Annotated in this window: 114 protein-coding genes (2 of these 114 only partly in view); 97 read left to right on the top strand and 17 right to left on the bottom strand. The window is 45.9% G+C overall.

What is annotated here, in order from left to right; all coding sequences use genetic code 11:
- The 5 genes from BO18_RS34470 to BO18_RS33290 all read left to right on the top strand — a co-directional run.
- On the top strand, nt 1-760 hold the 3' portion of the coding sequence (locus BO18_RS34470) for a restriction endonuclease subunit S (protein WP_081861184.1). Its footprint begins 404 nt before the window's first position; 760 of the gene's 1,164 nt are visible here — the last part of the coding sequence; its start codon lies beyond the left edge, outside the window; its stop codon occupies nt 758-760.
- Nucleotides 761-865: 105 nt separating this feature from the next.
- Nucleotides 866-1,849, top strand: a complete 984-nt coding sequence (gene xerA / locus BO18_RS21230) for a site-specific tyrosine recombinase/integron integrase (RefSeq protein WP_034449500.1) — start codon at nt 866-868, stop codon at nt 1,847-1,849.
- A gap of 105 nt (nt 1,850-1,954) precedes the next feature.
- Nucleotides 1,955-5,056, top strand: a complete 3,102-nt coding sequence (locus tag BO18_RS21225; protein ID WP_051689030.1) for a type I restriction endonuclease subunit R — start codon at nt 1,955-1,957, stop codon at nt 5,054-5,056.
- Between the two features lie 34 nt (nt 5,057-5,090).
- Nucleotides 5,091-11,630, top strand: a complete 6,540-nt coding sequence (locus BO18_RS21220) for a leucine-rich repeat protein (RefSeq protein ID WP_034449497.1) — start codon at nt 5,091-5,093, stop codon at nt 11,628-11,630.
- 296 nt (nt 11,631-11,926) lie between these two features.
- A complete protein-coding gene (locus tag BO18_RS33290) occupies nt 11,927-13,300 on the top strand; it encodes a hypothetical protein (protein WP_051689029.1) in 1,374 nt (457 codons plus the stop codon).
- A gap of 96 nt (nt 13,301-13,396) precedes the next feature.
- Here BO18_RS33290 and BO18_RS21210 read toward each other — a convergent pair whose 3' ends face one another.
- Nucleotides 13,397-13,858, bottom strand: coding sequence for a hypothetical protein (locus tag BO18_RS21210; protein WP_034449495.1), 462 nt, complete (start codon nt 13,856-13,858; stop codon nt 13,397-13,399).
- 119 nt (nt 13,859-13,977) lie between these two features.
- Here BO18_RS21210 and BO18_RS21205 point away from each other — a divergent pair, with 119 nt between their 5' ends.
- The 3 genes from BO18_RS21205 (at nt 13,978) to BO18_RS21195 (ending at nt 16,837) form a co-directional block, all read left to right on the top strand.
- Nucleotides 13,978-15,042 carry a hypothetical protein gene (locus tag BO18_RS21205; protein WP_185752541.1) on the top strand — a complete coding sequence of 355 codons (1,065 nt, stop codon included), beginning with the start codon at nt 13,978-13,980 and terminating at the stop codon, nt 15,040-15,042.
- A gap of 183 nt (nt 15,043-15,225) precedes the next feature.
- Nucleotides 15,226-15,912 carry a DUF3800 domain-containing protein gene (locus BO18_RS21200; protein ID WP_034449491.1) on the top strand — a complete coding sequence of 229 codons (687 nt, stop codon included), beginning with the start codon at nt 15,226-15,228 and terminating at the stop codon, nt 15,910-15,912.
- 121 nt (nt 15,913-16,033) lie between these two features.
- The gene (locus BO18_RS21195) at nt 16,034-16,837 is read left to right on the top strand and encodes an NAD(P)-binding domain-containing protein (RefSeq protein ID WP_034449489.1); all 804 of its coding nucleotides are present in this window, start codon (nt 16,034-16,036) and stop codon (nt 16,835-16,837) included.
- A gap of 3 nt (nt 16,838-16,840) precedes the next feature.
- Here the strand turns inward: BO18_RS21195 and BO18_RS21190 are convergent, their stop codons facing one another.
- Nucleotides 16,841-17,248, bottom strand: a complete 408-nt coding sequence (locus BO18_RS21190) for a hypothetical protein (protein ID WP_034449487.1) — start codon at nt 17,246-17,248, stop codon at nt 16,841-16,843.
- Nucleotides 17,249-17,395: 147 nt separating this feature from the next.
- On the opposite strand from BO18_RS21190, the gene BO18_RS21185 reads away from it, so the two are divergent.
- The 10 genes from BO18_RS21185 to BO18_RS21140 all read left to right on the top strand — a co-directional run bounded on the left by BO18_RS21185 (nt 17,396) and on the right by BO18_RS21140 (nt 29,618).
- Nucleotides 17,396-18,805, top strand: a complete 1,410-nt coding sequence (locus tag BO18_RS21185; RefSeq protein ID WP_034449485.1) for a sensor domain-containing diguanylate cyclase — start codon at nt 17,396-17,398, stop codon at nt 18,803-18,805.
- A gap of 9 nt (nt 18,806-18,814) precedes the next feature.
- Entirely contained in the window at nt 18,815-22,060 is a 3,246-nt protein-coding gene (locus BO18_RS21180) for an HD domain-containing phosphohydrolase (RefSeq protein ID WP_081861182.1), read from the top strand.
- Between the two features lie 670 nt (nt 22,061-22,730).
- Entirely contained in the window at nt 22,731-25,301 is a 2,571-nt protein-coding gene (locus BO18_RS21175) for a PEP/pyruvate-binding domain-containing protein (RefSeq protein WP_034449483.1), read from the top strand.
- Complete coding sequence (locus BO18_RS21170) at nt 25,295-25,759, top strand: GNAT family N-acetyltransferase (RefSeq protein ID WP_051689028.1); 465 nt, start codon at nt 25,295-25,297, stop codon at nt 25,757-25,759. Before BO18_RS21175 ends, BO18_RS21170 begins: the two co-directional genes overlap by 7 nt.
- Before the next feature lie 73 nt (nt 25,760-25,832).
- Nucleotides 25,833-26,369, top strand: coding sequence for a dCTP deaminase (dcd, locus tag BO18_RS21165; RefSeq protein ID WP_034449481.1), 537 nt, complete (start codon nt 25,833-25,835; stop codon nt 26,367-26,369).
- A gap of 14 nt (nt 26,370-26,383) precedes the next feature.
- Nucleotides 26,384-27,043, top strand: a complete 660-nt coding sequence (locus BO18_RS21160) for a class I SAM-dependent methyltransferase (RefSeq protein WP_051689027.1) — start codon at nt 26,384-26,386, stop codon at nt 27,041-27,043.
- The gene (locus BO18_RS21155; protein WP_034449479.1) at nt 27,031-27,864 is read left to right on the top strand and encodes a carbohydrate ABC transporter permease; all 834 of its coding nucleotides are present in this window, start codon (nt 27,031-27,033) and stop codon (nt 27,862-27,864) included. The genes BO18_RS21160 and BO18_RS21155 overlap by 13 nt, the downstream gene beginning before the upstream one ends.
- A 109-nt stretch (nt 27,865-27,973) precedes the next feature.
- Entirely contained in the window at nt 27,974-28,825 is an 852-nt protein-coding gene (locus tag BO18_RS21150; protein ID WP_034451518.1) for a CPBP family intramembrane glutamic endopeptidase, read from the top strand.
- A gap of 171 nt (nt 28,826-28,996) precedes the next feature.
- Nucleotides 28,997-29,218: a DUF3800 domain-containing protein gene (locus BO18_RS21145; RefSeq protein ID WP_034449477.1), complete on the top strand. Its 222-nt coding sequence runs from the start codon at nt 28,997-28,999 to the stop codon at nt 29,216-29,218.
- 43 nt (nt 29,219-29,261) lie between these two features.
- The gene (locus tag BO18_RS21140; RefSeq protein WP_034449476.1) at nt 29,262-29,618 is read left to right on the top strand and encodes a hypothetical protein; all 357 of its coding nucleotides are present in this window, start codon (nt 29,262-29,264) and stop codon (nt 29,616-29,618) included.
- Between the two features lie 811 nt (nt 29,619-30,429).
- Here BO18_RS21140 and BO18_RS21135 read toward each other — a convergent pair.
- Together BO18_RS21135 and BO18_RS21130 are read right to left on the bottom strand one after the other, a co-directional pair.
- Complete coding sequence (locus BO18_RS21135; RefSeq protein ID WP_034449474.1) at nt 30,430-31,194, bottom strand: hypothetical protein; 765 nt, start codon at nt 31,192-31,194, stop codon at nt 30,430-30,432.
- A 127-nt stretch (nt 31,195-31,321) separates the two neighbouring features.
- On the bottom strand, nt 31,322-32,977 hold the full coding sequence (locus BO18_RS21130; protein ID WP_034449472.1) for a SulP family inorganic anion transporter: 1,656 nt from the start codon (nt 32,975-32,977) through the stop codon (nt 31,322-31,324).
- Nucleotides 32,978-33,286: 309 nt separating this feature from the next.
- Here BO18_RS21130 and BO18_RS21125 point away from each other — a divergent pair, with 309 nt between their 5' ends.
- The 11 genes from BO18_RS21125 to BO18_RS21075 all read left to right on the top strand — a co-directional run bounded on the left by BO18_RS21125 (nt 33,287) and on the right by BO18_RS21075 (nt 42,103).
- On the top strand, nt 33,287-33,649 hold the full coding sequence (locus tag BO18_RS21125; RefSeq protein WP_034449470.1) for a TIGR04076 family protein: 363 nt from the start codon (nt 33,287-33,289) through the stop codon (nt 33,647-33,649).
- Between the two features lie 583 nt (nt 33,650-34,232).
- On the top strand, nt 34,233-35,114 hold the full coding sequence (locus BO18_RS21120; RefSeq protein WP_034449468.1) for a hypothetical protein: 882 nt from the start codon (nt 34,233-34,235) through the stop codon (nt 35,112-35,114).
- A 435-nt stretch (nt 35,115-35,549) separates the two neighbouring features.
- Nucleotides 35,550-36,638 (top strand): immunoglobulin-like domain-containing protein, encoded by a 1,089-nt coding sequence (locus BO18_RS21115; RefSeq protein WP_034449466.1) that lies wholly within the window; start codon nt 35,550-35,552, stop codon nt 36,636-36,638.
- A 167-nt stretch (nt 36,639-36,805) separates the two neighbouring features.
- Nucleotides 36,806-38,608 carry a 5'-nucleotidase C-terminal domain-containing protein gene (locus tag BO18_RS21110; protein WP_034449464.1) on the top strand — a complete coding sequence of 601 codons (1,803 nt, stop codon included), beginning with the start codon at nt 36,806-36,808 and terminating at the stop codon, nt 38,606-38,608.
- A gap of 39 nt (nt 38,609-38,647) precedes the next feature.
- A complete protein-coding gene (locus BO18_RS21105; protein ID WP_034449461.1) occupies nt 38,648-39,046 on the top strand; it encodes a DUF3795 domain-containing protein in 399 nt (132 codons plus the stop codon).
- 34 nt (nt 39,047-39,080) lie between these two features.
- The gene (locus BO18_RS21100) at nt 39,081-39,398 is read left to right on the top strand and encodes a TfoX/Sxy family protein (RefSeq protein ID WP_034449460.1); all 318 of its coding nucleotides are present in this window, start codon (nt 39,081-39,083) and stop codon (nt 39,396-39,398) included.
- Nucleotides 39,399-39,410: 12 nt separating this feature from the next.
- A complete protein-coding gene (locus BO18_RS21095; protein WP_051689025.1) occupies nt 39,411-39,893 on the top strand; it encodes a GNAT family N-acetyltransferase in 483 nt (160 codons plus the stop codon).
- Nucleotides 39,890-40,348 carry a GNAT family N-acetyltransferase gene (locus tag BO18_RS21090; RefSeq protein ID WP_034449458.1) on the top strand — a complete coding sequence of 153 codons (459 nt, stop codon included), beginning with the start codon at nt 39,890-39,892 and terminating at the stop codon, nt 40,346-40,348. The genes BO18_RS21095 and BO18_RS21090 overlap by 4 nt, the downstream gene beginning before the upstream one ends.
- Nucleotides 40,345-41,169, top strand: coding sequence for an MBL fold metallo-hydrolase (locus BO18_RS21085; protein WP_051689024.1), 825 nt, complete (start codon nt 40,345-40,347; stop codon nt 41,167-41,169). The genes BO18_RS21090 and BO18_RS21085 overlap by 4 nt, the downstream gene beginning before the upstream one ends.
- A gap of 8 nt (nt 41,170-41,177) precedes the next feature.
- A complete protein-coding gene (locus tag BO18_RS33285; RefSeq protein ID WP_051689023.1) occupies nt 41,178-41,711 on the top strand; it encodes a GNAT family N-acetyltransferase in 534 nt (177 codons plus the stop codon).
- 17 nt (nt 41,712-41,728) lie between these two features.
- Nucleotides 41,729-42,103: a hypothetical protein gene (locus tag BO18_RS21075; RefSeq protein WP_034449456.1), complete on the top strand. Its 375-nt coding sequence runs from the start codon at nt 41,729-41,731 to the stop codon at nt 42,101-42,103.
- 170 nt (nt 42,104-42,273) lie between these two features.
- Here BO18_RS21075 and BO18_RS21070 read toward each other — a convergent pair whose 3' ends face one another.
- Both BO18_RS21070 and BO18_RS21065 read right to left on the bottom strand, forming a co-directional pair.
- On the bottom strand, nt 42,274-42,483 hold the full coding sequence (locus BO18_RS21070) for a helix-turn-helix domain-containing protein (RefSeq protein ID WP_034449455.1): 210 nt from the start codon (nt 42,481-42,483) through the stop codon (nt 42,274-42,276).
- Between the two features lie 10 nt (nt 42,484-42,493).
- Nucleotides 42,494-43,087 carry a hypothetical protein gene (locus BO18_RS21065; protein WP_034449453.1) on the bottom strand — a complete coding sequence of 198 codons (594 nt, stop codon included), beginning with the start codon at nt 43,085-43,087 and terminating at the stop codon, nt 42,494-42,496.
- Between the two features lie 184 nt (nt 43,088-43,271).
- Between BO18_RS21065 and BO18_RS21060 the strand changes: the two genes are divergently transcribed.
- Both BO18_RS21060 and BO18_RS21055 read left to right on the top strand, forming a co-directional pair.
- The gene (locus tag BO18_RS21060) at nt 43,272-43,529 is read left to right on the top strand and encodes a hypothetical protein (protein ID WP_185752540.1); all 258 of its coding nucleotides are present in this window, start codon (nt 43,272-43,274) and stop codon (nt 43,527-43,529) included.
- Between the two features lie 22 nt (nt 43,530-43,551).
- Nucleotides 43,552-44,475 carry a bacteriophage abortive infection AbiH family protein gene (locus BO18_RS21055; RefSeq protein ID WP_034449450.1) on the top strand — a complete coding sequence of 308 codons (924 nt, stop codon included), beginning with the start codon at nt 43,552-43,554 and terminating at the stop codon, nt 44,473-44,475.
- 35 nt (nt 44,476-44,510) lie between these two features.
- On the opposite strand, the gene BO18_RS21050 is transcribed toward BO18_RS21055, so the two are convergent.
- Together BO18_RS21050 and BO18_RS21045 are read right to left on the bottom strand one after the other, a co-directional pair.
- On the bottom strand, nt 44,511-44,984 hold the full coding sequence (locus BO18_RS21050; RefSeq protein ID WP_034449448.1) for a hypothetical protein: 474 nt from the start codon (nt 44,982-44,984) through the stop codon (nt 44,511-44,513).
- Nucleotides 44,985-45,015: 31 nt separating this feature from the next.
- Nucleotides 45,016-45,519, bottom strand: coding sequence for a 2'-5' RNA ligase family protein (locus BO18_RS21045; RefSeq protein ID WP_034449446.1), 504 nt, complete (start codon nt 45,517-45,519; stop codon nt 45,016-45,018).
- 139 nt (nt 45,520-45,658) lie between these two features.
- On the opposite strand from BO18_RS21045, the gene BO18_RS21040 reads away from it, so the two are divergent.
- Entirely contained in the window at nt 45,659-46,060 is a 402-nt protein-coding gene (locus BO18_RS21040; protein ID WP_034449444.1) for a GNAT family N-acetyltransferase, read from the top strand.
- 82 nt (nt 46,061-46,142) lie between these two features.
- Here BO18_RS21040 and BO18_RS21035 read toward each other — a convergent pair whose 3' ends face one another.
- Genes BO18_RS21035 through BO18_RS21025 form a run of 3 tightly spaced genes read right to left on the bottom strand, consistent with a single transcriptional unit; the run spans nt 46,143 to nt 48,221 of the window.
- Nucleotides 46,143-46,859 (bottom strand): flavodoxin family protein, encoded by a 717-nt coding sequence (locus tag BO18_RS21035; protein ID WP_034449442.1) that lies wholly within the window; start codon nt 46,857-46,859, stop codon nt 46,143-46,145.
- Between the two features lie 49 nt (nt 46,860-46,908).
- Complete coding sequence (locus BO18_RS21030; protein WP_034449441.1) at nt 46,909-47,604, bottom strand: flavodoxin family protein; 696 nt, start codon at nt 47,602-47,604, stop codon at nt 46,909-46,911.
- The gene (locus BO18_RS21025) at nt 47,604-48,221 is read right to left on the bottom strand and encodes a TetR/AcrR family transcriptional regulator (protein ID WP_034449439.1); all 618 of its coding nucleotides are present in this window, start codon (nt 48,219-48,221) and stop codon (nt 47,604-47,606) included. Before BO18_RS21025 ends, BO18_RS21030 begins: the two co-directional genes overlap by 1 nt.
- 221 nt (nt 48,222-48,442) lie before the next feature.
- On the opposite strand from BO18_RS21025, the gene BO18_RS21020 reads away from it, so the two are divergent.
- Nucleotides 48,443-48,811, top strand: a complete 369-nt coding sequence (locus BO18_RS21020) for a hypothetical protein (RefSeq protein ID WP_034449437.1) — start codon at nt 48,443-48,445, stop codon at nt 48,809-48,811.
- A 17-nt stretch (nt 48,812-48,828) separates the two neighbouring features.
- Here BO18_RS21020 and BO18_RS21015 read toward each other — a convergent pair whose 3' ends face one another.
- From BO18_RS21015 to BO18_RS33280, 3 genes are read right to left on the bottom strand one after another with little or no spacing between them, the layout of a single operon-like run.
- Complete coding sequence (locus tag BO18_RS21015) at nt 48,829-49,221, bottom strand: HIRAN domain-containing protein (protein ID WP_034449435.1); 393 nt, start codon at nt 49,219-49,221, stop codon at nt 48,829-48,831.
- 1 nt (nt 49,222) lies between these two features.
- On the bottom strand, nt 49,223-49,975 hold the full coding sequence (locus BO18_RS21010) for a hypothetical protein (RefSeq protein WP_034449433.1): 753 nt from the start codon (nt 49,973-49,975) through the stop codon (nt 49,223-49,225).
- Nucleotides 49,976-49,978: 3 nt separating this feature from the next.
- On the bottom strand, nt 49,979-50,866 hold the full coding sequence (locus BO18_RS33280) for a tetratricopeptide repeat protein (RefSeq protein WP_051689022.1): 888 nt from the start codon (nt 50,864-50,866) through the stop codon (nt 49,979-49,981).
- Nucleotides 50,867-51,017: 151 nt separating this feature from the next.
- On the opposite strand from BO18_RS33280, the gene BO18_RS33275 reads away from it, so the two are divergent.
- The 39 genes from BO18_RS33275 to BO18_RS20815 all read left to right on the top strand — a co-directional run bounded on the left by BO18_RS33275 (nt 51,018) and on the right by BO18_RS20815 (nt 90,613).
- On the top strand, nt 51,018-51,587 hold the full coding sequence (locus BO18_RS33275) for a hypothetical protein (protein ID WP_051689021.1): 570 nt from the start codon (nt 51,018-51,020) through the stop codon (nt 51,585-51,587).
- A gap of 167 nt (nt 51,588-51,754) precedes the next feature.
- The gene (locus BO18_RS20995) at nt 51,755-52,879 is read left to right on the top strand and encodes a carbohydrate kinase family protein (RefSeq protein ID WP_034449431.1); all 1,125 of its coding nucleotides are present in this window, start codon (nt 51,755-51,757) and stop codon (nt 52,877-52,879) included.
- Nucleotides 52,880-52,973: 94 nt separating this feature from the next.
- Complete coding sequence (locus BO18_RS20990) at nt 52,974-53,321, top strand: hypothetical protein (RefSeq protein WP_034449429.1); 348 nt, start codon at nt 52,974-52,976, stop codon at nt 53,319-53,321.
- Between the two features lie 30 nt (nt 53,322-53,351).
- Nucleotides 53,352-53,879 carry a GNAT family N-acetyltransferase gene (locus tag BO18_RS20985; protein ID WP_034449427.1) on the top strand — a complete coding sequence of 176 codons (528 nt, stop codon included), beginning with the start codon at nt 53,352-53,354 and terminating at the stop codon, nt 53,877-53,879.
- 78 nt (nt 53,880-53,957) lie between these two features.
- Nucleotides 53,958-54,374: a DMP19 family protein gene (locus tag BO18_RS20980; protein WP_034449426.1), complete on the top strand. Its 417-nt coding sequence runs from the start codon at nt 53,958-53,960 to the stop codon at nt 54,372-54,374.
- A gap of 75 nt (nt 54,375-54,449) precedes the next feature.
- The gene (locus tag BO18_RS20975) at nt 54,450-54,875 is read left to right on the top strand and encodes a hypothetical protein (protein WP_034449423.1); all 426 of its coding nucleotides are present in this window, start codon (nt 54,450-54,452) and stop codon (nt 54,873-54,875) included.
- A gap of 51 nt (nt 54,876-54,926) precedes the next feature.
- Nucleotides 54,927-55,745: a hypothetical protein gene (locus BO18_RS20970; protein WP_034449422.1), complete on the top strand. Its 819-nt coding sequence runs from the start codon at nt 54,927-54,929 to the stop codon at nt 55,743-55,745.
- 49 nt (nt 55,746-55,794) lie between these two features.
- On the top strand, nt 55,795-56,142 hold the full coding sequence (locus BO18_RS20965; RefSeq protein WP_034449420.1) for a hypothetical protein: 348 nt from the start codon (nt 55,795-55,797) through the stop codon (nt 56,140-56,142).
- Between the two features lie 116 nt (nt 56,143-56,258).
- A complete protein-coding gene (locus BO18_RS20960) occupies nt 56,259-56,555 on the top strand; it encodes a hypothetical protein (RefSeq protein ID WP_034449418.1) in 297 nt (98 codons plus the stop codon).
- A gap of 70 nt (nt 56,556-56,625) precedes the next feature.
- Complete coding sequence (locus BO18_RS20955; RefSeq protein ID WP_034449416.1) at nt 56,626-57,708, top strand: hypothetical protein; 1,083 nt, start codon at nt 56,626-56,628, stop codon at nt 57,706-57,708.
- 197 nt (nt 57,709-57,905) lie between these two features.
- Nucleotides 57,906-58,097, top strand: coding sequence for a hypothetical protein (locus BO18_RS20950; protein WP_034449415.1), 192 nt, complete (start codon nt 57,906-57,908; stop codon nt 58,095-58,097).
- 201 nt (nt 58,098-58,298) lie between these two features.
- Complete coding sequence (locus BO18_RS20945; protein ID WP_034449412.1) at nt 58,299-58,523, top strand: hypothetical protein; 225 nt, start codon at nt 58,299-58,301, stop codon at nt 58,521-58,523.
- Nucleotides 58,524-58,608: 85 nt separating this feature from the next.
- A complete protein-coding gene (locus tag BO18_RS20940) occupies nt 58,609-59,772 on the top strand; it encodes a zinc ribbon domain-containing protein (RefSeq protein WP_034449410.1) in 1,164 nt (387 codons plus the stop codon).
- Between the two features lie 61 nt (nt 59,773-59,833).
- Nucleotides 59,834-60,286 (top strand): GNAT family N-acetyltransferase, encoded by a 453-nt coding sequence (locus tag BO18_RS20935; protein WP_034449408.1) that lies wholly within the window; start codon nt 59,834-59,836, stop codon nt 60,284-60,286.
- 525 nt (nt 60,287-60,811) lie between these two features.
- On the top strand, nt 60,812-62,005 hold the full coding sequence (locus tag BO18_RS20930) for a J domain-containing protein (RefSeq protein WP_034449406.1): 1,194 nt from the start codon (nt 60,812-60,814) through the stop codon (nt 62,003-62,005).
- A 23-nt stretch (nt 62,006-62,028) separates the two neighbouring features.
- Nucleotides 62,029-63,699 carry an Hsp70 family protein gene (locus BO18_RS20925; RefSeq protein WP_051689020.1) on the top strand — a complete coding sequence of 557 codons (1,671 nt, stop codon included), beginning with the start codon at nt 62,029-62,031 and terminating at the stop codon, nt 63,697-63,699.
- A 65-nt stretch (nt 63,700-63,764) separates the two neighbouring features.
- A complete protein-coding gene (mnmA, locus tag BO18_RS20920; RefSeq protein WP_034449404.1) occupies nt 63,765-64,835 on the top strand; it encodes a tRNA 2-thiouridine(34) synthase MnmA in 1,071 nt (356 codons plus the stop codon).
- A gap of 11 nt (nt 64,836-64,846) precedes the next feature.
- A complete protein-coding gene (locus tag BO18_RS20915) occupies nt 64,847-65,287 on the top strand; it encodes a DUF5680 domain-containing protein (RefSeq protein WP_034449402.1) in 441 nt (146 codons plus the stop codon).
- A gap of 39 nt (nt 65,288-65,326) precedes the next feature.
- On the top strand, nt 65,327-66,001 hold the full coding sequence (locus tag BO18_RS20910) for an HAD family hydrolase (protein WP_034449401.1): 675 nt from the start codon (nt 65,327-65,329) through the stop codon (nt 65,999-66,001).
- Between the two features lie 47 nt (nt 66,002-66,048).
- Complete coding sequence (locus BO18_RS20905) at nt 66,049-67,104, top strand: iron-containing alcohol dehydrogenase family protein (protein ID WP_034449399.1); 1,056 nt, start codon at nt 66,049-66,051, stop codon at nt 67,102-67,104.
- A 42-nt stretch (nt 67,105-67,146) separates the two neighbouring features.
- On the top strand, nt 67,147-68,976 hold the full coding sequence (locus BO18_RS20900) for a CASTOR/POLLUX-related putative ion channel (RefSeq protein ID WP_034449397.1): 1,830 nt from the start codon (nt 67,147-67,149) through the stop codon (nt 68,974-68,976).
- A gap of 72 nt (nt 68,977-69,048) precedes the next feature.
- A complete protein-coding gene (locus BO18_RS34465) occupies nt 69,049-70,209 on the top strand; it encodes a hypothetical protein (protein ID WP_051689019.1) in 1,161 nt (386 codons plus the stop codon).
- 34 nt (nt 70,210-70,243) lie between these two features.
- Nucleotides 70,244-71,086 (top strand): hypothetical protein, encoded by an 843-nt coding sequence (locus BO18_RS20890; RefSeq protein WP_034449395.1) that lies wholly within the window; start codon nt 70,244-70,246, stop codon nt 71,084-71,086.
- 76 nt (nt 71,087-71,162) lie between these two features.
- A complete protein-coding gene (locus tag BO18_RS20885; protein WP_034449393.1) occupies nt 71,163-73,295 on the top strand; it encodes a GTPase in 2,133 nt (710 codons plus the stop codon).
- 5 nt (nt 73,296-73,300) lie between these two features.
- On the top strand, nt 73,301-75,043 hold the full coding sequence (locus BO18_RS33265; protein WP_051689018.1) for a GTPase: 1,743 nt from the start codon (nt 73,301-73,303) through the stop codon (nt 75,041-75,043).
- A 4-nt stretch (nt 75,044-75,047) separates the two neighbouring features.
- Entirely contained in the window at nt 75,048-75,605 is a 558-nt protein-coding gene (locus tag BO18_RS20875) for a hypothetical protein (RefSeq protein WP_034449390.1), read from the top strand.
- A 58-nt stretch (nt 75,606-75,663) separates the two neighbouring features.
- Entirely contained in the window at nt 75,664-75,789 is a 126-nt protein-coding gene (locus BO18_RS36020) for a hypothetical protein (RefSeq protein WP_255350971.1), read from the top strand.
- 262 nt (nt 75,790-76,051) lie between these two features.
- Nucleotides 76,052-79,312, top strand: a complete 3,261-nt coding sequence (locus tag BO18_RS20870) for an FtsK/SpoIIIE domain-containing protein (RefSeq protein WP_034449389.1) — start codon at nt 76,052-76,054, stop codon at nt 79,310-79,312.
- Nucleotides 79,309-79,917 carry a hypothetical protein gene (locus BO18_RS20865; RefSeq protein ID WP_034449386.1) on the top strand — a complete coding sequence of 203 codons (609 nt, stop codon included), beginning with the start codon at nt 79,309-79,311 and terminating at the stop codon, nt 79,915-79,917. The genes BO18_RS20870 and BO18_RS20865 overlap by 4 nt, the downstream gene beginning before the upstream one ends.
- 4 nt (nt 79,918-79,921) lie before the next feature.
- Nucleotides 79,922-80,173, top strand: coding sequence for a hypothetical protein (locus BO18_RS20860; RefSeq protein ID WP_034449384.1), 252 nt, complete (start codon nt 79,922-79,924; stop codon nt 80,171-80,173).
- Nucleotide 80,174: 1 nt separating this feature from the next.
- Entirely contained in the window at nt 80,175-80,465 is a 291-nt protein-coding gene (locus BO18_RS20855) for a hypothetical protein (RefSeq protein ID WP_034449383.1), read from the top strand.
- On the top strand, nt 80,462-80,725 hold the full coding sequence (locus tag BO18_RS20850; RefSeq protein WP_034449381.1) for a hypothetical protein: 264 nt from the start codon (nt 80,462-80,464) through the stop codon (nt 80,723-80,725). The genes BO18_RS20855 and BO18_RS20850 overlap by 4 nt, the downstream gene beginning before the upstream one ends.
- Entirely contained in the window at nt 80,722-81,978 is a 1,257-nt protein-coding gene (locus BO18_RS34460) for a DNA/RNA non-specific endonuclease (protein ID WP_051689017.1), read from the top strand. The genes BO18_RS20850 and BO18_RS34460 overlap by 4 nt, the downstream gene beginning before the upstream one ends.
- Nucleotide 81,979: 1 nt before the next feature.
- Nucleotides 81,980-82,336 carry an immunity protein YezG family protein gene (locus BO18_RS20840; RefSeq protein WP_034449379.1) on the top strand — a complete coding sequence of 119 codons (357 nt, stop codon included), beginning with the start codon at nt 81,980-81,982 and terminating at the stop codon, nt 82,334-82,336.
- Between the two features lie 15 nt (nt 82,337-82,351).
- Nucleotides 82,352-84,445 carry a hypothetical protein gene (locus tag BO18_RS20835; RefSeq protein ID WP_034449378.1) on the top strand — a complete coding sequence of 698 codons (2,094 nt, stop codon included), beginning with the start codon at nt 82,352-82,354 and terminating at the stop codon, nt 84,443-84,445.
- Between the two features lie 30 nt (nt 84,446-84,475).
- Nucleotides 84,476-86,788, top strand: a complete 2,313-nt coding sequence (locus BO18_RS20830) for a hypothetical protein (protein ID WP_034449376.1) — start codon at nt 84,476-84,478, stop codon at nt 86,786-86,788.
- Between the two features lie 3 nt (nt 86,789-86,791).
- Nucleotides 86,792-89,563 (top strand): ATP-binding protein, encoded by a 2,772-nt coding sequence (locus BO18_RS20825; protein WP_051689016.1) that lies wholly within the window; start codon nt 86,792-86,794, stop codon nt 89,561-89,563.
- Nucleotides 89,544-90,233, top strand: coding sequence for a DNA/RNA non-specific endonuclease (locus tag BO18_RS20820; protein ID WP_034449375.1), 690 nt, complete (start codon nt 89,544-89,546; stop codon nt 90,231-90,233). The genes BO18_RS20825 and BO18_RS20820 overlap by 20 nt, the downstream gene beginning before the upstream one ends.
- 2 nt (nt 90,234-90,235) lie before the next feature.
- Nucleotides 90,236-90,613, top strand: a complete 378-nt coding sequence (locus tag BO18_RS20815; protein ID WP_034449373.1) for an immunity protein YezG family protein — start codon at nt 90,236-90,238, stop codon at nt 90,611-90,613.
- A 101-nt stretch (nt 90,614-90,714) separates the two neighbouring features.
- Here BO18_RS20815 and BO18_RS33255 read toward each other — a convergent pair whose 3' ends face one another.
- A complete protein-coding gene (locus tag BO18_RS33255; RefSeq protein ID WP_185752539.1) occupies nt 90,715-91,686 on the bottom strand; it encodes a protein kinase domain-containing protein in 972 nt (323 codons plus the stop codon).
- 90 nt (nt 91,687-91,776) lie between these two features.
- On the opposite strand from BO18_RS33255, the gene BO18_RS20805 reads away from it, so the two are divergent.
- The 9 genes from BO18_RS20805 to BO18_RS35015 all read left to right on the top strand — a co-directional run bounded on the left by BO18_RS20805 (nt 91,777) and on the right by BO18_RS35015 (nt 96,564).
- Nucleotides 91,777-92,205, top strand: a complete 429-nt coding sequence (locus tag BO18_RS20805; RefSeq protein ID WP_034449371.1) for a helix-turn-helix domain-containing protein — start codon at nt 91,777-91,779, stop codon at nt 92,203-92,205.
- Nucleotides 92,206-92,714: 509 nt separating this feature from the next.
- Complete coding sequence (locus BO18_RS20800) at nt 92,715-93,155, top strand: hypothetical protein (protein ID WP_034449369.1); 441 nt, start codon at nt 92,715-92,717, stop codon at nt 93,153-93,155.
- Nucleotides 93,133-93,948 carry a hypothetical protein gene (locus tag BO18_RS20795; protein ID WP_034449367.1) on the top strand — a complete coding sequence of 272 codons (816 nt, stop codon included), beginning with the start codon at nt 93,133-93,135 and terminating at the stop codon, nt 93,946-93,948. The genes BO18_RS20800 and BO18_RS20795 overlap by 23 nt, the downstream gene beginning before the upstream one ends.
- An 18-nt stretch (nt 93,949-93,966) precedes the next feature.
- Nucleotides 93,967-94,149, top strand: a complete 183-nt coding sequence (locus BO18_RS20790; RefSeq protein ID WP_034449366.1) for a hypothetical protein — start codon at nt 93,967-93,969, stop codon at nt 94,147-94,149.
- Nucleotides 94,150-94,343: 194 nt separating this feature from the next.
- Nucleotides 94,344-94,553 (top strand): hypothetical protein, encoded by a 210-nt coding sequence (locus BO18_RS20785; RefSeq protein WP_034449364.1) that lies wholly within the window; start codon nt 94,344-94,346, stop codon nt 94,551-94,553.
- A gap of 26 nt (nt 94,554-94,579) precedes the next feature.
- A complete protein-coding gene (locus BO18_RS20780) occupies nt 94,580-94,822 on the top strand; it encodes a hypothetical protein (protein ID WP_034449362.1) in 243 nt (80 codons plus the stop codon).
- A gap of 172 nt (nt 94,823-94,994) precedes the next feature.
- Complete coding sequence (locus BO18_RS20775) at nt 94,995-95,879, top strand: hypothetical protein (protein ID WP_034449360.1); 885 nt, start codon at nt 94,995-94,997, stop codon at nt 95,877-95,879.
- 92 nt (nt 95,880-95,971) lie between these two features.
- Nucleotides 95,972-96,301, top strand: coding sequence for a hypothetical protein (locus BO18_RS20770; RefSeq protein ID WP_051689014.1), 330 nt, complete (start codon nt 95,972-95,974; stop codon nt 96,299-96,301).
- Between the two features lie 86 nt (nt 96,302-96,387).
- Entirely contained in the window at nt 96,388-96,564 is a 177-nt protein-coding gene (locus tag BO18_RS35015) for a hypothetical protein (RefSeq protein WP_185752538.1), read from the top strand.
- A gap of 11 nt (nt 96,565-96,575) precedes the next feature.
- Here the strand turns inward: BO18_RS35015 and BO18_RS20765 are convergent, their stop codons facing one another.
- Entirely contained in the window at nt 96,576-97,706 is a 1,131-nt protein-coding gene (locus tag BO18_RS20765; protein WP_034449358.1) for a prephenate dehydratase, read from the bottom strand.
- A gap of 295 nt (nt 97,707-98,001) precedes the next feature.
- On the opposite strand from BO18_RS20765, the gene BO18_RS20760 reads away from it, so the two are divergent.
- The 11 genes from BO18_RS20760 (at nt 98,002) to BO18_RS20710 (ending at nt 107,324) form a co-directional block, all read left to right on the top strand.
- Nucleotides 98,002-99,345: a MurT ligase domain-containing protein gene (locus tag BO18_RS20760; protein ID WP_185752537.1), complete on the top strand. Its 1,344-nt coding sequence runs from the start codon at nt 98,002-98,004 to the stop codon at nt 99,343-99,345.
- Nucleotides 99,342-100,064: a type 1 glutamine amidotransferase gene (locus BO18_RS20755; RefSeq protein WP_034449355.1), complete on the top strand. Its 723-nt coding sequence runs from the start codon at nt 99,342-99,344 to the stop codon at nt 100,062-100,064. Before BO18_RS20760 ends, BO18_RS20755 begins: the two co-directional genes overlap by 4 nt.
- Nucleotides 100,065-100,105: 41 nt before the next feature.
- On the top strand, nt 100,106-101,263 hold the full coding sequence (locus BO18_RS20750) for a TFIIB-type zinc ribbon-containing protein (RefSeq protein WP_051689013.1): 1,158 nt from the start codon (nt 100,106-100,108) through the stop codon (nt 101,261-101,263).
- Nucleotides 101,260-102,144: a TPM domain-containing protein gene (locus tag BO18_RS20745; protein ID WP_034449353.1), complete on the top strand. Its 885-nt coding sequence runs from the start codon at nt 101,260-101,262 to the stop codon at nt 102,142-102,144. The genes BO18_RS20750 and BO18_RS20745 overlap by 4 nt, the downstream gene beginning before the upstream one ends.
- Nucleotides 102,145-102,188: 44 nt before the next feature.
- A complete protein-coding gene (locus BO18_RS20740; protein ID WP_051689012.1) occupies nt 102,189-102,914 on the top strand; it encodes a glycosyltransferase family 2 protein in 726 nt (241 codons plus the stop codon).
- Nucleotides 102,915-103,154: 240 nt separating this feature from the next.
- Entirely contained in the window at nt 103,155-103,736 is a 582-nt protein-coding gene (locus BO18_RS20735; protein WP_242856598.1) for an HD domain-containing protein, read from the top strand.
- A gap of 120 nt (nt 103,737-103,856) precedes the next feature.
- Nucleotides 103,857-104,348, top strand: a complete 492-nt coding sequence (locus BO18_RS20730) for an NUDIX hydrolase (RefSeq protein ID WP_034449351.1) — start codon at nt 103,857-103,859, stop codon at nt 104,346-104,348.
- A 228-nt stretch (nt 104,349-104,576) separates the two neighbouring features.
- Complete coding sequence (locus BO18_RS20725; RefSeq protein ID WP_034449350.1) at nt 104,577-105,671, top strand: MFS transporter; 1,095 nt, start codon at nt 104,577-104,579, stop codon at nt 105,669-105,671.
- Nucleotides 105,672-105,756: 85 nt separating this feature from the next.
- Complete coding sequence (locus tag BO18_RS20720; RefSeq protein ID WP_034451488.1) at nt 105,757-106,056, top strand: DUF4298 domain-containing protein; 300 nt, start codon at nt 105,757-105,759, stop codon at nt 106,054-106,056.
- Between the two features lie 79 nt (nt 106,057-106,135).
- Nucleotides 106,136-106,750: a cyclase family protein gene (locus BO18_RS20715; protein ID WP_034449347.1), complete on the top strand. Its 615-nt coding sequence runs from the start codon at nt 106,136-106,138 to the stop codon at nt 106,748-106,750.
- Nucleotides 106,751-106,841: 91 nt separating this feature from the next.
- Nucleotides 106,842-107,324: a GNAT family N-acetyltransferase gene (locus BO18_RS20710; RefSeq protein WP_034451485.1), complete on the top strand. Its 483-nt coding sequence runs from the start codon at nt 106,842-106,844 to the stop codon at nt 107,322-107,324.
- 10 nt (nt 107,325-107,334) lie between these two features.
- On the opposite strand, the gene BO18_RS33250 is transcribed toward BO18_RS20710, so the two are convergent.
- Complete coding sequence (locus BO18_RS33250; protein ID WP_051689011.1) at nt 107,335-108,150, bottom strand: helix-turn-helix domain-containing protein; 816 nt, start codon at nt 108,148-108,150, stop codon at nt 107,335-107,337.
- A 375-nt stretch (nt 108,151-108,525) separates the two neighbouring features.
- Between BO18_RS33250 and BO18_RS20700 the strand changes: the two genes are divergently transcribed.
- The 5 genes from BO18_RS20700 to BO18_RS20680 form a co-directional block, all read left to right on the top strand.
- Nucleotides 108,526-110,526, top strand: a complete 2,001-nt coding sequence (locus tag BO18_RS20700) for a M13 family metallopeptidase (protein WP_034449345.1) — start codon at nt 108,526-108,528, stop codon at nt 110,524-110,526.
- A gap of 37 nt (nt 110,527-110,563) precedes the next feature.
- A complete protein-coding gene (locus BO18_RS20695) occupies nt 110,564-113,026 on the top strand; it encodes an ABC transporter permease (RefSeq protein ID WP_034449343.1) in 2,463 nt (820 codons plus the stop codon).
- A gap of 19 nt (nt 113,027-113,045) precedes the next feature.
- Entirely contained in the window at nt 113,046-113,720 is a 675-nt protein-coding gene (locus BO18_RS20690; RefSeq protein ID WP_034449341.1) for an ABC transporter ATP-binding protein, read from the top strand.
- A 152-nt stretch (nt 113,721-113,872) separates the two neighbouring features.
- The gene (locus BO18_RS20685) at nt 113,873-114,955 is read left to right on the top strand and encodes an alpha/beta fold hydrolase (protein WP_034449340.1); all 1,083 of its coding nucleotides are present in this window, start codon (nt 113,873-113,875) and stop codon (nt 114,953-114,955) included.
- Nucleotides 114,948-115,343 carry the 5' portion of a TetR/AcrR family transcriptional regulator gene (locus BO18_RS20680; protein WP_034449339.1) on the top strand. 180 nt of this gene lie beyond the right edge of the window, so only the first 396 of its 576 coding nucleotides appear in the window; the start codon lies at nt 114,948-114,950; its stop codon lies beyond the right edge, outside the window. The genes BO18_RS20685 and BO18_RS20680 overlap by 8 nt, the downstream gene beginning before the upstream one ends.

The following is a 115,343-nucleotide window of genomic DNA, read 5'->3' as shown; positions in this document are numbered from 1 at the left end:
GCAGCACTATAATGTTGGAGCGGCTAAGAAATTAAGGTTAAAACTGCCCTCGCTAAAGGAACAGAATATAATTGCGAGCTATATTGATTCTTTGAATGAAAAAATAACCATCAATGAAAAAATAAATCAGAATTTACAGGAGCAAGCAAGAACTATTTACTCCAATATGATTGTTGATAATGCCGATGAAACTTGGACTCGGGGCACACTATCTGATGTTGCAATCGTAACTATGGGACAATCACCTAAAGGCGACACATATAACGAAGATGGCAATGGAACCGTATTCTTTCAAGGAAGAGCTGAATTTGGCTTTAGATTCCCTACTAGACGTCTTTACACTACAGATCCCAAACGAATGGCACAGGCAAATGATGCGCTTATGAGTGTGAGAGCCCCTGTTGGTGATATGAATGTAGCTTATGAGGATTGTTGTATTGGTCGCGGGCTTAGCGCTATCAGATCAAAAGATGGGCATCAGTCCTTCGTCCTATATACTATGTTTGATCTTCGTGATCAACTTGATGTTTTTAATGGCGAAGGCACTGTGTTTGGTTCAATCAACCGAGATGCTTTGAACTCTATGCCAATTAAAATTCCACCCCAAGCGGTTCTTGATAGCTTTGAGGCTGTAGTTGCTCCTATGGATCAAGCTATAAGAAACAACTGCGATGAGATTTGTCGCCTAACAAACATTCGAGATTGCTTGCTCCCTCGCTTGATGTCCGGAGAACTTGACGTATCTGAAATCGAAATATAAACCGCTAAATTATCATTGATGCGAGTAATAGCAACTGTATTCGGTTGATTAATGTCAGATAACGCATGTATTGTTCTCTAATACCAATTTATGAAGGAGAACAATATGACTGATCAAATAGTTTATGAAGTTATGCAACAGATGTTACCGATACTAGACAATTCACAGCTAATCCAATTGAAGCAAGTATTGGAAAATGCGTTTCGACTTTACTTTGTTGCTGAGGAAAACAAATCAGATTATGAAGATAATAGGAACCTTTTGGAAATGTTCGTGTCTTCAAAGCGGATAGAGGGTTGTTCGGAGAAAACTCTCAAGTACTATCAGACTACAATAAATGCTATGTTGTCCTTTCTGGGGAAAGGCATATGTCACATTAATACCGAAGATCTACGCGCTTATCTGATCGAATATCAAAGAAAAAATCAATCGAGCCGAGTGACTATCGATAATATTCGAAGGATTCTGTCCAGTTTCTTTTCATGGTTGGAGGATGAGGATTATATAATTAAAAGTCCCGTGAGACGCATTCATAAGATCAAGACTGCCAGCAACATAAAGGAGACATATTCAGATGAAGAACTGGAACTGATGCGTGACAATTGTACGGAGTTGAGAGATCTGGCGATGATCGAACTTTTATCTTCTACAGGAATGCGTGTCGGCGAGATGGTTCTTTTGAATAGGGAGGATATTAACTTTATTGAGCGGGAATGTGTTGTGTTTGGAAAAGGCAACAAGGAACGTGTCGTATACTTTGATGCCAGGACCAAGATTCATTTGCAGAATTACCTTGACAGCAGAACAGATGATAATCCGGCGCTTTTCGTAACGCTTCGGGCACCGCATGACCGCATCATGATTGGTGGTATAGAGTACCGGCTCCGTAAGATGGGTCGGAAGATGAATATTTCGAGAGTTCATCCGCATAAGTTTCGACGGACTTTGGCTACCAAGGCTATAGATAAGGGAATGCCGATAGAACAGCTTCAAAGGCTTTTGGGGCATCAGCGGATAGATACGACTCTGATGTATGCAATGGTTAAGCAGAGCAATGTCAAGTCGGCTCATCGGAAATACATAGGATAGTGGTGTGTTAATAAATCCAAACGAAATGTTCACATATAAGTGAGTGAATAATGCTTCCGGAAGTTATACAATAAAAGATAATTGCGAATCGGAAGGGGCAAGATTATGGCATTTGATGAAGCCAATTATGAGAATTCCGTTATTGCACTGTTTCAGAATATGGGGTATCAATATGTTTACGGCCCCGATTTGGAGAGGGATTATAAGAGTCCTTTGTACGAGAGCGTCCTTGCAGATTCTCTGCGCAGACTGAATCCTAAACTGCCTGATGCTGCTATTGCCGATGCTTTGTATAAGCTCCATAACTTTGAGAACGGCACATTGGTTCAGAAGAATACCATATTTATGAACTATCTTCAGAATGGCATTGAGGTCAGTTATCATGAAGGTGGAGAGACAAAGTATGACATAGCTTATATTGCGGATTATGCAAACGTCGACAACAACTCTTTTATAGTTGCCAACCAGTGGACGTTTGTTGAGAACAGTAATAAGCGTCCGGATGTCTTAGTCTTCCTAAATGGCTTGCCGATAGTCCTCATTGAACTCAAGTCTCCTTCTCGTGAAGAGACTGATGCCTCGGAAGCGTTTCTGCAGATCCGCAATTATATGCAGGAGATACCTTCTATGTTCATTTACAACGCTATATGCGTTATGAGTGACATGTATATTTCCAAGGCCGGAACTATAACCTCCGGCGAAGACCGCTTCATGGAATGGAAGACGAAGGATGGCAGTTATGAGAACACTCAATATGCTCAGTTTGATACTTTCTTCGAAGGCATTTTCGTCCGTGAAAGACTGATGGATATAATTAAGAACTTCATCTGTTTTGACGTTGAGGGGATTAACTCACATAAGATACTTGCCGGGTATCACCAGTACTTTGCCGTCCGTAAAGCTATAGAGAGCACAAAGAATGCATCTGCAGAAGGTGGCGACGGCAAAGGCGGCGTGTTCTGGCATACGCAGGGTTCCGGTAAGTCGTTATCTATGGTCTTTTATGCTCATCTTCTGCAGCAGGCACTGGAGAGTCCGACGATCGTAGTGATAACTGACCGTAACGATCTTGATGACCAGTTGTTCTCTCAATTTGCCAGATGCAGTGATTTTTTGCGTCAGACACCGGAGCACGCTCAGAGCCGTGAACACCTGATGAATTGGCTTAACTCCAGAACGGCAAACGGAATTATCTTTACTACGATGCAAAAGTTCGAGGAATCCGGGACGGCTTTATCTGACAGACGGAATATAATCGTCATGGCGGATGAGGCACACAGAAGCCAGTACGGACTTACAGAGCAGATAAAGATGACGACAAACGAGGATGGTGAAAAGATTGCCAAACGCGTTATCGGTACGGCAAGGATAATCAGAGATTGTCTGCCTAATGCTACGTTTATCGGCTTTACCGGAACACCGGTTTCTTCAAAAGACCATAATACAAGAGCAGTGTTTGGAGATTATATTGATATCTACGACATGACACAGGCGGTTGAAGATGGCGCAACAAGACCGGTCTATTATGAGAGTCGCGTAGTTAACCTCAAACTGGATAAAGAGACGATCAAGCTGATCGATCAGGAATATGATCTTCTTGAGTCAACTGATCAGGCTGATGAAGCGGTAATCGAGAAGAGCAAGCAGATGCTTGGTAAAATGGAGGCTGTTCTGGGAAATCCGCAGACCATTGATTCTCTTGTAAAGGATATCCTTAGCCACTATGAAGAGAACAGAGCCAATATCCTTACCGGAAAAGCAATGATAGTTGCATATTCACGCGCTATAGCAATCGACATTTACCATAAGATAATCGAATTGCGGCCTGACTGGACAGAAAAAGTTGCTGTCGTTATGACTGAGAGCAATAAGGATCCCGAGGAATGGCGTAAGATCATTGGCAATAAACACCACAAAGAGGAGCTTGCCAAGAAGTTTAAGGATAATGAAGATCCTCTAAAGATAGCCATTGTTGTCGATATGTGGCTTACGGGATTTGACGTGCCGTCACTTGCGACAATGTATGTCTATAAGCCTATGTCAGGTCATAATCTCATGCAGGCGATAGCACGAGTTAACCGTGTCTTCAAAGACAAAGAGGGCGGCCTTGTAGTTGATTATGTTGGTATCGCCAATGCGCTTAAGCAGGCAATGAACGATTATACCGACCGTGATAAGAAGAAATATGGCGACACGGATGTTACGAAAGTGGCTTATCCGAAATTCCAGGAAAAACTCGCAGTGTGCAGAGATCTTCTTCATGGTTATGATTACAGTTCCTTCCTTAATGGTTCTGATCTGGAAAGAGCAAAAGCTATAACCGGAGCAGTGAATTATATAGCCGCTCCCGATGAGGATGAATTGCTGAAAACATATTTAAAAGAATCATTGTTATTACATCAGGCTTTGTCGCTCTGTTCTTCTTTGGCAAATGAAGAAGAAAGGTTAGAAGCCGCATTCTTTGAAGCGGTAAGAGTAATGGCGGGTCGCGTGTTGGTAACGGTAAAGTCAAAGCTCTCACTTAAAGAAATCAATGACCGCATTAATGAATTGCTGAAACAGAGTATCAAGAGTGAAGGTGTCATCAACCTTTTCGACGGTGTCAGAGAAGAGTTCTCGTTGTTTGATCCAAGTTTCCTGGAAGAGATTTCTAAGATGAAGCACAAGAATCTGGCTGTAGAACTTCTCAAACGACTCATCGAGGAACAGGTTATTGTTTACCGCCGGACGAATGTTGTAAAGTCTGAGGTCTTCAGCGAGAGAATGCAGAGACTGATGAATCAATACATCAATTCAATGATCAATAATCAGATAGTCATCGAAGAGCTGATGAAGATGGCTAACGAAATCCAGTTGAGCAGAGAAGAAGGAAATGAATTGGGTCTTTCTGATGAAGAACTCGCCTTCTACGATGCTTTGACCAAACCGCAGGCAATCAAGGATTTCTACGAGAACAAAGAACTTGTTGCTCTTACAAAAGAACTTACTGAGACATTGCGGAAGAATAAAACCATCGATTGGCAGAAACGTGAGACCGCCCGAGCCAAGATGAGAATGATGATAAAGAAGTTGCTCAAGAAGTATAAGTATCCCCCGGAAGGAATGGAGGATGCGTTAGAGACAGTTATGCTTCAGTGTGAGTTGTGGACTGATAATGAAGAAATGGGTGACAGATTGGCGCCTTATGCAAAGGCAATAGTCAATTGATTCACCTTTGTGGATTTGACCAGGGAGACTAAGTATGAAGATAAAAAGCTTTTTATTATCCGTTGTAGTTGGTTTTATTATTGGTGGTGTTACCTTGGCAGAGGCATCGACAGTTTACGAGAATCCTGTAGCTAAACATAATACTTATCAGATCCAATACAAATACGATAATGCAAATAGTGATAGAGGAAAAGTACATTCTCAGTTTACTTATAATGATGGATATTTCCTTCAGGATAGTACGAAGCTCAACGGTGAAGTCGCAAAGATGAGTGTTGCCTTGGCTGCTGCTGCATATGATCCGATTACAATTGGCGATATCTTTGAAGATATGCATTTTACAATTGTAAATCCTATTGCTATGTCGAAATCATACGATGATGGCAGACTTTCAATCAATGATAATGACCATGTGGCCTACACTATTGGACGTAAGGTTATTGATGGATATACGGTTTATTGCGTGCCGATAAGAGGCACGGGTCCAAATGCTGAATGGTACAGTGATTTTAACCTTGGTGAAGGAGATGATCACGAAGGATTCTATCTTGCAGCTGATGAAGTTTATGATGATTTAATTGAACAGATCAATACTGATGGGGCAAGCCTATCAAAAACGGTCGTTCTCCTTACTGGACATAGCCGTGGTGCCGCAGTAACAAATATTATTGCCGCGCGACTGGATAAGAGTACTTCGATTCCTGATAAACAGATATTCGGATATGCTTTTGCATGTCCTGCTGTTAGCCGTAACGCAGATCAATCTCTTAAAAACATATACAATATTAACAATCCTGGTGATTTGATTACATTACTCCCTATGGAGGATTGGGGCTATAAGCGTAATGGCGTTGATATCTATGTCTATAGTGGTGCACTGCCTACACAGGATAATGTTTATTATCAGTTTAAACGATTATCCGGGTTGGATTGCCGTTCGGAAGATGACCCATCTGCATATCTAAGTCTTTTAAGGACACTTGTTCCAGACAAGGACACTTTTATGTCATCACAGTTCCAAGTTCTGTTTAGATTTGTTGCATTTGCACTTGGCGGAAAGAACAATTCTTCATTGTGGGATGTTATTTCTTATAATAATTTTGAAGCTGTTGTGATCTTATGCACAACAATAGCTACAATTAAATCTGATTTTGAATCTGGTGCTGCTGCTAATAATGTCTATTCGCTTTTCTGCAAATATAATGTTTCGTTAGCGAAAGAATATGATGAGTTATATGAATCGTGTTGCAGTTGGCTGAAAGAAAGCGATGATGATCTGAGTTATGATAGTATACGTTCATCTCGAACAGGGAGGCGGATAAAGGAATTAGTTCAGATAGAAATTCATAACCGTTCAGATATTGTTCTGGCTAAAGCCAAGTTTTCTGATTTATTATCGCTGATTGATTGCTATTCAGTTGATAATATGAAGTTAATAACACTCTTCTTTAGTGAGAGCGGAACAATAATGGACTCCATAACACATGGCCATGTGCAATTTTTTTATGTTTCTCTGGTTAATTCGTTATTCTGTGGTTATAGGGGATGGTATGAATATAATGGAGAGGTTTTTGAACTAAATAAAAACGCTTCTTTTGATAGTAATGCTTATGATTCCGTAATGGATATTGGAGAAGAATGCTTCCGTAACTGCAGGAAAATTATAAATGTACAACTCCCGAAGGAGTTAAACAGTATTTCAAAGGCTGCATTTTACTGGTGCGATGGATTGTATGGTGAAGTGGAAATCCCTTCTGGCGTAAGAACAATTGGCGAAGAAGCGTTCTATTACTGTGCAAATATATCAGGTAAACTTGAAATTCCCGATGGCGTATCAATAATAGAGAAGAATACCTTTGCCGGCTGCGAAAGCGTAGAGGAAGTAGTGATCCCTGAAAGTGTATTGGCCATAGAAGACGGAGCGTTTGCGGTTTTCTGCGGCCTGAAGAGACTGACGATTCCGTGTTACACAACATTTGAAAGCGGATATGATGTGTTCGCATTCAGCGGCTGTGAGAAGCTTGAATATGTATCAATTACTGGATTCGGACCAACATGGGATTTTGAAGACTATTTTACAAATTTACACAGTTATCGATATACGCCGTGGCGTTTGAGTAAAGTTGATTCACTTGAAGTGAGTATAGCAGAGGGTGTTACAAGGATTGGTAATTACTGTTTCTGTGGTTGTTCAAACATGAAAGAAATCAACATTCCGAGTACGGTGACAGAAATAGGCGACTATGCCTATTGCAATTGCAATGCAAGCAGCGCAGTAGAGGGGTGTAAACTTGTGATTCCATCAGGAGTAACAAGTATTGGAGATCACGCATTTGAGTATTGTAAACAGGCAACAGGCGATCTGAATCTTCCTAAGGGATTAACATATCTGGGCGAATATGCATTTAGAGATTGCGAGAATTTAACAGGAGCAGTTGTTATTCCTGAAGGAATTACCGAGATTCCGACATTTGCATTTAGTGAATGTAGAAAGATAAATAAGTTGACGATACACGATGGTGTTACATCTGTTGGAGATTATGCGTTTGCATATTGTGATTCGTTAAGGGATCTCATAATCCCTGGTACAAGTTTCGTGTTGGAAAATGATACGGTATTCAAATTGGATAAGTATTCTTCGGGCGGTGTAAACCATGTCCGGATAACTGGTCAGGGTGAAATGATTATTGCAAAGCCAACATATTGGGGAACTGATATAGGGAACGTAAGTATAAATCATGCGGGAAATACACCTTGGTATCTTAGCAAGGCTGAAAGCATTGAGGTAGAGATTGATGAAGGTATAACGAATATTCAGGATTATGCATTTGCTTCTACTAAAGTGACAAATATCGATATTCCGAATACCGTAACGAGTATCGGAACCGGAGCGTATTATGGTTGTAAAGCCAATCAGAAATTAGTTATACCCAATAAAGTGACGAGCATCGGTGCCGGGGCTTTTGGTTATTGTACAAACCTAACAGGTTTAGAGATTCCTGCAAGTGTTAAGAATATAGGCGAATATGCGTTTTTTGAGTGCGAGAAAATAGCGGGAAAGATAGATGTTCCTAATGGCATTACAACAATAAAGAAAGGAACCTTTTCCGGTTGTGAGAATGTAGAAGATGTGGTGATCCCTGAAAGTGTATTGGCCATAGAAGACGGAGCGTTTGCGGTTTTCTGCGGCCTGAAGAGACTGACGATTCCGTGTTACACAACATTTGAAAGCGGATATGATGTGTTCGCATTCAGCGGCTGTGAGAAGCTTGAATATGTATCAATTACTGGATTCGGACCAACATGGGATTTTGAAGACTATTTTACAAATTTACACAGTTATCGATATACGCCGTGGCGTTTGAGTAAAGTTGATTCACTTGAAGTGAGTATAGCAGAGGGTGTTACAAGGATTGGTAATTACTGTTTCTGTGGTTGTTCAAACATGAAAGAAATCAACATTCCGAGTACGGTGACAGAAATAGGCGACTATGCCTATTGCAATTGCAATGCAAGCAGCGCAGTAGAGGGGTGTAAACTTGTGATTCCATCAGGAGTAACAAGTATTGGAGATCACGCATTTGAGTATTGTAAACAGGCAACAGGCGATCTGAATCTTCCTAAGGGATTAACATATCTGGGCGAATATGCATTTAGAGATTGCGAGAATTTAACAGGAGCAGTTGTTATTCCTGAAGGAATTACCGAGATTCCGACATTTGCATTTAGTGAATGTAGAAAGATAAATAAGTTGACGATACACGATGGTGTTACATCTGTTGGAGATTATGCGTTTGCATATTGTGATTCGTTAAGGGATCTCATAATCCCTGGTACAAGTTTCGTGTTGGAAAATGATACGGTATTCAAATTGGATAAGTATTCTTCGGGCGGTGTAAACCATGTCCGGATAACTGGTCAGGGTGAAATGATTATTGCAAAGCCAACATATTGGGGAACTGATATAGGGAACGTAAGTATAAATCATGCGGGAAATACACCTTGGTATCTTAGCAAGGCTGAAAGCATTGAGGTAGAGATTGATGAAGGTATAACGAATATTCAGGATTATGCATTTGCTTCTACTAAAGTGACAAATATCGATATTCCGAATACCGTAACGAGTATCGGAACCGGAGCGTATTATGGTTGTAAAGCCAATCAGAAATTAGTTATACCCAATAAAGTGACGAGCATCGGTGCCGGGGCTTTTGGTTATTGTACAAACCTAACAGGTTTAGAGATTCCTGCAAGTGTTAAGAATATAGGCGAATATGCGTTTTTTGAGTGCGAGAAAATAGCGGGAAAGATAGATGTTCCTAATGGCATTACAACAATAAAGAAAGGAACCTTTTCCGGTTGTGAGAATGTAGAAGATGTGGTGATCCCTGAAAGTGTATTGGCCATAGAAGACGGAGCGTTTGCGGTTTTCTGCGGCCTGAAGAGACTGACGATTCCGTGTTACACAACATTTGAAAGCGGATATGATGTGTTCGCATTCAGCGGCTGTGAGAAGCTTGAATATGTATCAATTACTGGATTCGGACCAACATGGGATTTTGAAGACTATTTTACAAATTTACACAGTTATCGATATACGCCGTGGCGTTTGAGTAAAGTTGATTCACTTGAAGTGAGTATAGCAGAGGGTGTTACAAGGATTGGTAATTACTGTTTCTGTGGTTGTTTAAACATGAAAGAAATCAACATTCCGAGTACGGTGACAGAAATAGGCGACTATGCCTATTGCAATTGCAATGCAAGCAGCGCAGTAGAGGGGTGTAAACTTGTGATTCCATCAGGAGTAACAAGTATTGGAGATCACGCATTTGAGTATTGTAAACAGGCAACAGGCGATCTGAATCTTCCTAAGGGATTAACATATCTGGGCGAATATGCATTTAGAGATTGCGAGAATTTAACAGGAGCAGTTGTTATCCCTGAAGGAATTACGGAGATTAAAGACGCAACATTTAGCTGTTGTTATTGTTTAGAATCGTTGTCTATACCTTCTGGAGTTAAAAAACTTGGAAACCTGGCTTTTGCTTACTGTAGTAATGTTGAAAACATAACTATGCCTTGTGATGTTAAATATGTTACAACTGGTGACAATAGGACATTCAAAAGCTGTCCGGCTATTGACCATGCCAGCATTATCGGTCATATCGAAGTTACAGATGAAGCTGTTGCTCCTGATTGTACAAATACCGGCCTTACCGAAGGCTCGCATTGTTCACTGTGTGGCAAGGTGTTTGTTGCTCAGGAAGAGGTTCCTGCGCTTGGACATACCCCTGTTGCAGATGAAGCAGTAGCACCTGATTGTACACATACTGGTTTGACAGAAGGCAGCCATTGTTCAACGTGTGGAGAAGTAATTCTAGCGCAGGAGGATATACCTGCAACCGGTCATACACCTGTTATCGATCCTGCTGTTGAGCCTGACAGCACGCATTCTGGCCTTACTGAAGGAAGTCACTGTTCAGTTTGTGGTGAAGTAATCGTAGCCCAGGAAGTAATCCCTGCATTGGATCACGTCCATACTCCTGTTACTGATGAAGCGGTCGCACCCGATTGTACACATACAGGTCTGACAGAAGGTTCACATTGCTCAGTCTGCAATGAGGTGCTCGTGGCACAGGAGACTGTTCCTGCTTTAGGACACAAACCTGTTACTGACGATGCAGTTGCACCTGATTGTACACATACAGGTCTGACAGAAGGTTCACACTGCTCTGTTTGTAATGAAGTAATCGTTGCGCAGGAAGTTGTTCCTGCTAAAGGTCATACACCGGTGACTGATCCGGCCGTAGAGCCTACACATACAGAGACAGGTCTTACAGAAGGATCGCATTGCTCCGTTTGCGGTGAGATCCTGGTCGCTCAGGAAGTTGTTCCTGTATTGACACCTGAAAAGATAGGCTGGATCGAAGAAGACGGCGCTAAGTACTATTACAATGTTGACGGTGTCAAGATGACCGGCTGGCAGAAGATAGACGGCAGCTGGTATTATCTTGATCCCTCAACGGGTGCTATGCTGACAGGCTGGCAGAAATCAGGCAGCAGCTGGTATTACATGGACCCCAATACAGGAATCATGAAGACCGGCTGGGTCAGCATAAGCGGCAAGTGGTACTACATGAATTCATCGGGTGTGATGCAGACAGGCTGGCAGAAGATAAGTGGCATCTGGTACTATTTCGAATCTTCCGGTGCTATGGCAACCGGTTGGAAACAGCTTAGCGGCAAGTGGTATTACTTTGACCGTTCAGGCACCATGGCTTCAGGCTGGAAGCAGATAAGCGGAACCTGGTATTACTTTGAATCTTCAGGTGCTATGGTATCCGGCTGGAAACAGATCGGTGGTACCTGGTATTATTTCGAGTCGTCTGGTGCTATGGCGAAGAACTGGAAACAGATCGGCGGAAGCTGGTATTACTTTGGCTCATCCGGCGCTATGGTAACCGGTTGGAAGCAGATCAGCGGAAAGTGGTATTACTTCTACGATTCCGGCAAGATGGCAACCAACACGACCATTGACGGATACAAGATCGGTAAAGACGGAGTAATGGTCTGATACCTGATCGATTAACTTAAGCATAAATGCCGTCCGTGCTTCTGTGCGGGCGGCGTTTTTTGTCTGTTTATCCGTGTTTTATTTGCTATTTACCAACTTGGTAAATATGTAAAAATAATTTTAAAAATTTTCGTTTTCACCGTAGAAATGTCAGGAGTGATGGGCTATCATCACTTTAGACCAAACCAATCTTCAAAACGCATTTGACTATATTCGATACGGGTTAAGGTGAGGCTTGATGCCTGCCTGTTGTTTTGGCCTTAGATTTTTGCATTGAAAGGAAGTGCATTCGTTTTATGAAGGGAAAAGTGTTCAAAAAGGCGCTGGTAACGCTGTTATCTGTCGTGACAATGACGGTAGCGCTGCCTGTTTGCGTAATGGCTGCCGGTAATGACCAGAAGACTGCCACCGCCATCAAGTTCGATCAGAAAGTCAGCGGTTCTATCACCAGTTCGAATACGGCAGACTGGTATAAAGTTACACTGCCTAACTCCGGTTTTGTTACGGTTAAGGCTCATGCTGAAATGATGTATGTTCAATATTACATGTCTTATGAAGACAATGGAGAATTAAAAAATGTCATTAACGAATCCCACTACTGGGATAGTATGTCTGAGGCAAGTAATACGACTATGGAAAGATACCTCAATGCAGGAGTCTATTATTTCCGTGTTTGTCAGCGTGTTTATGACGATTCGACAGGTGACTATAACTTCACCATCAGCTATACCAGTTCAAACGAGAGTTTCATCGAGAACGGCTCAGGCACAAACAACAAGATGAAGGATGCGTCCCCAATCGAATTGGGTAAGACGTATACAGGTTTCCTTGCAAAGAATGATGAGATCGACTGGTATAAATTTACTTTGTCTCACGATATGAAGATCATGATCTCTACACCTGAAGGTGTCGGTTATTTCTATCTCTATAACAGTGACGGAAAACAGTTAACACGTTGGTATATGCTCGATTGGGAAAAAACGGATAATGTATTTACTCTCGAGAGAGGAACTTATTATTTCGTTAGAGATTCCGATCTGGGCGTTTATCATTTCACCATTTCTGAGTTCCTGACAGGCTGGCAGAGTTCCGGCGGCAAATGGTACTACTATGACAAGAATGGAAAGATGTTAACAGGATGGCAGGAGATCGACGCTACCTGGTACTATTTCGACAACAAGGGCGTTATGCAGACCGGTTGGCAGAGTCTCGGCGGCAAGTGGTATTACTTCAACAAGTCCGGTGCTATGCAGAAGGGCTGGCAGCAGATCAGCGGCAAGTGGTACTATTTCGAATCAGCAACAGGTGAGATGGTTACCGGTTGGAAGCAGATCGACAAGGCATGGTACTATTTTGAGTCCTCCGGCTCCATGGTAAAGGGTTGGAAGCAGATCGGCGGAGTCTGGTATTACTTCGAATCCTCAGGTGCTATGGCCAAGGGATGGAAGGAGATCGGTAAGGTCTGGTATTACTTTAATTCTGACGGTTCCATGGCAAAGAGCTGGAAACAGATCGGCGGAAGCTGGTTCTATTTCGAGTCCTCCGGATCTATGGTAACAGGTTGGAAGAAGATCGGGGGTAAGTGGTATTACTTCTACAATTCCGGCAAGATGGCAACCAACACGACCATTGACGGATACAAGATCGGTAAAGACGGCGTAATGCAGTAAGAACCGATATATAAACTGAAACAAAAATGCCGTCCGGGTTTTCTTTTGCCCGGGCGGCATTTCCGCTTATAAGGACATCATCTAATGGGAGCTTTGTTAATCGACTGAGTATGCTGTTATTGTGTCTATGATCTCCGAGAGTTCTTTGTTGTTGTAGATGTAACCCGAGTAGATCTTATGAGCTTCGCCATTCTCGTCGTAGAAGGTGAATGAGTACGATGTGCCGTCGCAGACATCTTCTTTATAGTTGTCGAACTTATGGGTCTTTACGCTGTTAGTGCAGAAGTTGTATATCTTGAGATAATCCTTATCCGTTATCATTATTCCTGTAGAGTTCACGGGGTTGGGGATGTAAGCTGCTCCATCGTAGGATACGGATATCTCATACTTAGAGTTTTCATACTCTTCCTGAGTCATCTCGCCCTGGGACGAGCTCGTTATGGTGAGCATCGTTCCTTTTATCTGCTTGAGCTCTTCTATATCTACCTTTGACTTCCCGCATGCAGTCATGCCTATTATCGTGATAACTGCCATCAGGATGCATATTATTCTCTTCATTTTGTGTTTCCTCCAAGTTGGTTTCTGCCATATATACAAGGCGGGCAGGGAAAATGTTGCAGTGGGATTCACTTCACACTTTGATAGTATTGTACTATTATCTTGAAGAGGCAAAGGCAATGGATAATTTAGTACCTGATGATGAAATAAGATTTGACGAGCTCTGTTCAAGGAACGACCTGGCGCTTATAGGCGAGGATGTGGGTTCTCGTGAGGAGCTCCTCGATACGCTGAGAAAGTACCTGATGCTCACGAGGCGTGACAGGAGGTTCTCGGATTACTATTCGGTCAGGCTTTTCGGGTACACAGTTCCTGATATGTTCATCAAGATGAGCTACCGTTACAGGTTCGAGTCGCCCATTCCCATTAACGAAACATTGCTGATATCAGAGCCCGATCTCTACTATAACAAGAAGGCCTTCGATGAGGGGAAGATAAATCTGTGCTTTGTCATAGGTTATTCCGGTTCGGGCAAATCCGTGCTCACAAAAGAATACGAAGGCGAAGACATAGAGAAGGTGTCCCTTGACGACATCGTCTGCGTGAAGGACCACTATACGCTGGATGAGTTGAAGGCCATGGGGGATCTTCTTTATTCGTTCTTCTCGGGCGAAGGTTCAAAGTACTACATATCGATAAATGAGCGCGATATGTTTGCCGACAGGGGAGAAGTGTTCGTCAAGTTCATAAAGTTCGCGATGAAGTTCGCTTCCGATCATCCCGAAAAGAAATACATCCTGGAAGGCATATGGACATACCTGTTCTTCAGCGATCCTTCCAAGTTCAAAAAATACGCCGTCTACATGAAGGGAACGTCGCTCCTTAAGTCAAAGCTCAGGAGGATAAAGAGGGAAGCCGCAAACGACCCCATGACGTCTTTGGACAGGCTCTTTGAATTCGGATTCTATGCCGCTGACACGACTTTCAGGGACAGCAACGTCGATAAGTGGAGAAGGTATTTCGAGAAAAGACCCGAGACGGTTATGAAGCTCGAAGACAATAAGTTCAAGACCATTAGGGATAACATCATGGCCGAGGTAAACAACATCAACGACTGCTTTGTACACGGGGATGCCGACGGCATAAAGGAGATAATGAAGAATACCGAGAATAACGGCGACATGAACATAACCGAGAGGGCGTTCATTGTGGAAGAATGCAAAAAGGCGATCGCTGATATGTGAGATTGATGTATTACAAGGAGTGATTTGTGGGATAATAACTCTATTGTGGATATGTGTATGCAACTGTTTAGTTGTGAAATAGTGGATGTTATGATAATATAATTCTAGTTGTGGGCTGGTTATTTAACCCAGGTCCAACCGATTGGCGGGCAGACTGTCCGCCATATTTATTTAGGAGTTCTCGTGAAGAAATTAAGTATATTTGTTGATGAGTCTGGTGACTTTGGGGAGTTTTCGAACCACTCCCCATATTATATCGTTACTATGGTTTTTCATAATCAAGATAAAGACATATCTTCAGATATTTTGAGACTTAATTCAGAGATAAGAAATCTCGGGTATAAACATGATTTCGCAATTCATACAGAGCCGCTTATTAGAAAAGAAGAGATGTATTGTAATGCATTGCCAAACGAGCGAAGGGCTGTTTTTTCAAAACTGTTTTTCTTTACGATAAAAGCAGATATTTCTTATAAAAGCTTTGTTTTCGAGAAGAAAATGTATAGTGATACACTGCATTTGGAAGCGAAAATAGCTAAGGAAATATCAAGCTTTCTCAGACAAAATTTGGAATTCTTCCAAGGGTTTGATAACGTTGTTTTATACTATGATAATGGTCAACGTCAACTTACTCGTATATTAAATACGGTTCTGGCGACAGAACTTTCGGAGTATGAAGTTCGCAAGGTGTTTCCCAAGGATTATAAGTTATTTCAAGCTGCTGATTTAATATGCACTCTGGAATTGCTCGATGCTAAATGTCAACATGGAGAATTGTCAAAATCTGAAAGAGTGATTTTCCATTCGAAGAGAGAGTTATATAAGCAGTTTATAAAGCCGATTCGAAGAAAATCTTTTGATTTTATTTGAGCACAATGACTTCCTTTTCGAGTAGCATTTTGACCAACTGTATGTTCACTTCAATCCGCCTTGTTGCCGCGTTGATTATCTGTTATTCTTTTCTGCAAAAGTTAATGGGGAGGACGTTTTTATGACAGTGGGAATAATCGGTATGGGCAGCATGGGTAACATGCTCCTTGAGAAGTTCTATGCTTCGGGAAAGTTCGGTGAGGGGGAACTTCTGGCAGCCAACAGGTCACCAGAGAAGCTCGAACAGTGCAGGATAGCCGTTCCCTGCAGTAATACGGAACTGGCTTCCCGAGCCGATATCGTTTTTGTCTGCGTTCGCCCTGTTGATCTGAAGAGCGTGCTGAGCGAGATCGCACCCTGTCTTAAGGAAGATTCGCTCCTCGTGTCCCTTAACGGCAGCATCACCTTCGACATGATAAGGAACATAACCGATCACAAGACCGCAAAGGTCATACCCAGCGTTACCGCCGAGATAAACAGATCACAGACCATAGTCTGCTATAACGGCAAGGTGACCGAACAGGACAAGGAATCGCTCCGCTCATTGCTGGGCATTATCGGTGAAGTAATAGAGCTTCCCGAGAATGAGGTCGGAATGGGTTCCGAGCTCGTAAGCTGCATGCCCGGATTTATCGCGTCCATATTCGACGTCGTATGCACATCTGCTGAAAAGCACACCGACATACCGCGCGAACAGATAGTAAAGATGGTATTGAACACCATGAGTGCCACGGGCGACCTGATGCTGAGAAATGACATGACTTTCGATGAGGTTGTCACGCGCGTTGCCACCAAAGGCGGCATAACAGAAGAGGGAACGAAAGTCATCTATGAGATGTTCCCTGAAGCTGCAGATGAGATGTTCGATAAGACGCTTGAGAAGAGAAAGCAGACTGCAAAAAAGGCGGCCGAAGCGTTCGGGTGATCTTTACAGTTCCTTAGTCGTGACCTCTATGTCCGTGAAAGGATTTTTTACGGCGATCTGGAAATTGTCCTCGTAAATGATCTCGCCCGGCACATCGTCCGTCTCGGAAAGATAGAGCTGTACTCCGTACTTGCTGCACATGTCGCGGTAGAAGGTCATCTCTTTCCAGATGCGGTTTCCTTCTTCCGTATCCTTGAACCAGGTTATGGCGCCTTCCGGATTGTCCTTTTCGTAGAAAGGCGGAACGGGGAGGACCTCTTCGAAATATTCACGGTTCTTCCAGTATTCCTTTTCCTCTTCTTCCGTGAGGGTCTTGCTGTCAACGAGCTTCCCCACAGTGGTAAAGATACCCCTGGGCTGCTTTGTGCGGTACGCGATGTCCGCGGTATGTACTCTGTAATATTTCTTCATGGAAAAAAGTGTAACGCATTTGGGCTGTATTTCAAAGTCGAATAAGAATACCTAGTAAATTAATAGTAAACAATGCAAATATACCCTGCACGCTCTGCTCAGGGTGGTATAATGCTCTTAAATTATTTTTATATTAGGGGTAATACCGTGGATTATAAGAATTTCGTCGATAGCTTTAAACGCGTGGCTTGCGTTATTTCCGTCGATCTGAAAGGCGAAAAGGGCGACGATTACAGATACCTTATCGTTGATGCCAATGAGGCATACAAGCGTACCGTCGTAAAGGACATTGCCGATTTCAAGACCGGTGTCCCTTATACCAGGTACATTATGAAGACCGCCAATTTCGAGAACCTCTGCGACACGTGCGTCACATCGAACGTGCCGATCCATACATATTTCGATATCGAACTCTACAACGCATGGATGGAAGTTTTCCTGATGCCCCTGGAGTCGGGCGATCCCGACATGGGAATGCTCCTTTTTTCCTACGAGATGAATCCCAAGGCCGACATCGACAAGCTCGCGGACATATCATCCGAGACTGCGACCAACGTTATCAAGACCTGCTTGAAGCTCCGTGAGACATCCGATTTCAGGGAATCAATGAAGTCGGTCATTAAGGATATCCGTCTGCAGTGCGGCTCGGCAAGATGCAGCGTCCTTCTTACGGACTACGAGAAGAGAGAATATTCTCTCCTGTGTGAAGATTACGACCCTGACGATCCGTCACAGGTTCCTTTGGAAGAGTTCCTTACCGAAGATTTCTACAGGGTAATTGAGACATGGCCGAGGCTCATTAATAAGAGCAACTGCTTCATTATCTCCAACGAGAAGGATATGGAGAACGCCTCCAAGATCGCTCCCGAGTGGATCGAATCCCTTAGATTTGCAGGCGTAAAGAGCATCGTAATATATCCTCTGAGATCGGACAACAAGACGATCGGCTATATCTGGGCAGGCAACTTCCCGGTGGACAAGACTCTCATGATCAAGGAGACTCTGGGTCTCACATCCTTCATCCTGTCGGCTGAGGTCGCTAACGACCAGAACGTCCGCAAGATGAAGATAATGAGCTCGACTGACCTCCTGACGGGCGTCTATAACCGTAACGCCATGAACAACCGCATCAGCGATGACGACAGCGGCAAGAAGGTAATCGCAAAGCCCTTCGGCGTATTCTTCATCGACGTCAACGGCCTCAAGACCATCAACGACACCAGGGGTCACGAGGCAGGCGATAACCTCTTAAAGGACGTCGCTTCGACTTTGAAGGAGTTAAAGGGAAGGAACGTTGAAGTCTACCGCGTCGGCGGAGACGAGTTCCTGATCATAGCGACGAAGACCAATCCTGCCGAATTCCTGAAGATGGAAGATATACTGAGAAAGAATTCCGAGCGTCCCAACAGGGCGCATTACGCAGTCGGCGCGTGCCACAGCGAGGAGGCCGAGGACATCAGAAAGGCGATGCAGAAGGCAGACGCCAGGATGTACGAAGTCAAGGAAGAGTACTACTCGAGACATCCCGAGTACGAATGGCATAACAAGCCTGTTTAATTTTTGCTTATGAAAAATAGGAAGATCACAACCGGAAAATCATTGTTCAGTGTTCTTACAGCTGTCATGACAATGTGTCTGCTCATGGCATCTTTCCCGATCCTTATCTCGGCAGATGACACCCATATCGTGTCTCCTGACTCGAAACTCGATGGCTGTACGGCTTTCCTTTACGACAACACGTCAGGTCTTCCCACATCAGAGGCTAATGCCATAGCCGAGACCTCTGACGGATTCATCTGGATCGGAAGCTACGGCGGTCTTATCAGATACGATGGCAACACGTTTGAGAGATACGATTCCACGACAGGAATCGCCAGCGTCGTAAGCCTTTTCGTAGATAAGGAAGACAGGCTTTGGATCGGCACAAACGACAGCGGCGCCGCAGTAATGGACAAGGTCGGAAACGTAACGATGTACGGCAAGGCTGACGGTCTCCCGTCTTCATCCGTAAGAGACTTTGCCGAAGATCCGAACGGCGATATCTACATCGCCACCACACAGGGCATTGCACTTGTACATCAGGACGGCACTTTGGCACTGTTGGACGATCCGCGTGTAAACGACCAATACATCAGGACGCTCGAGACAGGTCCTGACGGCATCACATATGCCCTCACGATGGACGGTGATATCTTCACTCTCACATACGGCAAGGTCGGAAATTTCTACGATGGTGAGGACGATCTCGGAGTAACCGACATCCATGCATTGTTTACGGATCCTGCTAATCCCGGCTACCTCTATCTTGGAACAAAGGGCTCCTGGCTCTGGTACGGCAGCCTTGAAGAGGGATTCCCCAAAAAGCAGCGCCTCAACATCAATCCTTTGGCATACGTCAACTCGATAAGACGTTTGGGAGACGATCTCTGGATCTGCGCCAACAACGGTATCGGTGTCTGGAGAGGCGGCGATGAGATCGAAATAATAGAGAACATCCCCATGAACTCCAACGTCGAGAGCGTAATTGCAGACTATCAGGGCAACCTGTGGTTCGCATCTTCGAGACAGGGCGTAATGAAGATCGTTCCGAACTACTTCACCAACGTTTTCGAGCGCTTCGACATTCCCGAGGCAGTAGTCAACTCCACATGCTATTTCGACGGTCTGCTCTTCATCGGTACGGACAGCGGACTTACCGTACTTGACGAAGAGGGAAAGGTAGCATCATTAAGGCTCAACTATTCCATGACCGCATCGGGCGACAGTCTGGGCTATCTCGATCTGGGAGCGATGTTAAGAGACATCAGGATCAGATCGATAATAAAGGACAGCAAGGACAGGCTGTGGTTCTCCACATTCAGTGACCTGGGTCTCGTCAGATACGATCACGGCAGCGTTACAACTTTCGGTATTGACGAAGGGATGCCCTCAAAGAGAGTCAGAGCGGTATACGAATGCTCCGACGGCTCGTTCCTGGTCGCCTGCACCGGCGGTCTGGCTGTCTTAAGGGACAACAAGATCGAGAAGGTCTACGGTTCCGAAGATGGCATCAACAACACCGAGCTCCTGACGGCAGTCGAAGGCAATAGCGGCGACAAGATAATCGGTACGGACGGAGACGGCATGTATGTGATAAGCGATTCAGGCATCAGTCACTTTGACACTTCAAACGGCCTGGCGTCAGACGTTATCTTGAGGATCAAGAAGGACAACAAGCGCAATATGTACTGGATCGTCACGAGTAACTCGATAGCTTACATGACGTCTGATTACGAGATAAACACGATAAGGAATTTCCCGTTCTCGAATAACTTCGACCTCTACGAGAATTCCAAGGAAGAAATGTGGGTCCTGAGCAGCAACGGTATCTATGTAATCAAGGCAGAAGACCTCATCGCTAACGGCGTTATCGAGCCGGTCTTCTACGGAATAGACAACGGCCTTCCCGTAATCGCCACATCCAACTCCTACAGCTGCGTCACACCTGAAGGCGTCCTCTATATGGCAGGTTCCACCGGCATAGCCGAGGTCAACATCGAAAAGCCTTTCGAGGCGGTCGAGCACATCAGGGTATCGGTCCCTTATATCGATGCGGACGGCGTAAAATACTATCCGGACGATAACGGTGTCATTACTGTCCCCAATGACGTAAAGAAGATCACGGTCTATCCTTACATCTGCTCGCACACTCTCATGAACCCGATGGTCTCATACACGCTCGTCGGATTCAGTACCGAGCCCACAACGCTCAAGAGGACCGAGCTCTCGCCAGTCGACTTCACAAACCTCAAGGGCGGAACCTATGATTTCAAGATGTCCATATCGGACGTAATGGGACAGGGCACCAACGAATATTCGATCACGATCGTAAAGCAGAAGGCCATCTATGAATATGCCTGGTTCTTTATCCTCGTGGGTCTTGGAGTGCTCCTTGTCATCGCGCTGGCCGTATATTTATATGTCCGCAAGAAGACCAAGTCGCTCTTAAAGAAACAGGAAGAAAACAGGATCCTCATCAGGGAGATCGTCGAAGCCTTCGCGAAAACGATCGATATGAAGGACAACTACACCAACGGCCACTCCAAGAGAGTTGCCGAATATACCGCCATGCTCACGCGTGAGCTGGGCTACAACGAAGAGACCGTCGAGAAGTACTACAACATCGCACTCCTCCACGACATCGGTAAGATAGGTGTTCCTGCACAGGTTTTGAATAAGCCCGGCAAGCTCGACGATGACGAGTTCAAGACGATCAAGTCGCACACGGTCCTCGGCTATAACGTATTGAAGGACATCAGCATAATGCCCGAGCTTTCCGTAGGCGCCGAAGCACACCACGAGAGACCTGACGGCAAGGGTTATCCTAACGGTCTCAAGGGCGACGAGATCCCGCGCGTTGCACAGATCATCGGTGTCGCCGATGCATTCGACGCTATGTATTCCAACCGTCCTTACAGGAACAGGATGAACTTCGAGAAGGTCGTATCGATAATCCAGGGAGCATCCGGCACGCAGCTCACCGCTGACGTCGTTGACGCATTCTTAAGAATAGTCGAGCGCGGAGGATTCAGAGATCCCGAAGACCACGGAGGCGGTACCACCGAAGATATCGACAACATCCATAAGAGGTTCGATAAGGAACAGAAGGAAAAAGAGAAGGAAGAAAGAAAAGAGGGAAGCAAAGAAGCGGATAATAAAGAAGCTGATAAAGCGGAAGTTAAAGAAGAGATTAAAGAAGTAAGTACAGAAGAAAATAAGTTAGTCAGTAAAGAAGATAATAAGGAACCGGATAAGAACGAAAGCAAAGAATAAATGAGGCTATAACTTGCTTAACACATTACGTGTAGTATAATCATTTATGAAAGAGGTGCTACCCATTAGACGGTTACCTCAGTTTTTGATCAATTAAATGACCGCGACTTTTGGTGAAGGGCGGTCATTTTTTTATGTACTCAATGATTAATCCTACGATTATCGCAATTGCAGTAAAAACCACAATAAGAATTTCATATGGAGTCATATCGCACCACCTCCTCTCTCTTAAGAGGAATGGAGGTAACCGCCTGTGTCACATGGGTAACACCCAACAAAAATTATACTTCGCTCTGTGAAGAATCGGTATAAAGAACGTATTCCAAAAGCGTGAATTTATGGTGAATTCAGGCTAATAAAATGCATTTTCAGATCCCTATTTCTCTGTCGGTTTTCTTTAGAGATTTGTCTCATTTTCTTGTCGGTTTTTGTCTGATTTGTTTCCTTTTGTCGTTTTTGTATTTATTCCTGAAAAAGTATCTGAAAATCTACAAAAACCGACAAGAACCGACAAGGTTTTGCGACAAGCAAATAGAGTCCTGAGGGTACTGTTTTCAGCCGCGCTTCTCTGTATTCTCAAAGCGTATTGTTCTCATACAGAGAAAGTACGCCGTATATGGTACTTCTGCCTTTATACTGAAAAGGTATAAAGAGGTCGAGGAGGTTTGCCATGGCTGCATTTGACAGGATCTTGAGCGGTATCCCCGAGATGGATAAGGCGTTCGATAACATAAGGCTCGGTGACAACGTCGTATGGCGTGTGTCGGACTTGAGTCAGTTCAGGCTGTTCATGGAGCCTTGCGTTGAACAGGCGATAAAGGATAAGCGAAACATCATATACTTCAGGTTCGCGAGCCACGAACCTCTCATAGAGGACAGGCCTGAAGTAAAGACGGTGACGATCCCGCTTTCGCACAGGTTCGAGACTTTCACGGTCGACATCCACAACGTGATAGAGAAGGAAGGCTTTGACGCGTTCTATGTTTTCGACTGCTTATCAGAACTCCAGACGGCATGGGCGACGGACCTTATGATGGGCAACTTCTTCAAGGTAACGTGCCCGTTCCTTTTCATATTGGATACCGTAGCTTTCTTCCCGATCATAAGGGGAAGGCATTCTTCTGACGCGATCAATAAGATACTCAATACGACGCAGCTTTTCATAGATGTTTATTCCGATAACAGGAATATCTACGTAAGGCCGGAGAAGGTGTGGAACAGGAATTCGGACACGATGTTCCTGCCACACACTTATGAGCCTGACACGGGGAAGTTCCAGCCGATCTTGGACGGCGTAAAGTCAAGCAGATTCTATCAGACGCTGGGACTTGCACAGAGGTCATCGGAAGAGCAGTTCCAGGATTCGTGGGACAGGTTCTTCAACCGCACGAAGATACTTCACGAGAGCGAAGCGGACATCACCGAGGAGTGCTCGAGGATGTGCAACATCATGATGACCAGGGATGAGAAGATGCGCGAGATGGTCAAGAGGAATTTCACTCCCGAGGATTATTTCGCGGTAAGGGATCACATGATAGGCACCGGCATGATCGGAGGCAAGTCCTGCGGCATGCTCCTTGCAAGGGCGATAATCAGGAACAGGGAGCCGGACATTGCGGATTACTTAGAGCCCCACGATTCGTTCTATGTGGGTTCTGACCTCTACTACACATATATCGTCGACAACGGACTCTGGGACCTTAGGATAAAGCAGAGGACTGACGAAGGCTATTTCGCGCTCGCGCAGGAATTCGCCGACAAGATCATGGAAGGCGAGTTCTCGGCGATCATGAGAGAGCAGTTCATGCGCATCATCAAATACTACGGCCAGGACCCTTACATCATAAGGTCGAGCAGTATCCTGGAAGACGGCTTCGGCAATGCTTTCGCGGGCAAATACGAATCGGTCTTCTGCGTGAACAGAGGGTCTCTGGAAGAGCGCCTTGTAGAGTTCGAAAACGCGATAAAGACCGTTTACGCGAGTTCCATGAGTCTTTCCGCTCTGGACTACAGAAAGAGAAGAGGCCTCGATAAAAGGGACGAGCAGATGGCCCTCCTGATACAGCGCGTTTCGGGCTCTTATTACGGCTCGTACTACATGCCGTGCGCAGCGGGCGTCGGCTATTCATACAGCCCTTACAGGGTTATGAAGGATTCGGACCCCACGGCGGGAATGCTAAGGCTCGTAATGGGATTAGGCACTTCCGCGGTCGACAGGACCGAAGGATCGTACCCTAGGATCGTAAACCTCGACAGACCGGAGCGCTCTTCCTATTCGTCATCAGCCGACAAGCACAAGTTCTCACAGGGCAAGGCCGAAGTCATTAACATGTCTTCGCACACTCTCGAAAAACTGTCTTACGAGGCGCTTGAGAAAGACATACCGGTATATCTGGGGAACGTCCTTCTGGAGCACGATTACGAGGCCGAGTCGCGCTTAAGGGAGATGGGGAGGCCGAGGCAGATCAGGTTCATCTCGTGCAAAGGGCTTGTCGAGAACAAGCAGCTGATGGAGCAGATGAAGCGGATGTTAAGATGCATCCAGGACGAATACGACTATCCCGTCGACACTGAGTTCACCATAAACATCTCCGACAACGGCGACTACTCCGTCGACCTTTTGCAGTGCCGCCCGCTGCAGATTCAAAAGACATCTTCCGGTACGGTAATACCCGAAGGCATTGAGGAAGAAAAGATCCTTCTGGAGAGCAGAGGATCTTCGATGGGTCTTTCGAAAGCCTCCGAACTCGACATCGTCGTTTTTGTCGATCCGGTCAGATACTACAACATGCCGTACAAGGACAAGCCGGCGGTCGCAAGACTCATCGGCAAGCTCAACTGGCATTTCAGAGACCAATGTAAGCACATGATGCTTATTGTTCCAGGCAGGGTCGGCACGACATCCCCTGAGCTTGGCGTGCCGACTTCTTTTGCCGACATCAGTGCTTTCGAGATAATTTGCGAGACGGAAGAATCGAGAGCCGGATATAACCCCGAGCTTTCATACGGAAGCCACATCTTCCAGGATCTTGTCGAAGCCGAGATCCTCTATACGGCCGTCTTCAATAACAGCAAGACACTGCATTTCCACCCCGAAAAACTTGAGAGCTGCCCCGACCTCACAGGTGAATTCACCGAAGAGCAGGATCTCAAGGACATCGTCCATGTCTACGACGTTTCGGGCAGGGGATGCAAGGTCTATAACGACATAGCCGACGAGCACCTGGTGATCACATGCTGAAGAATACTGACTGCAGATGGACTGACGGAAACGACGGGGATTTCAAACGGTTCTACTTAAAGACCGAGGAGTTCTACAGCAGTATCGTCGGAGGCGTTGAGAACAGAAGGGATTTTGTTCCGTATAACATCTCGGAGAGCATCACCAAAGTGCTGATAGTGTCTGTGGACGGTGTGCCTGTCGCATGCGCCGGCATCAAGCCGTATTCGGACATCGAAGTCGAGATCAAGCGCGTCTGGGTCGACCCCGAATACAGGGGCAGGCACATAGCCGAGGACATGATGAAAAAGATCGAGGGCAGGGCAAAGACCATCGGGTTCAAGAGAGCTATCCTGCAGACCAGGCCCCAGATGGAAGCTGCCGTCAGCCTGTACTTAAAGCTCGGCTATAAGCTCATAGACAACTATCCGCCTTATGACAGGCTCGACGGGGCCATCTGTTTCGCGAAGGACCTGTAAGGAAAACCTCATAATCGTATTCTCTGCATCTATTGTTATAATAGAAAAACTAAATGCTCAGGGGGAATACGGAATGATACTTTCGGACAAGACGATACTTAAGATGCTTGAGGAGAAGACTCTTACTATAGAGCCTCTGACTAAAGAACAGATACAGCCCGCGAGTGTCGACATCCGTCTTGGCAACACTTTCAGCGTTGTCGACGATACGCCTTCGAGCGTAATCACTCTGGAAAACGAGATCAAATACAAGTCCATAACCACGGATACCTATCTGATAATGCCGGGGCAGTTCGTCCTTGCAACGACGATGGAATATTTCGAGCTGCCCGACGACCTTACGGCATTTGTCGAGGGCAGGAGCTCTCTTGGCAGGATGGGCCTTTTCATCCAGAATGCGGGATGGGTCGATCCGGGATTCAAGGGCGAGATAACGCTCGAACTCTACAATGCCAACAGGTGCGCCATAGAACTCAAGGCCGGAAGAAGAGTCGGCCAGCTGGTTTTCGCAAAGCTCGATGAGCATGCGCTCAACCCCTACGACGGAAAGTACCAGGGTCAGCGCGGCGCCACGGGATCAAGAGTCTTCAGGGACAGCGAGAACGCGTAAGTTAAAGGGCCGGCATGGGACAGGCACAGGACTACAGGCGGAATTCTCTGGATTTCTGGAACGGCATACATAAGGAATACGAGCGCGGGTCGATAAAGACCGACGACTGGCTCGTAAGGTTCGACGACATACTTGAGAACGTTTCAAGGCCTGTGCTCGATCTCGGGTGCGGCGGCGGGAACGACACGCTCTATCTTCTGTCGAAAGGGCTGCGCGTCATTCCGTGCGACCAGTCGGAGAACGCGATATCGAACATCAGGAAGAATTTCCCGGAGATAGAAGACGCGAGAGTATTCAACATGCTCGACGGTCTTCCTTTCGATGACGGGGCATTCGATGCGGTGGTGGCGGACCTCTGCCTGCATTATTTCGGTGAAGAGGACACAAAGAGGATCATCGCCGACATAAGCCGCGTGCTCACTCCGGGCGGGCATCTGTTCTTCCGCGTGAACTCCGTAAATGACGTAAATCACGGCGCGGGGCAGGGAATAGAACTCGAGCACCACGTGTACGAATCCGAAGAGAAGATGATGAAGCGGTTCTTCGACGAGGACAACATCAGATATTTCTTTAAGGATTTTGAGATACTTTATCTCCACGAAGAGGTCATGAAAAGGTATAATCTTGAGAAGAGACTATTCAGGGGATGCGTGAGGAAACCATGGAATCGATAACCAAGCCGTCGAAAGAGACCGGAACAAAGATTGCCATATATGTGGTCGCGATAGTTGTCGCGATCGTTATCCTGATGCCGTTCATCATCATCCTCAAGGATTCATGGGGCCCCACATATGTCTATGTTCAGGGGCCGGGCGGCCATTGGGAGGCGCATGAGCTCCAGGGAGCTTTCTTAGGCTGGAATAACGTCAACGATTTTCTGGAATCACAGATATTCACTGGTTTAAAGAATTCATTCATAATCGGCGTCTGCAGCACAGCTCTTACGCTCTATTTCTCGGCGCTCACGGCATATGCGATCGTCGCTTACGACTGGAGGCTCAGGGAAGTATTCAACAAGTTTGTGCTCGCCGTCATGATGATCCCCACGACGATCTCGTCGATCGGCTTCGTCCAGATGATCTACAAGATGCACATGACAAACAAGCTCATCATGTTCATCCTGCCTGCGATTGCGGCGCCTGTCACGGTATTCTTCATGAGGCAGTATCTGCAGGCCACGGATCTCTCGGAGATAATCCAGTCGGCAAGGCTCGACGGCGCGGGAGAGTTCAGGATCTTCAACACGATCGTGCTTCCGTTAATGAAGCCGGCATTCGCCACGCAGGGCATACTCGCATTCGTTGCGAGCTGGAACAACCTCTTCGTACCCATGGTCGTCCTTACGGAACCCGCCAAGATGACCATCCCGATCTTGGTACGGAACACTGCGGATTATAAGATAATACTGTTCTGCTGTCTGCCGCCAATGGTCATATATCTGCTGCTGTCCAAGCACATAGTCGACGGCATTACGCTGGGCGGCGTCAAGAATTAAACTGCTTCCCCGTGTAAGAAACGGTTAAGGATTGCACAAGGTCTGTGTAAAGATTCCTTTTGCGCTCATCTGTATATTGAATGCAGAAGAAAGCGAAAAGGAGTCTTTTATGTTTTTTAAGGAAAAGCGTGTATCAAGTTCTGTCATCATCTTCATCATCTGCCTCATAGTCCACGCGGCAGAGGTCTTCTTTCTGAGAACTGACGAGACCGTGTTTGCGGAGTGCTTCGTCAACAAGGTCTTCGGCATCGTTGTACTCTTCGTGCTCCTGGCGCTTTTGAAGATGAAGTGGAGCGACATCGGCTTTAAGGCCGCGCGTTTTCTGCCTGACTGCCTCAAGGGTTTTCTCATCTGCGCGGTCTTCTATACGATCGGATTTGGCGCCGAGTTCATCGCGCTTGCCGTACAGGGCAATCCCGGTCACATGGAGTTCTTCGTGACGGGCTTCTCTCTTACGGGCGACGTGAATAAGCAGACGGGTGTGCTTTTCGTCCTCATGTGCATCTTCTTCAACATCATAAACGTGTGGATGGAAGAGGGGCTCTTCAGGGGCTTTTACATCACTTATCTTAAAGAGAAGATCGGTCCTAAGGGCGCGCTCTTCCTCGCGGCACTCCTGTTCGGCATTTGGCATCTGGTAACACCCTTAAGGAGCGTTATCGACGGTCAGATGACCATCCCCGAGTTCGCCGTAATGAGCATCGGCTATGTCGTTCTCTCGGCTCTCATGGGCATCAAGTGGGGCATGCTCTACGAGCAGTCCGGCTCGGTATGGATCGGGCTTGCCGACCATTTCTTCAACAACTGCGTTGTAACGAATCTCCTGCACGTTGTCACGGAGACTGGCGTCGACGAGAACCAGATAATGCGCGTGCTGATCGGCGAGCTGACATCTTTCGTTGCTGTCGTCATATATGTGAGGCTGAAGAAGGCGAAGGTCGCAAAGTGCGCGCTTGCTTAAGAGGTGATGTGTTCTTAACGGGATAAAATGTTAGAACAACAGTAAGGTTTGACAGGGGTAAATGGTCACTATATAATCAATTTAAATCAGGTGACTGATTTGGGCTGGTCGTAAGACCCTGGTCCACCAAGCTGCGGGGGAATCCCCCGCTTTTTCTTTTTGGAGCAAAGAATGGCAAAAAGGGTTCTCAGTTGTTTTATTGATGAGAGCGGTGATTTTGGTCCCTATGAGGCTCATTCGCCGTACTATTATGTTGCCATTGTTCTGCATGACCAAAGTGATGATATTTCCGATAAAATAGCCGGACTTAATCAGCGTGCTGCGAATGAGGGTTTTTCTGATTGTTTGGAAAAATCATCGGCTGCAACATTTTCCTTTACTTGTCTGTATTAATGGTATCAGAAGGTCATACCATGTTCGGAAAAGGAGAGGAATCATGAGCAAAGCAGTGAAGGTTATAATGACGGTTACGGGAATAGTCGCTTTGGTTGCAATCGCAATTGTCGTGTTCACGGTGCCGTATGTGAATACCACGGCAAAGGTCGTTAACTCGGCACATTATGCCAGCATTGAGGCAGAGGGATTAATGGATAGTGACTATCACACACCCGAGCTCTCAGGCACAGTTAACGAGAGTCTTACGCTCAGCTTCTTTGCCGGCGGTGAAGAGTACACCGTCAACTGTCATATCTCGGCCCCCTATGCCAACAACTACGGGCTGCATAATCCCGGCAGCTATGTCGAGATCGTCTATAATCCGTTCTTTCCGGACAAGAGCGTAAAGGTGATCTGAGGTATCGAAATTTAGGAAAAATACTCTATTTCGATACCTCGCGAAAAGCGAAAGTATCGAAATTCAGGTAAAGCAATCCATTTCGATACCTGCCAAAGACTCCATGAATGGCGATTTTATCCCAAAACATGAATTTTTGCCTCCGCGGGATAATTTTAAGAGGTGAAATTATCCCAAAAGTTCAAGAATGCTTCGCTTGGGATAATTTGCGGTTCGTTTTTTATCCTAAACTGTCAGAAAACCTCATCTTGGGATAATTTCGAGCTCCATTTTTATCCCAAAGTCTCGAAAAACTTCCCGATGGGATAATTTCAGCCTGAGGTATCGTTTTTCGGGAAAAGAATTCAAAAACGATATCAGCCGGAGGGTCAAGATATCGTTTTCCAGGAAAAGTTTTCAAAAACGATATCAGCTGGAGGGTCAAGATATCGTTTTCCAGGAAAAGAATTCAAAAACGATATCAGCCGAAGGGTCAAGGTATCGTTTTCCGGGAAAAGTTTTCAAAAACGATATCAGCCGGAAGGTCAAGGTATCGTTTTTCAGGAAAACTTCTCATTTACGATACCTTTCAAAAGTCCAAGGTATCGAGATTTAGAATAAGACTTCATTTTCGATACCTTCTGGAAAGCCAAGGTGTCAAAATCCAGGAATATTTCTTATTATCGATACCTCGCGAAAAGCAAAAGTATCGAAATACAGGTAAAGCAATCTATTTCGATACCTGCCCATTCACAAACCAAAACAAAAGCAGTCTCAAAAGCTATACGCATCTTGAGACTGCTTTTTTAATTATCCAAACTAAACAGCAAGCTTATACCGCGGTGTTCTCTCCCTGCGGCAGACGCGTGCCTGCCTTGAAAGCCATCACGCAGATATAGATCGGGCTGATGAGGCCGAAGAGATAGCCTGAGAGAATGAGCAGGTCATTAATGTTGGTCAGATCACTGATAAGGGAAGGGTCTCTCAGCAGCTGCAGCGAGAAGATGATGAGTATGAGGCTTGTGATGACCTTGTAAACGAGATTGATCGTGAGGATGATCCAGTAGTGGGGAATCACCTTTTCGCTGTCCCTGTGCTTGCGGAATATGAGGATCAGGATGAGCGAAGAAGCAACCGCCGTTACGAGCGAATTGATGGTGCCGGTCATGAGTATCCATGCCTGAAGGCTCTCGAAGCCAACGCCGACCGCTTTGAGCAGGAGTACACGGACTAAAGTGCTTGCGAGCGGTGCCAGCACTTCGATTATGAGCAGCGGAATATAGATGAGCTTCTTGCCATAATTCTTATGGATGAATATGCACATGCAGAGCGTCGAAATAAATGCGACGCAGAAACTGACGATTGAAGATCCTGTGGTGACTTTCGAATACATCTCGACCGAGCCTGCCATCAGGGCTCCCGACCTTGCGAATGTCATCATGCCGCCCAAAGAGCTGACGATGATGCCGATGCCAAATACCTTTGTTGACTTGGGCTTTGCCGTGAGGATGAGTATGCCGAGCACTATCTGGCCGATCGAGCCCAGGAGCGGCAGGAACCTGGCTATCTTGAAAATAAGTATGAGCAAAGAATCCATATATTAATCCCCCTTGGTTAATTCCTGATTGAGGATTATACCACTACTTCGGCTGAACTGCGTGCAGAGCCGGGGAAGCTGCTTACAGATGTGCACCCATGCCGCACACCGGGCTATCGAGCCGCCTTTACCCCTTTACTATCGCCTGAGCCCTTGCCAGCGCGTCGTCGATGTGCGCGCAGAAGTTGTCGCTGCCGAGCTTCTTGTCAAATCCCGCCTTGCAGATGACCTTCATGGGCTGCTCGTTGACGTGCGACATGATGAGCTGAACGCCTCTGGCTTTGCAGTCGTCGTAGAGGAGTTCAAGGTTGCGCATTGCGGTCGCGTCGATCGTGCTGACGCTCCTCATCCTGAGGACAAGCGCCTTGGTGTCTTCCTTGGGCGATATCTGAAGGATCTTTCCGGCTGAAGCGAAGAACATCGGGCCGGAGATCTCATATACGATGGTGTGCTCGGGCAGCACGCGCAGATCCATCGAGTCGGGGTCGTTCTCGGGATCGAAATCCTTCCATCCTTCAACCTGCGTAACCTCGCTCATCCTGTGCATGAAGAGGACTGCAGCGAGGAGCACGCCTACTTCAATTGCAACGACGAGGTCGAAGATGACCGTGAGCGCGAAAGTGATGACGAGCACTGTGATGTCGCTCTTGGGCGAACTCTTAATGAGCTTGACGAACCTGCGCCAGCCGCTCATGTTGTATGCGACCTGGAAGAGGATCGCAGCGATGCAGGGCATGGGGATGAGCTTTGCATAAGGCATCAGGAAAACGACCACGATGAGGAGCGTTACCGAGTGGACCATGCCGGCGATCGGTGTGCGTCCGCCGTTCTTGATGTTTGCGGCAGTCCTTGCGATCGCGCCCGTTGCCGGGATACCGCCCAGGCATGCGGATGCGATGTTGCCGACGCCCTGAGCCACGAGTTCCATGTTGGGGCGGTGCTTTGAACCGATCATGCTGTCTGCGACAACTGCCGAAAGGAGTGACTCAACGCCTGCGAGGAATGCGATCGTGACGGCGTTGGAGAGCTGTCCTTTTACTGCCTCGAAAGAGAACATCGAAAGGTTGATGCTTATCGGAGGGAGTCCTGCCTGTATGTCCTGAAAAGACTTGCCGATGGTGTTGACGTCAAGATGGAAGATCTCAACGATGGCCGCGGTTACGATTACTGCCACGAAAGAACCGGGGATCTTTTTGAAGATCATGGGCCAGACGATGAGGATCGCGAGCGCGATGGCTCCGATCATGACGGCCTGCCAGTTGATGGTAACGGCGTTGTTTATGAGAGCCATTATCTTTTCGGAAGTTTCGATGGGCTTCTCACCGTTCATGTAGGAGATACCCGTGAAGTCCTTGATCTGGCCGATGAAGAGCGTGACGGCGATACCTGCAGTAAAGCCCGTGGTGATCGGGTCGGGGATATATTTGAGGAGGCTTCCGAATCTGCAGAAACCCATGATTATGAGGATGATGCCCGCCATGATCGTCGCGATGATAAGACCTTCTGTGCCGTCCTTCATTACGATGCCCGCAACGATGGTCGCAAAGGCGGCCGTGGGTCCTGCGATCTGAACTCTGCTGCCGCCAAGGAATGATACGATGAATCCCGCAACGATCGCGGTGTAGATGCCCGCTTCGGGTCCGACTCCCGACGCGATCGCGAGTGCTATCGAAAGCGGCAGTGCGATTATCGCAACGATGATGCCGGCGACTATATCTTTTACGAGCTGTGAACCTGAGTAATTCTTCATTACCGAGAACAGCTTGGGCTTGAATTCTTTCATGGACCGATCCTCTATTCTTACTTCTGCTTTTAGACCAAAGTATTTTAGGAATAGAGGTGATTGTTAGCAATTAGCATTTTCACAAAAGAAGTACGGGAAGGAAAACGGGTGCATCAACAGAATAACGGAAACTGTCCTGATCACGAAAGTGACAAGAGATAAAAAACAGCCGCCTGTTTTTCGACATAAGCGTCAAATGATTAGATCACGTCAAAGAACGTGCGGCAACAGCCTGTGTTATTATAGTAACCGGTTCAGCAAAAACGGATTTGCCGGGTCATTGATCAATAGTTTACGGGGGAAGATCACATGAAGAAGTGGTATGACGAAGAATACGAGTTCACGGTCGAAGTAACGGGATTTCTTCACGGCGACCATACTGAGCGCTACTGCCGTAACGGCGAGGAGATCGGCGACACTTACACCTGCACATACGGCTGCCCCGTCAACAAAGACGGATACGGCATCTGCTCCAAGACCATGATGATGCTCTATCCCCTCATGGAGGCCGTAAGGAGCGGCGGCGATCTCGAAAACCTTGGCGGCGACGGCAAGTACACTAAGACTGTCGTATGCCCTGACGGATGCGTAATCTTCAAGCTCACCGCAAAGCCTTTGGGCAACGAGAATTTCCACAAAGGCGGATTCTGGGAGTATCCCGATCAGACATGATGATCTGAACTGAGATGGGCTTGTTTTATTGATGTTTTTTGTGCGGCAACTGTTTCGGCAGTGCCGCTTATTTATTAGGTTGTCAGATTCAGATAAAGTTATCGTTGAAAAATCGGCAGAGTTTCGGCACTGCCGCATTTCTGCATGATTTTTCCGGGTTAGTTGAAGAAAAATACGGCAAATGATCCGGCAGTGCCGCATTACTGCCGAATAAATTTTCCTGATCACATACCTGATCAGTACCTGTATGCAAAGTGCTCGAAAACCTCGGCTAAAACCTCGGCTGTAGCCGGCTTTTCAGCCGTGTTTTCGCGAAAATGGAATCAAATCCCGGTCAAAACCCCGGCTCATACCGGCTTTTTAGCCGAGGTTTTTCAGTCTGCAAATGATTATTTCGAAAACTGATACGCAAGTAATAAACACCCTGGTTCCTTATTGTCGTTAAGCAACAGAAAGTCCCGTCAGCAGGTTTACCCGCCGGCGGGGCTTTCGTCAACTTCATATAGCCATATCAAGATTTCCTGATATAATGCGTTTATAAAACTGCTGTCCGGAAAGCAGAAAAAAAGGAATGGTAGGATAGATGGTTTCTGAAAAGACGAAAACAAAACCCAGGGTCAAGGGCCTTCTGATAGGGTTGGGTATATCTGTAGCCTGGATAGTCATGGCATACATACTTTTCGCCGTCATGGGCGAATCGACATTCCCCCACGGCGGACTTGACGACATCGGCGAGGCGATTGCGATAGCTTTCCTGTGGAATGTGTTCATATGGGGTCCGCCCATCGTTATCGCCGGAGTGACTCTTCTGGCATGGCTCATCAAGTATCACAAGAAGTGGATCAAGTTCATCCTGATAGGACTCGCTGTCATCGGATTAGGCGTCGTGTGTTATGTAAACTTCGGCAAACAGCTGCTCGCTTCCGTTTTCAACACTCCCGAAAACGTGGCGCGCAAGATCGATTCCTATTCCGACTGGTATGAATACGAGAACGAGCACAGCTATGGTCTTTGCGACGGCTGGACGGAATACGATTTTATCTGCGAGTATGTAAAAGACGAACTGAAGTATGATACGCTCGCCGAGATGAGTTACGCGCATCCCGACGCGGATGATGCTCTCGAGACAGAATACATCAACGCCGCTATGGAGAAGTGTGGTAATGACATACCTCATCTCGTCAGGTGGGAATACGTAACCGACGTCACTTCTCTGATACCGCCGAGACAATATACGGCAGAGCGGTACGGCTCCGAAGAGATGGCCGAATGGTTCAGGGAAAGCGACAAGGACGGATATCTGATCTACGATGACGAGTTCCCTTATATCGAAGATCATTTCGGAATGCCGCTTAACCAGGACCATGAGTATCCGAGATACCAGAATTCAGCTTCGAGCTTTATCTACAGTTATTCGAAAGTGATCGTTCTCTTCTACGACAACGGCACATTCGACATCGTCTGATACGGTTTTCGCGACACTACGACGGACCGATCCCTTACGATCAGATCGAAGAGAAGGGAAAACAGCTGGAATGGACAGGACATAAGCTTTCCCTTTCAGAGCATCCATAACTTAAATTTGGCGGTATTAACGTCAGAGTTTGTCCCCTGTCACGTTTTGTTGCTACATGCTAATCTATTAGCGGTAGTAGGAATGTGATAAGGGGACTGCTCCGTCTGTAAAAGGAAGGATGCTCTTATGTTTAGTTTAAAGGCGGCAGTAATGCCGGCAGTTATATTATGCTCTTCAGCGGGAACATATACATATGTAAGGAGCGGATCCGGAGATGCGCTCTGCCGGGGATGATCCGGGTTGGCGTATGTATCTGATCCCGTTTTTTATGGAATGCTGCATAACAGGGATCAACGGCTGATGCAAGATATGGGGAGAAACAATATGAAAGACTTAAAGGGAATCCTTTCTTTGCTGCTGGTGCTTTCAGTAGGTTCTTCGGCGATCGGATGTCAGGCAAAACCCGAAGAGAGCACGGAAGAGACCACTGCTGAAACAACCGTCAGCACGACAGGGACCACGACGTCAGAAAGTGAGACTGAGACGGAAACGAAAGAAACCTCCGAACCTGATAACGTGAATGACGGTTTCGATCCTTACGACGGCTCTGAGATAGCAGGTATCTACAACAAGGTCGACATCGGGTTCCAGAGGACTGACACTTATCTGAACATCAGACACAATATAACGCTGCCGACGGATTTTGAGCCCGCAACGGTCGAGTGGGTAAGCGGCAATGAAGGCATAATCGAGAACGACGGAACGATCCACAGGAAAGCCGATGAGTCTGTGCTCGTGGATATGACGGCAAAGATAACACTTGACGGAGAGACGGTCGAAAAGAAGTTCGAACTCCGTGTCATAAAGACGCAGCTCGAAGGCCAGACACCGTTTTTGGAGTGGGTACTGGACGAGCCCGACCAGATCTATTTCTTCAATGACATTATCGAGGACACTTTCATCTATGTTGACGACGAAGGTTACGTCACCCGCGTGATCGGTTCGATATCCGACTACATGATCGATTCGCCCGAAGAGGGTCTCCTTGCCATGTACGGCATCCACAAGCTGATGGGATGCGAGGACGTTTACAAAGAGCTCGTTCCGGGATTCATATCCAAGGACGAGTACGGTTACATATTCACTTACGATCAGGTATGCGGCGACGCGAAGGTCGGAGGAAGGGTAACGATCACGACAGATCTCTCAGGTCACGTGAACGGTTTTATAAACGGCTATATCCGCGTGAAGGTCGATCCCGTGCCGTCGATAGATGGCGATGAAGCAGCAAAGAACGTGCCGGATCTTAATGGCGATTACAGCACGGAACTTTGGATAACCGACATCGATAACGAGCAGAAGCTTGTGTGGGACGTGTTCTATAATGATGCTTCCAGCATGTCGAAAGTGGCGATGGTCGATGCGCATGACGGCACCCTGCTTGGCATAAGAGACAGAGCGATAATTGATTGAACGGCCCTTTCGCAGTGCGGAAAAAAGATGCCGGCTGCATGCCAAACTGCGGTATTTATAAGGCGCGTTTTAATAAAAACATAGTTTTTTCGCAAACTTAAAGTATAATTGTGGGGATTTTGCAGATCATATCTGTAAATAAAGTTATGGAATACTGAGGTAAACACATGTCGAGATCGAGCAGGAATCTGGGAGCGGTAGTCGCTTTTCTGATATTGGGACTTGTAATAGTCGGATGCATTTACGTCATCAAGGTGGCGTACGACGAGCCCGTCCCGACCGTACAGGAGACCACGGCGGCCACACTGCCGACAGAGCCTTCCGAGACAGAACCGGAAGAGAAGAGGATCGCGCTTTTCCAGACGAACGATATCCACGGATTTTTAATGGACACCACATGCGGTGATTCCACCAAGTTCCAGTACAGACTCGCTTATATCGCAAAGGACGTCAAGAACGCCAGAGAGTCTGACACTTATGAAGACGTTCTCCTCGTTGACAGCGGCGACATATATTTCGGTACACCCGTATCGAACCTTTCGCAGGGCGCGGCAATGAGAGCCGCAATGGACGTCATGGGATACGACGCCGTAACTCTCGGAGGACACGATTACGTATGGGACGTCTCGAAAAGCGCGGCAGACGATTTCTGCACTCTCCCCGCATACACGTTAGGTGACATTACGGGCGATCCCATGGTCCCCGTCATCTGCGCCGACCTCTGCTATGCCAACAATCACAACAGAACGCTCTTTACAAAGGACTACGTTATCGCCGAGAAGGGCGGATACCGCGTAGCCCTCATCGGTTATATTCCCGATTATCTCAACGAACTTCCGAAAGATCTGGCGGATTACTATGAGATCCACGCAGACCTTACAGAGTTTTCCGCACGCGTTAAGGCGATCAACGAAGCCGAAAAGCCCGACATCACGATCGTCGTCGCACATGAGGATGCACTCACTGTTGCAAGCGCTTTGAGCCATGATGACGTCGATCTCGTATGCGGCGGCCGTACGCATGAGGCACAGTGCGGCTACACAGGAGACGGCATCGCATATCTCCAGAGCGACTGCAACGCGCAGGGTTATTCAAGAGCTGTCCTCGTTATCGACAAGGACGGCAACGTTACAGTTGAAGATCCGGTTAACAACAGCATCATCGAATATCCCGAAATGCTCTACGACACACTGTCGAATTCCTCTTATTTTGATTCCGAAGTCCTCGACATCTCTCACAAGGCATGGGATTCCATCAGCGACCAGATGAAAGAGGCTTTGGGCTACATCGAGACCTCAGTCGAAAAGGACGGCATAATAAGCGGTCATACGACATCCGGCGGCAACTTCCTTACGAGCCTGATGCTCGAGTATACGAAGGGTGACGGAGCCATAGCTGCTTTCTGCAGCAAGGACGCCGTATGTGCTGATTTCGTCGTTGCCGAAGGCGGCATCTTCGAGCTCTCAGTAGGCGACATGTACAAGCTCTGTCCGTACGATGATGTATGGCTCATCTATAGTCTCACCGGCAAAGAGCTCGCCCAGCTCATCGCGGACGGTTTCAAGGACCCCGCATTCGGCGACCAGATGTCCGGCATCAGATTCGAATACAATAACAACGGCACGCTTGAAGAGCCTGAGATCGAGATAGTCAGCATCAAGTTCACGAACGGCACAAAGGTCGATCTCGACGACACCGAGACAACGTACAAGATCTGCGTCACGGGTTCGTGCGCATCACAGCCCGGCAGCGTATTCGAAGGCAAGACACCGCTTCATTCCAAGGACGAAGCACCTGTCGACAATCAGGCTCTGATCGAGGTCCTTCGAAAGAGACGTGACGGCGGCAACATCCACATCCCCGCAGATACATATTCCAGAGGCACATGCCTTAACATGGATGACATTCCCGAGGGTGAGACAAACGCAGACGGCGGTGAAGGCGATACAGCCGGCGAAGAGGACAACTGAGCCGGATTCTGTAAAGTTGAAGTGTATGAGGAAGAAAATATGAAACGTGAATTGGGAATCGCAAGATGCGGTCTAGCCTGCTGTCTGTGCTCGGAGAATAAGGAGTGCAAAGGATGCAGGCTCGACGGGTTCAAGGATCTGTCTTGGTGCAAGGATGCCGAGTGGTGTGAGAACAGGAAGTGCTGCATCGCAAAAGGCGTTGCGGGATGCTGGGCGTGCAGCGAGAGCGGCTGTGAGAAGGGCCTTTTCAAGGACAAGATAAAGGCGAAGGGCTTTACCGAATACGTGCGCCGTTTCGGCATGGAGGCGCTTCTGGACCGCCTCGAGATAAACGAGCAGAACGGCATCGTATATCACAGGGAAGGCATAATCGGCGACTACGATGATTTCGATGATGTCGAAGAACTGATAAAGTTCATCCAGACGGGCAAGAGGTAAGCGCCGGATCACTACGATCAAGAGGTGATTTAATATGGCATCGAGCAAAGAATATCTGGATTTCATCCTGGAGCAGTTATCGCTCCTTGACGGCATCACATACCGCGCCATGATGGGTGAATACATCATCTACTATCAGGGCAAGGTAATAGGCGGCATCTACGATGACCGGTTTCTGGTGAAGGTAACGAAGTCGGCTCAGGCGCTGATGCCTGAAGCGGAACTCGAGCTCCCTTATGAAGGCGCGAAGGAGATGCTCATGGTCGATGACGTCGAGAACAGGGAATTCTTGAGAGAACTTTTCGACGCGATGTATCCTGAGCTCCCGGCGCCGAAAAAGAAGAAGCAGTAAGAGGAACAGAAAATGAAGTTCAGCGTGATACACATGCATTTTGACAGGGACCGGATACCGCCTTCGGACATCGAGATGGTGCCTTTCACGGACGATGTTTTCGAGCTATATAAAGAGCAATATGTGAAAGCTTACGATCAGGCGTTCTTCCCGATGAGGAAGGCTCTGGACATCGAGCCTTACATGTGTTTCGGCGGCGGCCTGAAGCAGCTCGGCGAAGATCCGGAAGTGTTCCTTTTGACAGAAAAAGGCATTCTTATTGGCTCGGTCGAATGCTGCAAGGATCTGATCGACGATCTTTTCGTAAGTGACAAGTTCCGGGGAAAAGGTTACGGTAGGAAGATCCTCATCTGGGCAATGAATCACGTGAGGGAGCAGGGGTATAAGGAGATGAAGCTGAGCGTCGCCGTGTGGAACAGGGGCGCGATGCAGCTGTATCTGAACAAAGGATTTGAGATAGTAAGCAAAGAAGAGGTTAACCCATACGGAACATGAATATACGTAAAGCTGAAGAAAGAGATTTTGACGCGGTAAAAGAGATAACGCAGGAGACGATCGCGGAAGTATATCCGAAATACTATCCCGAGGGCGCGGTCGTGTTTTTCGCGAACCACCATTCGGATGAGAACATAAAGCGCGACATTGAAGCCGGGAATGTATATCTGCTGGTTACAGAAGACGGCGCATTGGCAGGCACCGTGACGGTTTCCGAAAATGAGATAGACAGGCTGTTCGTTATGCCTTCGTACCAGCACAAAGGCTACGGAAGGGCGCTGATGGATTTCGCCGAAGAGGAGATATTGAGGACGCACGAAGTCATATGCATCGACGCGTCTCTTCCTGCGAAGAAGATCTATCTTTTGCGCGGGTATAAGGAGACGGGATACAACATAATAGACACCGGTTACGGCGACTATCTCTGTTTCGACAAGATGGAGAAAAGGGCATGAGGACTGATGTCTACGATATCGAGAAGATATCGCACGGGGATTACGACATATACAAGATCTACGAGAAGTACGAAGCGTGCATGTACCTGGTGTGCGGGAGCGAGAGCGCATGCCTCATAGACACAGCGTACGGGCTTTGCGACTTGAAGGAGTTAACGGCTTCGCTTACATCGCTTCCGGTGTTCGTTGTCAACACGCACGGACACATCGACCACGTGCTCGGAAACCATTATTTCGATGAGGTGTACATGCATCCTTCTGATAAGGAGATGTACAAAGAAGTGGCTGACGGATTTGCCGCCATGATCGGTGAACCGTGGGTCAGGGAAAAGTACGGTGAGTTCATAAAAGATGCGGATCCGTCGTCGGTCAGGTTCCCCAAGACCATGGATGTCAGGGACGGCAACATAATAGATCTCGGCGGAAAGATACTGGAAGTCGTAGGGATACCGGGGCATACTCCCGGCAGCATAATGCTGATCGACAGGGAAGAGAAGATATGCTTCTCGGGTGATTCGATAATCGAGCACCTGTGGCTGTTCCTTGAAGAATCTTTGTCACCTTCCGAGTATCGCGATAACCTGGCACGCGCAGTCGGAAAACTTCGTGATGCAGGTGTTGAGCGTATATACAACGGACATTATGCATATAAGCCGCTGACGATGGCTGACTGTGATGCGATCCTGTCGGGCATGGAAAAAGTGTGCGCCGGCACCGCTGAAGGCAGGCCATTTTCGAACGATGCGGGGAGCGGCACGGAGTATGTATTCGGTGAGTTCAGCGCGCTCTGCGGCAACGAAAAAAATCTGCCCGAAATGTGAGTTTTATTATGGAAGTCAGACTTGTCCCTTACAGTGAGTCCTTGAAGGAGAGCCTGTTCTGTTTCACGGCCGGGTGCTTTGAAGAACTCGGCAAGAAATTCGAACCTGACGGCAGGCACGGTTTTTATAACGACATTGAAAACGAATTCGATGTCTTTTATTGTCTGGTTCTTGATGAAGAGGTGATAGGGACCGTCGGGCTGAAGAAGGTTGATGTGCGTGCGGCTGGAAAGAAGATTGATGAGGGTGCGGTCGATCTGAAGAATGATGAATGCACCGTTGGACTGAAGCAAACGGGTGCGCGCGCCGTTGAGCTCAAGGCCATGTATCTCGACCGTTCGTACAGAGGCAAAGGTTACGGGCGGATGCTGATGGACAAGGCTGTGGAAGAAGCAAGATGCCTTGGCTATGAGTGCATAGTTCTGGATTCCATGTCGAAGTATGAGGACGCATTAAGACTGTACGGGAAAACCGGTTTCAGGCGCATTGAAAGATATAACGATAACGTCCACGCGGATGTTTTCATGAGACTTGATTTGTGAGTTTGCAGGAGGGGAATATGTTTGAGAGCGATTATGCAAAAACTGATTACATAGAAAAGGATAATGTGGTCTTCCACGTGTGGAAAAAGGAGGCTCATTTCGACGACTACAGGGATCCCGTAAAAGCTTCGCTTGAGCTTCTGCGCGAACACAAGGACAGCATCTTCATTGTTGATGCGAGGAACGGTTTCGAGGACGTGAAAGAAGACGTAGAATGGGGCTTTGAATACTTCCTTCCCGAGCTCAAGAAAACGGGATGCACGATATGGGGATTCATACTTCCCGAAGTGTCCGATATCGAAGGCGAGATCGACCTGTGGACTAGAGAGATCGAGAAGAATTTCCGTGTCATAAGAGCGGAGTCTTATGAAGGGATACTGGAGCAGGTGTGATGATTTAACAGACTTTGTTTGATGATACAAACAGCGTGGGCCTTTCAGGCCTGCCTGCATCTGCGATAAAAAACAACAGGACCAGTTTGCATTTGCGATGAAAAAAACAACAGGGGCGTCCGACCATGCGTCAGACAGCCCCTTGTGTTTTCTATCCCTTATATCCGTTCTTAATCTTTCCTGTATTCCAATATGTCACCCGGCTGGCAGTCGAGTGCCTCGCATATCGCTTCCAGTGTGGAGAAGCGAATGGCGGAGATCTTGCCGTTCTTCATCTTGGATAAGTTGACGTTCGATACGCCGACTTTTTCGGAAAGTTCGTTAAGCGAGATCTTGCGGTCCGCCATGACCCTGTCCAGTCTCAATATAATCTGTCCCATAGGCGCCTCCTTACAATGTCTCGTCAGACTCTGTCTGTAAGGTCATTCCGTAGTCGATGACGTTATGGACAACCCAGGTGAGAAGTATGCACAGGATTCCGAAGGTTGAGCCTGTTGTCAGGAGCAGGATGCCGCTCGTGATGGCGAGTACGATCGTGACTCTCTTCTTGACCTTGGCGGTGAAGGGGGTGTTCTCCTTTTCGATCAGTCCGAAGATGGAGCTGACCATCTTTGAAAGAACCGAAACGACGGCAAAGGCTAATCCTAGAAAGAAGACGTATCCACCATATAATATGCTCATCGGGTGGTCGTCAATGGCGGCCTGGACTGCGGGAATGTCGGATTCGATGTTGGCGGGGACGATACCCAGATTGAACTCGAATGCCGATACCGCGCCGACCTTGTCGGAATTCTCGATGACGCCTCTCTGCTGTGCTTCAACAAGGTAATCGTCAAATTCTCTTCCCATCGACCACATGCCTATTGCAGAGATGATGCTGCAGATGCAGCCTATTGCAAAAAAGATGCAGAGGATGTTCGAAACGATCTTGCCGGTGTGGCAGCTCTTCTTGAGCTTAGCGATCTTTGCATTTTCTTCATTCATAAATCTATTCTCCTTATTCGTTGTTTGTGTCACCTTCGAAGATGGCTTAACTATACTCTGTGAATTAATCTTTGTCAACAAGAATTTAACGATAAACGTTAAATATTTTTCGAGGAGCGTTGTGCTAATGTATGCGTGCGCGGGTTAAAAGACCTATGTTTATAGGGGGTGGTTTGAGGGGTGTTTGAAGAAGTGGTTTGCGGGGGCGACGGTTATGCATTTCGATGTGGCGGATGGTGCAATGGCTGCTGACGAGTTTTGGGATGGTTGTTATTTCGATAAGGACGGAGTTTGGGATCTTCACAAATACACTTGGATATTTAAAGGTAATGAATGGTACTATACAGATGTTGATCACAATGACGTGGTAGTTAAATCTAAGACGGTCTTAATTGATGGCTCAAAGTGTACTTTTGATGAAGACGGACGCCTAATTAAGTAAGTGAGTTTCAGGAGGGATGACTATGCAGCCGAAGACTCTTTTTGTTATCGGAAACGGATTTGATATCGCACACGGATTGCCGACGAAGTATTCTGACTTCAGGGATTATCTGATGCAGAAATTTGCTGTCGACGAAGATAAGTGTTATGACGTTCCGGTACTTTGCGATGGTTACGATGGATATTATTACGACGAAGAAGAACTGGCAGGGTTTATCTGTCAGGTAATCGACAATTGCACCGGAGGCAATTGGGGCGCTCTGGAGAACTATTTGGGACCTGCTTTGATAGATGAGCTTATGAGCGGTGCCCAGATTGATCTTGATGCTTCTGACAGCGATTTTGAAGACAGTGTAAAAGCATATCAATGTGAAGCCGAAAACGTTTCGCCTGCATTTTCTTATTTGAGAGATTTTTTCATTATGTGGTTAAGAGAGAATCTTTCACAGATAGATTATTCTGCTCTTGGAAAACCTGAATTTAAGGAAGTGTTATCTTCAGGTGACGCGTTCCTGAACTTCAACTATACAAAGACTCTCGAAATGGCATACGATCTTCAGAATGTTTGTCATATCCACGGGATAATTGATGATCCGGAGAATGCATTGTTCGGTCACAACGATGAACGTGAGTATGATGAAGATATTGGCGCGAAAGAAAGATTTACCGGGTCTTCCTCGCTTGATGACATGCTCTGCGGATTCATTAAGGATACTGATAAAGCATATCTTCAGCACAAGGATTTCTTTGACAGTCTTTCGTCGGTAACTGATATCTATTCATTCGGAATAACAATGGTCGGCGTTGACAGATCCTATGCGGCGAAAATCGCAGAGAAAGCGCCCGGGGCAACCTGGCATCTGAATAAGCGTGCGATGAAAAAACAGAAACTGATAAGCTTTCTTGAGAGCCTCGGTTTTAAAGTCGTTCCTGAAGAAAGATGGTAAAAGTTATTCCTGAAGTACGGTAATAAATAACTGATTTACACCGGCCTCGGTTTCGCGCAGTTAGTGCAGAACCTGCCGGTGTTTTTTGTGCTGCATTCAGGGCAGATCCATTCTCCTTCGGGTGAACTCGAAGGCTGTGAAACTCCGATATCAGGTGTGGTGCCGATAGAAGGCTCGTGTGTATTTCCTGAAGGTGGATTGAACATCCCGGGAGCGAACATGCCAAAGCCCATCCCGGTGAATGCGCCCACCGGAGTTAACATGGGATTGGGTTCGGGTTCCATGGTGTTCTTCGAATTGACATCGACTTCGACATCATGGTCCGGCATCGTGAACGTTATCTCGATAACGCCGTTCTTATAATCTTCTTTCTTATCGTCAGCATTTACATGGAATCTGTAGCTTGTGTCTGTGGCGATGAAAGGGAATATGACCTTTACGGGTTCGCCCGGTTCGTATTCGGTCTTTTCGGAGGTGAACAGAGGTCCGAAGTTTACTTTATAAGCCATGACGTTTCCTTTCTGCACGAATGCTGCTTTTTCAACCCTTTAGTTCGAACGAAGCTATTTCTCTCGTCGGCCAGAACGCGCAGAGATGAAGTCTCGTTATCGTTCCCGTGATCGGCCTGAACGTTCTTACTACGATCGGAAGGGCGGAGTGCACCACTTCGGGTTCGTCGATAAGTATGGTCGTGTGAGGCGTCCACGGATGTTCCTGAACTGTGCCCATATCACATGCCTCATGGAGTCTGTCCAGTCCGGGATCTTTATCGGGCGCGGCGAAAAGGATCCTGCCGCCTGCGAACATTCCGATGTGGCTTATGTTGACCTTAACAGGAGCAAATCCGTCTGCGACTTTTTGCACTAACGCTTTTGCTTCGTCCTCCATTTCGAGCGGGTAGGAAGACATGCTGATGTGGTGAGGAAGACCGGGTGTTTGCTGTCCGGTGAAGCCCGCGTTTTGAAGCTCTTTATACCAGCCGTCCAGTATCTTCTGCGTCTCGTCATCCCAATCTGCCATCAGGACCAGAAATTGTTCTGCCATGTCTTGTGCCTCCGTAAACTGATGAGAACATTATCTCACACAGAGATTAAAAACCTGATAACCGTTTACCTGATGTATAATACGTTGTTGTCGAAAACAGACTGATGATTCAGCATCGAAATGCGCAGGGGAAATGAAGATGGATATCAGAGAATATACAGACTTTAATGAGGAAGAGATAATCGCGCTCTATGCGGACGCGGGATGGAAGGCGTACACCGAAGATCCCGCATCTCTCAGAAAAGGATATGAGAACTCGCTCGTCGTGTTGGCGGCCTATGAAGGCAGTGAGCTCATGGGCATCCTGCGCGCTGTTGGTGACGGTGCCACGATCGTTTTTATCCAGGACATCATCGTATACAAGCGGTTTCAGCGCAAAGGTGTAGGCACGGCGCTTCTGAAGGCGGCGCTCGAAAGATACCGTAGCGTAAGGCAGATCGAACTTGTCACCGACAACACCGAAAAGACGATCGCTTTCTACAGATCTGCAGGATTCAGGGAGCTGTCCGAGTTCGGCTGCTGCGGCTTCATGAGAGGATGAAGCATGGTGTTCTGAGTGCTGCCTGCGATGATCGCGGCCGTCCTTTTCGGTGCGACAGTGAAGCGAAGACAGGCGGAAAGTGTCACTTCCACGGTCTGACCTTATCGAGCCAGCCGTTTGCTTTCCAATATCTGTAATCAGTATATTCGGGATGTTCTTTGCCGATCTTCGTCTGAAGAATCCGGCAGGCATAGAATTTGCACCTTACTATCAGACCTGTGCGGGCCGGCACGGAATAGTCGATCGAAGCGTATTTACTGCCGGCCTTGGTGACGCTGTTTAACATGGACGAGCGCTTTTCCTCAGAAAGTCTGTCCCAGACCACATCTCCCATGAGCTTAAATGTACACTTCCTGATATTGCTTATGCCCCACCAGGAGAGACTGTCTTTGATGTCTTTGGCAGTAGAGCTTTCACCGGAGCCGAGACACTGGGTGATTATGACCGCGCGCTTGCCGAACATCTCTTTGGCGGGGCGGTGTGGCATCCAGTGGTAGCCGAAGTGGTCGAGCATGGCTTTCATGGCACCTGTCGCGTGGAAAACGTAAGCCGGCGATGTGAATACCAGAAGGTCTGCTTCGAGCAGGGCTTTCTCGATAGCAAGTACATACTTCGCATCTTTGCAGGCTTCCGGACCTTTGCTAAAGCAGGTCGTGCATCCTGCGCAGAAGCCCGGGCAGTCTTTCGGAAGATAGAATTCCGTTATCTCGGCTGTGTTTCTTAACGGCTCAAGGAATGCTTCCTTAAGTCTGTATGTTACACCGTGCTTTTCTGTTCCGTTTATTACAGTTATCTTCATCTTGTTTTCTCCAATAAAGCGGTTGGATCGTGTGGTTTCAGCGGGCGGTTTACGCGGCTTTCCACGGTCTGTTCTTACCGAGCCAGCCCTGTTCCTGCCAGTATTTTCTTTCTTCTTCTCCGGCGCCCATGCCCTTTTGCTGCATCATCCGCATCATCGAAAAGAGGAAGCGCGTCTTTATTCCGGCGTGTACATTTGAAGTCTTGAGCTTTTTCGCGAGGGAAGCCATGTCTTTATTGATCTTCTCCTTAAGTTCAGGCTTTATTTGGTCCCAGTTTGCGGCCTGAATGGCTTTTCCGTAACTCTTTACATACGGAACGCCCCAGTAAAGAAGAGTGTTCGTGACATCTTTTACGGCTGATTTCGCGCCTGCGCCTGCAGCTGTCGAGATGACGACTGCTTTCTTCGAGAACATGGATGCGCGGGGCTTGTGAGACATCCAGTATGTGAATGTGAGTTCTATAAAAGCCTTCATCGGGGCAGATGAACGCATGCAGTAAGTCGGTGTTGTGAAGATCAGAAGATCAGACTTTTCCACCATGTCCATTATTCGTTTTTTCTCTTCGAAAAAAGGACACAGCGATTCATCCCTGATACAGCTGCAGCAACCGGAACAGAAGTGGTTAAGGTCTCTCGGCAGGAAGAATTCATGGACTTCGTTTTCGCCGAGATTGTCGACCAGGATCTTTCCGATATTATATGTGCTTCCTTTATGATTCTGTCCGTTTATAACAGTGATTACCATCAGTTATTCCTCCCGTAGATCCTGTCAAACTGTTTTATGTGATCATCAAGCATTTTCAGTGCTTTGGGCTCTCTTTCAGGTTCTCTGTCGCATATCGTGAGAAGATAGTAGATCGGGGCGTAGAAGTGCAGTGTCATTATCTGAACGTTATCGGTCTTCAGGACGCCTGCCGTTACCATGAATCCGAAAAGCATTCCCTGATAAGAGAGCGGATCGTCAACATAGAGCTTCGAATAGACTTTGGCGAGCTCCGCATCATGGAACTGCTCGAGGGTTAGCATCTTCCGGAACTTTCTGTTGTAGTCGTCGTGAAGGTAATAGAGGAAGAATTCGCGGCCGAGCTTTAGCAGCTTATCTTCAGAGAGAGTCTTATATATCCCGGCATCAGCGGAGGCATCCTTCCCGTTGATCTGAAGGACTTTTGCCTGCTCTTCAAATCTGCGGTTCATCTCGTCTATTATCGCGTCGAAGATCGCGCGCTTGTTCTTGTAGTGTTTATAGAGTGACGGTGCCTTGATGCCGACCCTGTCGGCGATCTCGCCTACGAAAACGTTTGCATATCCTTTTTCTGAGAAAAGGGTGAGTGCTTCGTCCAGTATCCGGTGTTTTGTATCCATGTTGGGTCCTCGTGTCTGTTTTGTTTTTGCCTGTGCGGTGACGCACGGACGCGCTTTATCGGTTGGCTAATTCGGATTAGCCAAAGTATAGCTAATTCGAATTAGCCTGTCAACAGGTCTTTTTGATCTGGGAGAGTTTTTTGAAAAGTCCGGCTAAAACATCGATTGGACACAGCCACAGCTGAATGGACTATAAAAAAGAAAAAACTCCGGAGGGCGACATGGACTATTTAAAGATCCTCAAAGACTTATTTGTTGAGCTGACCAAGCTGGAAAACAGGCATTATGAGGTGTGTAACATTGTTACACATGCAGTAAAAAAGCATGGTCTGGCTATTAATAAGCTTCCGGAGACAGATGACGGGAGCGGTGTTTTTGAGAAGGCATTTTTGCAGATGCTTGCCGACTTGAGGTTCGCTTATGGCAATGAATTGCTGTATGGAAGTGACGATGAAGCATATTCGATGGAGCCTGGGATGTTTATTGTCTCGTCAGTAATGCCCGACGATTCTGAACTGCCCATGAGCACTTACCCCATCAAGAGCATTGAGGAGTACGATGAGGTCTTAAATCAGTTTGAACTGAAATAGAATTCGGTTTTCCAGAATCAGAAATCCACGAGATAGATGCTCACCGCGATCTTGGTGAATGATCCCTTTTTCTCAATACCGGTAATCTTCGCGGAGAGTTTCTTGCCGGCGTCCATCAGGCGCGCGAAAACGACGTTGTCCTTCTCGGGCACATAGCCGACCTTTTTCTTGGCAGGCGAAAGGATCATGATCGCGTTGGAGTCGAACTTGTTGTCCTCTCTTATGAGGAAGAGGCGGTCGCCTTCTTTGATCTCGTCCAGCACGGACTGATCAGCCAGGTGAGAAGTGCCTGAAACGAAAGAATCGAAAAGGTGGATCTCCCGCGTAAGGGGTTTTAAGAGTTCGCCGATGCCGTCTTCTGTTGCTTTGCTTACGAGTCCGGACTCGAACTTGGATAATTCATTAGCCATATCATTCTCCTGTGAGTTCGGAAAGAATGTTCTCCAGTTCTTTCCTGTAGCCGTCGTATTGTTTCTTTTCGTCTTGGAGATCACTGATGCGCTGCGCGGTCTCTTCCTTATCTTCAAGGAGGAACTTGAAGTTGTACGGGTCAGTCGTGATTATCCTGTTGATTTCTTCCTCGAGCTTTATGATCTTCTCGGCAATGTTCTCGATCACTATCTTGGATTTGTCGAAGCCCTTGTCGGTAAGTGCTTTGTTGACCAATACCTGAAGCTCTTCCATGTCTTTGAGCTTATTGCATTTGTAGGCTATTACGACTCTGTTCCAAAGGTCTTTTAAAGTCTCGTCTCTCTGCGTCTCGGGATTGATGTCGGGGTGAAGGATCTTGGCTATCTCGCGGTAGATCTTCTTGATCCTCTCGATCTCGTGTTGAGGGATCAAGATGCTCTTCTTTGAATCTTCGTGCTGCTTTACCATCGACTTCAATTCTTCGTAGTAGGACTGCATCTGAAGACCGACCAGCGCGTTGATCGCTTCCTTGTCGGGTGTGTGGCCTTTGTTGACCTCGGCCTGCGCAAAGGCGATCATCTTCTTCAGGCGTATGCATTCGACCTTCGCTTCAAAGACCTCGATGAGATATTTGCCGAACGTTTTTATGTATTCTTCGTACCACATGAATGCTTCCTTCTCAAACTTATCTTTGCGGAGAAGGAGTTCTTCATATCTGGGGTAGTCGCCGAGAGCTATCTTGATGAGATCCATGTGTCACTCTCCTTTTTTGAGAACGAAATCATCCATGAGATAAACACTGTCGGTGAGGAGTGAGCCGTCTATCTCGGCCTTCTTCATGAAGTCGTCCAGGGTCCTGTACCATTTGTCGTCGAACTTGATGACGAGCTCGCCGTTTTCCTCGATGCATGAGACCGTATGCTTCTCGTCATAAAGCCTGAACGTGATCGTGCAGGGCAGGGTGAGCCAATAGTAGAGATCATAAAAACGTATATCTGTCGGGTCAGGATCAACAAGTTTATAGAGGTCTTCGATGAGCCATTTCATTATGTTGAGATTGCCGAAAAATGGATTGTACGTGATCCTCTGCGCGAGGAAATCCCTGGCGTCGATGTAGAGGTCTACAGCCTTTTCTTTGTTGCCTTCCTCAGCCTCGATCGCCGCAAGTCTCGTGAATACTTCCGGCACAGGATCACCGAGGAAAGTCGAGTCCTTAACCTTGGGGTAGAGTTCTCTTATTATCTGCTTGTACTTCTCGTAATCCTTATCGACGTAATAGCCGTTCTTGTACATGTCAGCGATCTTGTACTGTGCTACCAGATTTCCTTTACGGGCGGCGGCGGAAAAACACTTGAACGCTTTCTCGTAGTCCTTCTGTCCCGTCCTGCCGTAGTACCAGATATATCCGAGGCATTCATGCGCTTCCTCGAAATCGAGAGCTTCCGCCATCTCATAATATTTGAGCGCGAGGTCGAATATGCGCTTGCCATAGTAGTAACCGCCAAGTTCCATCATGTAGCGCGGATCGGCCGTCTCCTTGATCAGGAACTCCAGCGCTTCGATGAAGATGAATTCATCGTCATCAGTGGGATTGTTGTTATCGTAGAATGATCTGACGATCTTTCTTGCTTCACTGATAGTCATAAGCTTAGACCTCCTGGATTTTCTTATATTATATACGCCAGGCGGAAATATGCAGTGCCATTAATGGTACTATCAGGGGTGTGGGGAGAGGTGAGCGGCATATTGTATAATGAAAACAACAATCACTTGAAACGGACGCAAAGATTCCTGAATGGGTGGAAAGAACGAAGTAATGCTTTTCGTGGCGGAAAGGAGAAAGATGGATAAGCTTTATATCACACACTACTATTACCCGGGAACAGATCCGTGGAAAAACATAATGCTTCTTCCTGAGGAGGAAGCTTTCCGCAAGGCGGAAGAACTTGCTGCTGAACATCCCGATACCACCAGTTTCGGCCGTTTCGCTGATTTCGCGAACTACTATCCGGCACGGAAGAAAGCGGATGAGTTTGTGCGTGAAAAGTTTATACAATTAGGCGGAAAGCCGAAGCTGTCTCATCCTTATTCATTTACGCTTCTGGAGTGTGAATATCTCAAAGAATGGTTTAACAGCAGTGACAAGATCATCATTGATCTGGATGATATCCCTGACGAGCAGGTCAGCTTCACTCTTGGTGACAGCTGTGCTCTGATGATACATGGAAATGAACCTGTTGTTCTGACGAAAAAACTTCTGTTCGAGCGGATCGAAGCATTTAACGGATCGGTTGACGTTTTCCTCAAAGAGTCTCTCGGCAAGTATGCTTATGTGGAAGTACAGGTGTGGGATAAAATCGAGTAAGTGTGTGTGACGGTTTTATGAGAAGGATTATGCATCGTGGCTATTGAGCTTGTGAATAAAAGTTAAAAAGGCCTTATTTCATGCTGGTCAGAGGGATGATAGTATAAGAAATACTAAGTTGTTCAAATCGGATATGCAGCTTCATCAGTTGAGAAAGGACTTCGCTAATGAGTAAGAAAGTGATCGTGGCCGGACATATCTGCCTTGATATAACACCTGAGATAAAGGGACAGCCGACATCGAAAATACAGGACTTCCTTTTCCCCGGGAAACTCGTTAATGTCGGGGCTGCTGATATCCATACGGGCGGTGTCGTGGCAAATACCGGTCTTGCCATGAAGTTCCTCGGAGCCGATGTAAGGCTCCTCGCAAAGATCGGAAATGATTCATTCGGTGACATGGTGGAATCGATCCTGAAAAGCCACGATGCTGCAGATTGTCTTATCAGGAAAGACAGTGAGCACACATCCTATTCTGTTGTAATTGCTGTCCCTGGAGTAGACAGGATCTTTCTGCACGATCCCGGAGCCAATGACACATTTACCTCTGATGATATTCCCGATGCCCTTCTGGAGGAGACAGCACTTTTCCATTTCGGTTATCCGCCGATCATGAAGAAGATGTATGAGAACGACGGTGAAGAGCTTGTACGCGTGATGAAGAAAGCAGTTGATTCAGGTGCTGCGACTTCCATGGATCTTGCTGCCGTCGATCCCGGTTCGGAGGCGGCAAATGCTGATTGGGAAATGATACTTTCGAAAGTGCTTTCCCTCACGGATATATTTGTTCCGAGCGTGGAAGAGTTATGCTTCATGCTCGACAGGGACAAGTATTTCAGGATACGTGAAAGGGCAGGGAATCTGGACTTTACCGAAGTCTTGAGCATTGAAGAGGACATAGTCCCGCTTGCCGAAAAATGCATTTCGATGGGCACCGCGGTCCTCCTTATCAAATGCGGTGTTCCCGGCATGTATTATTGTACGGCAGGAGAAGAGAGACTCCGCAGGGTAAGCTCACGCATAGAGATAGACGTTAAAGAGTGGGCAGACAAAAGAGGATTTGAGAAGAGCTTTAAGCCTGACAGGGTACTCTCAGGGACAGGTGCGGGAGATACGAGCGCGGCAGCTTTTCTCGTAAGCATTCTGAATGGCTGCCCCATAGAAAAGTGTGCGGAATATGCCGTAGCCACAGGCGCAAGCTGTGTGACTGCATATGACGCATTAAGCGGGCTCAAGTCTTTTCCGGAGCTCGACAGGAAGATGGAAAGCGGCTGGGAAATGATGGATGACTGAACCGGTAAGAATATAAAGCCGGAAGAGGTTTACGGTATAATATCGATTAGCAATTAAACCAGCAGCAGATCAAACTTAATGGGAATGATTGTCTATGTATGAAGCAAACAAGCAATGTTACATAACTTTCTATGAAGACTGGATCGGAAGACCATGCGACTGTTCATATCACATTAAGTCCATAGAAGAAAACGGTGACAGGATAAGCATATTCCTTGATGATATTGAAGTTGTTGTCGATAACCACAGAAACGTACAGTCAGACTCAAAAGAATATACGATCGCGCATGCGGATAAAGTCTCGGTATTTCAGAATGATAAAGTTTATCGGATCTATGAGAAGACCGATAAAGGAATAAGAAGAATCGAAAATGGTCAGGCAGATTATCTGAAAGTCAAAAGTCCGGGTTATGCGGTGTGCATGAGTATATTGCCCTGGTGAGAAATATTATCAGTAATGGTAGTGGAGTGTATGGAACTCAGAAAGTTAACAATCGATTCACCTGATATACAGGTTTTGGAAGAAATAAACGAAGAGGCTATTCCCGAATGCGAGAGGAATTCTCTTCGTGATCTTATGAATACCGGCGCAACTGTTCTCGGGATATATAATGACGGACCTGTCGGGTTCCTGGTCTTAAGGGAATACAAGGCCATTCTTTATCTGGCTTATCTGGCCGTGAACAGAACATTGCGTTCTAAAGGAATAGGCGGAAACGCTTTGAAAGAACTTGTTACGAATAATGCCGGTCACATGATAGTTGTGGAATATGAAGCACCCGATCCGTCTTCACCGGAAAACGGGATGAATATCAGACGTAAAGACTTCTATAAAAGAAACGGTTTTTGTGAGACAGGGTATTTCACTTTTTATGACGACACGGAATTTGAGATAGGCTGTGCAGGGCTGGAATTCGATGTGGATTTGTTTGGTGAATTCACTGAGCATCTGAGCACGGTTATATCAGATCATATACCAAAACCATATATGAAGACGTAACACATTATCTCGGCAGTTTTATATTTTATATAATAGTAAAAGAGAAAAACTATTGGCGAAATAATATGGGAAGAGTTTTTGGAATACTTAAAGAAACTGGTATCATCCGGTGTGCCGGATGCGGATATTCCCGCTCAATACAAACCGGTTGTGATAGCACATTTTTTCAATTCTGAGGTATATAGAGAAGGCTTTCAGGGCTTTTTCGAAAACTATTCATTCTCGCTTGATGAAGTCTTAAGTGCATTTCAAATACTGAAGGTTTCTTCTGAACTGATACAGGTTGTGGAAGAAGCAAAAACAAATAAGTATTTAACCGACGATGAATTGTTCGAACAGGCATCCGATGATGAAGATATGTATTCGGAATTAATGGATAAAAGAGATCTGTTCTGGGATGAAATCAACAGAAAGTATTGCAGCATCACAAACAATGATGTTGATAAAAGAGTAGTAGATTATATCAAGACGCATGGACTTGATTTTAGCATCTGATATTATTCGAATAGTCCCGTATGCAATAATAGCAGAAAAACGGATTCGTTTAGCAAACAGGTAGGCTGGATTGAAATGGATAAGATAATTGAAAAGGCAATAAATATGAAGCCCGATGAATTCTATCTTGTAGAACCGGTTTTATTTCAGCTGTTCTATACCCAAAAGCACAAGCCGGATTTTATAACTGCGTTCCTGGGTGTATCTTCATGGAGGGGCAGTTCATTAAGGAGCGGAGTCTGGACTTACTATGAAACAGCAGATAAAACTGAGGTTGATAGAATAATAGCTTACCTTCAGAAATATGCGCAGGATAATAAGATTGCTTATTGGTTCTCATTAGGCAATCATGATTATGATAAATACAAGGCAGATTATAGTTATCCGCAAGAGTGGATGGATGAGTCTGATATGATCGATAAATGGATACTTGAAAATGAAGCGAATATATCAGAATTTCTACAGAAAATACTTAGGGAAAACAGATGTTATTTCGAATAACCGATCAGATGAGCTTGCAATATGTAGTACACAATACAGGAGAAGCCTACAATGGAAGTAATCAAGTTACCAAAGAAATTCCGTGTTGTCTGTGATGAGATAAGGGATGGTTCGTATGAAAGTCTCGAAAAACTGGAATCTTTTTCTGCGTTTCCTCACCATGTTGCAGCTGTAAAGGCCGCTGTTGCATACTTTGACAAGGATTATGATACGGCTGTTGATCTTACCTGTGACATAATGCCTTATTGGGATGAATGGCATTACAGTAATGTTCCGGATGAGTTTATGGCTGCGATGGTTTTCGCCGCAAGAGAGCATGGTAAAGAAGAGCAAGCAAGAAATGCTCTCATTGAAGAACGTGACAGAGCATTCACTAAAGATGTCGAAAAATATGGAGAGGGCAAGCATCCAAGATATAAGTATTGCAATTTTATGCTTAATTATCTGGACACCGGTATCATGCCCAAAGACAATGAATTGAATTATTCGGTTCCGGCGAATGCCAAATCCGTAGATGCGGTTATAAAGGACTGTAATATAAAGAATGGTGACAAAGACAGACTTTATAAGATGGTGTGTTTATATGGTTATCCGGAAGATGCGGTTAAGCTTTATGAAGAGATCAAAGACAGCAGGCTTTCCGAATATGATCGTGAGGATGCGATAGTCAGATATCTTTATTTGAAAGAAGACGAAAAAGCGCTGCAAGCGATAGAACGTCTGGCTTCAGACAGGTTGTGGACAGTCGCTTCTCCTGCTCAGGTAAGGCCTATGAACTTCTTTACACATCCCATGATGCATAAGTTTCTAAAAGACGATGAATGTCTAGAACGCATTAGGAAAGCGTCATTTATGAACACTTGGGAATAATGAGATAAATCATCAGTATGATATATACATTAGAGGCAAGGAGTACCGAATGAGCAAGGATTATTCTCAATTATATATTGATGGAATGCATAGATGCGGGTATAACGAAGGCGACAATGCGAGACGCCAGTTTATTTCATTTTTTACCGAATGCCTTAATAACAATGACTATAAACGTATAACTAGTAACGCAGGATTTGATCACGAACTGTTCTGTGCAGCGGTTGCACAGTTGATGACGAGTGGCTGTTGGGGTTGTTCTAATCATGGTCCGTACAATATTATGGAATTTTTCAGCCTTTCTAAAGATCAGGCTGATTTCATAATAGATAACATTCCCCGCCGTCTGTCAGGATTAGCTAAAGGGGCTATTCTTGCCAGTGAACAAAATGAATAATTATTTTGGAATGATAAATCCGGAATAAATGAACTGACAGACCGGTAGAACTCTTCCGGCCCTATTGTATAATGGAACAGTAAAACATCAGGAACCGGATCATCAAGGAGCAGCTTATGCGGAAAAGATACATAATCGGATTGATAGCAGCTGTTGTCCTGGCAGTCCTTTGTCTTATTCCCAGTCCGTTAAACGCCGCAAAAGCAGCTGATGGAGGAACAAGGAGGTATTCTCCGCTTCTTCCTGTATATACGGTTGTTGATTGGAATAAGATCGAGATCGCTCCACACAATCCGGACGGACCTGATGCTAATGCTTCCAACGGAAAAACAACAAAGGGAATTCAAGTATTCATATTTGGGATAAGCGTATACGATGGCCGCTATACCGTTGAAGGAATACATACAAGATGATAAACATATTGGAACACTAAAATCAGCAGTTTAATATTTTATCCGTAAAGACAGTGAAAAGGATAAATAAATGAAGCGTATAGGTCGTGGTTATCTTGAAGGCGTATTAAGTGATGATAAACCATCACCGGTATATCCGTGCCCGTCATGCGGAAAAATCGGGTTTGCCCTGAATCACAAGGAACTGAAGGGACACAGATTCGGTGAGTGCGAAGTTTGCAGGATATGCGGACTCGATTGCAATTATTCCGGCATGCATACTGCGTATTCAAAAAAGGAAGTTTCGTTGTGGCGAAAGGCGTGGAAAGAATGCGGTGCCATATCATTTTATGAGCTTCCGTTTGAAAAGAGGATCGACTATTACGATGAAGTATATGAGGCGTTCTTCAGGAAACAGTATTTTGTCTTAAGCGATGAGGACCGCGAGAACAGGAAACTCGATGACCGCCTTTTTACGGAAAACGGTCATGTTTATCCTTTTATATCCGATAAGAACAAGCGTGTAGTGATCTCTTGCGATTCAGGCGAAAAATGGGCATTCGAATATGAGACCAATAAGATCCTGTATCTCGATGACGATAAGAGATATATCCTGCTCGTGCGTTCTGTTTATGAGACTATTGTTTTGGCCAGTAAATCCCTTGGAGGACTTGGTGATTCTAAATCAATAATGATGGGTTTTCCGGGACTAAAGCCGGATCTTTTTGCGTTTGTCGGTGCGTTTATGCCAAAGTGTTTGCTGAAAGATACAGAAGGCAAAGAGTACATTGTTGAGATCATTACGAAGGCTAATCCAAATTCAAGCGAAGCATTCAGAAAGCTTGAAGAGGATATCGAGGAATTAAACCGGATGGAACCTTACAGAGTCTATAAGGCTGACGATCCTGAACTTGCGAAATACAATGAGAAGTTCCGTGATGTTTTCGGGCAATTGGCAGAACTCAAAAAAAAGAAGATGATCGAGACTGATCCTGACAGAAAATCGATCGGCTATCTCATGAAAAAGGAAAAGAACAAGGAGATCGAGCCCGGATATGTCCTTGATTTCTGGGAGACCGGATATCCTTCAAAGCGGTATGTATTAACTTACAGGAGTTCCTTTGCTATGAACCGGACTGCCGTCAGTCCGTCTGTTATCCGAGAGGAAATCTGAACTTATCCGAAATAACAGCGAATAAAACATGCTGAGGACCCGGAATGATCCGGGTCCTGTTTTTATCTGCAACAGCAAACCGGATGTGTGTTGCATAATCAACGGAATGGTCTGACATTACTGATTGTTTGCGTTTTTTCTGACTGTGATAATGAAGCCACAAACAAAATCATTATCCGACAAGGAGGACTAAAAAGATGAAAACCAATAATGAAATCAGAACAGAGCAGCTCGATATAGTTGCAGGCGGAAAAAGAAAGTATGCACCTTCCGGTGTGAATTTGGAAGGAAACGATGTGCTCAGAGCAAACCTTATGGGTAACGACGTGTTGCGTTTGACTAAGGCTGATGTCGATCCCGAGTTTGATCCGATCTTCCCTCACGCTTGATGCGGTGAGTATAAGCCGGTTTCCATAGCATTTGTTCCCGTTGGAAGATTATTGTCCTGACAGGCATCTTCCACGGGAATTCGCAGTTCACAACGGAATATTTACCATTCGCGACAGTCTGCGTTTTTGCATGATCCTGTTTGATATCCTTACGTTGTCAAAAGCAAAACCAATCTTTAACAGCGAAAGAGGAAAACAGTCATGAAAGAGTCAAACGAAAAGAAGATCACAACACTTAAGGTTTTTAAGGTCATTACAATAATATACAGCGTTGTCATTATAGGAATGGTCATTGCCACCATTTACGGTTGGGTCACAGGTGCATACGATACCAATTATGTAGTTCTCGCTTCATGCACTGCAGCATACTGTGCCACAGCAGCCGAATATGAAGCTCTTAAGAAAAAGAGCCGGAAGGAAGCTTAATCCAAACACGTTTTCTGCTGAATAATCCGGGAACCGCCGTCCAAGTGATAGAATATCCTCAAAACGGAAAACAGGAGAAGCGTTTATGGCGGTCACCGGTATCAGATATGAATTTATGGTAATCAGTCCGACGATGGATCATACTTTCGAGGGAGAGATCCCGTTTTCGGGCGATGAACCTGTGATAACGAAGTGTGACAGGGATTCTCATGAGACTTCGGTCAAGCGCTATAAACTGACGCAGGAGACCATAGATCAGTATACATCCCTGATTGCGAAATACGGTCTCGAAGACATCGACATAAAGACTCAGGCGGAGCCCGTTGTTTTCGAAGACGGACGTTCGCATACTATATCGTTCATTTATTTAAGATCCGATGACGGTTCAGAGAAGAAGATCGCATTCAGGGAAACTGACGTGTCATGCAGGGAAGCCTCTGAAGAGTTCAGAAAGCTGTTCTTCACCGTAACGTCAGACGAGAATCTTATCTCTGAAACATTAGAATATCCGACACTGAAGCAGTGCCGTGCCATGAAGGAAGAACATGGTCCCGTTGTTGCGATTGAGACAAGCTTCTTTTCGTCCGGCATGATGTACGGGAGCAACCAAAGCACCGATCAGCTTGTCGAGAAGGTTAAGGGCGAGGAAGGCGTCGTCCGTGTCACGGTCAGGAAAAAGGCGGGCAATGAGCCCGAGGCGTCTGACAGCAGGGAAGTCAGATCCGATATCCTGGCAAGGGTGCAGGAGATATCGGACAGGGAAAATCTCCCGTGCTGGCATTATGCATGCATCGATCCTTCGATCCCTGTCGACAGGTCGATGATGCCGACGGATTATTCGAGCCACGGAAGCGTAAGTATCTACTACGACGATTCGCTCATCACGGGATGTCCGAGAGTAAAACGAACGATAGGTGAGAGTGCCTGTAAGATGGGCGGCAAGGAAGTCGACAGGATACTCTCGAAGCTGGTATGTGACTGTGTCACCGAATCCGGTGTTGACGTTAAGATGCCGGAAGTGAAGTTCCAGATGTTTTCGACAATGGGGATGGGACAGGATCCTTCAGCGGTCAATGCATTTCCGAGCCTGAAGATGGCACAGGAAGCAGCCGCGAAAGCACAGGCGGAAGGCGGTGATACTGCTTTGCCCGTTCAGCAGGATGCTCAAAGCACATGGAAATGCAAGGAATGCGGACAGGAAGGGAACACCGGCAAGTTCTGTCCGAACTGCGGATATCCGATGGGGTGAGAGCGCCGGCCGGTTAAATACCTTAACCTGATACGGTGAGTTTTTCGAGCAGGAGAATAATATGGAGATCACATACAGAAGACTTACGGAAGCAGATCTTGATACGTTTATCAGCATGAGGATCACGCAGTTAAGGGAAGAGGGCGCGACGGAAGACATCGACCTCGTTCCCGCGCTTCAGGACTATTACAGACGGCATATGGCAGACGGGACTTTCGTGTCCTGGCTTGCGTTGGACGGTGAAAAGATCATAGGCACGAGCGGCATGTCCTTTGTCGAAAAGCCGCCTTATTTCAGCTGTCCGACCGGACGCATCGGTTTGCTGTCGAGCATGTTCACAGATCCTTCCTACAGGCGTCAGGGCATCGCGAAAGAACTTCTCCACCGCGTGGTCGAGGAAGCGAGAGCTTACGGCTGCGGCGCAGTGCAGATCACGGCATCCGACATGGGTGTCAAACTCTATACCGCATACGGTTTTAAGCACAACGGGAATTTTATGCAGTACAACTTCTGATTGTCCGGCTGCGGGTCGGATTATCAAGTGCGATATGGCCGTTTTCATAGGTGACCTGGTCGACCGGCGCGAAGTACGGCGATGAACAGTTCTGCATTGTTGATACGGTTACCAAGGACTGGGATTACGCTGAGTGATGCTGCGGATGGTGATAGAACCATTGCGTGTTTGAGCATTAGTGCGGAAATTATCCCAAAATCTATTTTTGTAGCGCTTTGGGATAAAAAAATAGCGCCAAATTATCCCAATAAGCGGTTTTATAAAGAATTGGGATAAAACTTGAGCATATATTTATCCCAAAGTCACTGAAATGCTTCACTTGGGATAATTCGCGGTCCAATTTTTATCCCAAATCAATGAAAATACTGCTATTGGGATAATTTGCCCATGGAAAAGAATTCTGCTGAGAAGAATCAAGATCTTAGGGATACCTTCCGACTTTGTCATTCCGGCTTCCCGTCTTCCTTCTGACAGTCACGAAATGTTATAATTTCCGTTGAAACATGGGGACTAAAGGAGAGGGCAATGGGCACAGAGACCTGTTGGGATATTCTCGGCATACAGCCGACCAGGGATAAGCTCGCGGTAAAGAGGGCCTTTGCCAAGCTCGCCCATACCATCTCGCCCGAAGACGATCCCGACGGATACAGAAGTATACATGACGCCTATAAGCAGGCGCTTAAATATGCCGAGTTCAGGGCACAGCAGGCTGAAGTTAAGAATCACATGGCCGAAACGAAGAGAGCCGCGGAACAGGCGAAAAACGTCCCGGCCGATAATGAGCCTGAAGAAAACGCTCAGACGGTTAATGCGATGGCGAAAAGCACAACACCTCAGTTCGCCACGCAACCAACCGAAAAGCCGTCAGCCACACAACCGTCCGTAACACCTCAGGCCGCCACGCCGCCGGACATTCACCAGCCGGCCGAAGCCGCACTGCCGTATGACTTCTCGTCCGTCGTGACAAATGAAAGGGAGTATTCCAATGAGGTCGACCAGATCCTGGATGCGATCGTTACGTTCAAGACAAGCTACGGCGTCGACACCAAAAAGAATGTCGAGAGGTGGCAGATCACAACGGTGAAGCAGCGGGCCATTAGACTGTTCGGATTGTATTGTGCGCTGTATGAGAAATCGGAAGATGAGAGCGTTTGGGATCTGTTTTTCGAAGAGCCGCTGACGGAAGCTGCGATGCTGCAGCCGGAATTCAAGGACGAACTTCTAAACAAATACGAGGAAGATTCAGAGACGAGGGAGATCATCGCGGAAAAGATCGGACAGTGCATGGCCAGAGTGAGAGCGTCCTTGCATGTCATTAGCGAGAAAAAGGTCGAACAGGTCAAGCGGAACAGCGTCGGAGGCGTCATCGGATTAGCGACGCTTTTCGGCAGCTTCGGAGCATTCTATGCAACTACCCTGAGGGTCATCCCGTATGCGTTCTACGGACTGACGGTCATTTTCAACGTTGCGACGTTCATACTGTTCTTCCTGTTCCCGAAGGATGCTATAAAGGATAATGTGACTTCGAAGACAGTGAAGGATGCGTTATTTGTAAGGAATGCGATGGTGATCCTGGTGAACGTGCTGTATTGGGGAATTATTGCGATGGCGGATTTTGAATGCGGTGTGTTGGATTGGATAGTGATAATTATATGCGGTATTGCAGGCATAGTCGCCGCGACCGTATTGTGCGCAAGGACCGCGCGCCTTAAGACATAAGGGGAAAGAGATAAGGAGGGAATATGGCAATCATAGGGATCGATCTCGGAACGACCAACAGTCTTGCAACACTTTTTAATGAAGTGGGCGTGAAGATCGTAAGGAACGCTTTGGGAAATGCGCTCACGCCGTCCGTCGTGGGTCTTGATGATGACGGCAATGTCATCGTCGGCGAGATCGCGAAAGAAAGGCTAATCACGCATCCTGACATGACTGTCGCGGAGTTCAAGCGGACGATGGGAACCGACCGCAAATATAAGCTGGGGAAGGATACTTATTCGTCGCAGCAGCTTTCATCGATCCTGCTGAAAAAGATTGTCGCTGACGCGAAGGATTATCTGGGCGAGGAGATAGACGAGGCGGTCATAAGCGTGCCCGCGTATTTCGATGACAAGATGAGGATCGCGACAAAGCAAGCGGCAGAGCTTGCTGGCATAAAGTGCGAGAGGCTCATCAACGAACCGTCGGCTGCGGCGCTTGCATACCTTAGCAGGAACCACTGGAAGGACGGCACTTACATGGTGGTGGATTTCGGCGGCGGAACGCTCGACGTGTCCATCATCGACTCTTTCGACAGCGTCATGGAGATAATCGCCGTTGCGGGCAACAACCAGCTCGGCGGAAAGGATTTCAACGAGGCGATCTACAGGTATTTTCTGTTATCCAACAATCTGCTGGAGGACAGCCTCACTGCCGAGGAGAGGGCGATCATATACCGAATGTCCGAGACGACGAAGATCGCGCTTTCGACAAATCCGATTGCCGTCATGACCGTAGTGATCAGGGATCAGGAATATTCGCTGACTCTGGATAACAACAAGCTCATCGAGATTGCGCATGAGGTTTTCGAGAAGATATTCACGCCGATAAAGAAAGTGCTCAAGGACAGCCGTCTGAGGCCGGAGGATCTTGAGTCGATCGTGCTCGTCGGAGGAAGCAGCAAGATGCCGACCGTCGCCGTGTATATCGAAAAAGTGACGGGAGTAAAACCCTGCACGGACATCGATCCGGACACAGCGATAGGTATTGGCGCCGGAATCTATTCGGGCATCAAGATGAAGAACCAGCAGCTCAAGGACATTGTCATGACGGATATCTGTCCGTTCTCTCTGGGCGTCGACACGCACGACTACAATAACGATGTTATTATGTCCTTCATCATCGAACGCAACTCCATGCTGCCGTGCAGCAACATGCGGTCCTACTACGCGATCCACGACAACCAGACAGTGGTCGATTTCAAGGTGTATCAGGGCGAGAGCATCATCCCCGAGAACAACATCTACCTGGGCACTATTTCGATAGGCTGCCCGCCTACGAACAAGGGAGAATTTATAGCGACCGTGCGTATGACTTACGACATCAACGGCATACTCCTGATCGACGTCACGAACGTCAACAACGAGACCGTCAGCAAGACTCTGATCGACAACAATGTCAGGCTCTCGGAAAAGGAGATGGAAGCGATAAAGAAGAAACTCGACAAGCTCAGGTTCGAAAAAGACACCAACGATGAGGTGAAGCTGCTCATTTCGAGAGCGGAGCGCATCATCGAGGAGTCCGTCAGTTTCGAGCGTGAGCGCCTGATAAACGCGCTGAGCGCATTCAAACTTACGATGGCAAAGGGCAATTCGATCGAGAAGAGAAGGACGATGGAAGCGTTCGCGAGATTCCTTGACGCGTGCGACCTTTAAGATTTGCTCAATCGGGCCAAATGTGAGAATATAATCAAATTATATTTATATAAGCGAGTGGTCAAGTGGCAAGAGTTATAGTCGGAATGTCGGGCGGAGTGGACAGCGCTGTTACAGCATATCTGCTGAAGAAACAGGGCTACGAAGTCATAGGCGTAACGCTCCGCACATGGGGCGCTGAAGAGGAATACGAGGTCAGCAGATGCTGTGAGGTCGACGACGCGCGCAGGACTTGCGAGATCCTCGGCATCAGGTTCCATCCGCACAACTGCACTTCTCTGTTCAGGGACAATGTCGTAAAGCCTTTTGTCGATTCGTATCTTGCAGGCCAGACTCCGAATCCGTGCATCGAATGCAACAGATACGTCAAATGGGCCAAGCTCATGGAGCTCGCCGACATCTTCGAGGCGGAATATGTCGCGACCGGCCACTATGCTTTCATCGAGAAACTTCCCAACGGCAGATATACGGTCCGCAAGGCCGACCACATCGGCAAGGACCAGACATACATGCTCTATAAGCTCACGCAGGAGCAGCTCTCAAGAACGCTCATGCCGCTGGGCGGATACACCAAGGAAGAGGTAAGAAGGATCGCCGAGGAAGCAGGGCTTCCGTGCGCGCATAAAGGCGACTCGCAGGAGATCTGTTTCGTTACCGAGGGCAGGTATACCGACTTCATCAGTGAGTTCACGGACAAGCCTCTGCCGGGCGACGGAAACTTCGTTGATGAGGAAGGCAATGTTCTCGGAAGGCACAAGGGCATATACCAATACACAGTAGGCCAGCGGAAGGGCCTCGGGATCGCGCTTGGAGTTCCCGCTTTTGTCACCAGGATAAACGTGGAAGACAACACCGTCGTTCTCGGTACGGAAGATGCGCTGATGTGTAATTCCTTCTATTGCAGGGACTATAATTTCCTGAGCATTCCTGAGCCTCAAGCCGGCGCGAAAATAAGGTGCCTTGCAAAGGCCAGGTACCACCAGACCGAGCGCCCCGCAACGATCGAAAAGACGGAGAACGGGCTAATAAAGGTTACTCTCGATGAAGCCGTAAAGGGCGTTTCTCCCGGGCAGTCTGCAGTGTTCTACGATGAGAACGGCTGCGTTGTGGGCGGCGGACTGATAGTGAGAGACTGAGGAGAAACACAATGGATAAAGAACTGGTAAGTTTTCTGATAAAGGCCAAGCAGGCCACATATGCGGGCAAGGGAGCCGAGACTGAATCTTCGAGAGTGAAGTCGCACGACCTGATATACAGGGAAGGCGAATACATGTACTACGACACGTATCTCGGCGGTGACAAGTTCGCGGGCGAGGAGGCGCTCTGGATATCGGAAAATCCGTACTGGAGCATGAACTACGTCGGCAGGGTTACGGGTGATAATTTCAGCGGGGATTTTCTCAAGGAAGCGCTGCTGAATGTTCCTGAGGACAAGCCCTTCAGAGGACCTGACGAATACGTGAACGGTGACTACGCTTACAAGTGCAGTATCGACGGTGATTTCGAATGGTTTCAGGGTTATGAGACCATCAGTTATAAGGGAGAGATCATATACGAGTGCTATTTCCACGGCGGGCTGATCAAGTAAGATAACTACGGGAATTACACCCCGAACGGAGGTGATTTAATGGATACGAACGGCAACACTAAAAAAGGAATAATCTTCGACATGGACGGAACGGTCTGGGACTCTTCCGAAAATGTCGCCAGATCCTGGACGGTCAAGGTGCGAGAGGCCGGATTTACGGATAAGACGGTCACAAGGGAAGACATTCAGAGCGTCATGGGAAAACCGATGGATGTCATCGCCGACACTCTGTTTACATATACCGAGAAGGGCCCCGAAAGAGATGCCCTGAGATATGCCTGCGAGAACTACGAAAACGAGTACCTCACAGAGCACGGCGGCATACTCTACGACGGTGTCCTCGAGACATGGGCAAAGCTCAAGGAGATGGGTTATCACGTTTACATCGTCAGCAACTGTCAGGCAGGCTACATCGAGTCTTTCCTGACTTACTACAAGATCGCATACGGCACTCCCGATGACCTCGTTGAGGACATCGAGTGCTACGGCAACAACTTCCTGCAAAAAGACGAGAACATAAAGCTCATCGCTGAGCGCAACGGACTTACCGACGCATGCTATGTTGGCGATATCCAGAGCGATTACGAGGCTACGGTAAAGGCGGGCTTCCCGTTTATCCACGCGAGATACGGGTTCGGCGAGATCAGCGACGAAGTCCCGTTTATCAACAGTTTTGACGAACTGATAAAGGTCGTTCCCGAAGTAATAGGCTGACAACAGCTTTCTGAAACAGATAAATATCGAAAGAGAGGAAACACACCATGCCAAAAGACGAGATCGCAATCCCTTCGATACTTAAGATCGAGCGCGGAGTAACCGCACACATCGGCGAATTCCTTAAGGAAGCCGGCATCGACCAGGTAACCATCCTGTTCGGCAACGGCCTTACCTCAATGTTCGGCGACATAATCTTCAAGTCCTTTGAAGAGGCGGAAGTAAAGATCCTTCACCATCAGGAGATGGACACCGTCGACTTTAACGACATAACCGATCTCGCTTTCGAGCTTCCGAACAAGACCCAGGCCGTGATCGGAATGGGCGGCGGCAAGGTAATCGATGCCGCAAAATACATCGGCTACATCCTGAGGATCCCTTTCATCAGCGTTCCGACGAGCTCGTCGTCCGACGGATTCTCGAGCTCATCCGCTTCGCTCATAGTCGACGGCCACAGGAAGTCCCTGCCCGCAAAGATGGCATACGGCATCCTCGTCGACACCGACGTCATCAAGAGCGCGCCCGTGAGATTCCTGCATTCCGGCGTAGGCGACATGGTCGCAAAGATCTCGTCCACATACGACTGGCAGCACGAGGAAGACATGGGCTATGACGAAGTAAACGATTTCGCGTTCATGGTCGCGAAAAAAGCAGTCAACTCATTTGTCAGGACGCCTTTCGAATCCGTCGAGGATGACCTGTTCCTGAAAGAACTTTTAGACTCCCTCGCAATGAGCGGCGTAGCTAATGAGATTGCAGGCTCCAGCGCCCCTACGAGCGGCAGCGAGCACCTGATCTCGCATGCTTTGGACCAGCTTCTCGAAAAGCCCCAGCTCCACGGCGTCCAGGTCGGCATCTCAACATACATCATGTGCAAGATCTGCGACCACCGCTGGAAGAGAGTAGATGACATCTTCGTAAAGACGGGTTTCTGGGATTACTGCGCAACACTTGACCTCAAGGTTCAGGACTTCAGCAACGCTATAGACATGGCGCCTTCGATCAAGCCGCACCGTCATACATATCTCCACGAGGAGAAGTACAGGGAACTCGCAAAGGCTCTGCTCACGAGCGACGAGAGGCTCAAGGCGATACTGAGCTGAGAATAATTCTTGCTTGCGTCGGGGTAAAAGGAGACTGTTAACATGAAGCATTCGTTCAAAGAGAGATTCGCCTATTGGTTTGATACGCAGATGTCTAAAGGATCGATGGGCCTGATCAAGCTCCTCGCGGTAGTGAGCGTCTTTGCGATAATGCTCATCACGGTCCTCCTTGTCGCGTTCGGATACAGCGAAGCTGACATGCTCGGAATGGATGTTTTCTGGGACAGTTTCGCGACCGTCATAAACGCATGGCTCCCGTTCTATGAGGACGGCGCCGGTGAACTCGGTTATCTCATAATCATGTCGATCGCGGCCATCATCGGCCTTCTGATCACCAGTGTCCTGATCGGTATCATCTCGAATGCCATTGAGGAACACATCGACGGACTTAAGGACGGCAAGTCGATGGTGCTCGAAAAGGATCACGTCGTCATCCTGGGTTTCATCCCAGGCGAATACACGCTTATCAAGCAGGTAGTTTTGGCTGCGGGAGATAAGAAACGCACGATCGTCATAGGCAGCGAAGTCAGCAGCGAAGAAATGCGCGATACAGTGTCGGAGAATGTCGACATCCCGAAGAACATCAAGATGATATACCGCACGATCGATATCTTCGATCCGACATCTCTGGAGAAATGCTCGCTTGCAACGAGCAGGCATATCCTCATAAACCCGATGGATGACAAAAAGACAATCAAGGTCCTGCTTGCGGTATCACTGCTCATCAACAGCACCGATAACGAGAAGGTCAGAGTGAGCGCGCTCGTCTCGAAGAACGAGCACAGATTCCCGGACGCCATCGCGGCGAAACATAATGTTACTACCATCCAGATGCGAAATGCGATCGCCCGCATGATCGCTCTGTCCTGCACGCAGACGGGACTTTCAGACGCGTTCAGGGAAGTGTTCTCTTTTGACGGAAACGAGTTCTATTCGGCCTCTATCGAAGGCACCGCCGGCATCAGCTTCGGCGACCTTTCGTACCGTCTTGATAAGGCAGTTCCGGTCGGCGTTCTGCGTGACGACAAGGTTAATCTCAATCCCGGCAAAGACTTCATGATCGAGGAAGGCGACAAGATCATCGTTTTCGCCGAAGACCGCGAGGCACCGGCTCTTACGGACGCGAAGTTTACGGAGATGCCGAGAAAGAAATATCACTCTTCCGAGCCTGACAGGAAGGTTGCCATTATCGGATACAATTCATCCTTTGAACTCGTTTACAGGGAACTTGCAAGCGACGTCGCGGAAGTTGTCGTTGCAGGCATCCCGGCTGAGAAGAAAGAAGAGGTTATGAAGATCGGTTCGAGATTTGAGAACCGCAAACTGACACTGTTCAAGGAAGACATAGACGATGCGGCCAACATGACCGCGCTCGCGAAAAAGGTCAACCATATCGTCCTTCTGAGCGACTATTCTCTCGAAGAGGAAGATGCCGACATCCAGAGCATCTTCCGCATCCTGAGCCTCAGGGACATCAGGCTCAAGTACGAACTCGATTACAACATCACCGCTGAGATGTGCAAGAAGGCAAACCTCAATCTCATCAGAGAGGAAGAGCACATGGACTATGTTGTAGCTTCGAACATGTCATCGCTTTTCCTTGCACAGCTTTCCGAAAACTACGAGCTCAACGACCTGTTCAAGGAGATCCTCTCCAACAGGGGCAACGAGCTCTATCTCAAGAGGGCTAAGGATTACGGCTATTACGGCATGTACACGACACAGCAGCTGAGGAATTTCGCGCTCGCAAACAAATGCATCTTCCTTGGTTACATGAAGGCCGGTTCTTATGAGAGCTTCTTTAACCCCGGTCTTATGGACGAGGTCCGTCTCGGTGAGGAAGACAGTCTGATTGTGCTGGCTGAGAACTGAGTATTTTATCTTTTGCAACAAATCTCTCCTGACATCTGTATTTAGGTTAAAGAACCTCAAGGAGGACTGTTTATGAAATCAAGAACTTATGCCGTAACGGCAATATTACTCAGCATCTGCACTCTGCTCGGAGGGTGCGGGAAACAGAACGATACATCAAGGCGCTCCGGCAAGGAATTCAAGGGTAAGCCGATGTATTACTGCGAAGATCACTGCGAACCGATGAAGCAGCTCGGACTGAAAGATCCGTGGGTTGATGAGCTTGTGGTGGACAGCGCTTTCCAGTGGACCGGCAGCTTGAAGGGGGGACAGTATTTTACGGTTGTCTGCAGGCTGAACGATGAGGTCTGCAAGAAGAATGACTTCAGCAAAGGCAACAGGATGAAGGCTTACTGCTTTGAGTATGACGAGGATTTCGAATGGAAAGCAAAGTACGCGGTGTTCAAGGAGAAGGGTGAGTATGTCGTATACGACTCGACAGCACCGAACGGTGACGACCTCATTTGGCAGGCATTTGAATTCGATATGGAGATACCGGTGAGCATCGTACCCGGATCATATACGATCGCATTCGTCAGGGATGATACGGAAGTCGAATACATGCTCAACTTCATCGTCGAGATCGAAGATGACATGGTCTATGACGATCCCGGATATGACGATTACGAATATGCGGCCAAGAAGCCCGTTATCTATCTCTATCCCGAGAAGGAAACGGACGTAAGCGTCAGCGTCGATTTTGACGGCGAGATGGTATGCACATATCCCGAGTACGGAAACGGCTGGAACGTAACGGCATTCCCGGACGGCAGGCTTTTCGATAAGAATACTGAGCGTTACTACGACTATCTTTTCTGGGATGGCATGAGGTCGTTCGCTGATTATGAATTCAAGAGTGCGGCATGTGTCGCAAGCGAAGACACCGCGGCTTTCCTCGAGGAATACCTGACCGCGGCAGGACTCAATGACCGCGAGATCGATGATTTCATCTCCTTCTGGCTGCCGGAACTTCAGAAGTCGCCTTACAACCTGATCTCATTCCCGAGTGACGAATACTGCGAGTGGGCAAAGCTCCATGTCGATCCGATGCCTGACACCGTTATCCGCGTGTACATGGTGTTCAAGCCTTTAGACAGCAGGGTCGACATCCCTCAGGACATGCAGCTTCAGATGCCTTCACCCGTTACACGTCAGGGATTCACTTTGGTCGACTGGGGCGGAACTGAGTTATAATCTGTAAGTTCGAAATGAACATGTGGGGGTATTCATGAGACTAATAAAGACGATCACGGCAGCGGGCGCCTTGCTCCTTGGCGCGGCAATGCTCGCGTCCTGCGTAGCGCAGACTGAGCCGGGCTCGACTACGGATATAACATCAACGGCAACAACGACGGTAGAAACGGCTGAAACGACAGAACGTACTGTTGTCACCGGCCGCACCACCTACGAGGATCCGGACAGGACATATAAGGTGCCTGAGCATCAGAACGTTAAGGATCCGAAGATCACGCTTAAGGTGAGCGAAGACGAGTTCCTGACTGATAAAGCGAGGCAGGAGATAGTCTTCTATGCGGAGCTGAATTTCATGACCGATAAGGTCGAGATCACGGATGAGGACGGGACTGTCATCTGTACGCTATACGACGATGGCAGATACGATTCGGATTCAGATCTCACCGGCGGTGACGGCGTTTATACGGGCAGAACGGATATCGACACTTCCGCCGAATGTGAATACACATATCAAGCGGTCGCCTATCTGAACGGAGAGCAAATCATTTCGAACGTCAGGATGGTCTATGTCTACAGAAACATAACCGATAAAGAATGGGAAGACATGCAGGTGGTCGATGACGCGATATATAAGTTCCTTAATTCGCGTGAATATACTTCTCTTGATCACCAGGGAAAGATCGATGCTCTTATTGCGTTCCTTACAGACCTTTCCGTCAACGGCTACGGATTCCGCACCTATCCGCTCGTAAAGCCCGGTTCCATACATCTGGTGGAAGAAGCTAACGAGGTTGTTTTCGAGTATCCGTGCGGAGTCGAGTGCTATGTCGACATCGAGCCGCCTGATTATTCGGACACGACCGCATATCCCGACTGATTTGATAGCCTGAAATGGTATAATAGATTTGTTGCACAAATACCTTTAAAGTCTATGAATTTGAGGGATGTCTTTAATGGCCGGAACAGATCTTACCAGCGTATTAGCGGATTGCCACGAAGCGGCGAAGAATGGATATAAGCTCGCGTCTGACGAGAAGAACGTCTTGGATAGTATCCTGCGCTCGGCGGAGGAAAAGGTCAGGGAGACTGCAATAGAGTATAAAACTTCCCCGTGCGAGATAATCGGAATAGGCGAGACATTGGAAAACCAGCTCTCCGACATACAGGGAGCGGTAGATGATCTGAGGATCTCCTTCGCCGAAGATCTGGAGATATTAAAGGGCGATCTCGACAAGTTCTCGGTCACTCTTTTCGGAAGGACCATGGCGGGCAAGTCCACGCTGATGGAAGTCCTCACCGAAGGCGACGGTTCCGCGATCGGAATGGGCGCGCAGAGGACGACCAGGGATATCAGGCGATACGAGTGGAACGGACTTGCGGTTACGGACGTTCCCGGCATCGGAGCGTTTGAGGGCGAAGAGGACACGAGACTCGCTTTCGATGCGGCAAAGACCGCCGATCTCATAGTATTCCTTCTCACGGACGACGCACCGCAGGCTGTCGAGGCCGACTGCTTCAGGCAGGTCAAGGATTTCGGCAAGCCGGTGATAATCATCATGAACGTAAAGGTGTCGGTCGATTCCGGCAAGAGCATGAAGCTCATAGAGCGCGACATGAAACGTGCTTTCGACTACGACCGCATCGAAGATATCAGGACACAGTTCTGCAAGTTCGCCGAACCTTTCGGGCAGGACTGGAGCAATGTACCCTTCGTGCCCGTACACTTAAAAGCTGCCTATGAAGCAGTCAGGTGCGGAAAGTCGGAGGACGAAGAGACGCGCTCACAGGCAGAGTTCTGGAGCCGCGTGAGCCACATTGACGAGCTCAAGGAACTGATCTGCGAACAGGTCAGTGTCAGGGGCAAATACATAAGAGTCAAGACATTCGCCGACATAATCGCGAACCCCATGATCGAGTCCCTTTCAGAGCTCGATCTGCAGAGCGGTATAAACAGATCGCAGGGCAGGATAATCGCCGACAAGAAGCGCGCTCTCGAGAAGCGCAAAGAGAAGTTCATCAAGGACGGTAAGAAGCGCATCGAGTCCTTCATGATGCGCCTCAAGACCGAGCTTCGTGCCGACATCGCGGTATTTGCCGAAGAGCACTATAACGATAAACTTGCGGACGTCGCCTGGGGCAATCTCATCAAGGAGAAGGACATAGAGGGAAGATGCAAGGCTTTCCTTGACGATCTCGAAGCTGAGGTCGACGACTTCATCAGGGAGACGATCCGCGAGATGACGAGCGAGCTAAGATATGTTTCTGTCGATTCGCTCGAAAGGACTTTCCTTACACCTGCGTTAGTTGACGCCAAGAGGATCGTCAGCTGGACGAGCCTCATCGTCGGAGGCGGCGGAACGGTGGCGGCCGCAATACTGACTCTTGCGGGAGTCGAAGTCGCTGCAGGCCCTGTCGGCTGGATCGCGGCAGGTATCGGTCTTGCCGGAGGAATAGGTCTGCTGTTCCTCGAATCCAGAGGCGACAAGCTCGCAAAAGCGCGCGCCCGCCTGGAGAAGGAACTTACTGAGTCCGTCAACTCGACATGCGATAACGTATGGTCACAGCTCGAGAAGAACCTCGACAGGCTCGTCAAGGGCAAGATAGACCTCGTCCTGTCAGAGCTTACCAAGATAGAGAACGTAATAGATTCGCTCGCTTCAACGCAGGACGATCTCGCTGATTCCCTGCGCCTTGAGCTCCGCTCGCTGAACATGACTTTCACGGGCAATATCGCCACGGCAGTTTTCGGTGCGGAAGCTTCCGAAAACTACATGTCGAAGATCACGACCTCCGCGAGGATCCCCGGCGTATGCACTCTTCTTACCGAGGAACGCGAAGGCGTTGTCGGCGAGGATTTCCGTACAAAGCTGTCTGATCTCATTGCGGAAGACGTCAGATACGTTACTGCGACTGACGATACTTCAGTGTTCGTCTCAGACGTTCTGGGCGGCCTCGTGCGTCCCGAAAACATAGACTGTGATAATGAGAATGAAACTGTCATAATCAGGACAGACGATAAAGACATCAGATTATATAACAGGCTCCGTCTGCTCGAGCAGATCGTGCCGTACAAGATAGGAGGGTAGTCCCCATGTTTGAGATAGCCGAATTGTCCCGTGCCAAGGAAGCACTTAAGGAAAAGGCCGTCCGCGCCCTGGCAGACGCAGGTGTCAGCAATACGCTCGATACTGAGGAAAAGGACAGAGTAAGGATAGTCTTCGCAGGACAGTATTCCGCAGGAAAGTCTTCTATTATCAAGATGCTCACGGGCGACGAGAATGTCGCGATAGGCGCGAAGATAACCACCCAGGAGACTCAGACATACGAGTGGAACGGACTTGAGATCGTCGACACTCCAGGTGTCCACACGACGCTCAGACCGGACCACGACGAGATATCCTATAATGCGATAGCATCTGCCGACATCCTTGTTTTCGTTGTAACCAACGAACTATTTGATTCATACATGGCAGACCATTTCAGACGCCTCGCGATAGATAAGGACAAGGCAGGCGAGATGATCCTCGTCGTAAACAAGATGGACCGTGCTGCAGGAGGCAACACCGCTGCACAGCAGGAGATCGTAAGGGAAGGACTCCGTTCGGTCCTCGCGCCTTACACGCCTGAGCAGCTCCATCTTTCATTCCTTGATGCACAGTCCTATCTGGACAGTCTTGAAGAGCGTGAGGAAGATCCGGAACTCGCAGACGAACTCCTTGCCAGGTCGGGCTATGCTGAATTTATCGAGACACTCAATCAGTTTGTCGAGGAGAAGGCACTGTCGTCAAAGCTCACGACCGAACTCTACGTTTTGGACAATGAGCTCGACAAGGCAATCTCAGAATTGACACCCGGTTCGGAGGATGCCGATATCGATGCGTTCGAAGAAAACCTCAAGCAGCAGCGCCATATGCTCATCGACGCAAGGTCAAGGATGCAGAGGGAAGTACAGGATATATTCGCCGATGCTTCCACAAAGATAAGAGGCTTCGGACTTGATGCCGCAGCCCTGATCGACGCAGGACTCGCGAAAGAGGAACTCGAGGAGCAGATCGCCCAGTACCAGAAGATGGCAGAAGAACTCATGGAAACCACCCGCATTGCTGCAGATGACCACGTTCATTCGTGTTTCCTTGAACTCGGTCAGAATTTCGCAGACATGGAATCAACGGAATTCAACCAGAACCTCAAGATCAGGCTCGTCGACAAGTACGACAGTCTTCCTGATGCAGTAAAAAAGGTATTCGTCACAGCGACCGATCTCGAAAAGAAGGGTGACATCCTCGTCGGCACGATCGTAAAATCCGGCATCCCGCAGATGCTCTCTTATACTGATTCATCTCTCAAAGCGATCAGGCTCACTGACAACACACAGAAGTTCTTAAGGAGCTCTCTCCACACAATGAACACCGGCACCAAGCTTGCGGCAGTTGCTGGCAAGACCGGAGGCAAGGCAGCAACTGCAGGAAAGATAGCATCTAATGTTGCAACCAAATCCTCATCTATTTTCGGTGTGGTAGGCGTCGGTCTGGAACTTGCTCTCCAGTTCAAGGAAGACTACGACGAGCAGCTCATGCTCGAAGCCATGAAGAACAACCGCCAGAACATCAGGAGCGAGTTTAATAACGCTGCGAACTCTCTGGAAGACTACGCTGCAGAATATATCAGACAGTGCGTCGTTGCTCCTATGGAGCAGTCGATAAGGTCCGTTGAGGATAACATCGCAGACTTAAGAGACACACGTTCTGACAGATCCGAAAAGTGCGTCAAGCTCGAGCGCATCCAGAAGGACATCCAGGCGCTCATAGTCCGCATGCACGGCATAGAGGAGTAAAGATATGGCTGACAATAAACTGATCCTTGTATGTAAAGACAAACCGATGGCAGACAACATCTCTAAGGTGCTTATAGCTTCCGGAAAGATAACTGCAGACAACATCGAATGCTGGGAAGAAAAGACCTGGGACGTCAAGCGCAAGTCCGGTCCAGTTCATTCAAAGATCCTCTTTGTCGGCAACGTAAAAGATACAGATGCACTCTCATGCTTCATCGACATCCGCTATGAACGTTGGGGCATCCGCTACGGCATCAACCCCAGATACGCGATAATCTCAGCCGACACGGTCTATGTCAAGGACTCTGCCCGCTACAAAGCATTCCTGTCGGATTTTGAAGAAGTGTTGGGACCGGTCCTCGACGCACCTGCAAAGGAGACATCAAAGGTCGCCAAGACATTCGGCACTGTAGGCCTTGCGGTCGCGACAGGCGGTGCCAGCCTTGCTGCCCAGAAACTCTACGACGACAACAAGAACCTCGAAGAAAAAGCAGGAAAGCTCTGCCTCTATGGTGTATGGCACTTTGCTGATAACTGTTTGGAAGAGTTCATGGGTGAGTGAGAGGGTTTGCTCTAGCTGAGTTCTGCTGAACTGGCCTTCTGATTTAAGGGAGTAAGCGATGGAAGACGACAAGAAGTACATATTCACAGAAGAAGAGAAGAAGAAAATCAAAGAGGATGCCGAGAAGTATGGAAGGCATATGGTGAGTTCCGGTGAGGGGGAGCGGAAGGAAGAGAAAGAATAGTTTTCCGATTTTTCAAGGTTTGCAGTTCTTGGAGTGAAATTTCCTTGTGAGTGATGCAAAGAACCATTGAATATCAAATTTAAACTTTTCAATTATTGTTAACAATGAGAAAACTCAATCGACATACTGAAAAAATATAATAATCCTATACATGAAATTCTGTTTGCTTTTGATGGATTGTAGATTTTTCGATTTGTAAAGGGCGATACTGATTGAGACAAGCATATATATATATTGCTAATGCATTTTAGGAAAAGGAAACATGGAAAGCATAGAAAAACTCAACGCGGAATACTTAGATAATAGAAAGTACTTAAACACGTTAGAAATATGTATCAAGGATATAATGTCTTTGAAATCTCGCGTTGGTTTTTTATCGACTCATGATTGTTTGTCCGAAATCATGAGAACCGTTGAGCCAGTTATTAAGTGTTTGAACGCAGATAATTCTCAGTGTTTCTTTGATTTGCACTCTCTTACAGAATCTGGGGTGAGGTATGCCGAAAGTATTTCTAAATTCAAGGAGGCATTGTTTGTATTTGCTGAGAACAACAAGGATGTTTCATATAAACGCGCTTCAGAACATCTACAGAATAGCCAAAAAGAATTTGAAACATTAAGGAATACTTTTTTTGATAAATACAATGTATGCATCGATTCTGAGCAAGCCATTATTGGTGTTTTTATATATTTGCTTGACAATGAGATGAATAATAATTTGGCAAAAAAAGATCACATTACTAGTCAGGCAAAAGAAATAATCGCGGGAATAGATTCTTTAGAATTGCATTCTGAATGGCCGAATAAGGTGTGTGTTGAATTGCCCGATAGTATGCCTTTAGCAAGAAAAGTAAGTAGTGTCAAACCTTGTGAGCTTTTATCGGCATTGGGCGTGAAGGTGGAATACAGTTATTTTGATGTGCATATACGCAGCCAAGGGAATGTGCTTGTTGAGACTAATTTTGAGCAAACACTTGATAAAGAATTGGATTATTTTGTTTTAGCTTATGTATTTAAATTCTTGGAATCCTTCCCGATAGGCATGGCTAATGTTCTGATTTTTGATCGAAATCCCAATATACTAAACCAACGATTGAGTAATATTATCAAAGAGGGTAACTATAGTGAACGTACAAAGAAAACTATATCTTTATTTAATTACACTTCACTTTCGGAATTAAATGAAGTAACACGCATAATTACGGATGATATTCTGAAAAAAACTTCTTATGAATATCCGGATCTCTATTCAATACATGCTATTGATAGTTCAGATCCATTTACTCTGATTGTTTTACGTGATGGATTGCTTGATCAGGGTGGTCATGCCACATCATCAATTCTTGACAATATCAATGCGCTTACCAGGCCGAATGATGCAGGACATGTAAGCGGAATACGGTTTCTAATTATTGATGATAGTTCCTCAAGTGCTAGGAGTTTAAGTGAAGGTGCGGACTTTTTGATTAAGTCGATAAAGAATAACTGTGAAATAAGACTTGAATATTCAGATAAGAAGTTTGTATACGATGGAGAATCAGTTGAAGTTATACATATTGTTGATGAAGTAAACGGGTTCGTTCAAAGACGTTCGACTGAATTAGCGCAAAAAATCACCAATCTTGAGAAACAATATGTTTCAGTATCTGAAACATCCAAAACGGATGTAAAAGATCCTAGAGCAAGTATATTTAGAATTCCTATAGGTAAGTCAGGCAATACTATCGTAGAAATACCTCTTAGTTGTAAAGACGATAAAGGATCAGTTGATGGTCAATGTATCGGATATATGGTTATAGGCCAGAGTGGTTCAGGCAAATCTTCTTTCTTCCATAGTGTAGTTATTAACGGCTGTTTGCAGTATTCACCTGCTGATCTTCAATTCTGGCTTTTGGATTTCAAATATGGTGGCGCATCTTCAAAATATAGAAAATCTCAGATTCCACATGTTCGAGTTGTTGCTGAGAACAATAAAATTGATGATGCATTATGCCTTTTCCAAATGATATTTGATGAGATGGAATACAGGAATAAACTCATAAACAGGCATATGGTAGACAACATAATTGATTACAATTCGCTTGTTGAAGAAAAAAATCGACTTCCTCGAATAGTTATCATGATCGATGAGGTTCAGGAGATATTCCGTGATGAAAATGCTGCCGAACTTCAGAGAATGATCTCATCTATTTCTGTGAGAATGAGATCAGTAGGCATGCATTTCATTATGGTTGCCCAGAATTTGTCTGAAGGTAAATCTTATATGTTAAAGGAAGCATTTTTGCCTAGTGCAACAGGCAGAATCTGTTTCAGAGTGGCGGACAGTATGCCGAGAGAATCAGGATTTGATGAATCCTTTATTCAACGTAAAAATGAAATATCTGTCTTATCTACAGGTGAAGCGTATGTCAGTTGGGGCAAAGATACAATCAAGAAAGTGAAGATGGCTTATGCTTCACCAGACGACATGAATAATCAACTCTTTGTTGATATAAAGAATCGATATCCTGATTATTCATATCTCAAACCAATGGTCATAGGCTCTAAGAAGAGGTTAGCGGTTACAGATTTCTTACAAACCGGAGAGCATACATATTTGCAGGAAATGGTTTGTCTATCGTCAAAGCAAATATCATATGACGCATTAGTTGGAGAAGACTCTTATAGAATGAGCCCATTGAAAATCGAGTTTTCGCCATATGAAAATTCTTCATTGTTGTTGCTGGGTGATGATAAGGAAATCGCTTCTTCACTTTGCACATCAATTGCATTATCTTTGGCTAGACAGAAGGTTCATATTCATTTGTTTAACGCAGATCGCATTAAGAGCCAATATGATGGCGGGATTAATCAACATCCATTTGCATATTTGTGTGGCTTGGCAAAACGTGAACTCCCTTGGGTCGATAGCCATACCCTTAATGAGTTTGCCAATATAGTTAAGCAAATCTATGTTGAATACAATAACCGTTTGGAATTAGTTCAGAAAAGCGATGAGGATGAAAACCCGGCTTTTGAAAGTATTTGTTTAATTGTCAACGATCTATTCGGAATACAGCAGTTTATTTCAAATGATTATCTGGAAGAAACAGCTAATTCGGCTGGAAGTCAAAGCAATGCCAAGTTCGATTTTAGTATTCTTGAGGCTACTGGTTTTGATTCTAAAACGACTTCATTCAAAGAAAAAATACAAGATGCCTTAATTAAACTTGTAAAAGACGGATATAGATACAATATAAATATTGTATTGGCGATCAAGGGTGATCCTGGATTGTGGCGCAATATGAGACCTACAGATGTTAATAAGGTCATTCTCTTTAATCCAACCCAGTATGCTGGTTTTGTCGACAATCAATTTTATGTTAGAGAGATGTTGAAAAATATTACTCCTGAAACTGGAAGTGAAACTTTAGCAGTATGTATCAACAAAAAACATGTCAGTAAAATGAGACCATTAATTTATGATATGTCGAACCAGAATGAAGTGGGGTCTATTGATTCGTTAATGGAGGTGAGTCCTTGAAAAAACTGTATATGAATATAGCAGACGTATATATTAAGGGAAATCCATTGCAACTGGCTGAAGTAATTACAGCAATGGATGAATCTCTTCAGAATGTCTGCCAGGCCACGGAGAATATTACCAATCTGGTGACACGATATAGTGCGTCAAATAAGGGCAGCCAGTATGAAAAAATGACTTCTGCATTAATTCGACTTCGTGATGAAATATATGAAGCGTCATTACAACTTAATGAAATACAGAATCAGATAGTTGAATATCAAAATAAAGTTTTGCGCTATGAAGGGTTGTCTGAAAGTGCATCTCTTCCCAATAAACATACTGTTAACAGAGCCAGCATAAATGTGGATTCTGCTAAAGTACTGTTTCAGCTTTCCGAGATGATAGAGGTTTCTAACGGACTAAACAGTTACAGTGAATTGGTGTTCCATAACATGAAAAATATAGTCCAAGGAAAGAACGATATAGCCGCTATATGGCAAGACACTCAATACAATGATTTTGCGGAATTTATTGACGAGCTTTTTATGAATACTTTAGAAGCATTAAAGGTTTTTGGAGAATATGTTACATATCTCGATCAGAAGATTAAGGAGTTGAGTTAAGCATATGGATGTTCGTTTCGACGCTGCGGTGGCTCAGACATTAATAGATTCAATGTGCACCTATTGTTCTAGCATTCAAAAGGATGCTAAAGATGTGCTTAAACTACTTGATTATGGAAAAGAATGGAATGATCCCCAGTTTCAGCCGTTCAGTGAAGGTGTTCGTCAGATATGCAGTGATCTAGATAAAACGTTGAAACTGGAAAGTGATTATATAAGCATTTATCAAGAAAGAGTTAATGAATTGAGGAGTTAATATGGGAACATCCTACGATATGTGCATAGATTATGAGACTCTATGTGAATTAGAAAGCAAATTAATCAATATAAGTAACAACTTGGGAGTTTCAGCAGACAGTATGTTGTTCGCGTTGAGAAATTGTGATGGATTTTTATCTGGTAATCAATTTGAAAAGGCCAGTCAGACTACAATAACGTGTTCTGAAGTGTCAAAGAAAACGATAGAAAACATTTCAGAAGTGCTTAAGTATATTACAAAACTAAAAGAGTGCTTAGAAACATATTCCGGATGCAGGTATAGTGAATGAAATCTATTGATATTTCACAAATTGAAAAGGTGTCTTTGGAATACCGTAATATGAGTGCAGATCTGCTTCAGAATCATAAGGGTATGTGGGATGATGCTGTGCACGATTCATTTGTGGAATATAATAAGAGTATTAAATCATCAAGTGAAGTTATATCGAAGATATACGATTCTACCAATGATGTTGCGAATGCATCATTTAATAACCAGGAATTAATTTCGAAAGCTGATAGCGTGTTAAGAGAGGTGAAAGCATTATGAATACTTTTGCCAGGATTACAATGGATTCGCTTAAGACTTATTTTGTAACTGTCCAACGAGTTGCTGATTATTCTTCGGTGGCTATAGCAGCTATGTCTGATTTTGATAATCTAGTTAATTCCATTGGCGACGAAATCAAGAATTTGGAAGAAAAAAAGGGACAGCTTGTTAAAGCTGAATCAATAATCGAGAATAAGATAACTGAATATGAAACTAAGATAGAAGAAACAAAATCGTATATTTGTAAAAATGAAAAAGATTTGGATAATACTAAATCAAAACTAGAAACTATAAGTGAAACTTTTACTATATATCTTAATGGGGATTTGCATGAAATTCCCAATCCGGATTATTCAGCGTTGAAAATTAAAATGGCAAAGCTTGAACGGCTTCTTGCTAAGGCGTATCTTGATCTCGATTCCTGGGAAAGTCGTCTTGTCAGATGTCACGCAGTTGAAAGAGAATTAGCTGCTGTTCTTTCTTCTATTACGAATAGAATCTCGAAACTTAACAACTTTAAATCGCGCGTGGAAAATAACAAAAAGGAATACAATAGTGCCGTTGTTTCTGTTAGAAAAAATACGTCGCACGCAATTTCAAAACTGTCTATGGCTGAACGCTCTCTGAATGAGTATGTCGGCATTCATTTGAAGGTTAATCCTGCTTTTGAAGCAGTTAAAAGAGAAGGGGGCTCTGGAAATCTAAACGATTTAGCATACCTTAGTTCTAAATTCAAGAATGCTCCTTCAAGAGATATTCAACATGAAAAAAAAGATTTGGATGATGACGGTAAGATTTTTAGAAATGATAATGGACTTATTCCTAACAGTTCTTTTAGGAAAAATGGTTACATTTTTACAACAGATCATTTAGGTAGACCCATTAGCGCATCAGGCAAGTTAAGATTGGCCAAAGAAACCCCAAAAAGGGATTGGGATTCTACATTAAACGAGATAGGTCAAGGTGATGAAAAAGATGGAGATGACAGAGGTCATATAATTGGGCATCGATTTTATGGCCCGGACAGTATACTTAATGCTTTCCCTCAAGATGTGAATATTAATAGAGGTGAGTATAATGCTTTCGAGAACTTTTTGGCTTCTGAATTGGAATCCGGGAAGGAAGTATTTGTATCTTTTTCGCCCATATATAAAGGTGATTCCAGGAGACCTACAGGTGTGGCAATATCATATACTATAGATGGAGTTAGAAAAATGCGGTATTTTAATAACGAAAGCAAGGATGGTAAGTAGAATGATTGAGATCAACTACCAAGGATTATATGACACCATAGCTGATACATTGCCCGATGATTGGGAGAGAATCATTTTGCACTGTTTAAGTTGGAGCGAAAGTTGCGAAATAAAATATTATGTTAAAAGTCATGATGGAATCATTAAGGATTGTTATGAGTTAGGCATACCAGATGATGTAATGTTGAATAAGATTGTGAATTTGATTTCTTTGATTAACAATAATGAGATTCAATGGAAAGCATTGACACTTATTATTGATTCAGATGGTTCTTTTGATGCTAAAGCAGACTATACAAGCAATATTGATGACACAAGCAATTATCTGAAAACATGGGGTGAGCAGTATTTGAAGTAAGGGCAGGGAATAATAATGACTTCCGATTATTCGAATTACATAAATAAAGCAACAAGTAGGTTGGTTGAACTGCTTTCATCAGATGAAATAAGACGAGCTGAAAAAGATAAGTACATCACGTCTTTAACTGATAGTTTTGTAAATAATGCCTTTTCTCCTGAATTGATTGAACCTTATGATGTTCTGTTCGCTAAGGAATCCATAATTTATATTGATGGATTGCTAAGTGAATACAGCAAAATCCAACCATTAGATTTAAATCAATTAAATGATGCTGTGATGTTGTGTGATAGGCAGAAAAAGAATATTGCTTTTTTGAATGCTGAGAAGATAGCATTACCGCACATTAATATTTCAAACATTGATCAGTTCTTGGACTCAATTAAGCTTAGCTTTGACAATAACTGTTTCCTGAACAAGACACTTCAACTTGACAGAATGATTACCGAATCCTGTCTTAAAATGTCTTCTTATAATGAGGAAGAATGTAATTACATTTTCTCCTTGCTTGATGAACTGGATAAAAATATCAGTGAATGTAAGATGAGAAGAATCGATTTCTCAAAGGTGAAAAACGTTGATACGGGAAGAATCAGGAATATTATTAATAATTCTCGAACCAAGAAGGTTAATAATGAGTATTGGGATAAGACTTGTTCTATAGATAAAAAAATAAGTCAAATTTTAGACGGTGCTGGTAGAACAGACGAAGCCATGTTAAATCAGGCCTTGACTTTGGTTGATGAGATTGAACCTAGAATTTTAGAGTGCAGAACGCGTGGTATTAACGTTGATACACTCAAGAACAAAGATACTAGTAAAGTCAGGAATGTAATTGCCGCTTATAGACAAGAGTTATCAGAAAAAAGTGTCTTGTTACGAGAAATAGTTGAATTGGATCACAAGTTAGTGAATGTATGCAATATGTGGCTAACTGATTCGAGTCAAATTGCTACTATTGTTGCATTGTGTGATAAGTGTGACTCGTTAATAAATGACTTTAAGAAACGCGGATGGAATGTGCCGGTGCTGAGGTGTATTAGTCCCAACTATACGAAAAGCAAGTACTTATGTTATGAGGAAATGCTAAAGATAGATAAGATTTTAAGTGAGTCGGTTAAAGATTCAACTAAAGAGAGACATAAACTGTTCTTGGATAATGTAGAAAAACAGAAAGGTAACATATTATTGTGCTCTCAATATAATTGGGCTATTCCGAACTTGATGATAAAGGATTTAGATGGAGCAGTAAATGAACATAATAGATTTATCGTCAAGAAACGTCTTTTTTTCACTGTGGCGATAATATCTGCGATTATTTTTTCGATTTGTGTAGTTATAGTATGTTCAGCTGCAATTGCGCGTTATCGTTATATGAAGACTCATACAAGAATGCCTGCCAGTTTGGAAGAATCGAGGGGTAACTATTACCTTGATGTTGTTGAAGAATTGACAGATGCTGGGTTTAGGAATGTATATACGAAACCAGTTCCTTCAGGAATACAAAAAGGTGGCGTAGTAACAGATATTTCGGTGGATGGAAGCAATTCATTCAAATACAATGAAGATTATTCAGTGGATTCTGAAATAGTAGTCTACTATTTTAGTGTAGACAGAGTTGATTTGACTCCATTGCTTCAGGATTGGCATTTGCTGTCAGCGGATGATTTGTATGAAAAACTTTACGAGATGGGATTTGATGTTGTCCTTTACGAAAAAAGCAATTCAACTATTAGCAATAATAACAAGGTTATATCAATTAACATAAATGAGATTGATTACGATTCGGGTGAATGCTTTGTTCCTAGAGGTGCCACAATAGTCTTAAATTATTATGGTAAGGCGTATCAACTGAATTATGGAGCAGAGTTTTTAATTGGAAAAAAATACCAAGAAGTAAAGTTGGCTTTTGAAAAACTTGGATTTGATAATATTGAATTTAAGAGAAACGACGATGCATTGGGTTTGATTTTTGAAGAAGGGTCAGTTGAAAGTGTTACAATCAACGGCAAATCTGATTTTAAAAAAGGAGATGTGTTTTGTCATGATGCTAAGATAGTTATTACAGTTCACACCAAAAAGGATAATGAATATCCGGACATAGATTAACGATTCAATTATTATCTTGTGGAGTGATTTATGAAGCGATTTGAGATTACATATAATCCATATTCTAATAGGATACACTTTAGAGTAGCTATTCCTATAGATGAAGAGCATGTTTCTGAATGGTGTGAACTTCAAGCTGAGTCTTGTTTCATGGAATATCAGAATTCTGAGATTGTTTTTGAAAATGATATAAGTAGAATTCTCGTGTTAATTAACAAGTATATTAATACTACGGAATTCTTGGAAATCGTGTTTAGAGGTACTGCGGAAGACTTTGAGACACTTCAAAATACAGTATTTGCTTGTAGAGAATCCAATGCGAAAAGAATTACATGTACTCACGCAGAGGTATATTTATCTTCTGCTATAGCATTGGAAAGGTTAAAGAAGGCTTTTTCAAAGGTTGAAAATGACTTTAAATATTATTTTGTTAACTATCCTTATGATAATGGGATTATGGATTTATATATCAGGTATAAGGATGTTGTTAAACCAGAAATCCCGGTATGTCTTATTGGGCTAAGAGATGTTGGAAAAACTAATTTGTTAAATGCTTTTATAGGTGTGGAGGTTATTCCAAATCAATCAAATGGTATAAGTGTTGTAGTTAGAAATGACAAGGAATACAGGATCATATTCAATTATAAAAAAGAGCTTTACGTGATAACAATCGAAGGAAATAAGTATTCTGTAAAGATTCCTACAAAACCTAATGATAAAATGATATCAGCATTGTTTTTGGAATGTGATAGCTGTGCTGACGAAAAAGAAATCATGCATACTGTTTTACAAAGAATTTTTAATGGGTTTTCTGAAACGGTTATTTCTGAAGAATTTGAAGGCTGCGTTTCTGTATTTATCCCGTTTCGTGAGTCTTTGCTTAACACAACTAATTACTCATTTTCCTTTATTGACACTACAGTACGTTTTCTTGATGAGAAAGAAGATTTCAAAATTGTCTATGATGATGTTGTTTTACGCCAAACAAATGCATTACCAGTTATTTTAGTTACTCGAGATGTTCTCTTTTTTGATGAACTGTTTGATTTGAAAAGATTAATTGACGAATTGGGAGCAGGTTTTGCTAGACCATATAGTATCATAATTCTTTCTGAATCTGACGAGTTATTTCCATCAGAAATCAAAAATGATATTCCGGACAATGTGCGTGAGAGAATAGATAATCCTACAATTTTGTATGTTTCACCAGACTATGCGCTCGGAGCTATAAAAGATGATAGCACGGAAGAAAATGCGGATGTAAATGAATTTATTAAGACTAATCCATCACAGGATAATATTATTCCGCGAGTTCAAGTTGATTATCAATCAGATAAATCTGGTGCTAGTAAATTGTTATGTGCAAGTGGAATACCTTCGTTTGAGTTTGAATTAAACCATTATGCTACTCAATTTGCAAATTACAAGAAGTGTGCTAACGGACAATTGTATTTGATTGATTCGATTAACAAACTGGTTAAGGAACTTAAGAATTACAGCATGCAATTTGATAAGGAATTGAAACAAATACGACTCGATAGAGAAAAAGAACAAAATGCAATTCGTTCTGATATGCTTGTAAGTATTAGTAAAAAACAGAAACCGGATTTCGACTCTGCCTTTGAAACTGTTAGATTGCAGTTTAAACCTGCTTTAGACGAATATTGTGCAGGTATTCCTTGTGCTGTTCGAGAATGTTGGGACAGCGTAGGACACCGACCAAACAATGTCGACAACTTAGCAAAGGAAATGAGAAAGCATTGTCAGGAGAATCTGTACGATAGTAATATCGATAGAATAAAAGCCGCTCTACAATCTGAATTATTGGAAATGACATCTGGCTATATTAAAAATGTGGAATCGTACGTAAATAGCAAGCAGAATGTTTTATCTAATGATGGTAAAGCAGCTTTGCAATCTATTTTTGATAAAAAGCCTCATCTTATTGATGTTAATATTCAGCCGTGTATTGAAGTAAAACTCAAGAATATTATATACAAATATAGGTCAGATGAATCGAAAATTAACTATTATATAAAAGGTTTTGAGGAACAATTAAGACCTAATGGAGACCATTGGGGGCTTTTTTATCAACAGTGTATATTTGACCCGATGAGAGCATATTCAAATCAATTAGATAATTGGATTGAGCAGCAATTGATAGCTGTTAGAAAAATATTGGGTTCTGATCACATAATAGTCAGTAAATTTGATACAAGAATAAAAGAACTTGAAAATATAATCACTGAGTTATTTCAAAGACAATATAATTTGACGAATGTTAAAAAAACACTTGAAGATTTACTTCCCCAAAATGAGTTTACTGCTATGATGGAGGAATAATATATGCCAAAGAAAGAACCCACAAATACAGACGTTGAACAGAATGAAATAATAAAGTCTTGTTCTGAAAAGGTTTTTCGGAATTATCTTCCGCGCATTTCTGAAGATTATAAGCCGGCTAAGGCTCCCAAAGGGGCGCGCACAACAGAACAAGTTGCTTGTTTTGAGGTCAAACAGTTTGTCGAATGCGAGGATGAACAGTTGATAGACTGCCTTGAAACGGTATATCACGTTTTAGCTGGATCCGGAAATACAGTGTCTTTGATTGTTAGAAGGCGTGTGAATAATTGCATTGTTGGCCTAGCTGTTGGTAATGCAGAAGGTTATTCTGAAATTACTATTAAGAATGCCGAAAAGCTTAGAGACTCTCTTCAGGGCAATTTCCCAGGTACGATTTGTGGAGATATTGTTTCTGGTATAGATAATAATCTTTTCAGTCACATAAGAAACAAGCGTTCAAAAAATTCAATTGCTATAGTATCTAACGTTGCTACCAATGCAACAGAAGATTATTCTACTCAAGGATTAGAAAAACTATTAGATGGAATTCGTCCCAGAACTAAGGATGAGGAGTATACCTTAATTATCATGGGCGAAGCTTTAAAAACCTCAGACATCGATGAAGAAAAGAAAAAACTCTATAGGCATTATGACGAAATTAGCCCATATGCATCTCGCCAAGATAGTCATGGTAAAACTGGAAATGCAAGTATTGCCGGATTCGCAGGTGCTTCGCGTTCTGATACAACTTCAAAAACGTATGAAAATTTTGAAGTTAAACATACTATTGATCAGATTGAACAACAAATGGAAAGATTGGAAGAGGCTGTATCTTTTGGTTTATGGAGATTTGCCACATATGTAATCAGTTCGGATTATTCTATAACTGATAAAGTAGCTAGTATGTTTTTGTCTCTAACACAGGGCAAGGCATCATTTGTTGAAAGATCAGCGATCAATAAATGGTTAGGATATAATAAGGAAGTAAATGAAATATTTGGATTCTTGTTACAACTCCGTCATCCTCTTTTTGAAAATGATGCTTTGGAAAAGGTTTCGGCTACTACTATAATCTCTGGAATCGAATTAGCGCGTTCACTTAGTTTTCCCCAAAAATCAGTTTCAGGTTTTCCAGTGTATCAATGTGCAAGATTTGGTCGCAACTGTATTTATTCAGATAGTAATGAAATGATTCGGCTTGGAAATATCTATCATATGAGATGTGTAGAGGAAGCAAGTGTAGATCTAGTCCGTGATTCACTAACCTCGCATGTTTTTGTTACAGGTTCAACTGGATCTGGAAAAAGCAACACTGTGTTTAAACTTTTGAATCAAGTTAATGTCCCATTTTTGGTGGTAGAACCTGCCAAAGGTGAATATAAGGATGTTTTTGGTGGTTGTTCAGATGTCAGAGTACTTGGAACTAATCCAAGAATATCAGAATTGCTTCGCACTAATCCTTTTGAGTTTCCAAAAGAAATAGCGGTTTCCGAACACATTGACAGACTAGTTGAACTTTTTAATGTGTGTTGGCCGATGTATGCGGCTATGCCAGCTATACTGAAGGATGCGATGATTAACGCGTATAAGGCTGCAGGATGGGATATAGAGTGTTCTGAGAATTCTATTTCTGACGATCTTTTTCCTACCTTTACCGATCTTTTGGAGCAAATTAGATTGGTAGTGACCATAAGTGAATACTCGTCTGATAGCAAGGGTGATTATACGGGTGCGCTTGTTACAAGAGTAAAAACACTTACAAACGGACTAAACGGATTAGTATTCACTGCTGATTCGATTCCAGATGCAGAGCTGTTTGATAAGAAGGTGATTATAGATCTGAGCAGAGTTGGCTCTGTTGAGACTCGCTCATTAATTATGGGTATTCTTGTAATGAAATTGCAAGAATACAGAATGTCAAACAGCAAGCCGTCTAATAATGCACTAACGCATATTACTATATTGGAAGAGGCTCACAATCTGTTGAAGCGAACTTCAACGGTGCAGTCTAGTGAGAGTGCAAACATTACAGGCAAATCTGTAGAAATGATAACAAGCGCCATAGCAGAGATGAGATCATATGGTGAAGCGTTTGTTATTGTTGACCAGGCTCCTGGATTATTGGATATGGCTGTAATTCGTAATACCAATACAAAGATAATCCATCGTCTTCCAGATCAAATGGATCGAGAGTTGGTTGGCAGAGCGGCAGGTTTGAATGATCAGCAGATTGATGAATTGGCAAAGTTGGAATGCGGTGTAGCTGCAATTTATCAGAATGATTGGATTGAGCCAGTTCTTGGCAAAGTGTTCGAATTCAAGATGGCTCAAAAGAAAGCATTAGAGTATTCCAATCTCAAAATCACTGATGCGTCCAAGGAGGCCAAAGAACATATTAAAAGAGTAATATTGGCATCAGGAGAATTTGTTCGTATAGATTCAAGTCTTGTTATGAAATCCAATTTATCTGCGCGCCTCAAGGTCTTGATGCTTGAACTTAAGAGCGGAAAGAGAAACCCTGCTGCCTACTTGATTAAAATATTCAAAGCCCTTTATCCCAATATTAGTTTGGTTGTATATAAGGATTCTGAAGGTAAATATATCAATAGCATGATGGAAAATATTGCCAAAGAATGTGGAGAATTGACCGCAGGACAATTAAAGAATGCGTTGTATTACTATCTTGGTATTCTGGGTGGCTCAGGAAAACTGGATCCTCAGGATTATTCTGAGATAAGAGAGGAGTTGAAGAGTTATGTTCCAAGTGATTGCTGAAGTAGCTGAAAAGGTTATTGCGGCTGTTGAAGAAATAAACATTACTGAAGGCATTATTCAGGATGTTCATGAACTTATGGCCCAAGGTACCGAGGTTGAATCTTCCGTAAGCAACTTGCCCTCTGAGATCAATGCTATCATAGAAGAAGGACATCAATTTGAGGCGAATTCGTCTTTTCTTAGAGATGGACATGTATATCAAACTGATGATGCTGGACGGATTTATCGTTACGACAATGAACTGATCCCTAATAGCGAGTATGAGATAAACGGATATAAATATAAAACCGATGAATTAGGAAGAGTGACTTCTGCTGAGGGAGAAGCACATCTGAAAACACATCAAAGCAGACTTGAAATAAAGGATTCCAAAGAAACGGTCAGTCATGGTGATGCAAAGGAAACTGACGATAGAGGTCACATTATTGGTGACCAATTAGACGGATCCAACGGAATGGAAAACATAGTCGCGCAGGATGCAGGAATTAATCAGGGTGCATATAAGAACCTTGAGGCTCATCTTGCTGACGCAATCAAAGAAGGTCATAAAGTTGATATTAAGGTCGAACCGATATATGGAGACAAATTATCATATAGACCAACTGAAATAAAATATACATATACAATAGATGGTGAAAAGAATATAACGCTTTTCCCGAATGGGAGGTAATTATGGGAGAAATTGATTTCCAGAGATTATATGAATTATTAGACAGCATTCTTCCTGATGCATGGAATAAGGTTGTATTTCGTGCTGAATATCTCGAGGGTAGCTATTCAATGAAGTATTATGTCAAAGATCAGACGGGCAAATATATCGATTGCTATAACCTTCAAGAGATTACAGAAGACGATATTGTAAAGGCATATATTGAGATTGATAAGATTTTATATCCTGAGCGTCAGAAATTGGCGGCGGATAAACGTTGGAGTGTTTTTACATTTTCAATCGATTCAGATGGAAGCTTTAAATCAGAGTTCTTATATAATGATATTGATGAAGATTATTGCAAATTTGTAGAAAATTGGAAGAGTAGATATTTAGTTTAATGTCATAGAAAAACAATTGTTTTTCTTGGGGCTGTTAAGAAATAGCAACTGTTTTTATTTTGTAGTTATACTAGTTGCAACCTTTATATTGCAACTTAATGCTAAGCATTGCTAATTTTCATAATTATCACCATAGAAAACACGGCAATGATGAATAAAACTACAAATGCGGCAAGAATATATAGGACTTTGAACAGATATCTTAGCGCTCTGTTTTTGTGAGTAATGAAGGGTAGCGTATCAAATAGACCTGACCATGAGTTGCATATATCGAGTGCGACCAAGATGAGGACAATTGTCAAGATCAAGCACATATTATTTGTCAATGGATCATCGCTGCCATGATATCCGATTAAAAGCGAGATTACATAAAGATAAAAGAATGTTGCTATAATCATTTTCCACCATTTGCGAGTTCTGAAACCCGGTGGAGGAAATATCGGTTTAAGTTTAAGCGTTGGACTGAGCCTTTTTGAAAGAACATCGGATAATTCTTGAGCGTTAGTGTAGCGACCATTGGGATCAAAGGTGGTAGCAATGGACGCTATTTTTTGTATTCTTGAATCATTAGGAAATGCTCTTGCCAACATCATTCCTACAGCATAAACATCGCTTCTGGGATCTGATTGCATAAATCCATATTGTTCAGGTGCAGCCATTCCGGCTGTCCCAAGTAACGTGGTGTCTCTTGTGTTTTCAGGTTTGAAAATTTTAGCGGCATCATAGTCAAGGATCTTTACGTCGCCTTTGTCTGTGACCATGATGTTTGCAGGCTTAAGATCTCTATGAATGATTGGGGCAGGAGCGCTGTGCAGGAAGGAAAGCCCTTCAAGCAGATCGAGGAAGTATTTAAGCTTTGTCTTGTAAGGCATAGACTGGTCGTTTATTACAATATCAAAGGTGTTGCCCTGTACATATTCTTCAATGACGATAAGGTTGTTATTACTGTCTTTGAAGAATTCAATTATCTCGGGGATGTGCTTATCCTTATTGGCATAGATATATGCATAAACGTTTTCGTCATAATGTGAGAGCGTTTTCATCATGCGAACATCGCCGGTCACTTGATTCATGACCAGACTGCGTTTATTATCATAGTGATACAACTCTTTGTACTCGCTAAAGTTATGCATATGTTGATTATACTACGAAAGGCATAGACTATGACAGAAAAGACCGGCGATCTAATGGCTAGATTAACATCCACTGATTCCCCCAAAGAATTAGATGGTTATCTTGAAGATATTAAAGATAAGTATCCGACAGATTTGGGGTCATATATTAAGGCTATTCTTGCACAAAGAGGACTGAGCAAAGTTGAAGCCATTAAGAACAGTAAAATGGACCGGGGATATTTCTATCAAATATTAGAAGGTATTAAGAATCCAAGTAGAGACAAAATAATCCAAATTGCCATTGGTTGTGAGATGACGGTGACCGAATGCCAGCGCGCTTTGGAGATTGCGCAGGTGGGTATTTTATATCCCAAAAATCAAAGGGACAGTCTGATTATTTATGGTTTAAATAAAAAAATGAGCGTTTTGGATTTGAACTGTCTGCTGGAAGAATATAAGTTTGACATTCTTGAATGAAGTGGCAACAACACGTATATTATTGTTGCCCTGACGTATGAGACTCGTCAGGGCATTTTTGTGTGCTGACAGCATACCAATAGCATTTTCCCGAATAATAGAATCAGGAACGATGGGTATGGAAGAGGAAGAGACCGATATGGTCTTGGTTAACCCGTTTTGCCTGTTGGCGAGTATTAAGTGTGAATCTTTGAAATAAACATGCTTTCATTTCTCGTTAACAAAAGGTTTTTAGCAAGATAACATATCTTTGAGGTATAATTAAGCTGCGACACAACATAATAAACCTATGACAGTCTCGACGTTCGGTAAAAACGCCGGTCTCTTTCATACCTGTCATAGGATGAGTTGTGTCGCAGCAATCGAGGCTGACGGTTTTCGGTGCGGTAGCTTCGGTTACCGCACTTTTTATTTGGTGTGAATGTATGCTGACGGCAGACCAATCACATAAATGTCGATGCTAGTATACGTTTATACATCAATCTACATTTTTGATGAAAGGAGGCTGTATGACGATTCCTAAAAGGAATAGTCTGTTAGCAGTAAATTTCGTTGTCCCACTTGTAATCGGGTTGTTGATATATCTGACAAAAGCAGAAAGGACATATGTGTCTGATGCACTCTCTTCTTTCCGTTCAGTCTTACCTACTATCAGTTATCCGGAGCTGATCCGAAGTTTTGCCTGTGATTTCTTGTGGACGTATTCATTGTTTTTCTGCCTCAGGCTTTCTTTGGGAGAATCGTTAAAAGGCCAATATAACCTTACGGTTATTACGGTAACAGGTATCGTTGCGATAATTCTTGAAATCTTACAGTTGCTCAAGGGTGTGCCCGGTACTTTCGATCCCTGGGACATAGTTACTGAACTTATAGCGATCGCTGTTGCCTTTTTAATAACAACAATAATAGAACGGAGGTTCAAGTATTATGAAGAAAAAAGTATTAGTTAGATCAATTTGCACTTGTCTGGTCGTTTGTGCATTTGCCGGAATGGCTATGGCTTCCGGTTCAAGCAGTGATACGAAGGAAACAGGTAGTGTAACCATCGGCGACAATGAGACCAAGGAAACAACGGAAGCAACAGAAGCGACTGAATCAACAACAAAAGCAGCTAAAGCAGAGTATGAGATCACACATACAACATTTACGCATTCTACAAATTCACTAGGCTCAGAGATGTATTGCGGTGTTGTAGAGATTAAAAATACGGGTTCTTCTTATATCTACCTTAAAGACTGTACATTTGATTTTGAAGACGATGACGGTCATCTGCTCCAGTCTGAGAAGCTGATCACAAGAGCACCTGATGTTATTGCTCCCGGAGAATGTGGTTATTTCTTTAATCACGGACTTATTGATGATGGTGTGTCTCTTGACAATGGAATCAATCTTGTACCCAATTTTATAGTTGACGTATGTAAGAAGGGCGAAGAAGCACTTATCGATTACGAAGTCACAGACCTTGATATCAGAGACAACGATTACGGTTTAGGTCTTAAGGTAACAGGACGTGTGATCAATGACACAGAAGAAGATACTAATTCGATTAATGTCATGATCATCGCTGTTTTCTTCGACAGTGAAGGTGAGATCCTTGATGTCGGCTTTGCGTATGCAGATGCTATGGCAGCAGGTGCAAAGTCAAGCTTTGAGTTATCTACAACTTTGGGAAACAGAGAAGTAACAACTGATGATGTTGCTGAATACAAAGTTATAGCCAGACATGATTATATGCAGTTCTAAATCACGGGAGAATATGTTATGCCACAGATAAAAAAAGAAGCTAAAGTCATGAATATGAAGCTCGATAAATCTGTGCACGAGAAGTTAGAGCGATTCTGCGGTGAGACCGGTCTGTCCAAGACGGCTGCAACAGAGAAGATACTTGATAAGTATTTGACTGAGTATTTCGAACGGCCTGAAGGCAAGCGAAGTTTGTTCTAGGATTTATCAAGTGGATTAAGGCCTAATGAGCACCCATTCAGTCATTGACTGAGTGGGTGTTTAACTTTTTGCCGATTGTATGCTGGCAGCACACCTAAAGGATTTATACGGGTGATAGTATACAAATATACATAAATCTACATCTTTGATGATAGATGAAGGAATAAGCGATAGACGTTCAGGAGGTCAAGAAAATGGATAAGAAAACTATCGGAAAGATTCAGTTGATCGTAACTATAGCTGTAGTAGCCTACATTGTAATGCCGGACCTTTTTGCCGGGCCGCTGGATGATACGGCAATTGCAGCATTAGCAGCTATTTCTGAGGTTGTGCTGGGTATTGCAAGAGCGCTTGCACCGGATTCAGATCAGCTTGTAATTGAAGCAAATGATGATAGCTATTGAGCCGTCTTCAGTAAAGGAGGTCAACTATGAGACACGTTTTTAAAGCAACGAAGATGGGATGGGCTAAGGAGCAGGAAGGCATCTGGTTTGACGCTGCTCATTACACCAGGGAGGAAGCTGCGGCTGAGTTTAAACCATTCAAAGGTACAACACGGCGTGGATACCCTTACACCGGCTACGAGTATGACGGGCAGAAGTATCACGACTACACATATGTCGGTCTGTTCGATAACGATAAGATGCCTGGCGGCGGTACGATCGCATCCTGAATGTCCGGATCAGCAAAGACATCATTCTAGTTCGAAATCGCAGATTTTGAACTGTTCTGCACCTCCAATATCCCGCTCCCGTGCAGAGCGGGATATTAATTTGTTTTGCCTTCCTTCCCCCTCGTGGTATCATTTATCCTGACGTCAGCGTTGACGCAGAACAGGGGTTAGGATGACGATAGTTAAGAGCAATTTGTGTAAGCAGTGCGGCGGACTTCTGGATATCGATCTGGACCGTCAGGTGTATATCTGTCCGTACTGTGGCGTGACTTTCGATTATGAGTATTTCCGCGAGGAGAACGTTAAGGACATCGCAACGAAGGCACTCATAAGAAATGAGTTCGGTGCGGCAAAGGATGCTTATGAATTCATGCTCAAGAAGAATCCGCATGATTTCGAAGCGTTGAGAGGACTGTTCTTCTGTCATATCAAGTGGAAGACTATACATCCTATTTTGAACCACAGCAATGTGCATTTCAGGGAAGACGATGAGGTCTTAAAGCGCATCATCGAGAGGTGTCTGCCTGAACACAGGGAGTATTTCGAGAAGATAAGGGAAGCTGCAAGGCTCCAGGCGAAATACAAGGTCAACAGGATGGAGGCCAAGAGACTTGAAGATGAGAGGATAACCGAAGCAAAGGTCCTTTCGACAATTAAGGCAGATTACGAGCGCAACGAGAGATCTTTCTCAAATGCGTGGGGTGCTTTCTGTGAGATGCGTGACAACAGGGGAGATCCGCTCATTATCACTATCGGAATCGCGGTGCTGGGAATACTTGGACTCTGCGTTTATATGCTGGGCTGGTGGGTGCTGGCACTCGTGGCTGGCATCATCGCGCTGATCATCGTCATCTATAACGTCAATAAGGTGCTGGTCAGGAAGAGGATTACCCGGGATATGGTTGGACCGAAGGAAAGGCTCGACAAGATTGCCGAAGAATGCAATGCAAAGAGAGATGAGGGCAATGAGATCCTTCAGCAGTACAAAGACCTGACCAAGGATATCCTCGTCAACGATCCGATGCCCCAGAAGGAACTGCCTGATATTTTGCATTAATATTGTCCCATATCGGCTTGAATAGTCATTCAGCTGATGCAATTATCAGCACATAAAAGCGTACGCTTTTTCGTACTATATGGAGGGATAAGATGAGAATAGCTAAACAGATCGAGATACGTAATAACATAAGGGAATACTTTGATACTGCTTACGGTGGAGAAGTAATTATAGTACCGCGCAAGCAGGGTAAGAATGTGGTCATCCTTTCCGAGAAGGAGTACTTGAAATTAAATGGCGACTATCTGCCGGCTTATTATTCCGCATTAAAGCCTTCAGAAAAAAGGATACGTCAATACATGATTCTGAGCAAACGGAGAACCTCAATAAACTTGAGAAAATCAGCAACCTTAAGGAGGACTGGAACGGTAATGGTGCACCGGCGATCCCGTCTAAAGTTATCAGGAAAGTCCGTGCTCTGATTAAGGCTCTGAACATACAACCGGAGATATTTCCAACGGCACTTGAAACGATCCAGCTCGAATTTGATAATGCGAGTCATGATCATATGGAGATAGAAATAAGCGAATCTGATAAGGCAGAGGTGTTTGTCGTGCCTTACGATGACTCCGAATACACTGAGGTGATCAAGTCTACTGCTGCAGCTATCAATAAGAAGGTAGAAGCTTTTATGGATAGAAAATTAAAGGAGTTGCCGGTTAGGACAACTCCTGATAATTCTTAACTTTCTTGCGTTCAGATATACGTTCCCAGATAAGCGAACTCCGTGGGTTCCGCATCGAGTTCGCAGAGGAGTGCGATAACTTCGTCAGAGTAGACGGATGCTTCGAAGTCTAAGTAGAACATGAATTCGAAGTCCTTGCCGGGCATAGGGCGCGATTCGATCTTGGTGAGGTTAAGGCCAAGGGAGGAGAACTTTGCCAATGTGTCTGCAAGGGCGCCCGGTGTGTGGCCCAATGCGAGCATGACGGATGTCTTTGATGCGCCGGGGAAGATCATGAGTTCTTTGGTGATGCAGATGAAACGTGTGTAATTGTTGTCGGTGTTCTGGATGTCGTCCATGATCGCCTGGAGTCCGTAGAGCTGCTGGCAGTCAGCTGATGAAATGGCTGCTACGTCTTTTCTTCCAGAATCAGCAACGCTCTTTGCTGCGACGGCTGTGTTCTCTACGATGTTGACCTTGATGTCCGGATGCTCTTTGAGGAACTTGCTGCACTGGCCGATCGCCTGGTTGTGCGAATAGACCTCGCGGATGTCTTCGAATCTCGCGCCGTGGTTAGCCAGGAGCTTGTGGCTGATCCTGAGCTTGTAGTCTCTTACGATGTGGAAATTGTGTCCGACCATGAGGTCGTAGACCTGTGTGACTGAACCGAATGAACTGTTTTCGATGGGGAGGATGCCGAATTTGCAGAGGCCGGATTCGACTGCCTGGAAGACGCCGTCGAAAGTCCTGAAATACATGATGTTGGCGTGCGCGAAGATCTTGTCGGTCGCGATCTGCGAGTAGGCGCCTTCAATGCCCTGGCAGGCGACCATAGGTGACTTGGGAAGCTCGTTGGGAGTGGTCTCGAGCGCTTTCTTTATCTGGTCCGCGAGCTCAGTCCTGGTGCCGTATTCGGTGTTGCGGTAAGAGTGGCTCAGGTTGAACATCGTGGTGAAGAGCACGCGCTCGTAGTTGTCAATTAGTGAGTTTGAGCTCTCAAGTCCCGCGAGGTAACTGCGCTCGTAGCGTCTGCTCTTCAGTGCGATCTCGGATTTGCTCAGAGTCTCGTTCGCGGTCTTGCTCGCTTCCAAGCGCTCGGCGAAGAGCTCCTTGATCTGTTCGTCGATCTCCTCGATCCTTTTTCCGGCCTGTTTCTGTGTCATGTTTTCGTCCTCCTCGAAAAAATAAGCCCCGCAGTCATGTTCACTGCGGGGCTATTTGAATACGTAAATCAAGTCGATATTTACATGCAGTGAACTAATTACCCCTACGAGTAAAGGCAAAAAAGAAGTCACGCCATGTAAATGCAAAATTAGTCATGTGGCAATTATAACCTATCGAAACGATTTGTAAACAGTTTTATTGAAATCTGTTCGAAATCATTTCCGGGCCCTTAAGTTCCAGCCGCCTTCGCCTTGTAATATTAAAATTATTTATTTTATGCTACAATTACTCCCTATGAAGATCAGAGTTTTTACAGCAATCCTTGTCTGCAAGGTCGTAAGGGGCCTGGCAAAGCTCATGGGCAGAGGTTCGAGCCTGCCCGGTAAGTACGCTCTCAAGATCTGCCCGGATATCCTCGCACATCTGAAGCTTCCCGAGCTCTCGATCGCGGTTACGGGATCCAACGGCAAGACCTCAACGGTCGAGATGATCGCGCATGTCTTAAAGAGCAACGGGCTCAAGGTCGCATACAACAAGGAAGGTTCCAACCAGATAGAGGGCGTCGTCACTTTCCTGATAGGCGCTTCGACGATGGGAGGAAAGGTCAAGAGCGACGTCATCCTCCTGGAGGCGGATGAGCGTTATTCGAGAAGGATATTCAAGTATTTCCGCCCCAAGTATTTTGTTATCAATAACCTATACAGGGATCAGATGACCAGGAACGGCCATCCCGAGTTCATCAAGAGCGTCATCGGCGATGCGATCTACGACGAGATGACCCTGATATTAAATGCCGACGATCCGCTCGTTTCGAGCTTCGGCGAGGGCAGGGAAGGAACTGTCTGGTTCGGCGCAGGCAAACTCCCTACGGATACGAAAACACATGAGGGCATCTACGATGACGGCAGATACTGCCCCATCTGCAAGCAGCCGATGATATATGAGTACTACCACTATAACCATATCGGCAAGTTCAGATGCACGGGCTGCGGTTTTGCAAGACACGACACTGACCACACGCTTACGTCGACACAAGAGGAGGGAGGCAAGGCTTCCATCACGATCGACGGCAAGTACAACATCCCCGTTTTCTTCACGGGTATTTATCATTGCTACAACATACTCGCGGCATTCACCGCTTCTACGGTCGCCGGAATTGCACCCGACAAGGCAGCTGAGGCTTTGGGCGGCTATATCCTCAAGTCTGGACGTATCTCAGACTTTACGCTCGGCAAGACACAGGGAAGACTTCTTCTTTCCAAGCATGAGAACTCCGTATCCTACGACCGTTCGATAGACGTCGTTGTAAAGGATAAGAGAAAAAAGAGCGTGATGTTCATTGTAGATGCCATTTCCAGGAAGTATTACACATCGGATTCCAGCTGGCTCTGGGACATCAATTTCGAGAAACTCAAAGAAGCTGACATCGAAGAAGTGATCCTTGCAGGACAGTACTGCGACGACCTGGCCGTCAGGTTTGACCTGGCAGGGATCGACCAGCCGAAGATAAAGGTTTTCGAGACCGTGCAGGAGGCCGCTGACCACTGCAGGGATAAGGATCCGTTCCTCTACGTGATCACATGCTTCTCCGACAAAGAGAAGATCTTATCGATCGTTACAAGGAGGGAACTCGCATGACCGTGAAGATCCTCTATCTTTATCCCGATTTCATGAACCTCTATGGCGACAACGGCAACGTCAGGATCCTGAAGCGCAGGCTCGAAGACCAGGGCTTTGACGTGGAGATCTTAAGCGCGACAATTACAGATGAGAATATAAGCTTCGAAGATGTCGATTTCGTTTACATGGGTTCGGGATATGAGTCTAACAGGAACCTTGTCCTGGAGCATATGAAGAAGTTCAGGGAAGGCTTCGTGCAGGCAGTTGACGAAGGCGTGCCGATGCTCTTTACGGGCAACAGCTACGATATCCTCGGCAAGGGCATAACGACACCTGATTTCACGTTTACGGAAGGTCTGGGCATCTTCGATTTTACATTCAAGGAACAGCTCAAGAAGCGTTACACGGGCGACGTCGTTCTCGAAGAACCAGAGTCGAAAGAACGCTTTGTCGGATTCGTTAACAGGGCCGGTGAGTCGGAAGTGCAGGAAGACCTGCTGTGCAGTGCCGTTAAGGTAATAGGCGACGTTCCGCTCACCAAAGACGGAGTAAGGAAAAACAACCTTATAGGTCTCAGCCTCATAGGACCGCTGCTCCTCAAAAATCCGTGGATCGCAGATATGTTCGTGAAGATCATATGCGAGCGCAAGGGAACTAAAGTAAAGCAGATATCTTATCCGCACTCTGAAAAGAGCCACGATAAGACTCTCAAGGCACTGCTCGAGGCCGAAGTCTGACAAAAGAATTTATGATATACTGTTAAGTCGGGAGGGATAATATGGCAGATACGATCAAATGCCCGAATTGCGGGTCCAATCTCACACTTAATGCAGATACACAAATGCTAGACTGCCCCAACTGCGGATCGTCCTTCGATCCCAAGGAACTGGGCAGCATAACCGTAGGAGAGCTTGAACAGAAGCCCCAGCAGGTCGAACCTGCGCAGGATCAGAGCCAGCAGGCAGCGGCCCAGGCGGTGGCTCAGGCAGCCGCACAGACACAGGCTGATGCAACACAGCAGGCGGCAGAACAGGCTGCTCCGGCTCAGGAGGCTGCTCCCGAACAGACCGAATTCGTCTGCAACTCGTGCGGCGCAAAGCTCGTAACGGATGCTCACACGGCTGCTACATTCTGCACATTCTGCGGATCTCCGGCGCTCGTCGGAAAGAGACTTACGGAAAGCTTCCAGCCCCAGTACATGATCCCTTTCAAGTACTCGAGAAAGTCGGCAGAGGAAGCCTTCATCAAGTGGGCAGGCAAGGGTAAGTGGACACCGTTCGGATTCGTATCAAAGGCGAACGTAGCCAAGATGACAGGACTCTATGTACCGTTCTGGCTCTTCAATATCAAGGCCTCGATCGACGCAAAGGGTACCGGTGACAAGGTCCACTACAGAGGCGACGACGAGATAATCGAGACGTTTGATTTCGAGCGTAAGGCAAATCTCAGCTGGGATTATGTTCCGCTCGACGGCGAGACGAGGATCGACGACGCGCTTATGGAAGCAATTGAGCCTTTCGATTTCGACGCGCTGATCCCATACGACTACAGATATCTCCCGGGCTTTTATGCCGACAGATATGACCAGTCGCCTCAGGACCTGGCCGCACGTGCTACAAAGCGCGGAATGGACGGTATCGACAAGGCCCTCAAGGGCTCTCTTAAGGGAACCTACGACAGGTTCAACATCAAGCAGAATCTGAGCAGGATCGATTCGATGGAAGCAAACTATGCGCTGCTTCCCGTATGGTTCCTGTCTTATAAATACCGCAACAAGTTCTATTATTTCGCCATGAACGGACAGACGGGCGAGGTTGCCGGTACGATCCCGGTAAGCCCTGTTAAGAAGACGATGTTCTTCTTCATCGTGCTCGGTATTCTGGCCGTAATAACCAGGTTCATCTTGGGCCTTGTAATGAGGGGGTTCTGGGGATGAGTGAGAATCTTGAAATAAATGAAATGAATCAGAACAAGGACAACGGCCCCAAGCTGTCGGTCCTGTCCGAACTTAACGGCGCTTCCATAAGCGTCGGCATCGGCCTTCTCGTTATCATTATCCTGAGCGTCGCGTTCTATATCTTCATGAACCTGTCGCCAGCAAAGACCGTCAAGGTCGTTGATGATGCGGAACTCTTTACGAGCGAGGAGATCGATGACATCAAGGATGCCGCAAAGAAGCTCTCCAAGGATAAGGACATCAGCGTCGTTATCGTAACAACAAACAACAAGGGCAAGAAGTACACCAACTCCGATGAGGACGAGAAGCGCTTCGCGGAAGACTTCTACATGGAAAACGTTAAGACCGTGCCGCTCCAGAACAACTCCGGCGTATGCATCCTGATCGACGTCACTTTGGACTATCAGGGCGGAAGGTTCTTCTGGCTCTACACATACGGAACGGCTCATTTCGCCGTAAGTGACGACGAGTGTTACAGCCTGTTCAGGAAGTACCTCTCAGAGCTCGGCAGCGGCGAATACGGCACGGCTGTCGAAGGCATCACCAAAGACCTCGGCCAGTACTCTTATCAGAGCTACGGCGCGATCGTATTTTTTACGGTAATTATCCCGATCGGACTGTCCCTTATTGTCACGGGCATTGCATCTCCCAAGAGGAGACTCGACAAGCTCCCTGCCATCAGCACATATTCCGTAGCCGGCAGCAATAAAGTCGACAAGAGTGACAAGTTCATTAAGAAGAAAGTCATTCACCACGAGTCTTCGAGCAGCGGTGGCGGCGGATTCTCCGGCGGTGGCGGAGGCGGATTCTCCGGCGGCGGTGGAGGCGGATTCTCCGGCGGTGGCGGCGGACGCTTCTGATGTGATACAATATCGCGGAATTTTTCAGTAAGCGAAGGATAATTATGCTCAGCATCGTCGTGCCTGCCTATAACGAAGGCGAACACATCTACGATAATCTCATGACCATCGATAAGGCGCTCAGTGCGTTTGCGTCGGACTACGAGATCATCGCAGTCAATGACGGAAGCCGTGACAACACGGGCGCTGAGGTAAAGCGCGCGGCTGCTGACAATCCCAACATCAAAGATTTCGGCTACGACAAGAACCGCGGCAAGGGCGGAGCTGTCTCATGGGGAGCCATAAACAGCAAGGGCGACATCGTCGGCTTCATCGACGCCGACTTAGACTTATCGCCCAATCTCATCAGCGGCTACTACAAGGAGATGATAGCAACGGGTTCCGACGTGGTCATCGGCTCCAAGATGCACAAGGATTCCAAGCTCGAATATCCTCCCGCGCGAAAACTCTTCTCTTTCTGTTATTTCGTAATGCTCAAGGTCCTCTTCGGCCTCAAGTGCCACGATACCCAGACAGGCCTTAAGCTCTACAAGGGTTCTTTAATAAGAGAGATCGCGCCTCTTCGCAGGATCGACGGTTATGCTTTCGATATTGAGCTTCTGGCTCTCGCTTCAAGGAAGAAGGCAAAGCTCACCGAGATGCCGGTCGAACTCAACTACACGAGGAACCAGTCCTTCGGCAGGATCAAGTTCAGGGACGTCTGGAAGATGTTCACCGACACCTGGAAGATATGGTGGAACTTAAGGGTCAGGAAGAACTATTTCAAGTGACGGTTTATGCCGTTTCAGGGAGCGCGAAAAAGCGCTCTTTTTTAATGATTTCTTACACTTCTAAACGCGCTTTTGGATATGGATTTTAGTGTAATAAAAACGCAATCATATTGCCTCACTTTTTCGCTCAGATTTACGTAAAAATGTGACGTTTTGTTCGAGCAAATTTCGGATTGTTTTGTTATACTATCAACGGTGCAAAAATCAGCTTTGATAATATCAAAGCACAAGAGGTACAGATTGGCTTTACATTTCGCTAAAAGAATAACTGAGTACAGACTTGCGAAGGATCTTTTCACTCGCGGCAAAGACATCATCTTAAGCCCCGAAGCGCAGGTCATGAAGAACTTTACACAGCATGGTGAGACAACTGTTTTCGAGCATTGCATCGCAGTTGCAAAGTACAGCCTTCTTATCGCATATTCCCTCGAGAGGATCTTCAAGATCGACGTAGACAAGGACAGTCTTGTAAGAGGCGCACTCCTTCACGATTACTTCCTCTACGACTGGCACGTCAAGGGCCAGGCTCACGGCCTTCACGGCTTCACACATCCCCGTGTCGCAAGAGACAATGCTTCAAGGGATTTCACACTTAATGAGATCGAGAAGGACATCATCGGTAAGCACATGTTCCCGCTGACGCCTTTCCTTCCTTCATACCGTGAGAGCGTCATCGTAAGCCTCGCAGACAAGTGGTGCGCAATTGCAGAGACATTCAAGATCGACGTATCTTCCTACATCATCTACCGCGTCAACTTCCGTATCGCTCTTGCTAACGGCGACTACTCGATAGACTACGGCGAGACGCTGGCTGAGGCATAAGGTTTAGGGTATAAGACATGCGGCGCTGAAGCCGCTCATGAAATAGTTAGAGGACCGCTCAGGCGGTCTTTTGTTTTCGTACACATAGCAAGCGGGAGCCCTTTTGTATATACTTATCCCATGCGTATCGAAAACCTTACAACACTCATATATATCACCCGCGGCTCCGACTGCCTGTTCATCAGGAAGACCCGCAAAGGCGACATGAATCTCGACAAGTATCTCGGGATAGGCGGGCATTTCGAGTCGGACGAATCGCCTGAGGAATGCGTTCTCAGAGAGCTTAAAGAGGAGGCGGCCATCGAAGCTTCATCGCTTAATGACTTCCGCTACAGGGGACTCATCACATTTATATCTTCCGAGTACCCGACGGAATACATGCACGTGTTCTCGGCATCGGTTCCTTTGTCGTTCGAACTCCCGGAACAGGCGTGCGATGAGGGCGAACTGTGCTGGGTGCCTTTGTCTGATATAAAGGACCTGCCGATCTGGGAAGGCGACAAGATAATGTTCGACTATCTTTTCGGCGAATCGGCATGCAGCTCGTTCTTTACCATGAAGTTCCGCTATGAAGGCGACAGGCTCGCCGGGCATGAGGAGAAGTGCTGGTAAGTCCGGCCTATTGTCATCCCGCATCCGATATGATATATTTCACACGAAATCTTTAGAAAGGCGCTTCTCATATGCACTGGATAACGATCAACGTCCATCTGATGTTCGGTTCCGTAACAGGGTCCTGTGGGAGAAGTCTGCCTGTTTGCAGGAAATAAACACCTGAATTCCAACTTGTAACCGACGGCTTCTCCTTTGTTCTCAAACAGATCAAAAGGAGATTTTTTTATGTCAGGACTCAATATCAAAAGGCAGCTCGGGCTGCTGTACATATCTAACTTCATGTTCAACATATCGATCGCGGGAGCGGCGTGGGTGCTGCTCCTGGTGTCAGACGGATATTCGCTCGTGCAGGTGGGACTTGCAGAGACAATATTCCATGTCGTAAGCCTCGTAGCGGAGATCCCGTCAGGGATGTTCGCGGACATCTTCGGACGCAAGAAGAGCCTTATCCTAAGCTGCGTCATGTCGATGGCATCGGCTCTCGTGAGGGGCTTTTGTATAGGATTCCCGAGCATTCTCATATCGGTAGGGTTCTCGGCGCTGTCCTATAACTTCATATCCGGAAGCGACAGTGCGCTGGCTTACGATTCGCTTGTGGAGGCGGACAGGGCCGACAAGTACGACAGATACATTTCGACACAGACGGCCATCTACAGGATATCGAACGGCATCGCCACGCTCTTTGCGGGAGTTGCGGTAATAATGGGCAACAGGAATGCGCAGATCTTATCGCTCGGGATATCCGCTGTGAACATGGTGTTCCTGCTCTTCCTGCGCGAAAACAAGGTCATCGAGAAAAAGTCATCCGATTCGCTTGCAAAGCGTTTCAGGGATGTTTACAAGGGCAGCTTCGGTTTCCTTAAAGGGAATAAGAAGGTTGCTGGGCTCATATTCAGGAACGCACTGGTCGGCGGCATAGACGTGCTGCTCCTGTTCTTCCTGCAGGCTAAGCTCCCGATGACGGGCATTCCCGACTGGTCGCTGGGACCCTTGCTCTTCATAATATCAACGGGCGGCATCTTTGGCGCGCTGGCTGCGCGGAAGGTGAAGAAGACAACGCTCGGAAAGCTGTTCGTGTTCTGCATCTCGCTCGCGCTGATAGGGCTCGTCAGTGAGTTTACCGGCGTCTGGTACCTCATGACCATCGGCGGGTTCGTCACGGCGTTTGCAGATGACCTGATACAGATAAGGTCCGACATCGCTTTGAATCAGATGGTCCCCGCAGAGCAGAGGGCGACGCTGATATCGGTGAATTCGTTCTGCTTCTCGGTGCTTATGATAGTGATGTCGCCTCTGGCGGGGTGGGTATTCTCGCTGTAAGGAAAAGCGGCGGATGACCACATTCTTTCACAAGAGCATGTTTGTGTTAATATGCTTCTATAAATCGGCGAAAGCGGGTGGACCCATGAAAGAACGGACTGCCATAGAACGTATAAGCGAGATGGAGGAGATCCTGGACAGGGCTTCAGCGGTCCTTGACGGACTCGAAGAAAAGCTCGAAGAGTTTGAGCAGATCCAGTCCGACATCCGAAGGCTCGAGACGTATTACACGGGTAAGGACTGGAAGAAGGATCTTAAGCTCGACGAGTCGGGAAAGCTTCCCGAAGACCTCAAAAGGGGTGTCTTATCGGAGGACGGGATCTACGATCTGCTCGAAAAGAACAAGGAACTGCTCTTAAGGACGGGCAACGGCGAAGAGGCGTGAAACCCTTGTAAACAGTGGAATGTAACATTGTTACACAGCGTTTGGACGGCTTTGGGACAGCTGAAAAGGAGATAAAACCATGAAGATTTACGACATATCACAGGAAGTGTTCGGGTGCGAGGTCTATCCGGGTGATCCGAGCCCTGAGAGGATCGTAAAGATGAGCATTAAGGACGGCGGCGTATGTAATCTGACCGCTTTTTCGATGTGCGCCCACAACGGCACGCACGTCGATGCTCCGTTCCATTTTATCGACGGGAGCGATACGATAGATCAGGTCGACCTGAAGAATTTTGTCGGATACTGCTATGTCACATCCCACGAAGGCGAGATGACGGTAGAACAGGCTGAGGACATAATGAGGCGTGCAAAGCTCGCCGGCGGGGAATCAGGGATAGCTGACTGCGACTGCTATAACAGGATACTTGTCAGCGGCAAATCCACCATGACCGAAAAGGCGGCCACTGTCTTTGCAGGTTACGGCATAAGGCTTTACGGCAACGAATCGCAGACGGTGGGACCTCTGGAAACACCGATGGCGGTGCACCATATAATGCTCGGAAAGAAGATCGTGCTCCTTGAGGGCATAAGGCTCGCAGGAGTAGAAGAAGGCATTTATCTGCTCAATGCGGCGCCGATTAATCTCGGAGGAGCCGACGGCGCGCCCTGCAGGGCGATACTGATGTCAGTCTGACATTCCGGATCCGTAAAAAGGCCGAATAATGATCTCGGCTGCGGGATGCATAAGCGGATCCAATACGATTGATAAGAAACGGGAGTTGTTTATGATAAGACAGATTGAAAAAAGCGATTTCGCAGAATGCGTCTCCGTCATAAGGGAGAGCTTTCTCACAGTGGCAAAAGAGTTCGGCATCACGCCCGAAAACGCGCCTGCTTTCACGGCTTACGCGACTGACGAGGCAAAGCTTACGCACTGGATGGATAACCAGAAAAGGCCCATGTACGGATATTTCGATAACGGCAAACTCGTCGGCTACTATAACCTGTATCTGCCGGGCGGTAATGAATGCGAACTTGGAAGTCTGTGCGTGCTCCCGGAATACAGACACGGCGGCATCGGCGATGCGCTTCTGGAAGATTCGATCGCTAATGCGAAAGAGTTAGGCTGCACGGTAATGAAGCTCAGCATCGTGGAGGAAAATACCGTGCTCAGAAAGTGGTATGAGGAACACGGATTCATACATACGGAAACAAAGAAATTCGATTTCTTCCCGTTCACGTGCGGGTATCTGGAAAAAGAAATCTGAGGAGTGAGTTTTACATCAGTCTCTTGTATATCTCCAGGATGCTCCTGATCTGATACTGAAGGAGCCATGCGGCGTTGCTGTATTCGAGTGTGGATTTAACGAGTTTTAAAAGGCGGGGGAAGTATTCTTCGGTCTCCCTGATCATGCGGTATATCTTTTCGCGGCTCAGGGCACGGGCCATTGAAGTAAGGTTGTCGCAGCGGTCTATGCATTTTATGAGCGCTGCTTTAGGATTTTGCGAGAGTGCTTCGAAATAAGCATCCATTACTTCTTTGCGGTTGTCGGGATTCGTTTTACCGTGTGTGAGGAGTCTCACGAGTTCGCGGGCTTCTTCTCCCACAGGGAGTTCTTCCACGGTCTTCCCGCAGTCCTCGACCACGTCGTGCAGGAGACAGGCTGAAATGATGTCATCGTCTACGATGTTCAGCGCCAGGGCGTGGCAGGCAAGCGTAAGCGGGTGGTAAATGTAGGGAACCTCGGACTTCTTTCTGGTTTGACCTTTGTGTGCTTCGACCGCGAAATCCAGCGCCTTGAGTGTCTGGGAAAGCCCCTCATAACGTGCGGCGGTCTTTACGAATGTCTTCATGTGTTCCCAGTTGTAGATGGAATCGTGTGTCTCGAAAACAGTGGTCTTTTCCTCTACAAGGGCTGACACGGATACATCGAATAGTTCTGCCAGGCTAATGAGTTTATCTATGTCGGGTTTGTACTCGTCGCGTTCCCAAGAGGACACCGCCTGGAAAGAAACGCCTATCTTGTCGGCGACGTTTTCCTGTGTCATCTTGCGCTCTTCGCGGAGCAGTTTGATATTCTTACCGATACTCATAACGCACACCTCCCTTAATGCTGTTCCGAAATGTGAGATGCCTGATCTGCCGTGATCTCCAAGATCACTTATTTAAACTGATAGTAACTGAAAATGAATCGCCTGACGAAACATCAGGCTTTTGTTCTGTCTTGTCCACCCGGTTACAGAATAGTTCATCTGATACGGTTATTTTAGCGAGTGGGAATGGAACATACAATATAAAATTCAAGTTGCACTTGAGTAAGCGCGCCTCTTATTTTAAAATAATTAACCGTAGAAAAGCAGGTTTTCTGGATGCGGACCGAATTAAGGTTACGTTAAGGTTTTCGTGTTTGTACGTTAAGGTTGCATCGGTAAGATTAACTTGCAAAACATTTAAAGGGGAGCAGGAATATGAAAAAAGTTGCAGTGATAGCCGTCACGGCTGTGATGGCTGTGCCTCTCATGACCGGCTGCGGTGCGGTTACGACTCCTGTCGAGACATCTGAAAGTGAGACTTCCGTAAAGGAACTGGGGCCAGCCAGAGCTCAGGATGATTACTACAGATTCGTAAATCAGGACCGCTTTGACACAGCCGAATTCGAGTACGGAGAATCCACCGTCGAGATGGCTTTTAACTCGAAACTCATCGAAGAACAGATAGATGGGATAATCGAGGATATCGCGGCCGGAAGCGGATATGCAAAGGGCAGCGAGGAAGACATCATAAAGCATGCCTTTGATTATTACATGGATTACGATTTCGATAACGAACCGATCCCGGAAGACCTCATGAACATGATAGAAGCAGTCGACAATGCAAAGACGGTCGACGAGCTTATGGATATCGAGGCAAGACTCGTAAGGGATTACGGAATAAGCGGAATACTCGGCATTGAGCCCGGCGTCGATCCTTTTGATCCTCAGAGAAGGATCATGTTCATCGCCCAGCTTGAAGGCGTTCTCAATACATCTTTCAAATCCATGCGCGACGAGCTTTATGCAGCCGACTATATAAGAGCCGACGGAAAGGTCATCATGATGACACGCGGCTACGACAAGGATACGGCAGAGCAGTACGGCAAGGAACTGGCTTATCTTGCGATAGATCTTTACAGCGCAACTGACTTTGATGCGTTGGAAGATGCTTGGGGATTTGAATCTCTTGATCTGTATACTCCCGCACAGGTAGATGAGATCTTCACGAATGTCGATATAAAAGCTTATCTCGAAAAGATCGGATACGATACTTCCGGGATAGACACATACGGAATCTCCGACGCGGAGCAGCTTAAGGCTCTGAATGCGATCTTTGACGATAAGAATATTAACGCGCTCAAGACATGGGAACTGGGAAATCTTTATGACGCTTATTCGAGATATATAGCTCCGCACTACGGCCAGATCTCGAGCACTGCGCACAAGGATTACAGGCCACTCCGCGAGAAGGCTCTGGACGATGTCTCGGCCAATTTCAAGAATGAGACGGATCCAATCTATGTTGAGAAATATTACTCTGCCGAAATGGATAAGGCATTGAGGGATATGTGTGATGACATCAGGGCAGGATACAGGGAGATCATCTCCGGTGCAGACTGGCTCAGCGAACCTGTCAGGGAAGAACTTCTCAAAAAGCTCGAAAACATTGTTTATGTAACAGGCGTGGACAGTAAGAGACACGATAATTCGGAATATTTAGATATCTGCGGCAGCAACTACTATGAACTCTGCCTCAACTACAGAAGACTCATTATTAAGGACAAGATAAAGAGTCTCACAGAGCCCGTATCAAGGACAGATATCGCCATGCCAATGCAGATGTTCAATGCATGCTACGATCCGTCATTTAATAACATCACGATCACGGTTGCGATCACCAACGCGCCCTTCTTCGACGTGAATGCTGATTACTATACAAATCTCGGCGGTCTGGGGTCGGTAATAGCTCACGAGATGGGACATGCTTTCGACAGTGACTGCATCATGTTCAATTCAAAGGGTGAATACGATCCTTCGTGGATCTCCGCTGATGATATGGCGATCCTCACAGCCCGAAATGAAAAAGCCGTAAGATACTTTGAAGACAACTTCACGGTTTTCGGCATCTACCACGTTGACGGCGAGCAGACGCTCGGCGAGAACTATGCGGACCTGGGTGGCGTTGAATGCATCACTTCATTGGCAAAGACTAAGGAAGACAGGATCCGCCTTTTCGAGAGCTATGCGACGGTCTGGTGCGAGATGAGTTCTGATGAGTCGATCATAGGACAGATCGCATACGACTCACACAGTCCGGCGGTTATAAGAGTAAATGCGGTACTCGGTTCCATAGACGAATTCTATGAGACATATGACGTTACTGAAGGTGACGGTATGTATATCGCGCCCGAAGACCGTATCTCGCGCTGGTATTAATGTAGTAAAAAGTAAATTGTTTAATGAGGAATAATAAATGAATATTGTACTTAAAAATTCATTGAAGAATATATTCTTTAAGCCGTTCCGCACGATCCTCGTCGTTTTCGCGATCTTCGTTTGCAGCCTGTGTGCGCTGCTGTGCTTCGATCTCGGAGACTGTCTTGGAAAGATCCTTACGGAATATCTTGGGAGCGTATCGAGAGCTGATTTCATGGGCGTATCCATGGGCTTTGATGTCTCAGAGCTCCCAGAAGGTTTTCCGGAAGCAGACTATATGACGGCCTCTGCAAATTCCGAGATGTTATACAAGAAGATCGACGGCGAATACTGCTATGTAACGACCGAATCTCTCAGCATCTGGGGCGTCGACATGGATCAGGCCGTTGACATGCAGTTCATCTCGAGGATGGATATCGGATACGGCGAGATGTATGTGTCCAGGGACTTCGCGGAGAATTACGGTTATGAGGTAGGTGACAAGATCACCATCCATAACAGGGTCAAAGATGAGATGGAACTTACCATCGCGGGCATCTATCCTGAGAATACGAAGAATCCGGTGCTCAAGGGTAATACGGCTGTGGTAACTCTCGAGACGAGCGATGATATCTCATGCGGCATCAGGGAATCCGATGTCATTTTTATCGATGTCAAGGATGACAGCAGGATAAAGGAAGCTGAAGATCTCCTTAAGGATACGTTCCCTGATATATCGATAACGGAACTCTTCATCAGCGATGACGACATGTCGCTCATCAACGAATTCAAGTTCGTGTTCTATCTTCTTTTCGCTATCACATTCCTTCTCGTTATCTTCGTAACGGCATCCATCTGCAACAGGATAGTAAGCGAGAGGATGTCGTTCATCGGAACGCTCAGGAGCCTCGGAATGAGCACCACGGGTACAGGTCTGATCCTCCTTTTGGAGAACGTGATCTTTGCACTCCTGGGAAGCGTCCCTGCAGTGGTTCTCTATTCGCTCATCAGAGACGGAATTCTCGGCACGATGTTCAATCTCTCCGATTCGAACGGAGCGGTCGCATTCGAACTGCCTAAATTCCCGTTATCGCTCGTAATCGGCGTGGTCATCGGTGCCGTCCTCATCGAGTGTCTTATCCCGTTAAGAGCAATACTCAAGGCTCTGAAGACATCCATCAGAGACATCATCTTCGATAACAGGGATACTGCATATAAATTCACAAGAGCAGCACTTATCGCAGGGATCGGATGCACAGGCATCGCCATAGTTACAGCCATCTTCAGAGCAAATCTGATATGCTCCATCATCTGCCTCCTTACATCGGTCGCAGCCATCGCATCGCTCTTCCCGTGGGTGTTGAAGTTTGTTTCGACAGGCATTCAGAAGATCGGCGAAAAACATAATAAGCCGTCCTGGTCTCTTGCTGCCGTTGAGGCGGTCTCCCGCAAGAGCACTGTCGGAAGCGGCGTCTTAAGCGTAACGGCTGCAGCAATGTGCATCGTTGTCTATGCTGTCGCTTCCGGAATGTTCACATCGATGTCCGGCATAGCATTCGACTGCGATGTCAAGATGACGCCGAACAAGGCGAATAAGTATTATTCATACATAGAACACATGGACACCGTAACTGACGTTGAGCCGCTCTATACTTCGCTCCAGGAGGTCAAAGTAAATGACAGTGAAAAGCAGAGCGTCGGAAACTTCTACGGACTTCCCGATGAAGGATTCAGATACTTAAACGGATTTACGGATTTGCCCGAAAAGATCGAAACAGGCTGTGTGCTCGTTGACAGTAAGGTTGCAAAAAAGAGAGGCGTCTCAGAGGGTGATACTATCAAGATCACGATAAATCCTACAGGCGTACTCCCGATCGAAAGAGAATATAAGATCCAGCAGATCGTAGATTCCAATCCTTACGACGAGGGTGTTGAAACGTTTATTGTCCCGCTGAAGGAATATCAGGCCATCTTCATGGATATGCCGGGCGAGATCCTCATAAAGTGCACGGATCCGGAAACGGTTAAAAAGACACTTGAGACATATGCAAAGGGATCCTACTCGGATGTAAGGACGTACGATGAGCTTATAGAGGATAATGAGAGCGGAAATGCAAAGACAACGGCGGTCATCACCACAGTCATCATAATCGCACTCGGCATGACAGCCATCGGCATGGTCTCCAACCAGCTCATCGGCTTTACAGGGAGAAAGAAGGAGTGCGCAGTCATGCTCTCGACATCGATGAGTAAGGGAAAGCTTTCAGGCATACTCTTTAAGGAAGTACTGATCACTTCGCTCACGGCATGCAGCATCGGAACCGTACTGGGATATCTGCTCACTCACATTCTTCAGGCTGCAATGGATAACACGGAGATACTCGTCATGGATGTCAGTGTGGAACCGTCAAAACTTCTGTTCTTCTTCATTACCATGACAATACTCTTTACGGTAACAGTTCTCTTCCCGATAAGGAGCCTCAGGAAAATGAAGATATCTGAACAGATAAAGTATGAATAACAATTTGGAGGATAATAAAATGAATAAGATCATCGAAGTAAATAATGTCAGCAAGGCATTCGGAAAGAACGAGAATATCAACCAGGTATTAGACGGCGCGTCAATGTCGGTCGAACAGGGAGAGTTCGTATCTCTCATGGGTGCTTCCGGCTCCGGTAAATCCACACTCCTTTATCTGATCGGCGGACTTGACCGTAACTTTGAAGGAAACATCTCAGTCTGCGGAAAAGACATCGGAGCGATGAAGGACAAAGAACTTTCAAGCTTAAGACTCAGGAACATGGGATTCGTATTCCAGTTCTATAATCTCGTAATGAACCTGAACGTAGCGGACAACATCCTTCTCCCGCAGACGATGGCAGGAAAGAAGAAGTCCGAGCTTAAGGGAGCGCTCGATGAGATACTTGAGATCACGGGACTTACCGAAAAGCGCAAGGCAATGCCGAATACATTGTCGGGCGGACAGCAGCAGAGAGTTGCGATCGCCAGAGCGGTCATCGGCAATCCACAGATAATACTTGCTGACGAACCTACGGGAAATCTCGACAAGGCCTCGAGTATCGAGATCATGGAACTGTTCTCCAGGCTCAATAAGGAAAAGGGTCTTACGATCCTCCAGGTAACCCACTCCGAGAAGTGTGCCGCATACGGTACGCGCACGATAATGCTCGAGAGCGGAAAGACAATAGGCTGACCCCTCACTCACCCCCAAGATATAGATGCGAAAAGCGGCTGAATGCGAAAGCACGGCCGCTTTTTGTTTGTGGTTATCCTGTTGAAACTTGACAATGTAAAGATAGCGCTTATAATCTTGATATTGACAGTGTCAAGATAGGAGATCTTGAGATGAGGAAAAAGGGAAAGATGATGATAGCGGTATTGTGTGTTCTTGCGGTTCCTGTTGTTATACTCGCCGTGTGGGCCATCATGAGTCCGGGGAGGATAAGGACGTATGAAGGGGAGAAGAGCCTTTCTGAGAAATTCGTTATGGATATCAACGGAGCTCCGAACGGATTTTTCATCAACAGCAAGGACACGGATAATCCGGTCCTGCTTCTGGTATCGAGCGGTCCCGGAACCGACGATTATGTTTTCACCGATAAGTATAAGGATATGAACCTTGAAGATGATTTCACTGTTGTTTATTGGGATTACCGGTGGATGGGGATCGCGTATAAAAGTAATGCGGATTCTGACAGCATAAATATTGATAACCTTCTTTCGGATGCCAATGCGGTAACTGAATATCTCAAGGAACGTTTTCATAAGGATAAGATATTCATAATGGGATTTTCAGGCGGAACTCACATCGCTTTACGGGCGGCTGCTGAACATCCGGAGAATTATTATGCATATATCGGGATGGCCCAGTGTGTGACTGACTCCGGGGAAAATGATACTTTGATGTATGACTTCATGAAAAGTGTCTTTGAAGAACGCGGCGATAGGAAGTCGCTTAAAAAACTGGAAGATTCCGTCATCCATCTTGACGGTGGAAACATTAAGTGTAAAGATTGGTTTGTGTATGTTAATCTGCTCCATGATGCGGGCGGCGGAACTATAAAGGATAAGAGTGAGTTTGAAGGGATCACCTGGCCGATACTGACTTGCAAATGTTATACGGTCACCGAGAAGATCAACTACGTCAGAGGAATGAAGATGTACAGGAATACACCTCTGGCGAAAGAGACTGACGGATTTGATTACAGAGAACTCATTCCCGGACTTGAAGTTCCCGCATTCTTCATCAGCGGAGAATACGATTATAACTGCCCGTGGGATCTGGTCAGAGATTACTGTGAAAAAATCGATGCTCCGGATAAGGAGTTTTATCTTATCACGGGATCGGCGCACAGTCCTCTTTGGGAGAAACCTTCGGACACATGCAAAGCATTAAGAGAGATAAAGGAGAGAACCATAAATGGCTGATATGTATCATCACGGAAACCTGAGACAGGCTCTTATTGATGCGGGCATAAAACTTATAAACGAGAATGGTGAGGAGAATCTTTCTCTCCGTAAGGTCGCTGCTGAATGCGGAGTGTCGCATGCGGCGCCGTATGCTCATTTCTCAGGTAAGGATGAACTGATCGCCGCCATCAAGGATACTGTTACGGACAGATTCATGGAGGAACTTGAATCCGCCATCGAAGGAACGTCATCTGCCGATGAAGGACTCATCGCAATGGGAAGAGCATATATCGTTTTCTTCTCAAATAATCCGGATTACTTTGTCTTCCTCTTCGGCAAGCAACAGATAAATGCCCACATGAAGATGAATAAGGAGTATAAAAATGACTATCCTCCGTTCCTGCTT

It is taken from the genome of Butyrivibrio sp. AE2032, assembly GCF_000702965.1.
The sequence above is the reverse complement of the archived record's forward strand: the minus strand, read 5'-3'. Positions and strand labels throughout refer to the sequence as shown.

What these genes read in the sequence shown, in the direction of transcription:
- xerA (WP_034449500.1), top strand. Translation starts at nt 866, where the DNA reads ATGACTGATCAAATAGTTTATGAAGTTATGCAACAGATGTTACCGATA.
- BO18_RS21225 (WP_051689030.1), top strand. Translation starts at nt 1,955, where the DNA reads ATGGCATTTGATGAAGCCAATTATGAGAATTCCGTTATTGCACTGTTT.
- BO18_RS21220 (WP_034449497.1), top strand. Translation starts at nt 5,091, where the DNA reads ATGAAGATAAAAAGCTTTTTATTATCCGTTGTAGTTGGTTTTATTATT.
- BO18_RS33290 (WP_051689029.1), top strand. Translation starts at nt 11,927, where the DNA reads ATGAAGGGAAAAGTGTTCAAAAAGGCGCTGGTAACGCTGTTATCTGTC.
- BO18_RS21210 (WP_034449495.1), bottom strand. Translation starts at nt 13,858, where the DNA reads ATGAAGAGAATAATATGCATCCTGATGGCAGTTATCACGATAATAGGC.
- BO18_RS21205 (WP_185752541.1), top strand. Translation starts at nt 13,978, where the DNA reads ATGGATAATTTAGTACCTGATGATGAAATAAGATTTGACGAGCTCTGT.
- BO18_RS21195 (WP_034449489.1), top strand. Translation starts at nt 16,034, where the DNA reads ATGACAGTGGGAATAATCGGTATGGGCAGCATGGGTAACATGCTCCTT.
- BO18_RS21190 (WP_034449487.1), bottom strand. Translation starts at nt 17,248, where the DNA reads ATGAAGAAATATTACAGAGTACATACCGCGGACATCGCGTACCGCACA.
- BO18_RS21180 (WP_081861182.1), top strand. Translation starts at nt 18,815, where the DNA reads ATGAAAAATAGGAAGATCACAACCGGAAAATCATTGTTCAGTGTTCTT.
- BO18_RS21175 (WP_034449483.1), top strand. Translation starts at nt 22,731, where the DNA reads ATGGCTGCATTTGACAGGATCTTGAGCGGTATCCCCGAGATGGATAAG.
- BO18_RS21170 (WP_051689028.1), top strand. Translation starts at nt 25,295, where the DNA reads ATGCTGAAGAATACTGACTGCAGATGGACTGACGGAAACGACGGGGAT.
- dcd (WP_034449481.1), top strand. Translation starts at nt 25,833, where the DNA reads ATGATACTTTCGGACAAGACGATACTTAAGATGCTTGAGGAGAAGACT.
- BO18_RS21160 (WP_051689027.1), top strand. Translation starts at nt 26,384, where the DNA reads ATGGGACAGGCACAGGACTACAGGCGGAATTCTCTGGATTTCTGGAAC.
- BO18_RS21155 (WP_034449479.1), top strand. Translation starts at nt 27,031, where the DNA reads ATGGAATCGATAACCAAGCCGTCGAAAGAGACCGGAACAAAGATTGCC.
- BO18_RS21150 (WP_034451518.1), top strand. Translation starts at nt 27,974, where the DNA reads ATGTTTTTTAAGGAAAAGCGTGTATCAAGTTCTGTCATCATCTTCATC.
- BO18_RS21145 (WP_034449477.1), top strand. Translation starts at nt 28,997, where the DNA reads ATGGCAAAAAGGGTTCTCAGTTGTTTTATTGATGAGAGCGGTGATTTT.
- BO18_RS21140 (WP_034449476.1), top strand. Translation starts at nt 29,262, where the DNA reads ATGAGCAAAGCAGTGAAGGTTATAATGACGGTTACGGGAATAGTCGCT.
- BO18_RS21135 (WP_034449474.1), bottom strand. Translation starts at nt 31,194, where the DNA reads ATGGATTCTTTGCTCATACTTATTTTCAAGATAGCCAGGTTCCTGCCG.
- BO18_RS21130 (WP_034449472.1), bottom strand. Translation starts at nt 32,977, where the DNA reads ATGAAAGAATTCAAGCCCAAGCTGTTCTCGGTAATGAAGAATTACTCA.
- BO18_RS21125 (WP_034449470.1), top strand. Translation starts at nt 33,287, where the DNA reads ATGAAGAAGTGGTATGACGAAGAATACGAGTTCACGGTCGAAGTAACG.
- BO18_RS21120 (WP_034449468.1), top strand. Translation starts at nt 34,233, where the DNA reads ATGGTTTCTGAAAAGACGAAAACAAAACCCAGGGTCAAGGGCCTTCTG.
- BO18_RS21115 (WP_034449466.1), top strand. Translation starts at nt 35,550, where the DNA reads ATGAAAGACTTAAAGGGAATCCTTTCTTTGCTGCTGGTGCTTTCAGTA.
- BO18_RS21110 (WP_034449464.1), top strand. Translation starts at nt 36,806, where the DNA reads ATGTCGAGATCGAGCAGGAATCTGGGAGCGGTAGTCGCTTTTCTGATA.
- BO18_RS21105 (WP_034449461.1), top strand. Translation starts at nt 38,648, where the DNA reads ATGAAACGTGAATTGGGAATCGCAAGATGCGGTCTAGCCTGCTGTCTG.
- BO18_RS21100 (WP_034449460.1), top strand. Translation starts at nt 39,081, where the DNA reads ATGGCATCGAGCAAAGAATATCTGGATTTCATCCTGGAGCAGTTATCG.
- BO18_RS21095 (WP_051689025.1), top strand. Translation starts at nt 39,411, where the DNA reads ATGAAGTTCAGCGTGATACACATGCATTTTGACAGGGACCGGATACCG.
- BO18_RS21090 (WP_034449458.1), top strand. Translation starts at nt 39,890, where the DNA reads ATGAATATACGTAAAGCTGAAGAAAGAGATTTTGACGCGGTAAAAGAG.
- BO18_RS21085 (WP_051689024.1), top strand. Translation starts at nt 40,345, where the DNA reads ATGAGGACTGATGTCTACGATATCGAGAAGATATCGCACGGGGATTAC.
- BO18_RS33285 (WP_051689023.1), top strand. Translation starts at nt 41,178, where the DNA reads ATGGAAGTCAGACTTGTCCCTTACAGTGAGTCCTTGAAGGAGAGCCTG.
- BO18_RS21075 (WP_034449456.1), top strand. Translation starts at nt 41,729, where the DNA reads ATGTTTGAGAGCGATTATGCAAAAACTGATTACATAGAAAAGGATAAT.
- BO18_RS21070 (WP_034449455.1), bottom strand. Translation starts at nt 42,483, where the DNA reads ATGGGACAGATTATATTGAGACTGGACAGGGTCATGGCGGACCGCAAG.
- BO18_RS21065 (WP_034449453.1), bottom strand. Translation starts at nt 43,087, where the DNA reads ATGAATGAAGAAAATGCAAAGATCGCTAAGCTCAAGAAGAGCTGCCAC.
- BO18_RS21055 (WP_034449450.1), top strand. Translation starts at nt 43,552, where the DNA reads ATGCAGCCGAAGACTCTTTTTGTTATCGGAAACGGATTTGATATCGCA.
- BO18_RS21050 (WP_034449448.1), bottom strand. Translation starts at nt 44,984, where the DNA reads ATGGCTTATAAAGTAAACTTCGGACCTCTGTTCACCTCCGAAAAGACC.
- BO18_RS21045 (WP_034449446.1), bottom strand. Translation starts at nt 45,519, where the DNA reads ATGGCAGAACAATTTCTGGTCCTGATGGCAGATTGGGATGACGAGACG.
- BO18_RS21040 (WP_034449444.1), top strand. Translation starts at nt 45,659, where the DNA reads ATGGATATCAGAGAATATACAGACTTTAATGAGGAAGAGATAATCGCG.
- BO18_RS21035 (WP_034449442.1), bottom strand. Translation starts at nt 46,859, where the DNA reads ATGAAGATAACTGTAATAAACGGAACAGAAAAGCACGGTGTAACATAC.
- BO18_RS21030 (WP_034449441.1), bottom strand. Translation starts at nt 47,604, where the DNA reads ATGGTAATCACTGTTATAAACGGACAGAATCATAAAGGAAGCACATAT.
- BO18_RS21025 (WP_034449439.1), bottom strand. Translation starts at nt 48,221, where the DNA reads ATGGATACAAAACACCGGATACTGGACGAAGCACTCACCCTTTTCTCA.
- BO18_RS21020 (WP_034449437.1), top strand. Translation starts at nt 48,443, where the DNA reads ATGGACTATTTAAAGATCCTCAAAGACTTATTTGTTGAGCTGACCAAG.
- BO18_RS21015 (WP_034449435.1), bottom strand. Translation starts at nt 49,221, where the DNA reads ATGGCTAATGAATTATCCAAGTTCGAGTCCGGACTCGTAAGCAAAGCA.
- BO18_RS21010 (WP_034449433.1), bottom strand. Translation starts at nt 49,975, where the DNA reads ATGGATCTCATCAAGATAGCTCTCGGCGACTACCCCAGATATGAAGAA.
- BO18_RS33280 (WP_051689022.1), bottom strand. Translation starts at nt 50,866, where the DNA reads ATGACTATCAGTGAAGCAAGAAAGATCGTCAGATCATTCTACGATAAC.
- BO18_RS33275 (WP_051689021.1), top strand. Translation starts at nt 51,018, where the DNA reads ATGGGTGGAAAGAACGAAGTAATGCTTTTCGTGGCGGAAAGGAGAAAG.
- BO18_RS20995 (WP_034449431.1), top strand. Translation starts at nt 51,755, where the DNA reads ATGAGTAAGAAAGTGATCGTGGCCGGACATATCTGCCTTGATATAACA.
- BO18_RS20990 (WP_034449429.1), top strand. Translation starts at nt 52,974, where the DNA reads ATGTATGAAGCAAACAAGCAATGTTACATAACTTTCTATGAAGACTGG.
- BO18_RS20985 (WP_034449427.1), top strand. Translation starts at nt 53,352, where the DNA reads ATGGAACTCAGAAAGTTAACAATCGATTCACCTGATATACAGGTTTTG.
- BO18_RS20975 (WP_034449423.1), top strand. Translation starts at nt 54,450, where the DNA reads ATGGATAAGATAATTGAAAAGGCAATAAATATGAAGCCCGATGAATTC.
- BO18_RS20970 (WP_034449422.1), top strand. Translation starts at nt 54,927, where the DNA reads ATGGAAGTAATCAAGTTACCAAAGAAATTCCGTGTTGTCTGTGATGAG.
- BO18_RS20965 (WP_034449420.1), top strand. Translation starts at nt 55,795, where the DNA reads ATGAGCAAGGATTATTCTCAATTATATATTGATGGAATGCATAGATGC.
- BO18_RS20960 (WP_034449418.1), top strand. Translation starts at nt 56,259, where the DNA reads ATGCGGAAAAGATACATAATCGGATTGATAGCAGCTGTTGTCCTGGCA.
- BO18_RS20955 (WP_034449416.1), top strand. Translation starts at nt 56,626, where the DNA reads ATGAAGCGTATAGGTCGTGGTTATCTTGAAGGCGTATTAAGTGATGAT.
- BO18_RS20950 (WP_034449415.1), top strand. Translation starts at nt 57,906, where the DNA reads ATGAAAACCAATAATGAAATCAGAACAGAGCAGCTCGATATAGTTGCA.
- BO18_RS20945 (WP_034449412.1), top strand. Translation starts at nt 58,299, where the DNA reads ATGAAAGAGTCAAACGAAAAGAAGATCACAACACTTAAGGTTTTTAAG.
- BO18_RS20940 (WP_034449410.1), top strand. Translation starts at nt 58,609, where the DNA reads ATGGCGGTCACCGGTATCAGATATGAATTTATGGTAATCAGTCCGACG.
- BO18_RS20935 (WP_034449408.1), top strand. Translation starts at nt 59,834, where the DNA reads ATGGAGATCACATACAGAAGACTTACGGAAGCAGATCTTGATACGTTT.
- BO18_RS20930 (WP_034449406.1), top strand. Translation starts at nt 60,812, where the DNA reads ATGGGCACAGAGACCTGTTGGGATATTCTCGGCATACAGCCGACCAGG.
- BO18_RS20925 (WP_051689020.1), top strand. Translation starts at nt 62,029, where the DNA reads ATGGCAATCATAGGGATCGATCTCGGAACGACCAACAGTCTTGCAACA.
- BO18_RS20915 (WP_034449402.1), top strand. Translation starts at nt 64,847, where the DNA reads ATGGATAAAGAACTGGTAAGTTTTCTGATAAAGGCCAAGCAGGCCACA.
- BO18_RS20910 (WP_034449401.1), top strand. Translation starts at nt 65,327, where the DNA reads ATGGATACGAACGGCAACACTAAAAAAGGAATAATCTTCGACATGGAC.
- BO18_RS20905 (WP_034449399.1), top strand. Translation starts at nt 66,049, where the DNA reads ATGCCAAAAGACGAGATCGCAATCCCTTCGATACTTAAGATCGAGCGC.
- BO18_RS20900 (WP_034449397.1), top strand. Translation starts at nt 67,147, where the DNA reads ATGAAGCATTCGTTCAAAGAGAGATTCGCCTATTGGTTTGATACGCAG.
- BO18_RS34465 (WP_051689019.1), top strand. Translation starts at nt 69,049, where the DNA reads ATGAAATCAAGAACTTATGCCGTAACGGCAATATTACTCAGCATCTGC.
- BO18_RS20890 (WP_034449395.1), top strand. Translation starts at nt 70,244, where the DNA reads ATGAGACTAATAAAGACGATCACGGCAGCGGGCGCCTTGCTCCTTGGC.
- BO18_RS20885 (WP_034449393.1), top strand. Translation starts at nt 71,163, where the DNA reads ATGGCCGGAACAGATCTTACCAGCGTATTAGCGGATTGCCACGAAGCG.
- BO18_RS33265 (WP_051689018.1), top strand. Translation starts at nt 73,301, where the DNA reads ATGTTTGAGATAGCCGAATTGTCCCGTGCCAAGGAAGCACTTAAGGAA.
- BO18_RS20875 (WP_034449390.1), top strand. Translation starts at nt 75,048, where the DNA reads ATGGCTGACAATAAACTGATCCTTGTATGTAAAGACAAACCGATGGCA.
- BO18_RS36020 (WP_255350971.1), top strand. Translation starts at nt 75,664, where the DNA reads ATGGAAGACGACAAGAAGTACATATTCACAGAAGAAGAGAAGAAGAAA.
- BO18_RS20870 (WP_034449389.1), top strand. Translation starts at nt 76,052, where the DNA reads ATGGAAAGCATAGAAAAACTCAACGCGGAATACTTAGATAATAGAAAG.
- BO18_RS20860 (WP_034449384.1), top strand. Translation starts at nt 79,922, where the DNA reads ATGGATGTTCGTTTCGACGCTGCGGTGGCTCAGACATTAATAGATTCA.
- BO18_RS20855 (WP_034449383.1), top strand. Translation starts at nt 80,175, where the DNA reads ATGGGAACATCCTACGATATGTGCATAGATTATGAGACTCTATGTGAA.
- BO18_RS20850 (WP_034449381.1), top strand. Translation starts at nt 80,462, where the DNA reads ATGAAATCTATTGATATTTCACAAATTGAAAAGGTGTCTTTGGAATAC.
- BO18_RS34460 (WP_051689017.1), top strand. Translation starts at nt 80,722, where the DNA reads ATGAATACTTTTGCCAGGATTACAATGGATTCGCTTAAGACTTATTTT.
- BO18_RS20840 (WP_034449379.1), top strand. Translation starts at nt 81,980, where the DNA reads ATGATTGAGATCAACTACCAAGGATTATATGACACCATAGCTGATACA.
- BO18_RS20835 (WP_034449378.1), top strand. Translation starts at nt 82,352, where the DNA reads ATGACTTCCGATTATTCGAATTACATAAATAAAGCAACAAGTAGGTTG.
- BO18_RS20830 (WP_034449376.1), top strand. Translation starts at nt 84,476, where the DNA reads ATGAAGCGATTTGAGATTACATATAATCCATATTCTAATAGGATACAC.
- BO18_RS20825 (WP_051689016.1), top strand. Translation starts at nt 86,792, where the DNA reads ATGCCAAAGAAAGAACCCACAAATACAGACGTTGAACAGAATGAAATA.
- BO18_RS20820 (WP_034449375.1), top strand. Translation starts at nt 89,544, where the DNA reads ATGTTCCAAGTGATTGCTGAAGTAGCTGAAAAGGTTATTGCGGCTGTT.
- BO18_RS20815 (WP_034449373.1), top strand. Translation starts at nt 90,236, where the DNA reads ATGGGAGAAATTGATTTCCAGAGATTATATGAATTATTAGACAGCATT.
- BO18_RS33255 (WP_185752539.1), bottom strand. Translation starts at nt 91,686, where the DNA reads ATGAATCAAGTGACCGGCGATGTTCGCATGATGAAAACGCTCTCACAT.
- BO18_RS20805 (WP_034449371.1), top strand. Translation starts at nt 91,777, where the DNA reads ATGACAGAAAAGACCGGCGATCTAATGGCTAGATTAACATCCACTGAT.
- BO18_RS20800 (WP_034449369.1), top strand. Translation starts at nt 92,715, where the DNA reads ATGACGATTCCTAAAAGGAATAGTCTGTTAGCAGTAAATTTCGTTGTC.
- BO18_RS20795 (WP_034449367.1), top strand. Translation starts at nt 93,133, where the DNA reads ATGAAGAAAAAAGTATTAGTTAGATCAATTTGCACTTGTCTGGTCGTT.
- BO18_RS20790 (WP_034449366.1), top strand. Translation starts at nt 93,967, where the DNA reads ATGCCACAGATAAAAAAAGAAGCTAAAGTCATGAATATGAAGCTCGAT.
- BO18_RS20785 (WP_034449364.1), top strand. Translation starts at nt 94,344, where the DNA reads ATGGATAAGAAAACTATCGGAAAGATTCAGTTGATCGTAACTATAGCT.
- BO18_RS20780 (WP_034449362.1), top strand. Translation starts at nt 94,580, where the DNA reads ATGAGACACGTTTTTAAAGCAACGAAGATGGGATGGGCTAAGGAGCAG.
- BO18_RS20775 (WP_034449360.1), top strand. Translation starts at nt 94,995, where the DNA reads ATGACGATAGTTAAGAGCAATTTGTGTAAGCAGTGCGGCGGACTTCTG.
- BO18_RS20770 (WP_051689014.1), top strand. Translation starts at nt 95,972, where the DNA reads ATGAGAATAGCTAAACAGATCGAGATACGTAATAACATAAGGGAATAC.
- BO18_RS35015 (WP_185752538.1), top strand. Translation starts at nt 96,388, where the DNA reads ATGGAGATAGAAATAAGCGAATCTGATAAGGCAGAGGTGTTTGTCGTG.
- BO18_RS20765 (WP_034449358.1), bottom strand. Translation starts at nt 97,706, where the DNA reads ATGACACAGAAACAGGCCGGAAAAAGGATCGAGGAGATCGACGAACAG.
- BO18_RS20760 (WP_185752537.1), top strand. Translation starts at nt 98,002, where the DNA reads ATGAAGATCAGAGTTTTTACAGCAATCCTTGTCTGCAAGGTCGTAAGG.
- BO18_RS20755 (WP_034449355.1), top strand. Translation starts at nt 99,342, where the DNA reads ATGACCGTGAAGATCCTCTATCTTTATCCCGATTTCATGAACCTCTAT.
- BO18_RS20750 (WP_051689013.1), top strand. Translation starts at nt 100,106, where the DNA reads ATGGCAGATACGATCAAATGCCCGAATTGCGGGTCCAATCTCACACTT.
- BO18_RS20745 (WP_034449353.1), top strand. Translation starts at nt 101,260, where the DNA reads ATGAGTGAGAATCTTGAAATAAATGAAATGAATCAGAACAAGGACAAC.
- BO18_RS20740 (WP_051689012.1), top strand. Translation starts at nt 102,189, where the DNA reads ATGCTCAGCATCGTCGTGCCTGCCTATAACGAAGGCGAACACATCTAC.
- BO18_RS20730 (WP_034449351.1), top strand. Translation starts at nt 103,857, where the DNA reads ATGCGTATCGAAAACCTTACAACACTCATATATATCACCCGCGGCTCC.
- BO18_RS20725 (WP_034449350.1), top strand. Translation starts at nt 104,577, where the DNA reads ATGTCAGGACTCAATATCAAAAGGCAGCTCGGGCTGCTGTACATATCT.
- BO18_RS20720 (WP_034451488.1), top strand. Translation starts at nt 105,757, where the DNA reads ATGAAAGAACGGACTGCCATAGAACGTATAAGCGAGATGGAGGAGATC.
- BO18_RS20715 (WP_034449347.1), top strand. Translation starts at nt 106,136, where the DNA reads ATGAAGATTTACGACATATCACAGGAAGTGTTCGGGTGCGAGGTCTAT.
- BO18_RS20710 (WP_034451485.1), top strand. Translation starts at nt 106,842, where the DNA reads ATGATAAGACAGATTGAAAAAAGCGATTTCGCAGAATGCGTCTCCGTC.
- BO18_RS33250 (WP_051689011.1), bottom strand. Translation starts at nt 108,150, where the DNA reads ATGAGTATCGGTAAGAATATCAAACTGCTCCGCGAAGAGCGCAAGATG.
- BO18_RS20700 (WP_034449345.1), top strand. Translation starts at nt 108,526, where the DNA reads ATGAAAAAAGTTGCAGTGATAGCCGTCACGGCTGTGATGGCTGTGCCT.
- BO18_RS20695 (WP_034449343.1), top strand. Translation starts at nt 110,564, where the DNA reads ATGAATATTGTACTTAAAAATTCATTGAAGAATATATTCTTTAAGCCG.
- BO18_RS20690 (WP_034449341.1), top strand. Translation starts at nt 113,046, where the DNA reads ATGAATAAGATCATCGAAGTAAATAATGTCAGCAAGGCATTCGGAAAG.
- BO18_RS20685 (WP_034449340.1), top strand. Translation starts at nt 113,873, where the DNA reads ATGAGGAAAAAGGGAAAGATGATGATAGCGGTATTGTGTGTTCTTGCG.